Genomic DNA, 113,311 nt, shown 5'->3' with positions numbered 1-113,311 from the left:
ACCTTCCGGTCGAGGGAGTTCTACGGCGAGGTCTTCGGCTGGACGGCCGACACCCGGCCCATGGGGGACATGGAGTACACCACCTTCGCCGAGAACGGCCACGTGCTGGCCGGGATGATGGCCATGCCCGACGTCCTGCCGGTCGAGGTGCCGTCGTACTGGCTGGCCTATCTGGGCGCCGACAACCTCGACGCCGCGCTCGAGGAGTCCGCCCGGCTTGGCGCCACCCAGATGGTCGGGCCCACCGAGGTGCCCGGGATGGGCAACTTCGCGATCGTCACCGACCCCGCCGGGGCGGCCGTGGGCCTCTGGGAGAGCACCCCCTAGAAACGAGAGAACCGGCCGGTAAGCACCCCGGCCGGTTCCCCTCTATTCGGTTGGTCAGAAGGCGATGTCCTGCCAGGTCGAGACCTGGTTCGCGGGCAGCGCGTAGGGGAGCACGGCCATCCGGTCGACCGCGCCGGTCATCCGCTCTCCGCCGCCCTGGTTGGCGGCGAAGATCAGCGGCCGGTTGTTGCAGCCGTAGATGCCGGTCGAGCCGGTGTTGCCGCCGCCCGCCCGCACGCCGTCGACGTAGACGTCGATGGCGCCGTTGCGGTTGAGGGTGATCACCAGGTCGATGTAGCGGCCGGTGGGCAGCGTCGCGTTGGTCGTGACGCCCTGACCCGCGCCGATGAGGCGCAGGCGGTTCTCCGGCGTGACGTCCATCAGGACGCCGTCGGTGCCCGGGTTGCCCGAGGGCTGCGAGTCGAACAGGCGCCGGTAGCCGGAGCCGCCGATCTTCACCTCGGCCGCGAACGTGGCCTCACGCAGGTAGCCGATGGTCGTCGGCTGCTCGGTGCGGACGTAGTTCTGGCCGCCCAGGATCAGGCCGCCGTCGGCGTCGTAGGTCGCCGCGCCGTTGACCACCACGCCGTTCCGGCCGGAGCCGGACTGGTCGGCGATGGTCGTGCCCTCCTGCGGGTCCCAGGCGACGATGGCACGGTCGGCCGGGGGAACCGCACACGGGTTCAGGGCGGCGCCGGTCGCGGCGCTGATCGACCAGCCGGAGCCGGCCAGGGTCGCCTGGATGCGCGCCGAGGTCGCTCCGGTGGACGGACCGGCCGTGACGTTCACCGTGATCTCGCGGCTCTCGCCGGCCGGGACCGAGGCGACCTGGGTCGAGGCCGGGTCGGCGGTCCAGCCCGAGGGGAGCTGCAGGGTCAGGGTGCCCGCCGGCGACGCGTTCTGGATCGCGGTGACGGTGGCCTTGACCGGGACGACCTGGCCGGCGCCGATCTCGGCCGGAGCCGAGACCGAGAGCTGGATCTCGTTGTAGAGGGTGTACGTCCTGCCCGCCTCGGCGCCGAACGTCAGGGTGTCGCCGGTGCGGATCGCGTCGACCGGGTTGCCCTGGTCGTCCACGAACGAGTAACGGGCGTTGATCGCGCCGGCGCGGACCTTCAGCTCACCGGTGCTGCCGGCCTTGATGACGGCCTTGGTGAGGCTGCTGTTGGACCACTGGACGTCGACGGTCGCGTTGCCGCGGGCGCGCAGGCCGGAGACCGAACCGTTCTTCCACACGGCCGGGAGGGCCGGGAGGACGTGGATGGTGTCCTGGTGCGACTGCAGCAGCATCTCGGTGACACCGGAGGTGGCGCCGAAGTTGCCGTCGATCTGGAACGGCGGGTGGGTGTCGAACAGGTTGTCCAGCGTGGACGACTTGAGCTGCTCGCTGAGCATCTTGTGCGAGTGGTCGCCGTCGAGCAGGCGCGCCCAGAAGTTGATCTTCCAGGCCTTCGACCAGCCGGTGCCGCCGTCGCCGCGGGCGGTCAGCGAGATCTTGGCGGCCTCACCCGCGGGGGTGCCGGCCTTGATCGCGTTGCCCGGGTGCACCGCGAACAGGTGCGAGACGTGGCGGTGGTCGTTGTTGGGGTTGTCCAGGTCTTCCTTCCACTCCTGGAGCTGGCCCCAGGAGCCGATGCGGATGCCCGGGTCGAGCTTGGCCAGGGTGTTGGTCAGCTCGGCCTGCAGCGCCGTGTCGACCTTGAGGGTCTTGGCGGCGTTCAGGGTGTTGGTGAGCAGCTCGGTGACGATCTGCTGCGACATCGACGCGCCGGCCGTGAACTGGCCGTTCTCCGGCGAGTACGACGGGGAGACGACGAGCTTGCCGTCACGCGGGTCGGTGTGCAGGAAGTCGAGCCAGAACTCGGCCGCGCCCTTCATCACCGGGTAGGCGGTGCGCTTGAGGTACTTCTCGTCGCCGTTGAACCGGTAGTGGTCGTACATCTGCTGCGTGGTCCACGCGGCGGCCTCGGGGAACCAGAACGACTCGGGGTAGTTGTGCAGGCCCGTGAAGCCCCAGGGGTTGGTCTCGTTGTTCACGACCCAGCCGCGCGCGTTGTACATGTCGGTCGCGGTCTTGGTGCCGGGGGCGACCATCGAGGAGATGTAGTCGTCGTACGGCTTGGTGGTCTCGGCGAGGTTGGTCTGCTCGGCGAGCCAGTAGTTCATCTGCAGGTTGATGTTGACGTGGTAGTCGGCGTCCCACGGGGGGTTCGTGACGTTGTTCCACACGCCCTGCAGGTTGGCCGGCAGCGACCCCTCACGCGAGGAGGAGATCAGCAGGTAGCGGCCGTACTGGTAGAACAGGGCCTCCAGGTAGCGGTCCTGCGCCGCCGAGCCGCCCGAGTAGGCCGCGCGCAGCTGGTTGGTCGGCAGGTTCGGCGCCTGCTGGCCCAGGTTCAGCTTCACCCGGTCGAACAGCCCGTGGTAGTCGTCGAGGTGCGACTGCTTCAGGGCGGCGTACGACATCGACGACGCCCAGTTGGCCCAGTGGCGCACGTTGTCGTGCGGGTCCTCGGTCCGGTACGTCGGGTACTGCATCGAGTAGTCGGTGCCGGCCGAGATCACGAACCACGCGGCGTTGGCGTTGGAGACCGTGATGCGGTCGGTCCCGTCGGTCCGGGAACCGCCCTCGGTGACGACGTTGACCTGCGACTCGAAGTTGAGCCCGTTGTTGGCCAGCTTGCCGCGGATGGTCATGCGGCCCTTGGAGACGCTGACCGTCTTGTCGTTGCGCGGCGAGGTGTGCCGGATGGTGAAGTTGACCTTGCCGGCGGCGTCAGTGGAGATGCGCCCCACGATGACGTTGTTGGGGTAGCTGGCGAAGTACTCACGCTTGTACGTGACGCCGTTGGCGTCCTTGTACGTGACGGCGGACACCGCGTCGTTCAGGTTCAGCGACCGCTTGTAGTCGGTCGGGTTCGCCGGCGCGCCCGGGAAGTCCAGGAACATGTCGCCGAACGTCTGGTAGGACCCGAAGTTCGTCTTGCCCTGACCGAGGCGCTGCGCCACCTGAGCCGGGGTCATCTGCTTGTTCGTGTCGATGAGCGCCTGGACGTCGGCGATCGCGGTGGGCCGCGGCGTCGTCCAGTTGCCGAAGTTGTAGCCGTTGGAGCCGGGCCCGCCGGTCCAGAGGGTCTTCTCGTTGAACTGGATCTGCTCGGTGGCGACGCCACCGTAGATCATCGCGCCGAGGGCGCCGTTGCCGATCGGAAGGGCCTGCGACTCCCAATTGGTCGCGGGCCTGTCGTACCAGAGGGTCAGATCGTCCTGCGCGGCTGCGGCCTCCTGGACCTGAGCCGTGGCGGTGCTGCCCTGCAGCACCGGCACGCCCAGAGCCATGGCCAGCCCCAGCGCCGTGGCGGCGCCGAGCAGCCGCCGTGGGGGGTGACTCACGGGTGTTCCTTATGGGTCAGGGTTGGTGATCTCACAATGAAATAGCACCGAAACTTGGCCGAAACAAGCTTTGAGATCCGATGAATTTCGATGCAACCAACTTGTGACCCACGCCTCATCGGGTGGTCTAGTCCGATGGATCGGGGCTTTAAATCTTCAAATCACGATCAGTGGGACGCCTGATGGGGAAGAGATCGGATCATTTTTCCGGCTCTCGATCTCCAGACATCGGATCTATACGCGGTTCGGCGAGGACCCGGTACAGACCAGCCGTGGCACCGGGCGGGCGGGCCGACGATGATGCGCGTATGCGGCACGCCGACCGGGGGACGCGGTCCCCGCGCTGGGCCGGGATCGCCGGCCGGGAGGTCGGCGTCCGCGGCACCCCCGTGCACTACCTGAGCGCCGGCCGGGGCGGGCCCGTCCACCTGCTGGTCCATCCGATGGCGGGCGGCGCGTCGATGTGGCTCGATCTCATCGGCCCGCTGAGCGCCCTCGGGCGGGTCGTCGCCCCCGACCTGCCGGGCACGCTGCCCGGGCACACCGGCGCCCCGCACGTTCGCGCGGCAGGGACCCGGCCCGACGCCCGCTTCCTGCACGCCTTCGCCGACCGGCTCGAGATCACCGGCGCGGTCGTCCACGGCTGGTCCATGGGCGGGCTGGTGGCCCTGCTGTTCGCCGAGACGGCCCCGGACCGGGTCGGGACCCCCTGATCGGCCGGGCCGTCGCCGGCGACCTCCTCGCCCGCCGTCCCGACTGGCGGTCGCGGGAATTCCCCGACGCCGGGCACGTGCAGCCGCGGGAGCTGACCGGGAATGCGCGAACGGGGGGAAGATCCCCGAAATCGCGAAAACGGCCGCCGAAACGTGTCGTCCGAGGTCAGGGACCGATTGGGGCTTCCCGGGCTATATGCTCGATCCGCCCTCCCGGTGGCCGGTTGAACTTAGGTAAGCCTTACCTGCGTGACAAATTCCATTCCCCACGAATGCGGGGTTCCGTTTGTGGTGCGGGAAGGAATTACGCCACACTGATGTTGTGAAAAACGTGACCGGGACCAACGCAGGGGAGACCACGCGGTCCTCCGGCGTGCCCTCGGAACGGGGAACCCGGGCGCGGGTCGCGCGCCTGATCCTCGAACACGGCCCGGTCACCGCCGCCGACCTCGGCGAACGGCTGGGGCTCACCCCGGCCGCCGTCCGGCGGCACCTCGACGCCCTTCTCGCCGAAGGGATGATCGAGACCCGCGAAGCCCGGAGCAAGGGTCAGCGCGGGCGTGGCCGTCCGGCCAAGCTGTTCGGCATCACCGATGCCGGGCGCAGCGCCTTCGAGCACGCCTACGACGACCTGGCCGGCAGCGCGCTGCGGTTCCTGGAGCAGCATCTGGGGGCCGCCGCCGTGACCGAGTTCGCCCGGGAGCAGGTCGCCGGGCTGGTCGCCCGGCTGGCGCCCGCCATGCGGCAGATCCCGGCCGAGCAGCGGGTGCGCATGCTCGCCGAGGCCCTGTCGGCCGACGGGTACGCCGCCTCGTCCACCAAGACGGCGACCGGCGGCGAGCAGCTCTGCCAGCACCACTGCCCGGTCGCCCACGTCGCGGCCGCGTTCCCGCAGTTGTGCGAGGCCGAGACCGAAGCGTTCGGGCGTCTCCTGGGCACGCCCGTCCAGCGGCTGGCGACGATCGCCCACGGAGACGGAATCTGCACCACCCACGTCAGCCCCCACGCGCTGGCGCGAGCCACTCGTATAGAGAGCAAGGAGCCCGGAAGGTGACTGTCACCGACCGCCCGGAGCTGGAAGGCCTCGGGAACTACAAGTTCGGCTGGTCCGACCCCGACGCCGCCGGCGCCGTGGCGCGCCGCGGCCTGAACGAGGACGTCGTGCGGAACATCTCCGCGCTGAAGAACGAACCCGAGTGGATGCTCGACCTGCGTCTGAAGGGGCTGCGCCTGTTCGGCAAGAAGCCCATGCCGACCTGGGGCTCCGACCTCACGGGCATCGACTTCGACAACATCAAGTACTTCGTGCGGTCGACGGAGAAGCAGGCGGCGTCCTGGGACGAGCTGCCCGAGGACATCAAGAACACCTACGACAAGCTGGGCATCCCCGAGGCCGAGAAGCAGCGGCTCATCGCGGGCGTCGCGGCCCAGTACGAGTCCGAGGTGGTCTACCACAAGATCCGTGAGGACCTTGAGGAGAAGGGTGTCATCTTCGTCGACACCGACACCGGCCTGCGCGAGCACGAGGAGCTCTTCAAGGAGTACTTCGGCTCGGTGATCCCCGTCGGCGACAACAAGTTCGCCGCGCTGAACACCGCCACCTGGTCGGGCGGCTCCTTCATCTACGTGCCGCCGAACGTCAACGTCGAGATCCCGCTCCAGGCCTACTTCCGGATCAACACCGAGAACATGGGCCAGTTCGAGCGCACCCTGATCATCGTCGACGAGAACAGCTACGTCCACTACGTCGAGGGCTGCACCGCGCCGATCTACTCCAGCGACTCGCTGCACAGCGCCGTCGTGGAGATCGTCGTGAAGAAGGGCGCCCGCTGCCGTTACACGACCATCCAGAACTGGTCGAACAACGTCTACAACCTGGTCACCAAGCGCGCCGTGGCGTACGAGGGCGCGACCATGGAGTGGATCGACGGCAACATCGGCTCCAAGGTCACGATGAAGTACCCGGCCGTCTACCTGATGGGCGAGCACGCCAAGGGCGAGACCCTGTCCATCGCCTTCGCCGGCGAGGGCCAGCACCAGGACGCCGGCGCCAAGATGGTGCACCTGGCGCCCAACACCTCGTCCACCATCATCAGCAAGTCGGTGGCGCGCGGCGGTGGCCGCACCTCCTACCGGGGCCTGGTCCAGATCGAGGAGGGCGCCGCCGGATCGGCCTCCACGGTCAAGTGCGACGCCCTGCTGGTCGACCAGATCAGCCGCTCCGACACCTATCCCTATGTCGACGTCCGCGAGGACGACGTGTCCATGGGCCACGAGGCGACCGTCTCGAAGGTCTCCGAAGACCAGCTCTTCTACCTGATGAGCCGCGGTCTGAACGAAGACGAGGCCATGGCCATGATCGTGCGCGGCTTCGTCGAGCCGATCGCCCGTGAACTTCCCATGGAGTACGCCTTGGAGCTCAACCGTCTGATCGAACTTCAGATGGAAGGAGCGGTGGGCTAACCATGGGTCTTGAGACCAAGCCGCTCGTGACCCTGCACGAGACGGCCTCCTTCGACCTGGCCGACTTCCCCGTCCCGACCGGACGTGAGGAGCAGTGGCGGTTCACGCCGCTGTCGCGGCTGAAGGGCCTGCACGACGGTTCGGCCGTCAACGACGGCAACGACCGCACCGAGGTCCTGACCCCGTCCGGGGTGAGCTACGAGCTGGTCAGCCGGGAAGACCCCCGGATCGGTTCGGCGGGCAAGCCGGCCGACCGGGTGGCGGCGCAGGCGTACAACGCGTTCGAGAAGGCCGGTGTGATCACCGTGCCCAAGGAGCTCGTCCCGTCGGAGCCGATCGTGGTCAACGTCCACGGGCAGGGCGGCACCGTGTTCCGCCACCTGCTCGTCGACGTCAAGCCGATGGCCGAGGCGGTCGTCGTGCTCAACTACACGGGCACCGGCGTGCAGGGGGCGAACGTCGAGTTCGTCGTCGGCGACGGCGCCAAGCTCACCGTGGTGTCGAACCAGGAGTGGGACCGCGACGCCGTCCAGGTGGCGCAGTACACGACGCTGGTCGGCAGGGACGCCACGTTCAAGTCGGTCGTGGTCACCCTCGGCGGCGACCTGGTCCGGATCTCGCCCCGGGTGGCCTACACGGCGCCCGGCGGGCGGGCCGAGCTGGTCGGCCTCTACTTCGCCGACGCCGGTCAGCACCTGGAGCACCGTCTCCTGGTCGACCACAGCGTGCCCAACTGCGCCTCCGACGTCACTTACAAGGGCGGCCTGCAGGGCGACGACGCCCACACCGTCTGGATCGGCGACGTCATCATCCGCGCCGAGGCCGAGGGCACCGACACCTACGAGCTCAACCGCAACCTGCTGCTGACCGACGGCGCCCGCGCCGACTCGGTGCCGAACCTGGAGATCCTCACCGGCGAGATCGCCGGGGCGGGCCACGCGTCGGCCTCCGGCCGGCTCGACGACGAGCACATGTTCTACCTGCAGGCGCGCGGCATCCCCGCCGACGAGGCCCGCAAGCTGATCGTCCACGGCTTCTTCAACGAGCTGATCCAGCGCATCGAGGTGCCGGAGATCCAGGAGAAGGTGCTGGCGGCCGTCGAGGCGGAACTCGCGCGATGAGCTTCGAAAAGGTCTGCAAGGTCGAGGACGTCCCCGACGAGGGCGTCATCGGCGTCGAGGTCGACGGCACCCCGGTCGCGCTCGTCCGCGAGGGCGCCGAGGTGTACGCCGTCCACGACGTCTGCTCCCACGCCGAGGTGCGCCTCAGCGAGGGAGAGGTCTACGACGGCACGCTGGAATGCTGGCTGCACGGATCGTGTTTCGACATCCGTACCGGCAAGCCGACGGGGCCGCCCGCGACCAGGCCCGTTCCCACATACCGAGTCAAGATCGAAGGCGACGACGTGTATGTCTCGCTCTCGAAGGAGTCATAACGTGTCCACGCTCCAGATCCGCGACCTGCACGTCTCCGTCGGCGACAAGGAGATCCTCAAGGGGGTCGACCTGACCGTCAGCGCCGGTGAGACCCACGCCATCATGGGCCCCAACGGCTCGGGCAAGAGCACGCTCGCCTACGCCATCGCCGGCCACCCGAAGTACACGATCACCAGCGGCAGCGTCACCCTCGACGGTGAGGACCTGCTCGACATGTCGGTCGACGAGCGCGCCCGCGCCGGCCTGTTCCTCGCGATGCAGTACCCCGTCGAGGTCCCCGGCGTGTCGGTGTCCAACTTCCTGCGCAGCGCCGTCACGGCCGTGTCGGGCGAGGCGCCCAAGCTGCGCCAGTTCGCCAAGGACCTCAAGACCGGCATGGACAACCTGTCGATCGACTCGGCGTTCGCCACCCGCAACGTCAACGAGGGCTTCTCCGGCGGCGAGAAGAAGCGCCACGAGATCCTCCAGCTGGAGCTGCTGAAGCCGAAGGTGGCCGTCCTCGACGAGACCGACTCGGGTCTCGACGTCGACGCCCTGCGCGTCGTCTCCGAGGGCGTCAACCGCTTCCGCGCCTCGGGTGACACCGGCGTGCTGCTGATCACCCACTACACCCGCATCCTGCGCTACGTGAAGCCCGACTTCGTGCACGTCTTCGCGGCCGGCCGCATCGTCGAAGAGGGCGGTCCCGAGCTCGCCGAGAAGCTGGAGAACGAGGGCTACGAGGCCTACACGAAGGTCAGTTCCTGATGTTCGACGTCGATCTCATCAGAAAGGACTTCCCGGTCCTTTCTCGTGAGCTGCCAGGAGGGCGCTCGCTCGTCTACCTGGACTCCGGCAACTCATCGCAGAAGCCGAACCAGGTCATCGACACGATGCGCGATCACCTGGCCCACCACTACAGCAACGTCGGCCGCGCCCACCACACGCTGGGCGCGGAGTCGACGGCCGCCTACGAGGACGCCCGCGACGCCGTCGCGGCGTTCGTCAAGGCGCCCTCGCGCGACGAGATCGTCTTCACCAAGAACGCCTCCGAGGCGCTCAACCTCGTCGCGTACGCCTTCGGCAACCCGATCGCCACCGACGCGCGCTTCAAGGTCGGGCCGGGCGACGAGATCGTCATCAGCGAGATGGAGCACCACTCCAACATCGTGCCGTGGCAGCTGCTCGCCCAGCGGACCGGCGCCACGCTGCGCTGGTTCACGGTGACCGACGAGGGCCGCCTCGACCTCGACGGCCTCGACGACCTGGTCAACGAGCGCACCAAGATCGTGTCGATCGTCCACCAGTCCAACGTGCTGGGCACGGTCAACTCGGTCTCGCCGATCCTGGCCCGCGCCCGCGAGGTCGGCGCGCTGATGATGCTCGACGCGTCCCAGTCGGTGCCGCACATGCCGGTCGACGTCACCGAGCTCGGCGTCGACTTCGTGGCCTTCACCGGCCACAAGATGGTCGGCCCGTCGGGCATCGGCGTGCTGTGGGGCCGGCGCGAGCTCCTCGACGCGATGCCGCCGTTCCTCGGCGGCGGCGAGATGATCGAGGCGGTCTGGATGGACCGCTCGACCTACGCGCCCGTGCCGCACAAGTTCGAGGCCGGCACCCCGCCGATCGTCGAGGCCATCGGCCTGGGCGCGGCGGCCAATTACCTGACCGGCATCGGCATGGCCGACGTCAAGGCCCACGAGAAGGCGCTGACGGGCTACGCCCTCGACGCCCTCGGCGAGATCCCGGGCCTGAAGGTGATCGGCCCGCGCACGAACATCGCGCGCGGGGGCACGATCTCGTTCACCCTGAAGAACCTGTCGGGTGACGACATCCACCCCCACGACGTCGGGCAGATCCTCGACGACGCGTTCGGCATCGCCGTCAGGGTCGGTCACCACTGCGCCAGGCCGCTTCACCTGCGGTTCGGCATCCCCGCCACCACTCGTGCGTCGTTGTACCTTTACAACACCACGGACGAGATCGACGCCCTGGCGCGGGGGCTCCACCATGTGCAGAAGGTGTTCGGATGATCGCTGAGTCGATGTACCAGGAACTGATCCTGGAGCACTACAAGCACCCCCAGGGCCGTGGCCTGCGCGACCCGTTCGACGCCGAGGTCCACCACGTCAACCCCACCTGCGGCGACGAGATCACGCTGCGCGTGAAGGTCGACGAGGGCAAGGTGCTCGACGTCTCCTACGAGGGCCAGGGCTGTTCGATCAGCCAGGCCGCCGCCTCGGTGCTCCACGAGCTGGCCACCGGGTCGACCGTCGAGGAGAGCCTCGGCGTCGTCGACGAGTTCACCCGGCTGATGCAGGGCCGCGGCCAGGTGGAGGCCGACGAGGACGTCCTCGGCGACGCGGTCGCGTTCGCCGGGGTGGCCAAGTATCCGGCGCGGGTCAAGTGCGCCCTGTTGTCGTGGATGGCGTACAAGGACGCCGTGGTGAGGAGTGCCTGAGATGAGCAAGCCGACCGAGACCCCGACGGCCGCCCCCTATGAAGGCGACCTGTCCAACGACGAGGTCATGGAGGCCCTCCGCGACGTCGTCGACCCCGAGCTCGGCGTCAACGTCGTCGACCTCGGCCTGATCTACGGCCTCAACCTCGACGCCGCCGGCGAGGGCGAGAAGCCCGTCTGCACCATCGACATGACGCTGACCAGCGCGGCCTGCCCGCTGACCGACGTCATCGAAGACCAGGCCAACTCGGCGCTCGCCGACCTGGTCAGCGGCGTGGTCATCAACTGGGTGTGGCTGCCGCCGTGGGGCCCTGACAAGATCACCGACGACGGTCGTGACCAGCTGAGGATGCTCGGCTTCAACGTGTGATTCCCAATGGGAATCACGGTGTAAGATACGAGGGTTGACTTCAAAGGCCGTCCGCTTTGAAAGCGGGCGGCCGTTTGCCGCGACTGTGAACCGCGGCGACTGCACACTGCTATGCAGTTTCTCGCGCCACCATGAGATCGGCGCGTTTATCGGGCGGTGCGCAGAGCTGGCACTCGGCACCTTTGGAAGGGGTGCCCTCCCCCGATGCGGCGGATTGCCGCCCCGGTTTAACCTGGCTCGTCCTTTCGCAGAAGAGACGCGCCTGCGTGCTGCGGCACGTCCCTCTCACCGAAAGGCACGACCACGTGACCATGCTCGACCCGACCATGTCCGCGACCGAGTCCGCCGACGAGACCGTGAACGGTTTTGCCGCGCTGGGGCTGCCGCGACCGCTGGTCACCGGGCTCGCCCGTCAGGGCATCGATTCGCCGTTCCCCATCCAGGAAGCCTGCATCCCCGACATCCTGACCGGCCACGACGTGCTCGGCCGGGGCCAGACCGGCTCCGGCAAGACGCTCGCGTTCGGGCTGCCGATGATGGCCCGCATCTCCGGCGAGCGCGCGCTGCCCAAGCGCCCGCGCGCCATCATCCTCGTCCCCACCCGTGAGCTGGCGCTCCAGGTGAACGACGCCCTTGAGCCGCTCGGCCGGGGCCTGTCGCTGCGGATGAAGACCGTCGTCGGCGGCATGTCGATGGGCCGGCAGATCGAGGCGCTGCGCCGCGGCGTCGAGGTGATCGTCGCCACGCCGGGCCGTCTCACCGACCTCATCGAGCAGGGCGAGTGCTCGCTCGAGGACGTCGAGATCAGCATCCTCGACGAGGCCGACCACATGTGCGACCTGGGCTTCTTCCCGGTCGTCAGCGCGCTGCTCGACCAGACCCCGGTGCACGGCCAGCGGCTGCTGTTCTCGGCCACCCTCGACGGCGACGTCGACCAGCTGGTCAAGCGCTTCCTCGTCGACCCGATCACCCACTCGCTCGCCCCGGCCACCTCGCCGGTCGAGACGATGGAGCACCACCTGGTGCAGGTGTCCTGGCAGGACAAGCCGGCCGTCACCGCCGAGATCGCCAACCGCGAGGGCCGCACCATCCTGTTCGTGCGCACCCAGCACGGCGTCGACCGCGTCGTGAAGCAGCTGGCCCGCGTCGGCGTCCAGGCCGGCGGCCTGCACGGCGGCAAGCGGCAGAACCAGCGCACCCGCATCCTCGGCGAGTTCCGCGAGGGCGGCATCAAGGTGCTCGTCTGCACCGACGTCGCCGCGCGCGGCATCCACGTCGACGACGTGTCGCTCGTGCTGCACGTCGACCCGCCGGCCGACCACAAGAGCTACCTGCACCGCGGCGGCCGCACCGCCCGCGCCGGCGAGAAGGGCAGCGTGCTGACCCTCGTCATGCCGAACGAGCGCCGCTCGACCGACTCCATGGCGCGCCGGGCCGGCATCTCGCCCTCGCGGCACCGCGCCGTGCCGGGCGCGCCCGTGCTGGCCGACATCGCCGGGGCGCGCGAGCCCTCCGGCGAGTCGATCCCGGTGTGGGAGCCCGACATCCGCAAGCCGCTGCGCCCGCGCTCGGGCGGCCGCGACGAGCGTCCGTCGGGTGGCCGCAAGCGTTTCGAGGGCCGTCGCCGCTACGACGACGACCGTCCCCGCCGCGACTTCGGCGACGACCGTCCGCGCCGTGAGGGCGACGAGCGGCCGCGCCGCGACTTCGGCCAGCGTCCGCCGCGCTTCGCGCACGACGACCGTCCGCGCCGCGAGGGCGACGACCGGCCGCGTTTCCAGAACGACGACCGGCCGCGTTTCCAGGGCGGCGACGACCGGCCGCGCCGTGAGGGCGAGCGTCCGCGCTACAACGACGACCGGCCGCGGCACCGCGACGACCGTCCCCGTTTCCAGGGCGACGACCGGCCGCGCCGCGACGCGTCGGCGCCCGCTCCGGCCCGGGGTCACTTCCGTGACGACCGCGCGCCGCGGGCGTACAACAACGACCGTGAGCGGCCCGTCCGCGACGACCGCGGCGGCGAGCCCCGCACCTTCGGCGACGACCGCGCCCGCGGCGGCTTCCGCGGCCGGTCGGGCAGCGGCGGCGGCTTCCGCCAGGGCCGTCCGGGTGGCCGGTTCAACGGCCGCTAGCCGGCGATGAAAAACGCCGGTTCCCCATCGGGGGACCGGCGTTTTCCCTTTTCCCGGCCCCGTTCCCTCCGATGGAACATCGGTGTCCCGCCGTAGGTGTCAGAGATTCGCCGAAACGACGGGGACATGAACCATGCGCAACCCACAAGGGCTCCGCGTGCCGATCCATCTTGGCCGCGGCGCCGCCGAACCGCTGCCCGACCAGCTCGCCGGACAGCTCCGCCAGGCCATCGACTCGGGGCAGCTCGCGGCGGGGATCCGCATGCCGTCCACGCGGACGATGGCCGTGGCGCTGAAGATCTCGCGGGGGGTTGCGCTGACGGCGTACCAGATCCTGCATTCCGAGGGGTACGTCACCAGCCGCCACGGGTCGGGCACCTACGTCGCCGCGCGGGCGCGGCAGGCGGAGCGGGCGCCGATGCGGCCGCCCGCCCGGCCGAACGTGGTCGACATGCGGCCCGACCAGCCGACCGCCGACGCCTTCCCGCTGGCCGAGTGGCGGGCGGCCTGGCGGCGGGCCAGCCACCGCGTGCCCAGCGCCGCCGAGCCGCCGCCCGGCGGGCTGCCGGAGCTGCGCGCGGCCATCGCCGCCCACCTGCGCGACACCCGGGGGCTGGTGCTCGACCGGCACGAGATCGTGGTCACCACCGGCTGCGAGACGGCGCTCCAGCTCGCGATTCCCGAGGGCCGCCCGGTCGTCGGGATCGAGGACCCGGCGCTGCCCCGCCTCAGGGAGGCCCTGAAGGGCCACACGGGGCACCTGGTGCCCGTCCCGGTCAGTTCCACCGGGCCGCAGGTTCCGGCCGGTGTGGACGCTCTGGTGCTCACGCCCGACCGCAACGAGCCCCTGGGCTACCGGCTGCCGACCGAGCACCGGCGGGCGCTGGCGGCGTGGGCGGCCGACAGGGGGACGTACCTGATCGAACCGGCCTTCGACGGGCTGTTCCACGCGGGCCTGAACCCCTGCCCGTCGCTGCTGGCCCTCGGCGACCCGGCCACCACGATCATGCTGGGGTCGTTCCGCGAGCTGCTGACGCCGGGGATGCGGCTGGCCTACCTGGTCGTGCCGCGCCACCTGGCCGACCGGGTGCGCGAGCGGGCCTGCGCGGTGCCGGAGACCTGCCAGCGGGCCGCCGCCGACCTGTTGGCCTCGGGCGCGGTCACCCGGCGGGTCGACCGGTTGTCGGCGATCTTCGCCCGGCGCCGGACGCTGGTCCGCCAGGCGCTGGCCGGGGTCCGGCGCGACACCCGCGTGATCGGCGCGGAGACCGGCACCACCGCGACCCTGCTGCTGCCCCGGGCGCTGCCGGCCCCGGCGCTGGCCGAGCAGCTGCGGGCGCGCGGCGTCAGGGTGGCCCCCCTGGCGGCCTTCCACCACCCGGCCGGCCGGGCCGGGAACGGCGTCGTGTTCGGTTTCGGGCACCTCGAGGAGCCGGCGCTGCGCCGGGCCCTGCGGATCATGGTCCGCACCCTCTCGGCGTGACTTTCCCACGCCTTCGATGGAAGCGGTCCCGGGCCGCGAAGCCGAGCGCCACTGACCGGCGTTCGGCCCGGTGGAGTGGCCCGGGGGCGACCCGGGGGCGACACGGTCTCGCTCAGTGGACGCTGCCGTGATCCGGGCGGTGACGCCATTAGGCTTGGGCGAGTGACGACGTTCGATGAGCTCTACGACGTGCTGTCCGAGAAGGCCCGCACCCGTCCCGAAGGGTCGGGGACCGTGAAGGCGCTCGACGCCGGGGTCCACTCGATCGGCAAGAAGATCGTCGAGGAGGCCGCCGAGGTCTGGATGGCGGCGGAATACGAATCCACCGACCGGACCGCCGAGGAGATCTCGCAGCTGCTCTACCACCTCCAGGTGCTCATGCTGGCCCGCGGGATCGGGCTCGACGAGGTCTACAAGCATCTTTAGGGCACCCCCGGGTGCCCGGACCTCGCTCGACTCAGAGGCCATCCCGAAAGGTTCCAACAATGCTTCGCCTTGCCGTACCGAACAAGGGCGTGTTGTCCGAGGCCGCCCAGGTCATCCTGAAAGAGGCGGGTTACCGCCCCCGAAAGGACAGCAAGGAGCTCGTGGTCGTCGACCCGGAGAACTCCTGCGAGTTGTTCTTCCTCCGTCCCCGTGACATCGCGGTCTACGTCGGCGAGGGCACCCTCGACGCCGGGATCACCGGCCGCGACATGCTGATCGACTCCGGGGCCCCGGCCGACGAGGTGGTGCCGCTCGGCTTCGGCCGGTCGACCTTCCGCTTCGCCGCGGCTCCCGGCGCCTTCTCCAACGTCAAGGACCTCAACGGCAAGCGGGTCGCGACCGCGTACGCCGGTCTGCTGACGAACTACCTGGAGGAGCAGAACGTCGACGCCCGCGTCATCAAGCTCGACGGCGCGGTCGAGACGGCGATCCGGCTCGGCGTGGCCGACGCCGTCGCCGACGTCGTGGAGACCGGCACCACCCTGCGCAACGTCGGGCTCGAGGTGTTCGGCGACCCGATCACCACGTCCGAGGCGATCCTGATCAAGCAGGTCGGGGCGCCCGAGAACAACGGCTTCCAGCAGCTCATCCGCCGCCTGCAGGGCGTGCTGGCGGCACGCGACTACGTGATGATCGACTACGACATCCGGGTCGAGCGCATCGACGAGGCCATCGAGGTCACCCCGGGCATGGAGGGGCCGACGGTCTCGCCGCTGCACCGCGAGGGCTGGGTGGCGGTCCGCGCGATGATCCGCCGCAAGGGCCACCAGCAGGTCATGGACCGGCTGTGGGACCTCGGCGCCAAGGCGATCCTGATCACCGACATCTACGCCTGCCGCCTCTAGGCGGCCGCCCGGCCGGTCCCGCTACTTGGGGGCCGGCCGGTTGGCGACGTGCCTGATGAGGTCGCTGACGTGGACGGTGCCCAGGCAGCGGCCCACCTCGTCGACGACCACGAGGTCGTCGTAGACGCGCTTGGCGTCCTGCCCGGCGACCTGCATGGCCGCTATCGCCGGCGTCGTCTTGGGCACCAGCCGGGCGCTGTCGGCGATCCGGTGGGCGGGCTTCTTGGCGTGCAGGGCGTGGCCGTAGGCCCCCGCCATGTAGAGCAGGAACCGGCTGCGGTCGACCATCGACTGCGGCCGCTGGTACTCGTCGACCAGGATCACGCTCGTGATCGACGCCTCGTTGCCGAACGCCTGGACGACGTCCTCGGAGGTCGCCGTGATCGGCAGCGTCACCGCCGGCATCAGGAACTCCTGCACCCTCGGCCCGAGCAGCTGGGCCAGGTTCGGCGAGGTCTCGGTCGCCGGGACCGGCACGTGCACCCGCCCGTCGGCCGGCCGCCAGTCGCCGGGCGCCAGCAGCGGGCCGGTGGCCAGCCTGACCCCCCACGCCCGCACCGCCGCGAGCTGGATCTCGTCCTGCACGCCCGGCGCGAGGATGTGCGCCGCGACGCCCTTGGCCACCGTGACCAGCGCCTCGGCGACGGCCGCCCGGCGGGCGTCCCGGGGGGCGCGCTCCACCAGCTCGGGGGAGATCAGGATCACGTAGGGGGAGGCGTCGGCCATGACGTCGAGGGGGATGTTGCGGACCCCGGCCCCGCCGAAGGCGATCAGGTAACCGGCCGCGCGCAGCCCGTCGATCCCGGCCAGCAGCCGGGAGCGGTCGCCCGGGTCGAGGTCGCCTTCGATCGTCAGGATGATCTCGCGGGGCCGCCGTCCGGCCAGCCGCATCGCCTCGTGCAGCGGGGCCAGCCCGGCCGAGCCCGCGGTGACGCAGGCGAGGGGGATGGGCAGCACGAGGGGGAGCCGCGCGTCCTGCTCGGCGGCGGCGCGGACGCCCGCGACCGTGCCGCCGACGTCGGCCCGCTCGGCGGCGGGCGTGCTCGTGTTGACCTGTATGGCGATCACGCCGCCGGTGTCGAGGTCGACCACGGGGGTGAAGCTGGCGACGGGGCCGAAGGCGCTCGGCGGGCCGCCCATGGGGGTCGAGGGCGCGGCGGCCCACGCCGGCACGTACCCCGACACGGTGAACGGGCCGGTCGTCGAGGACTGCTCACCGGGTGATGCGGCGACCGGCGCCGGATAGGGCATGGGAACCGACACACGACGATTCTGGTGCGGCTGCCTGCGGGTATTGAGGTCGGTGATGTGAAGTTCACCCACATTTCCCCCTATCGACAACCATGCGCGCCCGCCCGGGGCCCAGCCGCTACTCTGGGCAGCCATGAGCGCACGCCCGGCCGCCGGGGGCGGACGGTGGGTGTCGATCCCCCCGTCCCGGCTGCCCCGCTGGCTCGCCAACTTCGCCGCCCGCCACGGCGGCCCGCCGTCCGAAGAGGGCGGCCCCGACCTGGTCGTCCTCACGGCCCCCGACGGCGCGGTGGCCGAGTGCCACGTCCCGTTCGGCCCGCTGGAGTGCGCGGCCTCCCCGCCGCCGCCGGAGAAGCCGGCGACGCCTGATGCGGGCCGTGACGACGGACCGGGAGGGCCGCTCGCCGCCGCGCTGATCTCCCACGTCTCCCGTGACCGCCGGGTCGCGGTCCTCCTCGTACGTCTCGGGGGATACGCGGCCGGGGTCTTCGAGGGCGACCGGCTCCTCGTCTCCAAGGTGGGCTCCCGGCTCGTCCACGGCCGGAGCGCGGCCGGAGGGTGGTCGCAGCAGCGGTTCGCCCGCCGCCGGGAGAAACAGGCCGACGAGGCGCTGGGGGCCGCCGCCGACGTGGCCGCCCGGGTGCTGCTGCCGCCGGCGGGTGAGGGGCTGGCCGGGTTCGTCGTCGGGGGAGACCGCAAGGCCATCGACGAGCTGCGCGGCGACCGCCGCCTGGCGCCGCTGTTCGCCCTGGAGACCGGCCCGTTCCTCACCGTCCCCGACCCCCGGCTGGCGGTGCTGGAGAAGACGCCCGAGGAGTTCCGGGCGGTCAGGATCAGGGTCGTCGACCCGGCCTAGCTTCGGAAGTCGGGGATTTGGCCGGGCCACCATACAATCGACGCATGCGCACTCCCGATTGATCACTTCCGTGTGCCCACGGTCCTGAAGCCATTTCTCAGCGGGAGTGTCCCCCAATCATGATCATCGCCACAGACATCGAACTCCGCGTCGGCTCGCGGCTCCTCATCGAGGGGGCCTCGTTCCGGGTCAACCCGGGCGACAAGATCGGCCTGGTCGGCCGCAACGGAGCGGGCAAGACCACGCTCACCAAGACCCTCGCCGGCGAGGGCCAGCCCGCCGGCGGGACCGTCACCATCACCGGCGCGGTCGGCTACCTGCCGCAGGATCCGCGGACCGGCGACCTCCAGGTGATCGCCCGCGACCGCATCCTGTCGGCGCGCGGCCTCGACGAGGTCATCCGCGACCTCCGGCAGGCCGAGCTCGGCATGACCTCGGCCGACGTGCGCACCCGCGACAAGGCCGTGAAGGCCTACGGCCGCCTCGAAGACCGGCTCCACGTGCTGGGCGGCTACGCCGCCGAGTCGGAGGCCGCCTCGATCGCCTCCAGCCTGGGCCTGGCCGACCGGGTGCTCGGGCAGCCGCTGGAGACCCTCTCGGGCGGTCAGCGCAGGCGGGTCGAACTGGCACGCATTCTTTTCTCGGGATCGGAGACTCTCCTCCTCGACGAGCCGACAAACCACCTCGATGCCGACTCGATCTCCTGGCTTCGTGATTTTTTGCGTTCCCACCAGGGCGGCTTGATCATCATCAGCCACGATGTTGGTCTACTTGAAGCGACGGTAAACCGGGTGCTCCATCTCGACGCCAACCGGTGCGTGATCGACACGTACAACGTCGGCTGGAAGAACTACCTGACGCAGCGCGAGACCGACGAGAAGCGCCGCAAGCGCGAGCGGGCCAATGCCGAGAAGCAGGCCGGGGTGCTGATGGCGCAGGCCGACAAGATGCGCGCCAAGGCCACCAAGGCCAAGGCGGCGCAGGACATGCAGCGCCGCGCCGAGCGGCTGCTGCGCGGGATCGAGCCCGAGCGGCGGGCCGACAAGGTCGCCAAGCTGCGCTTCCCCGCGCCCGCGCCCTGCGGGCGCACGCCCCTGACCGCCGTCGACCTGTCGAAGTCCTACGGCTCGCTGGAGGTCTTCACCGACGTCGACGCCGCCGTCGACCGGGGCCACCGGGTCGTCATCCTGGGCCTCAACGGCGCCGGCAAGACCACGCTGCTGCGCATCCTGGGCGGCATCGAGAAGCCCGACACCGGCGAGGTCCGCCCCGGCCACGGGCTCAAGATCGGCTACTACGCCCAGGAACACGAGACCATCGACCCCGAGCGCACCGTCCTGGAGAACATGCGCTCGGCCGCGCCCGACATCCTCGACGTCGAGCTCCGCAAGGTGCTCGGCTCGTTCCTGTTCACCGGCGACGACGTCGACAAGCCCGCCGGGGTGCTGTCGGGCGGCGAGAAGACCCGGCTGGCGCTGGCCACGCTGGTGCTCTCCAGCGCCAACGTGCTGCTCCTCGACGAGCCCACCAACAACCTCGATCCGGCCTCGCGGGAACAGGTGCTGACGGCTCTGCGCTCTTACACAGGGGCGATCGTCTTGGTCACCCACGACGAAGGAGCGGTGGAGGCGCTGCAACCCGACCGGGTCATCCTGCTGCCCGACGGCGTCGAAGACGCGTGGAGCGAGGAATTTTCCGATCTCGTCGCCCTCGCCTGATCATAAATTTACCGGGTACGGATCTTTTCCCTGGGAGTAGGTAGCCGATCGAGCCGAAATGACTGATCATGGCGTGAGTAACGCTGCGGAAGTCTGGCACTACAGGAGGTACTCGTGGCCGAGACTCTGAAGAAGGGCACCCGGGTGACCGGGGCCGACCGTGAAAAACTGGCCAGCGATCTCAAGAAGCGCTATGCCGCGGGTGAGAGCATCCGCGCCCTGGCCGCTTCCACCGGCCGGTCGTACGGATTCATCCACCGCATCCTCAGCGAGTCGGGCGTGACTCTGCGGGGACGCGGCGGGGCGACCCGAGGCAAGACCAAGCGCTAGTTCCGCCTCGCCGACGCGCGACCGCAGCCGCTCGTGTACCTCAGATCCAGAGCGGTCCGCTCCCGAGCCGACCGGCCCGGGTCGGATGACCGAACAGGGTTCGGTAGGCTCGGGCGTGACCGCCAGGAAGGGGTTGCGGGCTGTGAACGACGCTGTGGAAGCGACACCAAGGGGGAGAGCGGAGCAGATTTCGGCGAGCGAACTCGCTGAGATCGGACTGCGCTACGAGGTGGACGGCGAGATCGCGACGATCACGCTGAACCGGCCGGACAAGCGGAACGCCCAGACGTTCGCCACCTGGTCGGCGCTGGCTCGGATCGGGGAAGACCTCCCCGAGGCCGTGCGGATCGTCGTCGTGAAAGGCGAGGGGCCGTCCTTCTCCGCAGGCATCGACCTGCGAATGTTCACGCCCGGGGGAGTCCCCGGTGAGGGCTCGTTCTCCTCGGTGCTCGGTGAGGGCTTCGAGGAGCGGATCGCCCAGGCGCAGAAGGCCTTCCTGTGGCTGCGTCGTCCGGAGATCATCTCGATCGCGGCCGTCCAGGGCCACGCGATCGGGGCCGGATTCCAGCTCGCACTCGCGTGCGACCTGCGGATCGTGGCCGACGACGTGCAGTTCTGCATGAAGGAACCGGCGCTCGGACTGGTGCCCGACCTGACGGGGACCAAGCCGCTGGTCGATCTGGTGGGCCTGCCCAGGGCCCTGGAGTTGTGTGTCACCGCCCGGAAGGTCGGGGCGGAGGAGGCGCTGCGCCTCCGGCTGGCCGAACTGGCCGTACCGGTTGAGGAGCTGGATACGGCCGTGGCCGACCTGGCGGCGGCGCTGCTCGCCACCGAGCGGTCCGCCGCGACGGCGACCAAACGGCTGCTGCAGGGGGCGGGCGCCCGCACACTGGAGGAGCAGGCGGCCGCCGAGAGAGCCGAACAGGTGATCCGCATCCGGTCGTTGTTCGCCTCGGGCTGACCATGAGACTCGTCGCCCGGCGGCGGGTTCTGTTCGCCGCGGGCTGATCCTGGAATCGCCCCGTTCCGTAAAGGGTTTGCCAGGACATGGCGATGATGGGCGGCCCGAACGTGGGCTGGCAGATGATGCAGTCGATGCGGCGCGACGGCGACGTCATGAAGGAGCGCCTCGCGCCGGGCACGGTCCGGCGCATCGCCGGCTACGCCGCGCCGTTCAAGTGGTCGATCGTGGCCTTCCTGGCCCTGATCTCGGTCGGCTCGCTGACCGTGGTGGCCAACCCGCTGGTCGTGAAGCAGATCATCGACGTCGCCATCCCGGGGCGGGACACCGGGCTGGTCGTCACGCTGGCGCTGGCCATCGCCGGGCTGGCGCTGCTCGACGCGGTGCTGGGCCTGGGCGAACGCTGGTTCTCGGCCCGGATCGGCGAGGGCCTGATCTACAACCTGCGCACCGAGGTCTTCGACCACGTCCAGCGCATGCCGGTGGCGTTCTTCATGCGGGCCCAGACCGGCGCGCTGGTGTCGCGGCTCAACGGCGACGTCATCGGCGCGCAGCGCGCCATCACCAGCACGTTGTCGTCGGTGGTCTCCAACGTGGTCAGCCTCGTCGTCGTCCTGGTCACGATGATCGCGCTGTCGTGGCAGATCACCCTGGTCGCGCTGATCATGGTGCCGATCTTCATCCTGCCCGCCCGGTGGGTGGGCCGGCGCATGTCCACCTACACCCGCGAGCAGATGGAGCTCGGCGCCGAGATGAGCTCGGTGATGACCGAGCGGTTCAACGTGGCCGGCGCGATGGTCGCCAAGCTCTACGGCCGCCCCGACGACGAGGCCGTGCACTTCGCCGGGCGGGCCGCCCGGGTGCGCGACATCGGGGTCACCGTCGCCATGTTCGGCACCGTCTTCCGCATCGCGCTCGGCCTGATCGCCGCGCTGGCCACCGCCCTGGTCTACGGGCTCGGCGGCGTGCTCGCGGTCGACGGCTCGTTCGAGCTCGGCACGCTGGTGGCCATGTCGGCGCTGCTGATGCGGCTGTACGGCCCCCTCACCGGCCTGTCCAACGTGCACATCGACGTGATGACCGCCCTGGTCAGCTTCGACCGCGTCTTCGAGGTGCTCGACCTCAAGCCGATGGTCGCCGAGAAACCCGACGCGAAGAAGGTGCCGGCCGGGCCGGTCACCATCGAGTTCGACGACGTGCGCTTCCGCTACCCCGGCGCGGCCGAGGTGTCGCTGGCCTCCCTCGAATCGGTCGCCCGCCCCGACCAGGGCGAGTCGGCCGAGGTGCTCAAGGGCGTCACCTTCACCGCCCGGCCGGGCCAGATGGTCGCCCTGGTCGGCCACTCGGGGGCCGGCAAGACCACCACGACCTCGCTGGTCTCCCGCCTGTACGACGTCGACGCCGGCGCCGTCAGGCTCAACGGCCTCGACGTGCGCGACGCCACGATGGAGTCGCTGCGCGACACCGTGGGCGTCGTCATGCAGGACCCGCACCTGTTCCACGACACCATCGCGGCCAACCTGCGCTACGCCCGTCCCGAGGCCACCGACGAGGAGGTCTGGGAGGCGCTGCGGGCGGCCCAGATCGGCGACCTGGTCGCCTCGTTGCCCGAGGGGCTCGACACGGTCGTGGGGGAGCGCGGCTACCGCTTCTCCGGCGGCGAGAAGCAGCGGGTGGCGCTGGCCCGGCTGCTGCTCAAGGCCCCGCCGGTGGTGGTGCTCGACGAGGCCACCGCCCATCTCGACTCGGAGTCGGAGGTGGCCGTGCAGCAGGCGCTGAAGACGGCCCTGGCGGGCCGGACCAGTCTGGTCATCGCCCACCGGTTGTCGACCATCCGCGAGGCCGACGTGATCCTGGTGATGAACGAGGGCCGGGTGACCGAGCTCGGCCGGCACGACGAGCTGATGGTGCTCGACGGCGCCTACGCGGAGCTCTACCGCACCCAGTTCACGAGTAGCCCAGCCGTTTGAGCTCCTCGCGGGCGACCTTGCCGACCAGTTCGGCGTCGGTGTGGCCCAGGCGGCGGCGGGCGCCCACCCGGGGGGCGCTGGTGCCGTAGAGGGCGATCGTGGAGATCTTGGCGCCGAGGAACTCGCCCACCTGGCCGAACGTCTCGTTGGGGGACTTGTGCAGGTCCTCGTACCGGATCGTGAGCAGCTGGTCGGCGGGCAGCTCCTTGCGGAGCACCGCCGACAGGCGGATCGCGGCGCGCCAGCGCAGCGCGCTCTTGCCCGCGACCGGCATCTCCTTCCAGCGCAGCTTGTGCTCGGCGTTGTTGACGCCGAGGAACGGGCTGGGGAACTCGCTGTCGTCGGCCAGCATGTGGGGCTTGAACCAGGCCATCGTCGCCGGATCGGCCAGCATGTCGGCGACGACGTCGCGGCCGTCGCGGATGACCTGCACGAACCGGGCGTCGGGGAACGCCTGGAGCAGGACGGGGGCGCTGTAGAGCAGGTCGGGGCTGGCGTCGCCGAACCGGGTCAGCTCGGAGGCGGTCACGCACGGGCCCGCGCCGATGATGCCGCCGGCCTCCTTGCAGGTGGCGGAGCACTCGCCGCACGCGCCCGGCACCACCTGCCAGGCCTCGGCCAGCACGTCGCGGATCACCCGGGGCGCCCCCGGGCTGCGCGCGATCGACGGCCGCCGCGCGAACGCGTAGACGACACGGGACACCGCGCCCCGGCCCATGGTGAGATGCACGCCGGGCGAGCGCTTGATGGCACGGGCGAGCAGGTCCGCACCGCTGTGGGGGGCGGCGAGCACGAAGACCGGCTGACGGACCTTGACGCCGTTTACCACGAGAATGTGGGTCGGTGGTCGCATAGGTAGCGCCTAGTCTGACACTCTTTGGGGGGTGTCCGAACGTACTCCACCCCGTCTCCGGCACGGTGACACCGTGGCCGTCGTCGCGCCTTCCGGCCCGGTCGACCTCGACCGGCTGAACCGCGGCCGCCACGTGCTCACCGGCCTCGGCCTGAACGTCCGGTTCGGGCCCCGCATGCTGATCCGCCGCGGCTACCTCGCCGGGCCCGATCAGGCCCGCGCCGCCGACCTGCAGGAAGCCTGGTGCGATCCCGAGATCGCCGCGGTGATCTGCGCGCGCGGCGGCTACGGCGCGACGCGGGTGCTCGACCACCTCGACTGGGACAAGATGGAGGCGGTCCGGCCCAAGCCCCTGGTGGGGTCGAGCGACATCACCGCCCTCCACCTGGCCTTCCAGCGCCGTCTGGGGGTGGCCTCGCTGTTCGGCCCGATGCCGGCCTCCTCGACGATCTCCGACGAGGAGGGGCCCGAGCCGAGGTCGTTGTCGCACCTGAAGGCGTCGCTGATCTCCAGCCTGGAGCCCCGGCCGGTCAAGGGCGACCAGGTGCTCGTGCCCGGCTCGGCCATCGGGCCGCTGACCGGCGGCAACCTGACGCTGCTGGCGGCCCTGTGCGGCACGCCCCACCAGATGGAGGCGCAGGGCCGGATCGTCCTTCTTGAGGACGTCCGGGAGGAGCCCTACCGAATCGACCGTATGCTGACCCAGCTGCTCCAGGCCGGGTGCCTCGACGGCGCGGCCGGCTTCGCGCTCGGGTCGTGGGTGGAGTGCGGCGAGGCGCTTCCGGTGCTGGTGGAACGCCTCGGACCGCTGGGAGTGCCGATCATCGCGGGGCTGCCGATCGGTCACGGGACACCACAGTTCAGTGTGTGGCTGGGGGCCGATGGGGTTATTGATACCGAATCGTGCTCTCTCACCGGCCTCATCGGCAACCAGGACAAGGCACCCTGAAGCTGGCAACACGCCACGCTTGTAAGGGGATGAGCCTTGGGTCTGTTGCGGCGACTCCGCAGCCGGATTCGGCCTGACCAGCCAGTGCAGCCTGCCTCCCGGCCCGTCGAGGACGTCGATCTTGACTCCCTCCTCGCCCTGGTGGTCGAGACGATGGGCTACAGCTGCGCGTTCGAGGACGACGGCGCCACGCTGATCATGGGTGGCGACGAGACGGCCCGTACCGTCAACTTGGTCGGGCTGCGCCGAGAGGCGGCCCGCAGGTCGCGCGAAGACTGGCCGATGCTGGTCTCCGAGCACCTGTCGCACGCCGTCTCGGGCGAACCGTTCGACGCGTGCAACCTGGGCCGCATCAAACCGTTGTTGCGCACCCGCCTGCACGCCGCCGACGACCCGGCGATCCCCGACCCCTCGCGCATCATCGGCCGCCACCTGAGCGCCGACCTGATCGAGGTGCTGACGATCGGCGGCCGTCCGGTCCGGCCGGAGGAGGCCTTCTGCTGGCCGATCCCGCCCGCCGAGGCGCTCGACGTCGCGCTCGACAACGCGCTGGCCGACGAGCGCATCACCGCCGAGTACCTCCAGCTCGGCGGGGTGAGCGTGCGCATGATCAGCGCGCCCACCGCCGTGGCGCACCTGCGGCGGCTGCCCGGCCCGCCCGACGGGCTGCTCGTCGTGCTGCCCCACCCGGGCGCGATGGCCGTCCACCCCATTGAGGGCATCGGCGTCGTGCGCGCCCTGGAGCGCATGCGCGTGTACGCCCAGCGCGAGTTCGACGACCGCGACGGCGGCCTCAGCCCCCACGTCTATTGGTGGCACCGCGAGCGGCTGACCCGCATCCAGGCCGACCTGGTCCCCCAGGACGGTCAGGTCAGGCTCGTGGTGACCCCGCCCGCCGACTTCGCCCGCCTGCTGGCCCGCTTGGCCGGAGACGCGAACTGACGACCACGGGCTACCCGATCGCCTGGGCCGCGTGGATCAGCGGGACGTGGCTGAACGCCTGCGGGAAGTTGCCCACCAGGCGGCCCTGGACGGGGTCGTACTCCTCGGAGAGGAGGCCGACGTCGTTGCGCAGGTCGAGCAGGCGGCGGAACAGGTCGCACGCCTCGTTGCGCAGGCCCATGCGCGCCTTGGCCTCGGCGAGCCAGAAGCTGCACGCCAGGAACGCGCCCTCGCGGCCGGGCAGCCCGTCGATGGCTTTGTGCTCGCTGGTGGAGTAGCGCAGCACGAACCCCTCGGGCGTGGTCAGCTCCCGCTCGATCGCGTTGATGGTGCCGATGACGCGGTGGTCGTCGGCCGGCAGGAAGCCCATCGTGGGGATGAGCAGCGTGGCGGCGTCGAGCTCCTTGGAGCCGTACGACTGGGTGAAGGTGTTGCGGTCGGCGTCGTAGGACTTCTCGCAGACCTCCGCGTGGATCTCCTCGCGCAGCGCCTTCCACCGGTCGACCGGCCCTGAGCGCTGCTGCGCCTCCAGCGTGCGGATGGTGCGGTCGACGGCCACCCAGACCATCACCTTGGAGTGGGTGAACTGGCGGCGCGGCCCGCGCACCTCCCACAGGCCCTCGTCGGGCTGCCGCCAGCCCGACTCCAGGAAGTCCATCATCTTGCGGGTCAGCTTCCAGGCGTGGTCGTCGGGGGGCAGGCCGCCCTTACCGGCCTGGTAGAGCGAGTTGACGACCTCGCCGTAGACGTCGAGCTGGAGCTGGTCGGCGGCGCTGTTGCCGATGCGGGCCGGCGCCGAGTTCTCGTAACCGGGGAGCCAGTCGAGGGTGAGCTCGGTGAGGCGGCGCTCGCCGGCGACGCCGTACATGATCTGGAGGTCCTGGGGACGGCCGGCGATGGCGCGCAGCAGCCACTCGCGCCAGGCCTTGGCCTCTTCGATGTAGCCGCTGGTCAGCAGGGCGTCGAGGGCCATCGAGGCGTCGCGCAGCCAGCAGAACCGGTAGTCCCAGTTGCGGACGCCGCCGAGGTCCTCCGGCAGGCTCGTGGTGGGCGCGGCCACGATGCCGCCGGTGGGGGCGTACGTCAGTCCCTTCAGGGTGATCATCGACCGGACCACCGCGTCGCGCCACTGGCCCGTGTGGGTGCCCGTGGAGACCCAGTCCTCCCAGATCTCACGGGTGTAGTCGAGCTCGTCGAGCGGGTCGATCATGGGCGGCGCGGGCGCGTGGGAGGGGTGCCAGCTGAACACGAACGGCAGCTTGTCGCCCGCCTCGACCCGGAAGGTGCCCTTGTGGCGGTAGTCGCTGCCGTGCAGGTGGACGGGGGAGTGGATCCAGGCGGAGTCGGGGCCGCCGACCGCCTGGAGACTGTGGTCGCGGCGGCGCACCCACGGGACGATCCGGCCGTAGTCGAACCGGATGCGGATCTCGCAGTTCATCTCGACCGAACCGGCCACGCCCTCGACGATGCGGACCAGGCGGGGGTGCTCATGGCGTACCGGCATGAAGTCGATCACCCGGGCGGTGCCGGTCGGGGTGTCCCAGGTCGATTCGAGGACGAGCGTGTCACCCCAGTAGCGGCGGCTGGACGCGGTCTCCATGCCGGAGGCCCAGACGCGCCAGGCCCCGTGGCGCTGGTTGCCCAGCAGCGCCGCGAAGCACGCGGGGGAGTCGAAACGGGGCAGGCAGAGCCAGTCGACCGAGCCGTCACGGCCCACCAGGGCCGCCGACTGCATGTCGCCGATCAGCGCGTAGTCCTCGATCCGCATGTGATCAAGCTACCCACCGAGCCTTCATGAAGAACTGCGTGACCGGCCCGATCATCACCGCGAACACCAGCGTGCCCACCCCGGCGACCCCGCCGAGCAGCCACCCGAACGCCAGCACGGTCAGCTCGATGAGCACCCGCGCCAGCCGGATCGACAACCCCAGCCGGTGCAGCCCCGTCATCAGCCCGTCGCGCGGCCCCGGCCCGTACCCCGCGCCGATGTAGAGCGCGGTCGCGCCGGCGACGGTGACCACCCCGGTCAGCAGGTACGCCCACTGCACGGCCCAGTGGCCCGGGGCAGGCGCCAGCCAGACGGTCAGGTCGAAGAACCAGCCGAGCAGCAGCACGTTGCTGATCGTGCCCAGGCCCGGCCGCTGGCGGAGCGGGATCCAGAGCAGCATCACGGCCGCCCCGACGATGACGACCCAGGCGCCGATGCTGAGCCCGAAGTGGCGCGACAGGCCCTGGTGGAAGACGTCCCAGGGGGCGCTGCCGAGGTTCGACTCGATCTGGAGGCCGGAACCGGCGCCGTAGAGGAACAGGCCGGCGTACAGGCGAACGAGCCGCATAGAGGTGGGATGAGTGGATGTCTGTACCATAATCGCCCCAGTGTGACGGCCGTCCGTTGTGAGTAACAGAGCCAATCGCGGACATTGGCCTTAGGCTGGCGGCATGACGCGTACGATCGCCCCCGAGCAGCTCGCCCGGCTGCTCGCCGTCCCCGCCGGGGCCCGCCCCTACTACCGGGCCCTCGCCGAGGCGCTGCGCGGCCGGGTGCACGACGGCGCGATCCCCGTCGGGGTGCGGCTGCCCGCCGAGCGGCATCTGGCCGTCGCGCTGGGCGTCAGCCGGACCACCGTGACCGCCGCCTACGACCTGCTCAAGGACCACGGCTACGTCACCGCGCGGCAGGGGTCGGGCAGCACGACCGCGCTGCCCGTCGGCGGCGACACGCCCTGGACCATCCCCGTCCCCGGCGACGGCATGATCCCGCTGCACGTCGCCTCGATGCCGGCCGCCTCGCAGGTCGCCCCCGCCGTGGCGGCCGCGGCCGCGAGCTACCACCGGCACCTGCTCGGCATCGGCTACGACCCGGTCGGGCTGCCCGTGCTGCGTGAGGCGGTGGCGCGGCGCTACACCGAACGCGGGGTGGCCACCCGGCCGGAGCAGATCCTCATCACGCCCGGCGCGCAGCAGGCCATGAACCTGCTGTTCGCGCTGCTCGTCAGGGCCGGCGACCCGGTGCTGCTGGAGTCGCCGACCTACGCCCACGCGATCCAGTCGGTCCGGCTCCACGGGGCCAGGGCGGTGGCGGCGGGGGAGCTGATGGAGAGCTCGCTGCGCCAGGCGAAGGTCGCCTACGTGCTGCCCGACTTCCACAACCCCACCGGCGCGCTGATGGACGCCGACCACCGGGCCGCCCTCGTGGCCGCCGCGCGCCGCCACGACGTGACGCTGATCTGCGACGAGACGTGGGGCGAGGTGGCCGTCGACGACGTCGTCATGCCGCCGCCGCTGGCCCGCTGGGACACCGACAACCGGGTGATCACGCTTGGGTCGGCGTCGAAGTTGTGGTGGGGCGGGCTCCGCGTCGGGTGGTTGCGCGGCACCGCCGAGCTCGTCGAGCGGCTGTCGGTGCTGCGGTCGGGCGTCGACCTGGCCACGGCGGTGTTCGACCAGCTCGTCGTCGCCGAGCTGTTCCCCCACGTGGAGGAGTCGCGGGCCGAGCGCCGGGGCTGGCTCGCCACCTCGCGCGCGGCCCTGACGACGGCGCTGGCCGAGCACCTGCCGGGCTGGACCTTCCCCCACCCGGTCGGCGGCGGGTCGGTCTGGGCCAAGCTCGACGTCCCGTCGGCGGCCCCGGTGGTGCGGGCGGCGGCCGAGCGGGGGGTGCGGCTCGCGCCCGGACGGTGGTTCGGCGTCGACGGCGCCTGCGAGGGCTACCTGCGGTTGTCGTACTGCCATCCGCCCCACGTGCTGGCCGACGCGATCGCCCAAGTCGCCGCCGCCCGGCCGGGCCGGGGGCCGGTGGCCGACGACCGGCTCATGCCGAGTCTGTGACGCCCCGCGCCAGCGGCGCCCGCCAGCCCCGCCTCATCGCCAGGAACCGCAGGCCGAAGGCCAGCACCGCGGCGGCCACGACGGCCAGCGGGCCGCGTACACCGAACTCGAACAGCGCGGCGAGGGTGAACGCGCCCACGAACGCGGGCACCGCGTAGAGCTGGCGGTCGTAGAGCAGCGTGGGCCGCTGGCCCGACAGCACGTCGCGCAGCACGCCGCCGCCCACCGCCGTGACCACCCCGAGCAGCACCGCGTGCAGCGGCGACAGGCCGAACAGCAGCGCCTTCTCGGTGCCGGTCGCGCAGAACAGGCCCAGCCCGGCCGCGTCGAAGATGAGGATGCTCGGCAGCAGCCGGGTCACCTGCGGGTGCCAGAAGAACACGATCGCCGCCGCCACCAGCGGGACCAGCACGTATCCGGCGTCGTGCAGCGCGGCCGGCTGCACGCCGAGGAAGACGTCGCGCAGGATTCCGCCGCCCACGGCGGTGAAGAACGCCAGCACCACCATGCCCACGACGTCGAGGCGGGTGCGGACGCCGGCCAGCGCGCCGGAGATGGCGAAAACGAAGATCCCGGTCAGGTCGAGCACCCATGTCACCAGGACATCTTGTCAGGGTTGACTTACCGATGATGTGATGCGGGTCACTCTGTCCAGCATCCCCCTGAGGAGACGCGGAATGGTTCTTGAGGAGCGGGCGGCGATCGAGGAGAGCATCGCCGGTCGGACCATCTGTTCTCAGCTCGACGAGACCGCCGAAGCCCATCCCGACCTACCCGCCTATTCCGACCCCGTCGAGGGCGGCTGGTCCACCCTGACCTACCGGGAGGCCCGGCAGCGGGTGCTGGAGATCGCCGCCGGTTTCGCCGCCCTGGGCGTCGATCCGGGCGACTCGGTGGCCCTCATGATGGTCAACCGCAGCGAGCACGTGCTCGCCGACCTGGGCGCCGTGCACGCGGGGGCGATCCCGTGCTCGGTGTACGCCACCTTCGCGCCCGACCAGGTCGCCTACGTGGCCAACGACGTCGGCGCCAAGGTCGCCGTGCTGGGCGGCCCGGCCGAGCTGGCCCGGTGGACGCCGGTCCTCGACCAGGTGCCCGGCCTGGAGAAGATCATCTTGCTCGAGGGCGCCACCGGCGACCAGCTCTCGTGGGCCGACTTCCTGGCGATGGGGGCCGAGGCGCTGGCCGCCGACCCCCAGTCGGTCGAGGAGCGCTGGCGCTCGGTCGCCCCCGACGACACCCTCACCGTGCTCTACACCTCGGGTACCACCGGCATGCCGAAGGGCGTGCCGCTCACCCACCGCAACGTGCTCTTCGAGGTCGGCGCGACCGACCGGATGACCTCGCTGCCCACCCAGGGCACCCAGATCTCCTACCTGACCTACGCGCACATCGCCGAGCGGGTGCTGAGCCTCTACCTGCCCCTGTTCAAGGTCTCCCACGTGCACTTCTGCACCGACCTGGCCAACCTCGGGCCGACGCTGGCCGCGGTGAAGCCGGTGTTGTTCTTCGGCGTGCCGCGCGTCTGGGAGAAGATGATGGCCAAGCTCAGCGCGCTGCTGGCCATGTCGCCCGAAGACCAGCAGGAGAACGCGCGCAAGGCGATGGCCGCCGGGCTCGCCTGGGTCGAGGCCGGCCAGGTCGGCCACGCGATGACCCCCGAGGTCGAGGCCGCGTACAACGCCGCCGACGCCGCGCTGCTCTCGATCATCCGCGGCATGATCGGCTTCGACAACGCGGGCTGGCTGGCCACCGCCGCCGCGCCGATGCCGCTGGAGGTGCAGCGGTTCTTCGCCGGTCTGGGGCTCAAGGTCCTGGACGTCTACGGCATGACCGAGACCACCGGAGCCTTCACCGCCAACAGCCCCGACGCCTACCGGCTCGGCACGGTCGGCCGCCCCGAACCGGGCGTCGAGGTGCGCATCGCCGACGACGGGGAGATCCTCACCCGCAGTCCCCTCAACACCACGGGCTACCTCAACCGCCCCGAGGCCACCGCCGACCTGTTCGACGACGAGGGCTGGCTGCACACCGGCGACGTCGGCTCCCTCGACGAGCACGGCTTCGTCCGCATCGTCGACCGCAAGAAGGAGCTCATCATCACCGCCGGGGGCGAGAACATCTCCCCGGCCAACATCGAGAACTACCTGAAGGAGCACGCGCTGATCGGTCAGGCCCTGGCCTTCGGCGACGGCAAGCCCTTCCCGGTCGCGATCCTCACCCTCGACGGCGAGATCGCCCCCGGCTGGGCCCAGGCCAACGGCATCACCTTCACCGACCTGGCCGACCTGGCCGAGCACCCCGACGTGCTCAAGGCCGTCGAGGCGGCGATCGAGACCGCCAACGAGAAGCTGGCCCGGGTGCAGCAGGTCAAGCGCTGGCGGCTGCTGCCGGTCGAGTGGACGGCCGAGACCGAGGAGCTCACCCCGAGCCTGAAGCTCAAGCGCCGGGTCATCCACGCGAAGTACGCCGAGATCATCGAGGAGATGTACGCCCAGTGACCAGCTGACCCCGACGCGCGAGTTCCCGTTCCCGTTGCCAAGTTGTGATCACTTTTTCCACGACTTACCCGCAACTTTTGGCGGAGATTTTCCGTCTATGACGTAGGCGCGCTTCATGCCGGAAGCGCGCGTTGTAACGGGGAGAGGAAGCACCCTCTTATGATCAAGCGCATCGCCACCGCTCTGGTGGCGGCCGCTGCGATGAGCGCCTCGGCGCTCGTCTCCGCGGCCCCCGCCTTAGCGGACCCGGGCCACGGGCACGGTCACCACGACGGGCCCAACCCGAGAATCACGAATGTCTGGGTCAACCCCGGCCAGGTTGTCCTCAAGGGCAAGTGGGACTCCGAGGTCGTGTCGATCACCGTCAAGGGCGTGGACATCAAGCACGCCAAGATCGTGGTCGACCACAAGGGCAGCTGGGGCCGCGACGACTGGGATGGCCCCGGTTGGGACGGTCACGGGTGGGACGGCAAGTCCGCGGACGGCACCTCCGCAGACTCGTCGGAGGAGAAGAAGGCGCCGTGGAAGCCCCAGTGGTTCTCCACCTCCGAGAGCGTGAAGATCGACACGAAGGACCCGAAGGGGTTCTACGCCGTGAAGGTCTACGCTCGCGGGTTCGACGGCAAGCTCTACACCAGCTCTTCCGGCTTCACGGTCAAGCACGTCAGCTATGACCCGCCGAAGCCGCCGAAGGGCCCCAAGGCCACTCGGATCGTCGACTTCAACGCTGGCCCCGAGCCGGTGAAGAAGGGGCGTCACCTGACCCTGACCGGTCAGCTGCAGGTCGCCCAGTGCTACGGCGACTGGTACTACGACTACAAGAAGCACGACCGCGCCTATGTCGAGCTCGACGGCAGCGTCAAGCCCGTCGACGACGGCTGGAGCGGCTGCTACGACTCTCGCGACTACTGGCACGGCTGGTACAAGCTGGGCTGGCAGGACATCGACGTCTACTTCCTCCCTGCGGGTTCGCACAAGTGGAAGTACGTGAAGACCGTCGAGACCAACCCCAACGGCTCGTTCTACACCAAGGTCAAGGCGTGGGGCAGCGGCACGTGGGGCGTCCGTTACGACGGTAGCCACGGTTTCGGCTCCTCCGAGTCGAGCGACTACGTGAAGGTCGTCAAGTAGTTTCCTCTACGAGCCCGGGCCTCCCCTCCACGGAGGCCCGGGCTTCCCCGTCTTCCGGGGCGAAAATTTGCGGTACGCCGCTGAAAGTTTCTTCGGCCCGCGCAGGTCGGCGGGCGGGCCCGCCCATGATCGTTGGCAGGGTGGTCCGGGGCCCGTATGGTTCCGCAATGTCCAGACACGTTAGGCACGTCATCGCCGCGGCGGTCCTGCTCCTCGGAGTCATGATCGCCCTGCCGGCCCGGGCCGCCGTGGTCGGCGGCTTCGACTTCGACCGGGCCCAGGTGTCGGTCACCGGGCTCCAGGTCCCGTGGGGGTTCGCCTTCCTCCCCGACGGGAGTGCCCTGGTCACCGAACGCAACACGGGCCGCGTCATGCAGGTGCGGCCCGGCCAGACCCCGGTCGCCGTGGCGACCGTCAGCGGCGTGTCCGCGTCGGGGGAGAGCGGCCTGCTCGGCATCGCCGTCTCCCCGACCTACGCCCAGGACCAGTGGGTCTACGTCTACTTCACCACCTCCTCCGACAACCGCCTGGCCCGCTTCCGCCTGAGCGCGCCCTCGACCCAGAACGTCCTGCTGTCGGGCATCCCGCGGGCGAACTTCCACGACGGCGGGCGCATCGCCTTCGGCCCCGACGGCCTGCTCTACATCGCCACCGGCGACGCCGGGACGACGTCCAACGCCCAGAACCTCAGCTCGCCCGCCGGGAAGATCCTGCGTGTGAACCCCGACGGCAGCATCCCCTCGAGCAACCCCATCGCCGGCTCGCGGGTCTACAGCCTGGGTCACCGCAACGTCCAGGGCCTCGCCTGGGACGGCCAGGGCCGCATGTACGCCACCGAATTCGGCCAGAACACCACCGACGAGGTCAACCAGATCGTCGCGGGCGGCAACTACGGCTGGCCGACCTGTGAGGGCACCTGCGGCAACGCGTCGTTCCGCAACCCGATCGTCACCTGGACGACCGCCGAGGCCTCCCCGAGCGGCCTCGCCTACGCCAACAACACCCTCTTCGTGGCCGCCCTGCGCGGCACCCGCCTGTGGACGGTGTCGCTGAACGGCTCGGGCGGCTCCGCCGGCACCTCCTCCCAGCTCCAGGGCCAGTACGGCCGCCTCCGCGCCGTCGCCGTCGGCCCCGACGGCTGGTTGTGGGTTGGCACCAGCAACCGCGACGGCCGGGGCAGCCCGGTCGCGGCGGACGACCGCATCATCCGCGTCCCCCCGTCGGGTGTGAACCCGTCACCGTCGCCCAGCCCGTCGCCCAGCCCCTCGCCCAGTCCTTCACCGTCACCGAGCCCGTCGCCGTCGCCTTCGCCCAGCCCGCAGCCCGGCGGCCCGTGCTCGGCGACCGGGACCGTGCAGACCCAGTGGGGCAACGGGTACGTCGTCCAGCCCGTGACCGTCACCAACACCGGCACCTCGGCGCTGAGCGGCTGGCGGGTGACCTTCACGCTCCCGTCCGGGCACACCCTGTCGGGCTCGTGGAACGCCACCCTGACCGTCTCCGGCCAGACGGTGACCGCGACCAACCAGAACTACAACGGCAACCTCGCGCCGAACGGCAGCACCACGTTCGGCTTCCAGGTGACCCGGCCCACCGGCAACACCGCCACGGTGAGCGGCTACACCTGCGGCACGTGACCTGACCGGCCCTCCCGGGTGTCAGCCCGGGAGGGTCTCGCCGCCGATCGGGGCCAGGACCTCGCCGGTGTAGTAGGACGACAGGCGTCCCGAGGCGAAGAACACGTACGACGGCGCGATCTCGTCGGGGTCGGCGGCCCGTTTCATCGGGGCCTGCTTCCCGAACTGCTCGACCTTCTCCTCGGGGAAGGTGGCCGGGATCAGCGGGGTCCAGACCGGGCCGGGGGCGACCGCGTTCACGCGGATGCCCTTGTCGACCAGGTTCTGCGCCATCGACATCGTGAACGCGTTGATCGCGCCCTTGGTGGCGGCGTAGTCGATCAGGGTCTTGTTGCCCCGCAGGCCGTTGATCGACGAGGTGTTGATGATCGACGCGCCGTCGCCCATGTGCCGCAGGGCGGCCTTGGTGACCCGGAAGTAGCTGTGGATGTTCACCGCGAAGGTGTGGTTCCACTGGTCGTCGCCGAGTTCGTCGAGCGAGTCGACCGGCTCCTGGTAGGCGACGTTGTTGACGAGCAGGTCGAGCCCGCCCAGTTCCTCGACGGTGCGCTCGACCACCTCCGCGCAGTGCTCGGCCCGGCCGAGGTCGCCCGGCAGCAGCACGCAGCGGCGGCCCTCCCGCTCGACCAGCGCCCGGGTGTGCTCGGCGTCCTCGTGCTCGCTCAGGTAGGCGACGGCGACGTCGGCCCCCTCCTTGGCGAAGGCGACCGCCACGGCCCTGCCGATGCCCGAGTCGCCTCCGGTGATCAGGGCCTTCCTGCCCTTGAGCAGGTCGCGGCCCGCGTAGTCGCGCATCTCGTCGCGGGGCTCGGGCGCCATGTCGCCGCTGCTCCCGGGATAACGCTGCGTCTGACCCGGCGGTGTCTGATTCGGTTCCTCTGGCATGCTGCGACCCTGCCCGGACCGTTGATCGCCTAACGGAGCCGGGCGCCCTAGGAGGCCGCCGGGTCGAGGATGTCCATCAGCAGGATGACGCCGGCGGTGTGGCCCTCTTCGTCGAGCATGCGGGAGAACTCGATGCTCAGCCGGGTGGTGCGGCCCCGCCGGTTGACGGCGTCGACGGCGATGCCGTCGGGCCAGTCGCGCGGCTCGGCGTCGGTGAGCATGGTCTTCAGGCGGGCCGCGAGATCGTCGAGGGGCAGGCCGATGTCCAGGCCGGTCAGCGCCCGCCCGGCGGCCTCCTCGGCGCGCACCCCCCACAGCTCCTCGGCCCCGGGGCTCCAGACCAGCACGCGCAGCTCGGTGTCGACGACCGCGACGGCGTCGCCGAGGCTGCGGACCATCGCCGAGACGAACGCGTTGGCCTTGTCGAGCTCGTCGCTGCGGGCGTTGAGGGCGTCGTTGATCTGCTGGAGCTCGTCGTTGGTCGACTGGAGCTCCTCGTTCATGGTCTCCAGTTCCTCGTTGGTCGACTGGAGCTCCTCGTTGGTGGTCTCGAGCTCCTCGTTCGTGGACTGGAGTTCCTCGTTGGTGGTCTCCAGCTCCTCGTTGAGCGACTGGAGCTCCTCGTAGGCGTTCTCGAGCTCGCGGTTGGCCTGTTCGAGCTCGTCGCGCAGGCGGCGGTAGCGGGTGACGTCGTAGAAGCTGATGCCGACCCCGACGAGGTCGCCGTCGCCGTTCTGCAGGGGGACGACCGAGATGTCGTACACGCCGAGATCGGGCTGCCCCGACCGCTGCCAGATAATCTCCTGGAGCTCGACGGTGCGCAGTTCGGTCTGGGCCTGCTCGATCACCGAGCGCAGCTCGACCGGCCGGTAGGAGACCTCCAGGTCCTGGAACGGGCGGCCGATGTCGCGCGGGTTGAGGCTGAAGAGCATCTCGGCGCGGCTGTTGACCAGGGCGAGCCGGCCGCTGGTGTCGAGCCCGAGCTGGGCGACCGGCCCGGAGGCCAGGGCGGAGCTCTGCAGCTCGCCCATCGTCGTGTGGGAGGGCAGCGCGGACGACCAGGCGGGGCGGGCCCCGGAGGTGACGGTCCCGGTCTTCTTGAACAGCCGCATGCGCAGGTCGAGGGGCTCGAACTTGTCGCCGTGGTTGAGCAGCATCTCGGCCTTGCCGAGGAACAGGTAGCCGGGGTTGGCCAGCGCGAAGTGGAAGCGCCGGACGATGGTGAGCTGCGTCTCGGTGTTGAAGTACATCAGCGTGTTGCGGGCCAGCAGCAGGTCGACCCGGGAGATCGGGGCGTCGCGGGTCAGGTCGTTGCGGCCGAAGATCACCTGGCGGCGCAGGTCGCGGCGGAACGCGTGGAGACTCTCCGAGGACTCGAAGTACCGCTCGCGGAGCTCCGGGGGCACCTCGGCCATCTGGCGGTCGGTGTAGGTCGCGCTGCGGGCCACCTGGAGCGCCTGTTCGTCGAGGTCGGTGGCGTAGATCTTGACCCGGTTCTTGAACTCGTCGACGCCGAGCTCCTCGGCCAGGACCATCGCGAGACTGTACGCCTCCTCGCCGGTCGCGCATCCGGCGCTCCAGATCCGGATGCCCTTGCCCGCCTGCTTGCCCGAGACGATGGCGGGCACGACCCGCTCGCGGAGCACCTGCCAGGCGACGGGGTCGCGGAAGAAGCTGGTCACGTTGATCAGCAGGCTGTCGAACAGCCGGTTGAACTCCTCGGGCTCCAGCTCCAGGTAGTCGCGGTATTCGCTGTAGTCGCGGAGCTTGAGCGATTCCAGCCGCCGCGCGACGCGGCGCATCAGCGTGGTGCGCTTGTAGCCGGTGAAGTCGAAACCCCTGGTCTCCTTCAGCATCGCCAGGAGGTCGTCGAAGTCGCGCTCGTCAGCCGGGATCACACCTCCGACCCTATGCCCCGGCGACGTCGTCCTGGGTGCCGAGCCGCGACTGCATCACCCTGATGGTCTCCAGCGCCTCGCGGGTCTGGTCGGCCTCCTCGGCCAGCCGGGCGACGGACATCCGGTGCCCCAGCCGCTCGGCCGAGTGGATCATGCGCCGGAGCAGCCGTCCGCGCTCCTCCAGCCGCAGCACGGCCACCCACAGGGCCCGCTCGACCGCGTCGGCCTGCCCGGCGATCATGGTATCCATCGACCACGAGTGGCCCACCCGGCAGTCGTAGCGGGGCTCCGGGTTGCCGGGCCGTGTGTACAACGGGCCGCTGCAGTCGGGACAGGTGAAGCCGGACAGCTCCCCCTCGGGAGGGGTGCTGGGCAGCCGCGGGGTCAGGTAACGGGCCAGGTCGCGCAGCAGTTCGTCGTCGGGCATGCTCTCCTCCGCGATCACCGGCGACCGGGTCTGGTCCACGATCCACTCGGCCAGGCGCGAAGCCGGCAGCACGTGCGCCCGGTCGCTCGCCCGCAGCGCCGCCGACGGCATGCCGGGGAAGGCGCACTCCTCCGGGTCCTGTACGGCCACCACCCCGCCGTGCCGTTCGACCAGCTCGCACCCGCGCGCGCCGTCGTCGAGGGTGCCGCTCAGCACCACCCCGGCGACCCGGGGGCCGGCGGCGACGGCGGAACTCATGAACAGCAGGTCGGCGGCCGGGCGGTAGCCGTTGTAGCGCGGCCCCCGGCTGACCCGCTGGTGCTCGTCGTACACCAGGAGGTGGTGGTCGGCGACGGCCACCCGCACCTCCCCGCGCACCAGCGGCAGCCCGTCTTCGGCGGGCGCGGCCTTGAGCGGCCCGGATCGGTCGAGGATGCCGGCCAGCGCGCTCGACCCCGAGGATGCCACGTGGAGGACCACCAGGACGGCCGCGGGTAGGCTCGGCGGGAGACGGGCCACCAGGGCCCGCAGCGGTTCGACGCCACCGGCCGAGGCGGCGACGACCACGAGATCTCTTCCCTGCTGGCTGTCCACAGGGGTTCCCCTGCCCGCTATCTCGGCGTATGCACATAAGACCGCAAACAAGGGTAGGGACTGCGACATGATCCTCTCGCTCGCCGTCGTCCACGAGGACGGCGCCGACCTCGGGCTCGCGTTGTCCGGTGACATCGACTGGACCTGGGCCGAATGGCTGGAGAGCTCCCTGACGGCGGTGCTGTTCCGCCGGTTCGACCGGGTGACGCTCGACCTGGGCGGGGTGGGCTTCTGCGATCTGGAGGGCGCCCGGATCCTGCTCCGCTTCCAGGCGCTGCTGGAGCTCGACGGGGCGGCCCTGCTGCTGACCGGCGGCGGTCCGGCCGCCCGCCTGCTGGGGTTGATCTCTCCGGAGATGGGGATCACGCCCCCTCCGGTCGCGGCGGCCGTGGCCGACCCCGATGCCCGCCACCTCCCGGTCGTGCGGCGGGCCCGGCCCGGCACGGAGTCGCGGCCGCGACGGCCGCTCGACCCGGTTCCGGCCGCCGACGGCGTCCATCCGGCCATACGGCGGGCCGCGGAGCTGCGGGAGATCATGCGGGAGGAGGTGCGGACCATGCGCGAACGCGCCGCCGCGAACTGCGCCGACCTGGCCGTGCTGCACGACCGCCTGGCCCGCATGCACGAGTACGCCGGGCACGCGCTCGACTGCGACTGCGTCTCCCACGAGCGCAAGGCCGCGGAGTTCCGGGCCAGAAGCAACCGGTTCGCCCCCGCCTGACCTTCCCGGAACTCCCCGCGCCACGCCTTCTTATGGCATGCACGCGACTGGGCGCCCCCTCCGAGGGCACGGTGTCTCCCGTTGGCGATCAGGCGATGGAGATGGGGAGCGATGACCGAACCGGTGGCCGGCGCGTTCGAGACCGAGTTCGCCGAATTCCAGAAGCGCCTGTCCTATCTGCGGGAGTCGCGGTCGTACGTGACCGCCGGCCTCGGCCGCGACGAGTGGGCCGACGCCGCCCTGCTGGAGCTCGACGTGGCCACCGAGGAGCTCAAGGTCCGCCAGGAGGAGCTGGTCTCCTGGGCCGACCAGGTGGCCGCCGAGAAGAGCCCCGCCGAGCTGGAGCGCCTGCTGCTGCGGTCGGCCTTCACCGGCTCGCCGTTCCCCACCCTGATCGTGACCGGCGACGACGGCGTGATCCGCCGCGCCAACGCCGCCGCGCTGGCCCTGCTCGACGTCACCCAGTCGTACGCCTCCGGCCGCCCCTTCCCCGTCTTCGCCGACCTGCGTTTCCGGGCCGCCCTGCGGTCGGCGCTGGCGGCGGCGAGCCGGACCGGCGAGACCCGCACCGTCCGCATGCGGCTGGCGCGCCGGCGCCTGCCCCCGGTGGACGTCACCCTCGCGATCGCCGCGCTCGACCTGCCGGGGGAGCGCCCCCACCTGCTGATCGGCACCTCGGTCGTGCCGCCGCTCGAACCGGTCGCGCCGGCCGGCCCCGAGATCCAGCCCGCGCGCGAGGACGTGCTGACCTCCTTCTCCCGGCTGCTGCTCTCGCCCGGGTTCTCCCCGGGGAAGGCGGCGGCCGCGCTGCGGGAGACACTGGCCGACTGGGTCTGCGTCGACCTGCTCGACCAGGCGGGCAGGTGGCGCCCGGCAGCGGCCCTGATGGGCGACGCCGCCGCCGACCGGCCGCTCGACCTGCAGCGGCGGGTCCTCGCCAGCGGTCACCTCGCGCTGGAGAGCCCGCTCGACGATCTCGGCGTGCTGGGGGAGGACCCCGACGGGGTCAGGGTGGCCGCCCGGCTCGGCGTCGGCTCCCTGGTCTGCGTGCCGCTCGTGGCCCGCCGCCCGATGGGCACGGTGACCCTCGCGCGCCGCGCCGGCGCCCGCCGCCCGCTCTCCCTGGCCGACGCCGGCCTGCTGCGCGAGCTGGGCGACCAGCTGGCGCTCCGGCTCGACCTGGACGAACTCTTGGCCTGACCGGGGGAGTCACCCGGCCGAAGCGGGGCAGGGGGACCGTCCGGACGACGAAAGGTGGAGACCATGCCCGCCCGTCAGGAACTCCCCGACACGTTGAAACGCTCCCCGAAGAAGGCCCAGCGGACCTGGCTCAAGGCCCACGACTCGGCCGTCGACCAATACGGCGAGGGCGAACGGGCCCACCGGACCGCCAACGCCGCCCTCAAGCACGGCTTCGAGAAGGTCGGCGACCACTGGGAGCCCAAGGCGAAGAAGGGCCCCTCCGACCGCCAGGCCGAGAAGAGCACCCCCAAGCCCGGCAAGACCGCCGAGGGCGTCGACGCCAACGCCTCCAAGCAGCACCTCTACGACGTCGCCAAGCGCCTCGACGTGCCCGGCCGGTCGTCGATGAGCAAGACCGAGCTGGTGGACGCGATCAAGAAGGCGAACCGGAAGGCGTCGGCGAAGGCCCGGTCGTGAGGAACGCCCGCACGATCGGCCCGGTGACCTCGGGATCGATCGTGTGGGTCTGCCCGTCGAGGGCCACCACCTGAGCGCCGGTGACCGCCGTGCCCAGCGCGCCCACCATGCCGCGCAGCCGGTCGGGGCTGGCCGCGCCGTCGAGCACCAGCGTGGGCGGCGGGCGCAGGGCGGCCAGCTGCTCGGGCAGCTCGCGGTCGGTCACCAGCAGGGCGTCGTACACGCACGAGGGCGCCAGCGCCTCCAGGCGCCGCCAGAACGGCGCGTTCCTGGCCTGCTCGACCATGTGCGGCGGCATGCCGATGATCTTCAACTGGAAGTACTCGACCGCCTCCGCGCGCCGCCCCTGGGAGACCAGCTCGGTCAGGTGACCGGCGTGGTCGGCGGGGGAGGGGTTCTCGTTCTGGTAGGGCGGCTCGTAGAGGGCCATGCGGGTGATGCGGGCCCCGGCGAGCAGCGCCTTCAGCGCCAGCAGCCCGCCCGAGGAGTAGCCGAACACGGCCGCCTCGCCGCCCGCCGCCTCGATCATCGCCTTCAGGTCGTCGACCTCGTCGGCGATCTCGAAGGGCGGGGCCACCTCGCCGCTGCCGCCGCGACCGCGCCGGTCGTACACGAAGACCGTGAAGTGGCCGGCCAGCGCCTCGGCCAGCGGCAGGCCCGTGTCGCGCTCGTTGAAGACGCCCCCCACGAAGATCACCGGCGGGCCCTCGCCGACCTGGTCGTAGGCCAGGGTGGTGCCGTCGCGCGAGGTCGTAATCATCATGACAACGGTTCTATCAGCCGCTACCGTCATACCCAGTTCAGCGAAACGAGGAGAGGCCATGGCTGCCCGCCCGGTGTGACCGGGGTGGTCCAGCGCTGCCCCGGTCGAGACGAGAAACGATTTCTCCCACTCTGACTGGAGCATTCTTCCAATGCCGTGGTACACGGATTTCTTCACCGAGCTGCCCAACACCTTCTGGCGGGCCGCCGTGCCCGCCGGCCACACCGCCGCCGAGATCGACTTCCTGATGTCCCTGCCGGGCGACCACGTCCTCGACGTGGCCTGCGGCAGCGGGCGGCACGCCCTCGAACTGGCCGCGCGCGGCCGCCGGGTGACCGGCGTCGACGTGTCGGCCGAGGCGATCGCCCACGCGACCACGGAGGCGTCGAGGCGCGGCCTCGACGCGGCCTTCCAGGTCGGCGACATGCGCGCGCTGCCCGAATCGGCCGCCGACACGGCGATCTGCATGGGCAACGCCTTCGGCTACCTCGACCACGACGAGACGATCGGCTTCCTCAACGGGCTGACCGCCGCGACGCTGGTCCTCGACTACGGCTTCGTGGCCGAGTCGTTCCTCCCGGGCGTCACCCTGGAGGAGGAGCCGATGACCATCGGCGGCGTCACCGCCGAGTCGGTCAACGAGTACGACGTGACGGGCAGCCGCTGGCTCACCCACTTCACCTTCACCCGGGGTGACGAGGTGCACCGGGGGACCTCGGTCCAGCACGTCTACACCGTCGCCGAGGTCCGGCGCATGGTCGCCCAGGCGGGCTTCCCGTCGATCGGCCTGTACGCCGGCCCCGACGGCGCCCCCTACGAGATCGGGTCGAGCCGCCTGATCCTGGTGGCCCGCCGCTAGGCGAGAAGAGCGACGGCCGCGCGGAAGGCCCACGGGAGCCGCCGCGCGGCCGGCGCGATCAGGTCGCCGGTCGCCCGGTTCCCCCTGACGGCCACCAGCGCCTCCGTGAGCACCCGCTGCCGCCGCGAGAGCCGCCGCCAGGCCCGTTCGTAGGATCCCGGATCCCCGGCCCGCAGCGCGGCCACGAGCGCCTCCGCCGACCGCGCCGCCAGCGAGACGCCCTCGCCGGTGAGCGCGTCCACGTATCCGGCCGCGTCGCCGACGAGCAGCACCCGCCCGGCCACCCGGGCCACCGCCCCCTGCCGCAGCGGCCCCGCCCCCTTGACCGGCGAGCACGCGGCCCCGAGCCGGTCGCGCAGCGCGGGGAAGGCGGCCAGGTGCTCCTCGTAGGGGGCCCGCCGCGAGCTCAGCACCGCCACCCCGACCAGCCCGGCCCCCACCGGCGTCACGTACGCCTCCGCGCCCGGCGACCAGTGCACCTCGACGTGGGAGTTCCACGGGGCGACGGCGAAGTGGCGGCGCAGGCCGTGGCGGCGTGCCCGCCGTGACGGGACGGTCAGCCCGAGGGCGGCGCGTAAGGGGGAGTGCAGCCCGTCGGCCGCGACCAGCCAGCGGGCCCGGCCGAACCCGTCGGCCTCGACGTCGCCGGTCCGCTGCCGGAACCGCGCCACCCGCCCGGCGACCACCCGCACCCCGAGGTCGGCGGCCCGTTTGGCGAGCGCCTCGTGCAGGATCGTGCGCCGGACGCCGAGCCCGGCCGCGCCGCGCGGGAAGGGCGCGGTCACCGAGCCGCCCGCGTCGAGGTAGGCGATGCCGCGCAGCGGCCACCCCTCGGGCGAAACCCCCAGCGAGCGCAGCGCCTCGACGCCCGTGGGCATCAGCCCCTCGCCGCACGCCTTGTCGACCGGGGTCGCCCGGGGTTCGACGACGACGGCCTCCATCCCGGCCAGCGCGGCGTGGCAGGCGGTCGCCAGCCCGGCGGGCCCGCCGCCCGCGATCAATAAGTCGATCACGCCGTTTCCAGCCGGGTCAGCGCGGTCTCCTCACACCGGATCCGGACCACCATGAGCCCCGCGTTCAGCACCGTGAAGACCAGCGCGGTCACCCAGGCCGAGTGGACGAGCGGCAACGCGGCGCCCTCGACGGCGACCGCGACGTAGTTGGGGTGGCGCAGGAACCGGTAGGGCCCTCCGGTGACCGCCGTCAGTCCCGGCACGACCACGACCTGGGTGTTCCACTGGCGCCCGAGCGTCCGGATGCACCACCAGCGCAGCGCCTGGGAGGCGACCACCAGGGCCAGCATCGGCCAGCCGAGGGCGGGCACGAAGGGGCGGCCGGCGGCGTACACCTCGGCGAGGCACCCGGCCAGCAGGCCGGTGTGCAGCACCACCATGAACGGGTAGTGGCCCTGACCGGCGACGACGCCGCCCCGGTCGAGGCTCCAGCGGAGGTTGCGCTTGGCGACGACGAGTTCGGCGAGCCGTTCGACGCCGACGAGGGCCACCAGCAGGGCGTACCAGCCCATCACCACTCCAGGAGGACGAGTTCCGAGCAGAACCCCGGGCCCATCGCGATCATGAGGCCGGGGGTGCCCTTCGGGGGATCGAGCTTCATCGTGTCGGCCAGGACCCGCAGCACCGACGACGACGACAGGTTGCCGACCTCGGCCAGCGACCGCCACGTGACGTCGAGCGCGTCCGGCGGCAGGTCGAGGGCCTCGACGACCGCCTCCAGGACCCTCGGCCCGCCCGGGTGGCAGACCCAGGCCGTGACGTCCTTCCTGGTCAGGCCGTGGTCGCCGAGGAAGCCGTCGACGTCGCCGGGCAGGTAGGTGCGGACCACGGCCGGGACGCTGGCGTCGAGGACCACCCGGAAGCCGCCGTTGGTGATGTCCCAGCCCATGACCTGGTCGGAGTCGGGATAGAGGTGGGAGCGGGAGTCGATCACGCGGGGGCCGGGGCCGTCGGAGGTGGTGGCGACCACGGCGGTCACGCCGTCGCCGAACAGGCCGCCCGCGACCAGGTTGGCGATCGAGCGGTCGTCGCGCTGGATGGTCAGCGAGCAGAACTCCACCGACAGCAGCACCGCGACCCGCGCCGACCCCGCCCGCAGGTAGTCGTGGACGCGGGCGACCCCGGCCGCGCCGCCCACGCAGCCCAGGCCGAACAGCGGCAGGCGTTTCACGTCGGGGCGCATGCCCAGGCGGGAGGCGATGCGGGCCTCGATCGACGGCGCGGCGATGCCGGTCACCGTCGTGAAGAAGATCATGTCGACGTCGCGGGGGGTCAGGCCCGCCGCGTCGAGGGCCTCGGCGACGGCCTGGGAGCCCAGGTCGACCGCCGCCGCGACGAACACGTCGTTGGCCGCGCCGAAACCGTCGAGTTTCACGTAGTCGTCGAGGGGCAGTACGAGGTGCCGGAAGTCGACTTGGGCGTGCTTGTGGAGTCGTTCGAGAACGCGGCGTTCGGTGGCGTCGAGGAAGCCCAGACGGGCGATCGCGTCGGTGATCTCAGCCTGCGCGTAGCGGTTCGGCGGCAGGACGCCATGAACGGCGGCGATACGTGACATCGCACTCCCAGATCGGCAGAAATCCATCCCCTTCCGATCTCTGCCCACCCCTCACGGGTTCATGTGCGTCCCGTTGGGAACCCCAACCCCTGTGCTGCTGGGATTAGCCCTCGCGTGTCACCCCGGGCCGACGCTGGCGGTCACCGCGCTGGTGACCGCGCTCGCCGCCGGATCGGGCCGCGACCCCGCCGGGTGCCTGCTCGTGCTGGCCGCCGTGCTCGCCGGTCAGGTGTCGGTGGGCTGGTCGAACGACGCCGTGGACGCGGGGCGCGACCGGGCCCTGGGGCGTACCGGCAAGCCCGTGGTCACCGGGCGCGTCTCGGTCGCCACCCTGTGGGCGGCCGCCTTCGCCGCCCTGCTGGCCTGCGTGCCGTTGTCGCTGGCCAATGGCCTGGCGGCGGGCGGGTTCCACCTGCTGGGGGTGGCGGCGGCGTGGGCGTACAACCTCGGCCTGAAGGCCACCGTGTTCTCCTGGGCGCCCTATGCGATCGGGTTCGGGCAGTTCCCGGCGTTCGTGTCGCTCGGGCTGCCCGGCCAGCCGTGGCCCGCCTGGTGGTCGGTGGCCGCCGGGGCGCTGCTCGGGATCGGCGCCCACCTGGCCAACGTGCTGCCCGACATCGACGGCGACCTGGAGACGGGGGTGCGCGGCCTGCCCCAGCGGCTCGGCCGCCGCCGGACCCTGACGCTCACCCCGGTCTTCCTGGTCGCCGCCGTCGTGGTGCTGTGGTGGCCGGCCGCGCCGCTCGCCGCCGCGCTGGCGTTCGCGCCCCGGCTGGTACGCCGCCCTTCGGCGCCCTTCGAGAGCGCGGTCGCCGTGGCGGCGCTGGCCGTGGTGCTCCTGCTCGTGCGCGGAACCGGCTAACCCTTGTAGTTGAACACCTGGCGCAGCGTGTGCTGCACGGTCACCAGGTCGGTCTGGTCGGCCATGACCTGGTCGATCGACTTGTAGGCCTCCGGGTGCTCGTCCACCAGCGCCGACGCCCGGTCGGCGTTCCAGGTGCGCCCCTCCATCGCCTTCTTCAGCGACGACGCGGTGAGCGTGCGCTTGGCCTGCCCGCGCGACATCCGCCGCCCCGCCCCGTGGGAGCACGAGTGGTAGGAGTCGGCGTTGCCCTTCCCGCGCACGATGTAGGACCGCGTCCCCATCGAGCCCGGGATGACGCCCTCGTCGCCGGTGTCGGCCTTGATGGCGCCCTTGCGGGTGATCCACAACGACTTGCCGTGGTGGGTCTCCCGCTGGGTGAAGTTGTGGTGGCAGTTGATCGTCCGGACCCGGCGGCCCTTCCCGACCACCGAGAACAGCGCGTTCGACAACACCGCGTCCATGCGCGCCCGCGAGGCCATCGCGTAGGCCTGCGACCACAACATGTCGTCGATGTAGGCGGCGAACTCCGGCGTCCCCTGGACGAAGTAGGCCAGGTCGGGGTCCTCCAGCCCGATCGCCGCCTGCTTCATCGCCTTCTTCGCGTCGGCGATGTGGCGGGTGGCGAGCTGGTTCCCGATCCCGCGCGAGCCGGAGTGGAGCACCGTCCACACGCGGTCGCGCTCGTCGAGGCAGACCTCCACGAAGTGGTTGCCCGACCCGAGGGTGCCGAACTGCGCCGCCACCGTCCGGTCCTGCTTGGCGGTCAGTTCCGTGGACGGCCGCCCGAGCGCCTCCAGCGCCTTGTCGACGGCCCGGCCGTCGTGCCCCCGGCCCACGCCGGCCGGGATGCGCATCTCGACCAGCGGCATCAGCGCGTCGAGGTTCGCGGGCAGGTCGGCGGCGGTCAGGTCGGTCTCGGTCGCGATCATCCCGCAGCCGATGTCGACCCCGACGGCGGCGGGGATGATCGCGCCCTCGGTGGGGATGACCGAGCCGACGGTCGCGCCGATCCCGATGTGCGCGTCAGGCATGAGCGCGACGTGTCCGGACACGAAGCGCAGGCGCGCGGTCCGGGCCGCCTGCTCGATCGTTCCGGCGTCGATGTCGCTGGCCCAGGACAGCAGGTTGTGGGCGACTTCCTTCGGCATGATGATCTCCTGTTCAGTGCGACCAGTGTGCCGAACCGGGGTTAAGCGTTCCCAATGGTTTTCCTCTGGAGGAATCCCCGTTGATCGGGCGCGGTTGTATCTGCTCTAAGCTGGCATACAGAATGGAGATGGTTACGTGCTGGTCGACTCGTTCGGGCGTGTCGCGACTGACCTGCGGGTGTCGCTGACCGATCGATGCAACCTCCGGTGCAGCTACTGCATGCCGCCGGAAGGTCTCGACTGGCTGCCCAAACCCGACCTGCTGACCGCCGATGAGATCGTCCGCCTGGTCACCATCGGCGTGCGCGACCTCGGCGTCACCGAGGTCCGCTACACCGGCGGCGAGCCGCTGCTCCGCCGCGAGCTGGTCGACATCGTCGCCCGCACCTCCGGCCTGGGCGCCGAGATCTCCCTCACGACCAACGGGATCGGCCTGGCCAAGCTGGCCGCGCCGCTCGCCGAGGCGGGCCTCCACCGGGTCAACGTGTCGCTCGACACCATCGACCGCGAGATCTTCAAGAAGCTGGCCCACCGCGACCGTCTGCCCGACGTCCTCGACGGCCTGGCCGCCGCCGACGCGGCCGGTCTGCGCCCCGTGAAGGTCAACGCCGTGCTGATGCGCGACGTGAACGACCACGAGGCCGCCGACCTGCTGCGCTACTGCCTCGACCGCGGCTACCAGCTCAGGTTCATCGAGCAGATGCCGCTCGACGCCCAGCACGGCTGGAGCCGCGACAACATGATCACCGCCGACGAGATCCTCGGCCTGCTCAAGGCCGACTTCGACCTCGAGGACGCCGACCCGAAAGACCGCGGCAGCGCCCCCGCCGAACTGTTCCTCGTCGACGGCGGCCCCGCGACGGTCGGCGTGATCGGCTCGGTCACCCGCCCGTTCTGCGGCGCCTGCGACCGCGTCCGGCTGACCGCCGACGGCCAGATCCGCAACTGCCTGTTCGCCACCGAGGAGTCCGACCTGCGGCGGGCCATGCGCGAGGGCGCCTCCGACGCCGACCTCGCCGCCCGCTGGACCGCCTCGATCGCCCGCAAGAAGCCCGGCCACGGCATCGACGACCCCGAGTTCCTCCAGCCGTCGCGCCCGATGAGCGCGATCGGCGGCTGACCGTCACTACCGATCTGGAGCCCGCCCGTGAACGTCCTGGAGGAGTGGACCGCCCTGGTCTGCCGCGAACTCGGCATCGACCCGGCCGTCGTCGACCGTGACCTGGTGCTCGACATGACGCGCGACGTGGCCCACGGGGTCGCCCGCCCCGCCGCGCCCCTGACGGCCTACCTCCTGGGCCTGGCCCAGGGCGCCGGCACGGCCCCGGCCGAGGCGGCGGCGCTCATCTCCGCCAAGGCGGCCGAATGGACCCGCGACTAGTGCTCCCCGGCCCGCGCAGGGCGACGTAGACGAGCAGGACGCCCATGACGGCGGCGCCGATCCACATCGACTGCCGCCAGCCCTCGACGAACGCCTGCTGCGCGGCGTCGATCAGGGCCCGGGCGTGGCCGCCGGTCGCGGCGGCGACCTCGACGGCGTTGGCGACGCCTTCGCGGGCGATGCCGGCGGCCCCCGCGGGGACGCCGTCGAGCCTGCCGTCGATGGCGCCGCGGTAGCCGTTCGCGAGCAGCGCGCCGAGCACGGCGACGCCCAGCGCGGTGCCGAGCTCGCGGGTGACGTCGTTGAGCGCGGAGGCGACGCCCTGCTCGGCGCGGGGCAGCGAACCGGTGATCGCCTCGGTGGAGGGCGTCATCGACAGGCCCATGCCGACCCCCATGGCGAGCAGGCCGGCCAAGACCGGCGGGTAGCCGCCGTCGACCGACACGAGCAGGGCCATCAGCACGAGGCCGAGGCCGGCCAGGGCGACGCCCGCGGCCATGGTGGCGCGGGCGCCGATCGTGGCCGCCAGCCTCGGGGCCAGGCCCGACGCCGCCATCATCGTGCCGGCCATGGGCAGCATCGCCACCGTCGACACCAGGCCCGACCAGCCCAGGACCGCCTGGAAGAACGGGAACAGGACGACGGCGACCCCGGCCTGGACGCCGAACACGACGAGCAGGGTGATCGAGCCGCCGGCCAGGCCGCGCTCACGGAAGAGCCGCACGTCCAGCAGGGACGCGTCGCGGCGGCGCAGTTCCCAGGCGACGAAGGCGACGGCGGCGGCGAGGCCGGCCACCAGCCCGACCAGGGTGACCGGGTCGGTCCACCCCCGTTCGGGGCCTTCCTGAAGGACGAAGATGAGCCCGATCACGGCGACGGCGGAGAGCAGCGCGCCGACGGTGTCGAAGGCGTGGGCGGAGCGCTCGCGGGAGTCGGGCACCGACCTGGCCGTCATCGCCAGCGCGACGACGGCCAGGGCCACCGGCAGCACGAACAACCACCGCCAGTGGGCGACGTCCACGAGGAGTGCGGAGAGGAACATGCCCAGGATGCCGCCACCGCCGGCGACGCCGGTCCACACGCCGATCGCCCTGCCCCGTTCCTCCTCGGGGAAGGTGGAGGTGATGACGGCCAGCGTGATCGGCATGATCATCGCGGCGCCGACCCCCGCCGCCACCCGGGCGCCGATCATCACGGCGGCCGACGGGGCGAGACCCGAGACGACGCCGGCCGCGCCGAAGACGACCAGGCCGGCGATCAGCATGGGCCGGCGGCCCAGCCGGTCGCCGATCGCGCCGAGCGGCAGCAGCAACGCGGCCAGGGCCAGGGTGTAGACGTTGATGATCCACAGAACGGTGGTCTGCGAGGCGCCCCACTCGACGGCCAGGTGGGTCTGGGCGACGTTCAGCCCGGACACGGACGCGATGACGGCCATCAACGCCGTCGAAACGGCGATCAGGATCGCCCGGAGCCGCCGCGCGTCCGGCACGGTTGCCGCCTGGGCGGACTGATGGATGCTCATGATTTCCTTCCGGTCGGAGAGCGTTGTGCCGACGCTAGGCCCGTATTGCAGCACGGGCATAGAATGTTGCTTATGACGCAAGAAGATGGTCAGCTGGACGGCCTCGTACGCAAACGCATCCGCGCCCTGCGGGTCGCCCAGGGCTGGTCACTGGAGGAACTGGCCGCCCGCGCCAACCTCAGCCAGTCGTCGCTGAGCCGCATCGAGAACGGTCAGCGCCGCCTCGCCCTCGACCAGCTCGTCGTCCTCGCCCGCGCCCTCGACACCACCCTCGACCAGCTCGTGGAGAACGCCGCCGACGACGTCGTCGTCAGCCCGATGATCGACGGCGCCCACGGCATCATGCGGTGGCCGGTCAAGGGCGATCCCGGCATGAGCGTCATGCGTCAGCGGATGACCGAACCGCCACCGGACAACCCGGCCCGGATGCGCGCCCACCCCGGCCGCGAATGGCTGGTCGTGCTCTCCGGCACCGCGATCCTCCTGCTCGGCCATCGGCGGTTCAGGCTCGAAACCAACCAGGCCGCCGAGTTCCCGACCATGCTGCCCCACGCCATCGGCGCCGACGGCGGGCCGTGCGAGATCATGGGCATCTTCGACCGCGACGCCCGCCGCGGCCACCGCCGCGACGACGACCCCGAATAGCCTTTCGCCGGCAGTTTTGCGTCGCAGGCAGCGCCTCGGGCCACCTTCTTGCCGATCTGGCAAGTAAACGTGCGTCATACGCATGACGGTCCTACGGTGAGGCCATGACTCACGACCACGACGACAGCGGGCAGGCGGAGATCCTCGATCTGGACGCCGAAGTCCTCGCCGAGCACATCGCGTCCATCACCGCCGGGCTGCCGTTGACGTCCGCGCCCCGCCAGATCGTGGACCTGGGCTGCGGCACCGGAGCAGGTACCTTCGCACTCCTCGACCGGTTCCCCGACGCCCACGTCACGGCCGTCGACGCCGCCGCCGGCCACCTCCGGATCCTGCGGGAGAAGGCGTGCGCCCGCGGACTTCAGGACCGCGTCCACCCCGTGCAGGCCGACCTCGACGACGCCGACTGGCCCGACCTCGGCACACCCGACCTGGTGTGGGCGTCGGCCTCCATGCACCACCTGGCCCGGCCCGAGCGGGCTCTGGGCAACGTCCACGCGCTGCTCACGCCGGGCGGCCTGTTCGCCGTCGTCGAGCTCGACGGCTTCCCCCGCTTCCTGCCCGCCGACGCCCCCGAGACCAGCCCCGGCCTCGAAGAACGCGCCCACGCCGCGACCGACCACTTCCACGCCGAACACGTGCCCCACCGCGGCGCCGACTGGGGCCCGCTGCTCACCGCCGCCGGCTTCACCGTCGAGGAGAAACGAACCATCACCGTCGCCATCGAAGGAACCCGCAACGAGGCCATCGCCCGCTACGCCCACAGCAGCCTGCAGCGCATCCGCAGCGTGGCCGCCCCCGCCCTCAGCCCTCGGGATCTCGCCGCCCTCGACGAACTCCTCGACCCGAACAGCCCGCAGAGCATCCTGCACCGCACCGACCTCACCGTCCGAACCGAGCGCACAGTGTGGGCCGCCCGCCGCCCCTGACAAGAGCCCGAGACCACCGCTTTGAGTGTCACGCGCTTCCAACCGCCCTCGGCGAAGCGGCGGGTCGGACGGTGATAGATAAGGCCACCTACGGCGGCCGGGGTGACGGGCCCGCCCAGGACTGAAGCCCCCCGGCCCGCGTCGACCTTGTCGTGACGATCGACGGCCCCGGCCCTATCGCCGACGCGGGACCAGCGGCGAAGCGACGCCGACGATCGACTGCCGGCCGGGCGTGCAGCGGCTGGAGCGGGAATGGAGGACGACCCACGACCTGCGTGCCGGGACGTCCGTTGTTTGGCACGGCGACGGCAGAAGCGAGCAGCCCGTCGAAGGCGACCTGCGATCTGGGCGCCGAGATGACCGCCGTCTGGTACGACGCAGAGGCGAGCAGCCGGTCGAAGGGGACGATCACCGGGATGGAAGGAGAGGTCGGCGCTGTCGGGTCGATGTGCCACGACCTCGTGCGCCGGTTCTCACAGCGGGGCGAGGTCCTCCAGCAGCATGTGGTCCTCGCCGACGGGCAGATCACGCGTGTCGAGGAGCGAGCGGACTTTGTCCCTGTCCCCATGCGGCCATGAAATTCATGAGAGAAAGCGCCTACGCGCCGGGTTTGTCCTCGGCCCAGCCGCGGAGAGGTGCCTGTGAGGGGATCGGCGGGGAAGGCGAGATTCGCTGATCTTTTTCGCGGAGACAGTCAGACCGTGCCGTGAGTAAAGGCGGCAGAAAAGGTCTGGACATAGGGCGACGCCGGGTGGTTACGGGGGCAAACCACCCGGCGTCGCTTCATCGGCGTTCCGACGGGGGCCCGGAACGCCGGCACCAGCGCTCCGACGGGGGACCAGAGCGCTTGGCTAAACTGTACACCTACCACCCTTAGGATGCGTCAAGACTTAGTCACGACCCGATCTCGCGTCGATGCCGTGGTATCTCGTTTTGGTTAGCTTCATCCATGTCCTGAAGTGGGGGAAGGTCCTTTCCCCGCTCGTTGGCCCCGATCACGGCAAGGTACGGCAAAAGCACCGCGCCCGCGATGAAGACACCTCGCAGCCACAGGGGCGCCCCGGGCCACGCCACGGCCAGGATGAGGCAGACGACACGGATCGACATCTTGATCACGTAGCTGATCTCGCGTTTGCGGATGTCGGCCGACAGGGACGGCTGTGCGTCGGTCACCTGGTGAACGGTCGTATTCCGCCGATGAAACAGCTTCACGTTCCAACCCTACGCCCGGGGCATATGATCGTTTCGCGACGACAGGGAGGCACGATGTCTGACCGCACCTACCGGGTGACCGAGATCGTGGGAACGTCGGGGGAGTCCGTCGACCAGGCCATTCGCAACGGGATCAGGCGGGCGTCGCAGACGCTGCGCCATCTCGACTGGTTCGAGGTGACGGAGGTCCGCGGCCACATCCAGGACGGCGAGGTCGCCCACTTCCAGGTGGGCATGAAGGTCGGTTTCCGCCTGGAAGACTCCGAATAGCAGAAGGGGGCGGCCCGGCGCAACTCCGGACCGCCCCTTGACTGCCTTGTCAGATCGGCTCAGTTGGCCTGGCTCACGGTCGACATGTTGAAGTCGGGCACCCGCAGCGGCGGCATGATCGTGCGGGTGAAGTAGTCGTTCCACTCGCGCGGCAGGGTCTGCGACGCCGCGCCGACCTCGGTGACCCGGCCGAGCAGGTCGACCGGCGACTCGTTGAAGCGGAAGTTGTTCACCTCGCCGGTGACCTCGCCGTTCTCGACCAGGTAGACGCCGTCGCGGGTCAGGCCGGTGAGCAGCAGCGTCTGCGGGTCGACCTCGCGGATGTACCACAGGCAGGTCAGCAGCAGGCCGCGCTCGGTGGCCGCGATCATCTCCTCCAGCGACTTGCCGCCCGCCGGGCCCTCCATGATCAGGTTGTCGATCGCGGGGGTCTCGGCCAGGCCGGTGACCTCGGCCGAGTGGCGGGTCTGGATGAGGTTGGCCAGCTTGCCGTCGGCGATCCACCTGGTCCGGCCCAGCGAGAAGCCGTTGTCGAAGACCGACGACTCGCGGCTGGAGGCGTGGGCGACGGTGAAGCCGCCGCACTCCACCCCGGCCCGCGCCGGGTCGCTGTAGAGGTCGATCGGCAGCTTGGCCAGCTCCTCGCCGACGCGGGTGCCGCCGCCGGGCTTGGAGAAGACGGTGCGGCCGTCGAAGGCGTCGCGGGCGCCCGCCGACCAGTACAGGTAGATCATCAGGTCGGCCACCGCGCCCGGGGGCAGCAGGGTCTCGTAGCGGCCCGGGGCCAGGTCGACCCGGCGCTTGGCCCATTCGAGGCGCTGCGCCAGCGTCGCGTCGAGGGCCGCGACGTCGACGTCGGTGAAGTCGCGGGTGGCCGCGCCGACCCACGCCGAACGGGTCATGTCGGGCGACTTGGCGTTCAGCTCCAGGCGGCCGGTCGGCTGGTCGTGCCGGCGGCGCAGACCCGTGCTGGTGCCGACGAAGACCGAGTTGACCAGGTGCTCGGCGAAGCCGTAGAGCCGGCGGCCCCCGGCCTCGGCCGCCGCGAACGCCTCGCCGAGCGCGGGCGCCAGGTCGCGGAAGACCGCGATCGAGGTCTCCTCGGCCGGGCGGTCCCAGTCGGCGGCGGCCTCTCCGGCCACCAGCGGGCGCGCGTCCTCGGACGGCTGCGCGTCGCGCGCCGCCCGGTCGGCCGCGCCCACGACGTCGGCGATCTGGTCGGGCGTGACGCCCGACCGGGACACCACGCCGGTGCCGCTGCCGGCGATCGAGACGACGGTCAGCCGCGAGCCCCGGGCGACGCCGTTGGTCGTCAGGGTGTTCCCGGCGAACCGCAGGTTCGCGGTGGTGTCCTCGTCGACGATGACGACGCGGTCGTCGGCGCCGGGCAGCGCCAGCGCGCGCTCGACTACTTCCTGCGGGGTCACTTGCCGCCCTCCTGCACCGTGTTGAGGATCTTCACACCGCGGAACCGGGCGGCCGGGGTGCCGTGGCTCACCGGGGCCACCTGGCCGGGCTGGCCCTTGCCGCAGTTGAACGCGCCGCCGAGCACGTAGGTCTCCGGTCCGCCGACGGCGTCCATGGATCGCCAGAAGTCGGTGGTGGTGGCCTGGTAGGCGACGTCGCGGAGCTGGCCCGCGAGCCGGCCGTTCTCGATCTTGTAGAAGCGCTGGCCGGTGAACTGGAAGTTGTAGCGCTGCATGTCGATCGACCAGCTCTTGTCGCCCAGGACGTAGATGCCGTCGTCGACGCCCGCGATCAGCTCCTCGGCCGACGGGCCGCCCTCGGCGGGCTGGAGCGAGACGTTGGCCATGCGCTGGATCGGCGTGTGGCCGGGGGAGTCGGCGAACGCGCAGCCGTTCGAGCGGCCCAGGCCCTTCAGCAGGGCCATCCGCCGGTCGAGCTGGTAGCCGACCAGGGTGCCGTCGCGCACGATGTCGAACCGCTGGCCCTGCACGCCCTCGTCGTCCCAGCCGACGGTGGCCAGGCCGTGGTCGGCGGTCCGGTCGCCGGTCACGTTCATGATCGGGGAGCCGTAGGCGAGCTTGCCGAGCTGGTCGAAGGTCGCGAACGAGGTGCCCGCGTACGCCGCCTCGTAGCCCAGCGCCCGGTCGAGCTCGGTGGCGTGGCCGATCGACTCGTGGATGGTCAGCCACAGGTTCGACGGGTCGATCACCAGGTCGTAGGTGCCCGCCTTCACCGAGGGGGCGGCGAGCTTCTCGGCCAGCAGGTCGGGCAGCTCGGCCAGCTCGGCCGGGAAGTCCCAGCCGGTGCCGGTCAGGTATTCGTACCCCCGGCCCACCGGGGGCGCGAGGGTGCGCATGTCGTCGAAGGCGGCGCCCTCGGACTTCATGGCGGTCAGAGAGGGATGGACGCGGACCCGCTGCTGCGTGGTCACCGTGCCGGCCGAGTCGGCGTAGAACTTCTGCTCCTTGACCTGCATCAACGAGGCCGACACGTGGTCGACCCCCTTGGCCAGCAGACCGGCGGACCAGTCGCCGAGCAGCGCGACCTTGTCGCGCAGCGGCACGTCGAACGGGTCGACGTCGTAAAGGGACACCCAGACGCCCTCGTGCACCGGCTCGGCGGCCAGCTCGACGGGCTCCCGGTTGAGGGGCGCGCTCACCTCGGCCACCTGGACGGCCTGCGCCGCCACCTCGGCCACGGCCTCGGGCGTGAGCGTGATGCCGCCGGCGAACCCCCAGGTGCCGTTCTTGACCACCCGTACGGCGAAACCGAGGTCGTCGGCGTCGCTGGAGCCTTCGAGCCGCGCGTCGAACAGGCGGAGCGTCTCGGCGCGCACCCGTTCGAGACGGAACGCGGCGAACTCGGCGCCCAGCTCGCGGGCCCGCTGGAGGGCGGCGTCGGCCAACCGCCGCAGCGGCAGGGCGAGGAAGTCGGGATCGATCTGACGCATGCAGGGATCCTAGTCCGCGCCACGCGAGTCGATCTGGAGTAACCCCACCACAGGGCAGGGAGGATCTTGTCTCCGGCGGACAAGAGGCTACCAACCGGTAACTAGTAACGTCGGGTACATGCCTCGTTCTGTACTCGTCACCGGCGGCAACCGCGGCATCGGCCTCGCGGTCGCCCGGGAGCTCTCCGCGGCCGGAGACCTCGTCGCCGTCACCCACCGATCCGGCCAGGCCCCCGAAGGGCTCTTCGGCGTCCAGTGCGACGTCACCAGCCAGGAGTCGGTCGACGCCGCCTTCGAGAAGGCCGAGGCCGAGCACGGCCCGGTCGAGGTCGTCGTGGCCAACGCCGGCATCACCAAAGACACCCTGCTGGCGATGATGAAGGAAGAGACCTTCACCGACGTCATCGACACCAACCTGACCGGGGCCTACCGCGTCGCCAAGCGCGCCGTGCGCCCGATGCTGCGCCTCAAGCGCGGCCGCATCATCCTCGTCTCCTCCGTCGTCGGCCTCCTCGGCTCGGCCGGGCAGGCCAACTACGCCGCCTCCAAGGCCGGTCTGGTCGGCTTCGGCCGGTCGCTGGCCCGCGAGCTCGGCTCGCGGAACATCACCGTCAACATCGTGGCCCCCGGTTTCGTCGAGACCGACATGACCGCGGTCCTCACCGAAGACCAGCAGGCCGCCATCCAGAAGCAGATCCCGCTCGGCCGCCAGGCCAAGGTGGGCGAGGTCGCCCGCGTCGTCCGCTTCCTCGCGAGCGAGGACGCCTCCTACGTCACCGGGGCCGTGATCCCCGTCGACGGCGGCCTGGGAATGGGGCACTGACCATGGGAATCCTCGAGGGCAAGCGCATCCTCGTCACCGGCGTGCTCACCGACGCCTCGATCGCGTTCAGCGTGGCCAAGCTGGCCCAGGAGGAGGGCGCCCAGATCGTCCTCACCGGGTTCGGCCGCCTGAGCCTGGTCGAGCGCATCGCCAAGCGGCTGCCCGAGCCGCCGCCGGTGCTGGAGCTCGACGTCAGCAACACCGAACACCTCGACAGCCTGGCCGAGCGGGTCGGCGAGCACCTCGGCGGGCTCGACGGGGTCGTCCACTCCATCGGGTTCGCGCCGCAGACCGCCCTCGGCGGCAACTTCCTCAACACCTCGTGGGAGGACGTCGCCACCGCCTTCCAGATCTCCACGTTCTCCTACAAGTCGCTGTCGATGGCCTGCCTGCCGCTGATGAAGCAGGGCAGCTCGGTCGTCGGCCTCGACTTCGACGCGTCCAAGGCGTGGCCGGTCTACGACTGGATGGGCGTGGCCAAGGCCGGGCTCGAGGCGACCAACCGCTACCTCGCGCGCGACCTGGGCAAGCACGGCATCAGGGCCAACCTGGTGGCGGCCGGCCCGCTGCGCACGATGGCGGCCAAGAGCATCCCCGGCTTCAAGGAGTTCGAGGACTCCTGGCCGGCCAAGGCCCCGCTGGGCTGGGATCTGGCCGACACCGTCCCGGCCGCGAAGGCGTGCGTGGCGCTGCTGAGCGACTGGTTCCCGGCGACCACCGGTGAGATCGTCCACGTCGACGGCGGCGTGCACGCCATCGGCGCCTGACAGGTCGGCTAGGCGATGCGCTGGCGCCGTCGTGACGGCGCCGGCAGCCCGGAGAGCGGCAACGACTCCGGGCACATCGCCTCGAGCTCGTCCTTCCTGGCCCGCTTGATCCAGGCGACCCGCGCGGCCAGCACCGCCGACACCAGCAGCAGGGTCGTCAGGCCGGTCGCGACCGGGTCGTAGTCCTGCCTGGGGCGCACCGGCGCCTTGCGGGTGTCGCTCATCAGCTCGGGGATCAGCTGGCCCGGCCAGAGCAGCGGCGGGGCCACCTCGTCGACGCTGACCGGCTCGGCCTCGGCGACCGGCGGGGGAGCGGGTTCGGGCGAGGCGGTGATCGACTCGCCGGTCGAGACGAACTGGGGGCGCGGCTCCGGCCGCCGCTCCCTGCGGGTCTTGCGCGGCGCGGCCGAGGCCGTATCGGCGGTGGGCTTCACCCGCACCGGTTCGGCGTCGAGCGTCGGCGCCGGGCTGTGGCCGCAGGCCGACCCGCAGGCGTCGACCGAGGCGCCGTCGCTGGTGCCGGTCTGGACGCCGGTCGACGAATCGCTCTTCTGCCCATTGTTGGATTTATCCGACTTGTCGGAGTTGCCGCCCTGATTGCCCTTTTCCGGGGCCGGCGACGATGACGACGAGTCGCTCCCGGTCACCCCGCCGACGACCTTGTCGACCGTGTCGGTGACGTCGTCGAGGCCGCCCTTGGTCACGTCGTCGACCACGTCGGTCGCGCCGTCGACGACCTTGCACAGCGTGTCGGTCACCCCCGGCAGCAGGCCGCCCCGGTCGCAGTCGGCGGCCCGGGCGGCCTCGGCCATGACCACGGGGAAGGCGGCGCCGATGGCCACGGCGAGAACGCCGGCGCCGAGGGCGGACGCGCGCCGTCCGATCCTCATGAGCCCCTCCCCAGTCACCGGCGGGCCCCCTCCCCTGTGGGCGCACCGCTCCCATTGGCGCGGTCCAGTCTCTCTCCAACGCCCGGTGAATTTCGCGCTGTGTCGCCCTTCGGTATCCAGGTGTGATACGCGAGACCATCTCTCGTTCGGTTCCTGAACCTTTCACCGGCCACCTGCTGCGGGCCGGAGCACGACGGCCCGCGCGTTGACGGCACGCCCGGCCCGTCCTGACGATCGGGTCCATGCAGATCACCGCAGTGATACTCACCGCCGCTCTGCTCGCGGCCCCCGTGCCGACGACCTCGCCGACGCCGGGCCCGTCCGGTAGTCCGGGTCCCATGCCCTGCCGGACCGGGCCGATCCCCCCGAGCCCGCCCGCCAACCTCCCGCCGAGCACGCCGGGCGCGCCGATGGTCGTCTGGTCGTTCTTCAACGGCGCGTCCCTGCGCTGGGAACCCTCGACCGACGATCACGCCGTGGCCTGCTACGAGGTCTACCAGGACAACGGCGGCGACGGGATCATCCGGGCCGTCACCCAGGGGTCCACCGAGGTCTGGGTGAACCTGCCGACCCCCGTGGGCAGCCGGACCTATCCCATCTACGTGGTCGCCGTGGACCGTTACGGCGTGCGCAGCGCCCGCTCGCCGGTCACGCCGGTGACGATCACGAACGACCTCGTGACCATGCCGCCGAGCGACCTGACCGCCACTCCGCTGAGCGCGACCAGCGTGCGCCTCACGTGGACGGCGCCCCGCTATCCCCAGTACCCGTCCATCACCGGCTACCAGGTCGTCTCGGACGGGCAGCTGCTCACCACCGTCCCGGGCACCGCCGCGACGCTCACCGGGCTGACACCGGGCACCGAGTACTCCGTCAGGGTCCGGCCCGTCTTCTACGACAACAGCTGGGGGCTCTGGTCGAACACGGTGGTCTTCACCGCCGGCGCGGAGCCCGTGTTGTCATGCCAGGTCGTCTACTCCGCCGTCACCTGGGGCACCGGGATGACCGCGAACGTGTCGATCAAGAACACCGGAGACGAGCCGATCGAGGACTGGGCGCTCACGTTCACCTTCCCCGCGACCGGGCAGCAGCTCGACCGGGGCTGGTCGGCCGACTGGGCGCAGAGCGGTCAGCGGGTCACCGCCACCGGCGTGTCCTGGAACCAGGACATCGCGCCCGGCCGGACCCTGTGGATCGGTTTCAACGGCGAGCACGCCGGCGTGAACCCCGCGCCGGTCGACTTCGCCGTCAACGGCTCCGCCTGCGCCTGACCCGCAGGCGGCGTTCACCCGGGAGGCCCTGGGCGAGGTGTCACGACGACACGTCGTCCAGGGCCTCGCGGATCTCCCAGGGGAGCACGAGCGTCTCGGACTGCAGCACGCCCAGCAGCTGGGCGTGGGTGCGCGCGCCCACGATCGCCGAGGCGACCCCGGGCCGGTCGCGGACCCAGGCCAGCGCCACCGCGAGCGGCGAGGCGCCCAGGCCCTCGGCGGCGGTCACGCACGACTCGACGATCCGGCGCGAGCGCTCGTCGAGATAGGGCTGGATGAAGTCGGCGAAGTGGGGCGTGGCGGCGCGCGAGTCGGCCGGGATGCCGGTCCGGTACTTGCCGGTCAGCACGCCCCGCCCGAGCGGCGACCACGCCAGCACGCCCGCGCCCACGTGGGCGGCGGCCGGGAACAGCTCGTCTTCGGCCTCACGGGCGACCAGCGAGTATTCGACCTGCGCGGCCACGATCGGGGCCCGGCCCGGCGCGGAACGCTGGTGCACCCCGGCCGCCGCGACCTGCCAGCCCGCGTAGTTGCACACCCCGGCGTAGGCGGCCCGGCCGGTCGAGACCGCGATGTCGACGGCCAGGAGGGTCTCTTCGAGCGGCACGTCGGGATCGAAGGCGTGCAGCTGCCATAAGTCGACCTCGTCGACGCCCAGGCGGTCGAGCGAGGCGTCGAGGGCGCGGATCAGGTGGCGGCGGGAGCCGTCTTTGCCGCCGGGCGTGAGCACCGCCTTGGTGGCGATCACCAGCTCTTCTCTGGGGACGACCTCTTTGAGCAGCCGGCCGATCAGCCGTTCGGCGTCGCCGCCGGCGTAGACGTCGGCGGTGTCGACCAGCGTGCCGCCCTCGTCGGCGAACGTCACGAGCTGCGCGGAGGCCTCGTCGGCCGACGTGTCGCGCGCCCAGGTCATGGTGCCGAGGCCGATGCGCGAGACCGACAGGCCGCTGCGCCCGACATATCGCTGATCCATTGCGAGTCAGAGTATCGTGTCCGAGGCTCTAAGCTGGCCGACCGTGAACGTCTTTGAGGCGGTCGTCCTCGGCATCGTGCAGGGGCTGACCGAGTTCCTGCCGATCTCCAGCTCGGCGCACCTGCTCATCGTGCCCAAGCTGGCGGGCTGGGAAGACCCCGGGGCCGCGTTCACCGCCGTCATCCAGCTCGGCACCATGCTGGCGGTGCTGATCTTCTTCTGGCGCGACATCCTGCGGATCACCGGGGTCTGGCTGCGCAGCCTGGCCGACAAGGAACTGCGGAACCACCTCGACGCCCGCATGGGGTGGTACATCATCCTCGGCACGATCCCCATCTCGGTCGCCGGCCTGCTGTTCTCCGACGCGATCGAGGGCCCGGCCCGGAACCTGTGGCTCAACTCGGCCATGCTGATCGTGTTCGGGCTGATCCTGCTGGGCGCCGAGCAGTTCGGCCGCAAGGCCAAGCAGCTGTCCGACCTCGGGCTGAAGGACGGCCTCATCATCGGCGCGTGGCAGATGCTCCCGCTGATCCCCGGCGCGTCCCGCTCGGGCTCCACGATGACCGGCGCGATGTTCCTCGGCTACACGCGCGAGGCGGCGGCCCGCTACTCGTTCCTGCTGTCGATCCCGGCGGTGGTGCTGTCGGGCGTCTACGAGATGCGCCACGTCGGCGACGGCGGCGGCCCGCCGCTGGTCGGCACGGCCGTGGCCACGATCGTGTCGTTCGTCGTCGGCTACGCCTCGATCGCCTGGCTGCTCAAGTGGGTGGCGAAGAACTCGGTCAACATCTTCGTGATCTACCGCGTGTTCGCCGGCACCCTGCTGCTGACCCTTCTCGGACTGGGCGTGATCACGGCATGACGACCCTTCTGCTGCTGCGCCACGGGCTGACCCCGCTGACCGGGCCGGTCCTGGCCGGCCGCGCGCCGGGCGTCCACCTCGACGACCGGGGCCGCAGGCAGGCCGCCGACGCCGCCGAGCGGCTCAGAGACGTGCGCCTCGACGCGGTCGTCTCCAGCCCGCTGGAGCGCTGCCGCGAGACCGTCGAACCTTTCAGCGCCGAAAACCTCCAGATCGACGACCGATTCGCCGAGTGCGACTACGGCGACTGGACCGGGAAGAAGCTCGGCGACCTCGCCAAGGAGCCCGAGTGGAAGGTCGTGCAGGCCCACCCGAGCGCCGCCGTCTTCCCGGGCGGCGAGTCGCTGGCGGCCGTGTCGGCCCGCGCGGTGGCGGCCGTCCGCGACTGGAACGCCCGGCTGGGGGAGCGGGCGACCTATCTGGTCTGCTCCCACGGCGACGTGATCAAGGCGATCGTGGCCGACGCGCTGGGGTTGCACCTCGACCAGTTCCAGCGGATCAACGTCGATCCAGGATCGGTCACAGTCATCGAATACACCCCCATACGCCCCTTTCTTCGCAGGCTTAACGACACCCGAAATTTCGGGCTTCCGGAGCCGCCTCCGGAGCACAAAGATGGGGGAGAAAACATCGCCGGGAGCGACGCCGCCGTCGGCGGCGGAGCCGGGACCACGTAAGGTCGGGGCTATGCCGGTCTTCGATTACGATCCGCCTGAGAGGTTCGTGGCCGGTGCCGTTGGGCAACCGGGCGCGCGAACCTTCTTCCTGCAGGCGAGGGCGCAGGGGCGCCTCACCACGGTCTCGCTGGAGAAGTTCCAGGTCGCGGTGCTGGCCGACCGTCTCGACGAACTGCTCGACGAGGTGCTGCGCCGCAGCGGCGGCCGCGCCCCCGTCCCGGCCGTGGCTCCCGGCGAGGTCTCCGACGAAGGCCCCCTCGACACCCCGATCGAAGAAGACTTCCGGGTCGGCACCATGGCCCTGGCCTGGGACCCCGACACCGCCCAGGTGATCATCGAGGCCCAGGAGGCCACCGCCGAAGAGGAAGAGGACCCGATCTTCGGCGACCCCGACCGGCCCGAGCCCGCCGTCCTGCGGGTGCGCATCAGCGCCGCCGCCGCGCGCGCCTTCAGCCGCCGCGCCCTCGACGTCGTGGCCGCCGGGCGGCCGCCCTGCCCCCTGTGCGGGCAGCCCCTCGATCCCGAGGGTCACATCTGCGTCAGGCTCAACGGACACCACCCCGGGGGACTCACCGCATGACCGCTGAGAACGCGGAAGAGGGGACCAAGCTCGACGACGCGGCGGCCATGCGGCTGCTGCGCGGCGGGCGGCTGGAGGTCGCCGGCCGTCTGGTCGAGGCCACCAACATGACCCTCTACTGCACGATCAGCGCGGGCGACCAGGTCGCGGCCTGCGTCTACAAGCCCGTGAAGGGCGAACGCCCGCTCTGGGACTTCCCCGACGGCACCCTCGCCGCCCGCGAGGTCGCCGCCTACGAGGTGGCGGTGGCCACCGGCTGGCGGCTGGTGCCGCCGACCGTCTACCGCGACGGCCCGTTCGGCCCCGGCATGGTCCAGCTCTGGATCGACGCCGACCCCGATGCCGACCTGATGGCCGTCATGCGCAGCCGCCAGCCCGCGCTGCGCCGCATGGCCGTCCTCGACGCCGTGATCAACAACGCCGACCGCAAGGGCGGCCATCTGCTGCCGCTGCCCGACGGCCACGTCTACGGCGTCGACCACGGCGTCTGCTTCTCCGTCGACACCAAGCTCCGCACCGTGTTGTGGCAGTGGAAGGGGCGGCCGCTCTCCCGGGAGGCGGTCTCGGTCCTCGTCCATCTCGATCAGGAACTCGAAAGAGGACGACTCGGACGAAGATTGCGCGAACTGCTCACCGCAGCCGAGGTGGAGGCGACCTGGAACCGGGTACGCAGACTGCTGGACACCGGAATTCACCCTTACCCCTCGGGCGACTGGCCCGCGATCCCCTGGCCCCCGATATAACTACTTTCCCGGAGCCTCACTGAGCTGGACGTAAGCACTTATTTCCGGCACTCTGCATGAGTCTCTACCGATAGTGGAGGGAACGGGCATTGTGTACGGTCATCGTGAGCTTCGACCCCGATGCGGAGTCGCCGATCCTGCTGGCCGGGGTCCGCGACGAGTTCGTCAACCGTCCATGGATGTCCCCTTCCGCCTACTGGCCCGACCATCGGGGCGTCGTCGGCGGCCGTGACCTCCTGGCGGGCGGCACCTGGCTGGCCGTCGACCCCGCCGCGCGGCGCGTCGCCGCCCTGCTCAACGGCCAGGGCCTGCTCTCCGGCGCCCGCAACCGCGCCTCCCGCGGCGAACTGCCGCTGCTGGCCGCCTCCGGCGGCGAGATGCCCCTGGTCGAACTGACCCGCTACGACCCCTTCCACCTGCTGCTCGGCGGGCTCGACGGCGTCCGGCTCTGGACCTGGACGGGCGACAAGCTGTCGGAGGAGAAGCTGCGCCCCGGCACCCACGTCGTCGTCAACGCCGGTCTGCCCGACGCCGCCGACAACGCCCGGGTGGCGCACTTCCAGCCCGCCTTCGCCAAGGCCCCCCGGCCCGGCCGCCCGGCCGGCGGCAGCCCCGAACGCTACTGGGGCGAGTGGCTGCCCCTCGCCTCCGGCGACGGCCTGCCCTACGAAGACCCGGCCGCCCTGCTGGTCCGCCACGAACTGAGCGACGGCCGCCTGTTCATGTCGTTGTCGGTCAGCCTCGTCGCGCTGGCCGAATCGGGCGTGCGCTACGACTTCCTGCCGGCCCCCGACGACCCCCTCACCTGGCATCCGGTGGACATCCCGCGCGAGGCACGCGGATAGGCTCACACCATGCAATCGTGGTCTTCGTCGAACGTCCCCAGCCTGCCGGGCCAAGGTCACCCGCTCCGCCTCTACGACACCGCCGCCCGCGAGATCCGGACCACGGAGCCCGGCCCGGTGGCCCGCATGTACGTCTGCGGCATCACCCCCTACGACGCGACCCACCTCGGCCACGCGAACACCTACCTGGCCTTCGACCTGGTGAACCGCGCCTGGCGCGACGCCGGCCACGACGTCCACTACACCCAGAACGCGACCGACGTCGACGACCCGCTGCTCGAACGCGCCCAGCGCGACGGGCAGGACTGGCGGGAACTGGCCGAAGACCAGATCGAGTTGTTCCGCACCGACATGGCCGCCCTGCGCATCCTGCCCCCGGCCGAGTACGTCGGCGTGACCGAGGTCGTCGACCAGGTCGCCGCCCTCGTCGAGCGGCTCGGCGAGGCGACGTACACGATCGACGGCGACGTCTACTTCGCCCGCACCGCCGCCCCCAAGTTCGGCGCGGTCTCCGGTTACGACGAGGAGACCATGCTGGCCCTGTTCGGGGAGCGCGGCGGCGACCCCGAGCGGCCGGGCAAGCGCGACCCCCTCGACTGGCTGCTGTGGCGGGCCGAGCGTCCCGGCGAGCCCTCCTGGCCCTCGCCCTTCGGTCCGGGCCGTCCCGGCTGGCACGTCGAGTGCACCACGATCGCGCTGAACAACCTCGGCCCCGGCTTCGACGTCTCGGGCGGCGGCAGCGACCTGATCTTCCCCCACCACGAGATGGGCGCCTGCGAGGGCCACGTGGCGACCGGCGAGTGGCCGTTCGCCAAGGCCTACGTCCACGCGGGCATGGTCGGCCTCGACGGCGAGAAGATGTCGAAGTCGCGCGGCAACCTGGTGTTCGTGTCGAGGCTGCGGCAGCACGCCGACCCGATGGCGATCCGGCTGGCCCTGCTCGGCCACCACTACCGCAGCGACTGGGAGTGGACCGACGCCGACCTGACCGAGGCGACCGCCCGGCTGGCCCGCTGGCGCGCGGCCGTGGCCCGGCCGTCTGGCCCCTCGGGCGCCGACGTGCTGGCGCTGGTCCGCGACCGGATCGCCGACGACCTCGACGCCCCCGGGGCGCTGGCCGCGATCGACGCCTGGGCCGCCGCCGAGGGCGACGACGCGGGTGCGCCGGAAGTGGTCCGCGACATCGCCGACGCACTGCTCGGGATCGCCCTCTGATCGGTACGCTGCCGATAGAGCGCCCCGATTAGTGAGGATCGCGGTTGAAGCGGCTGTTGCTAGGTCTTGTCCTGATAGCGGGCTGTACGACCGCGCCACCGCCTCCCGCGACGCCGAAGAGCGCCCCGAGCCCCGAGTTCACCATCGCGGGCGGCCTGCGGCACGTCGCCAACGTGGCGCCGGGCGCCCCGTTCGACACCCCGCAGTCGTTCGGCACCGACCTGGCCTTCCAGGGGAAGTACGCCTTCGCCGGCAACTACGGCGGCTTCACCGTCTACGACATCGCCGACCCCACCAAGCCGTGGGTGGTGACCCGGGTGCTCTGCCCGGCCGACCAGAACGACGTCTCGGTCTACGGGAACCTGCTGTTCCTGTCGGTCGACGTGCCGCGCGCCGGGCCCGACTGTTCGAGCGGGCCCGGCGACCCGTCGTCGCCGGCGCAGTTCGAGGGCGTCCGGATCTTCGACATCTCCGACGTCGCCAACCCCCGCTACGTGACGGCCGTGCGGACGCGGTGCGGGTCCCACACCAACACGATCATCCCGGGTGAGGACGTCCACCACCTCTACGTCTCGGCGGCCGGGCCGATCCCGGACACCGCCAACTGCCCGGCCCCCCACGAGCTCATCTCGGTCATCGAGGTGCCGGTCGCCGACCCGGCCGCCGCGAAGGTCGTGGCCACGCCCGTGTTGTTCACCGACCGCGACCCCGGCCGGTTCGGCGGCTGCCACGACGTCAGCGTCTATCCGGCCCGGAACCTGGCGGTGGCCGCCTGCTACGGCGACGGCCTGCTGCTCGACATCACCGACCGGGCCGACCCGAAGGTGCTCCAGCGGGTCACCGACCGCGAGAACTTCTCGATCTGGCACTCGGCGGCCTTCACCCCCGACGGGACCCAGGTCGTGCTGAGCGACGAACTCGGCGGCGGGGCGGCCCCGATGTGCACCGCGAAGACGCCGCGCAACAAGGGCGGCACGGCGATCTACGAGATCACCGCCGAGCGCCGGATGCGGCCGCTCGGCCTGTTCAAGATCCCCCGGACCCAGACCGGCGAGGAGAACTGCGTCGCCCACAACGGCAACGTCATCCCGGTCGAGGGCCGCAACCTGATGGTGCAGGCCTGGTACCAGGGCGGCGTCTCGGTCTGGGACTTCACCGACCCGGCGAAGGCCCGCGAGGTGGCCGCGTTCGAACGGGCGCCGCTGGCGCCCGGCACGCTCGGCGGGTCGTGGTCGGCCTACTTCTACAACGGCTACATCTACTCCAGCGACATCACCCAGGGGCTCGACGTGCTGGAGCTCACCGAGCCGTCGGTCGCGGGGGCGAAGCGGCTGCCGGGGCTCAATCCGCAGACGCAGGAGTAGTGCCGCGCCGTTTCGCGACCCATCGGGCCGCGCGGTCGGCGGCGCCGTACAGGACCGGGGTGGAGAGCACCAGGTTCACCGCGCGGCGGCGCGGCTCGTGCGTCAGCCAGTGGCGGGCGGCGGCGACCGACGGGCGGGCCAGGCGGCCCTCGGCGACCAGCAGGTCGCCGGTCTTGAGGCTGTCCTTGTAGCCCTTCTCGCCCCGGCCCAGGTCCATCAGGGTCACCCCCGCCTCGGCGACCGCCCGGCACAACCGCAGGCGGTGGATGAGGCCGGGGGAGTAGAAGGCGAAGGCCGGGTCGTAGACGGGGAACCAGGCGATGATCGTGGTCTCGGTGCGGACCCCGAAGTTGCCCGCGACCAGCGTGTCTCCGGCGTAGAGCAGGCCGAGGGTGCCGGTGAACACCGGCGTGCGCACCTCGTGGAGGCGTTCGGCGACGGCGACCACCCACGGCTCGGCGAAGCGGTCGGGGCGGCCGGTGCGGCGGTACTGCGCCGACTTCCAGCGCTGGAGGATGCGCAGCGCGGCGCGGTCGGGCGAGTCGAGCACGAACCTGACCTCGCCGACCTCGCGGGCCAGCCGCCGCTCCTTCTTCAGGGTCGACTTGTAGATCTTGTTCGACCGCTCGGCCAGCCCCTTGGCGTAGAGGTCGTAGCCGCCGGTCAGGTCGATGACGGGGGAGGGGTGCAGCGCCTTGTGGCCCTGGGTGAACTGGGCCGGGTCGAGGTGGTCGAAGGCCCAGACCTTGAGGTCGCAGGCGCGCAGCAGCTCCCTCGGCGGCACCTCCAGGCCGGGTTCGGCCGCCATGCCCTGGAGGTCGGAGAGCACCGAGCCGATCGGCCGGCCGACCGCGCCGCGCCGCTCGAACGGGAAGAAGGCCCGGCCGCCGTCGACCACCGCCACGTGGGCGTCGTCGCGGACCGCGCCGACGGCCCGGGTGTACTCGGGGGCCAGGAACGGGTTCGGGCGGCGGCCGCCCGCGCGCTCCAGCGCCCGCCAGCCGGCCAGCTGCGCCTCGGTGAGCTCCGACGGCCGCACCACGTCGATCCTCACGCGCGGCCCCGCAGCTTCAGCGCCCGGTCGGCGAGCGCGTGCAGGCGGGGGTCGCCGACGATCGTCTGCTTGACGCGCCGCGCGGGCGCGGTGCGCAGCCAGTGGAGGGCCGAGGCCGCGCTCCGCCGCCGGGCCACCCCTTCGGAGAGGGGGAGGGTGCCGTTGCAGATGGTCTGTTTGTAGTCGCCGGCGGTGCCGGTGTCGATATGCCGCAGTCCGCGGGCGGCGGCGGCCTCGACCAGGCGTAAATGGTGGATCAATCCGGGGGAATACGACCCGAGTTCCGGATCATAAGCGGGGAACCAGCCCGCCATCACCCCTTCGCTGACCAGCCCGAAATGCGCGGCGACCGGGCGGTCGCCGATCTTGAGAACCGACAGCGGGGCGCTGAATTCCGGCGTCCGCACATCGCGCAGCCGTTCGATCAGCGCGGCCACCCACGGTTTCGCCGTGCGGTCGGCGCGGCCGATGCGCCGATACTGGTCGGACTTCCAGCGCAGCAGCGCGCCGAAATGATCATTCGACGCGTATTCGTAGGTCAGCGGGCCGAGGTCCCGCTGGATCTTGCGCTCCTTATAGGCGATTGTCTTGTACGACTTCGGCGACGTCTCGCGTAAGAACTTGATATATCCGTCATATCCGGATTCGAGATCGAGCAGCATCGCCGTCCGATTCTCGTCCGAAGTGAACCACGGCTGGCCGCCGACCAGGTATTCGAACTCGAACACGTCGAGCCCGCAGCCTTTCAGCAGGTCGGGGCCGTCGATTTCGAAACCGGGCCGGTGCACGAGCCCCTGTGCGAGGGTGATCCACGCGGCCAGCGGACGGGCCGCCCTGGGGCCGCACGGCTCGAACGGCAAGAACCCCGCCAGATCGTTGTCGTCCCAGATCACGGCCACTCTCGCGGCGTCGCGCACGTCGCCGACCGCGCACGCGAACTCGGGCGCCAGCCACGGGCTGGCCAGATGGGGAGAGGCCCGGCGCATCCGTCTCCACGCCGATAATTCCGGCTCGCCGAGATCGCGGGGGCGTACGACATCGATCTTCATATGCGATGAATTCCGGTGACCTAGGGGGCGATGACCGCGCCATACTAAAGCGAGACGCGGCCGGCCGAAGGCCGGCTGTGGCTCGCGTGGTGAATATGTCCTAAAAAGACACTGCGAATAACGTCCCGTCCCCCGACCCGAGGTGCTGGCCCTTATGACTGTCGTCCAAGACATCGACCTGGGCAGCCTGTCCTTCTGGGGACGGCCCCATCCCGAGAGGCTGGCGGCCTTCGAGCGGCTGCGGGAGATCGAGCGGCCGATGTACTTCGGCGAGCCGAGGGTGCCCGGCCTGCGGTCGGGCAAGGGGTTCTACGCGCTGGTGCGGCACCAGGAGATCACCGAGGCGCTGCGCAACCCGGGGGTGTTCAGTAGCTACCCGTCGGTGTCGATCCCGCCGCCGCCGTTCTGGGCCAAGTACATCTTCGGCAACTCGATGGTGAACCTCGACGACCCCCAGCACGGCCGCCTGCGCCGCATCATCGCCCGCGCCTTCACCCCGCGCATGCTCGACAAGAGCGAGCACGACGTCACCGCCAACGTCAACCGCATCATCGACGGCGTCGTCGCCGCAGGTCCGGGCGGCGACTTCATCACCCAGATCGCCAACCCGATCGCGGCGGGCGTCATCTGCGACATCGTCGGGGTGCCCGAGGAGCACCGGGGGCTGGTCATCGAGCGGGTGCACACCTGGGCCGACTACACCGGCGTGCGGCCGGGGTTCGCCTCCTCCTTACGCCTGGCCGCCAAGAACACCCTGGGCCTGGTCGGCCTGCGGCGGATGGTCATCGAGCTCGGCAAGGAGCGCAGGAGGAACCCGCGCGAGGACGTCATCTCCCAGCTCGTCACCGCCAACATCGACGGCGAGAAGCTCACCAGCATGGAGCTCGGCGCGTTCTTCACCCTGCTGGTCACCGCCGGCATCAACACCGCCAGCAACGCGATGGCGCACGGCCTGCGGCTCCTCACCGACCATCCCGACCAGCGCGAACTCCTCGTGAACGACTTCGACGCGCACATCGGCACCTGCATCGAGGAGATCGTCCGCTACGTCACCCCCGGCATGCGCACCGGCCGCACGATCAAGGTCGAGCACGAGGTCGGCGGCCAGGTGCTCAAACCGGGCGACAAGGTCGTGCTCTACTTTCTCTCGGCCAATCGCGACGAGTCCGTCTTCGCCAATCCCGACCTGTTCGACATCACCCGTGACCCGAATCCACATGTCGGGTTCGGGGCGCCCGGCATCCATTTCTGCCTCGGTGCGAATCTCGTCCGGAAAGAACTCACCGTGGCGTTCCGGGAACTGTTCCGCCGCCTTCCGGACATCCACGCCATCGGCGAAGGCCGCCAACTCCGCTCCAACTTCGAGAACGGCCTGACCGAGTTGCGATTCGGCTTCTAGATTCCGGGGTATCCGGCGATTCATTGTTTCGCCCGATATCGTGGCCGCGTGGCACGAGAGAATCGGCGGCACTGGCGTCACGCGCGCCGTTCCCTCCGCACCAGGCTCGTCATGCTCTTCGCGACCGTCACGGTCGCGGGCGCGATCGGCGCCCTCATCCTGGCGATGTCGGGCCCCCCGGCCGTCCCGTGGCAGCCCTTGGGCGACCAGGGGAACCCGCCGCCCGAAGCCGTGGCCGGGCCCGCCCAGGCCCGGCCGATCGTGGTCGGCGGCGGCGCGCCCGCCGGGTTCCCCGTCTGGGGCTTCTCGCACACCCGCTTCAGCGTCGACTCGGGCCCGCCCGACGTGACGGCCGTCGCCGAGAAGAGCCTCGCGCGCGGCCGGATCATCCAGAACCAGCACATCATGGGCTTCGGCACCCTCAACCCCGAACCCTCGCCCGGCAAGTACGACTGGAAGTCCATGGACGGCCGGATGGCCGCCATCGAACGCTCGGGCGGCCTGCCGGTCATCACCCTGTGCTGCGCCCCCGACTGGATGGTCGGCGGCAAGCCCGGCGAGACCGACTGGGAGAACAACTTCACCCAGTCGCCGCTGCGCAAGCACTACAAGGACTTCGCGAACCTGGCCGCCGCCGCGGCCAAGCGCTACCCCCAGGTCCGCCACTTCATCGTCTGGAACGAGTTCAAGGGCTTCTTCAACGAGGGACTGAAGCGGTGGGACTACGAGGGCTACACCGAGATGTACAACCTCGTGTACGACGCCCTGAAGAAGGTCAACCCGAAGATCCAGGTCGGCGGCCCCTACATCAACGTCACCGACCGGCCGGGCTGGAAGTCCGAGGTGTCCGGCCCGTGGGGCAGCCAGGACCAGCGCGGCCTCGACGCCATCAGGTTCTGGCTGAAGAACAAGCACGGCGCCGACTTCCTGGTGGTCGACGGCACCTCCGAGTCGTCCAAGGGCATGTATCCCGACGAGTTCGCCGCCCTGGCGAAGTTCTCGGCCGTCAACGCGTGGCTGCGCAAGCAGAGCAGCCTGCCGGTCTGGTGGGCCGAGTGGTACTTCGAGCCCGCCGAGTCCGACTGGACGACCGGCCGCCGGCTGGCCGTGCAGGCCGCCGCGATGATCGAGTTCGCCAGGAGCGGCACCGCCGCCGCCCTCTACTGGTCGCCCCAGGGCGAGGGCCCCGAGTGCGACGGCTGCCTGTGGACCAACCTCGACCAGCCCAAGGCGGGCCGGCCGCTGCCCGCCCTGACGATGCTGCAGGACTTCGCGAAGTGGTTCCCCGCCGGCACCCGCCTGGCCGCCGTGCGGTCGGCCCATCCGTCGATCAGGCTGCTGGCCTCGGCGAAGAAGATGGTCGTCGTCAACACCCGGGGCGAGGAGACCACGGCCACGGTCGACGGGAAGCGGCTCACGCTCAAGTCCTACGAAGTGCGGTGGGTCAGCCGATGAACAGCCCCGTCAGCGTGGTCGTCTGCACGACCGGCAACCGCCCCGAGATGCTGCGCGCCGCGCTGGCCTCGATCCGGGCGCAGGACTACGAGGGCGACGTCACCGCCGTCATCGTGTTCGACCGGTGCGAACCCGACAAGGAGGTGCTGTCGGACGACCCGCACCGCCGCGTGACCTGGACGACCAACGAACGCGTGCCCAACGTGGCCGGCAGCCGCAACAGCGGCATCCTCGCCGCCCAGGACGACCTGGTCGCCTTCTGCGACGACGACAACACCTGGCGGCCGTCGAAGCTGCGCCTCCAGGTCGCCGCCTTCGCGGCGAACCCCGACGCGGCGCTGGTGTCGTGCGGCATGGTCTCGACGCAGGAACGCCTGTGGCCGGCGTCCCACATCACCTTCGACGACCTGCTGCGCTCCCGCATCCCGGCGGCCACGACGTCGTCGTTCCTGATGCGCCGCTCGCTCCTGACGGGCCCGGTCGGCATATTCTCCGAGGAGATCCCGCGCGGCTTCGCCGAAGACTACGAACTGCTGCTGCGCTGCGCCCGGCACGCCCCCATCCCCTACGTGCCGGAGATCCTCGTCGAGGTGCCCCCGCACGAGGGCTCCCACTTCTACGGCCGCTGGTCGATGATCGCCGACTCCCACGAGTGGCTGCTCGACCACTACCCCGAGTTCCGCCGCGACCGGCGCGGCTACGCCCGCCTGGCGGGCCAGGTGGCCTTCGAAAGCTCGATGGCGCGCGACTGGGGAAGATCACTAAAATGGGCACGCCGGGCATTCCGTGCGTCTCCGATGGAACCCCGCACGTACGCGGCCCTGGCGATCACGTCACGGCTGGTTTCGGGTGAGTGGGTCATCGCGAGGGTTCAGGCCCGGGGGAGCGGCACGTGAGCGAAGTGAGCAAGATCGGCGTCTGGTTCTGGAGCATCGTCGCCGTGGGCGTGCCCGCCGCCTGGATCGGGGCCATTGTGGTCGCGCCCATCTTCTCCGACCGCGTCGTGGAGGTGGACGACGCGGTGCGGGACGAGATCGCGGCCGGCCTCGGCATCGCCGACATGCACGAGGACACGACCAACGGCGCAGGCCGCCTCGCCTACGAGGGCGAGTTCATCGTGCTCCGCACCACCGTCGACCGGCAGACCGAGGCCATGACGAGGGCCGGCTGGGTGCGCACGTCTCCTTACGTGACCCTGTCGTCCGCGCGCCTGGAGACCACGGCCTTCATCGAGCCGCTCCAGGAGTTCATCCGGGCCAATGAGGGAGACATCCACGGCCACGGACGGGCGGCCGAGAAGTTCGCCAAGAGCATCGGCGACCCGGAGGACCACGTCGTGGTGACGCTCGCGGCGCAGTGATCAGACGCTCAGGAGCATGAATCTCTCCAGCACGACCCAGCCGGCCAGCAGCAGGAACGGGAGCGACAACCAGGCCAGTCTTCTCGACCAGTACCAGGTGCCGGGGCGCTGCCTGATGCGGATGACCTCCCGGGTCAGCACGATCAGCACGAACACCGCGAGGGCGATCAGGCCGTAGGGCGTCCACGGGGTCTCGCCGATGCGGAACGGGGTGCCGCGCAGTTGCGGGGCGATGCGGCCCGTCGGCTGCTCCTTCAGGGCGTAGACGGCCGCGTCGTCGTTCCAGACCAGGGTCTTCAGGTCGGGGTGCTGGGCCAGGGACACGCGCATCTTCGGGCCCCAGTCGGCCGGGTAATTGGCGTCGATCTCCAGGGACGCCTCCTGGCTGCGGGTGGCCAGGATGAACGAGCCCGGTCCCGCGTCGCGGAGCTGCTCGACCACGGTGTCGACCTTGTACGGGTCGCGTCCCGCCGTCGCGCGGATCTGGCGCACCCGTTCGACCCCCGTCAGGCTCCACGAGATGGACGAGCCGCCGTCGCCCTCCGGGACGAGGTAGAGGATGCGGGTGGTCTCCAGGTCCTGCTCGTAGATGTAGTCGATGGCGGCGCGTTCCTGGGGGGAGGTCCACTCGTACTTCTCGTTGCCGAACCGGGCCAGCAGGAACGCGCCCGCGAGGGCCACCACCAGGCCGCAGGCGACGACCGGGCGCAGTTTGGCCAGCACCGGGAAGCGGCGTTTGGCGGCGACCTTGCTCGGCAGGCCGGGGTAGAAGAGGTAGGCGACCAGGATGCTGGTGGCCGGCAGGGTGAACAGGTAGACGCGCAGGCCCAGTTCGCCGCCGTAGCTGAGCATCGCCAGCGACAACGCCGGGACCACCATCATCACGAAGACGACCCGGTCGCCGACGCCCTTCTTCAGCCGCCGCAGCAGGCCCAGCCCGGCCAGGCCCAGGATCACCCCGGTGATGGCCAGCCGCGTGTAGAGCACGATCAGGCGTTCGGGGTTGGTCGAGCTGATCCGGCCCGTGGTCTGCGAGGTGAGGTTGCCGCCGACCTGGCCGACCGAGCCGACCATCGCGTCGAGGTGGCCCGACCAGTAGGCGACGGCCATGTAGTTGACGTACGCCGCCACGATCGCGCCGAACAGGACGACCATCATGAAGCTGAGCCGGGTCCGGCGCAGCACGACGAAGCCGAGCAGCACCCCGCACATCATGAACGGGGTGATCTGGTGCGACGTCGCGGTCGCCACGAAGATCATCACGAGCAGGACCAGGATGATGATCCGGTCGGTGACCGTGGTCTTCTTGGGGGCGCGCTCGCCCGGGATGAGCGTCCAGCGGCGCTTCCAGAACGACGAGGCCGGGTCGACGCGCAGGAACCAGGTCACCAGGATCGCGACGAAGAGCAGATAGAGCAGGTACGTCATGCCCTGCGGCGAGAAGTAGTCCTGCCCGACCCACTGCGACACCACGAAGATCATCAGCGCCAGCCACTTGGCCCGGCGGTCGGCCTGGAGCCGCCTGACGATGACGATCAGCGGGATCAGGTAGGCGACGTTGGAGATCAGCGGCCACCAGTTGAGCAGCGCCGCGGCGTCCTCGACCCCGGCCGCCCTGATCATGAACGCAGAGAAGACCGAGAAGCCAGGCCAGTTGAAGCGGGCGTCCAGAGCGGTCAGGGTCTCGCCGGTGCGGGCGATGTAGTCGACGAAGCCGCCGATCGTCCAGGCGACCGGGAACCGGGGGAGCGGCTCGACCAGGACCGCCGCGCCGTGCAGGGCGAACATGACGGCCAGGATCTGGAACAGCAGCAGGACCGGCCGGTTGCGCTTCTGGGTGAGGGTGTCGAAGAAGCTCAGGATGAGCAGGCCGATCGCCAGCAGGGCGACCGGCGGCATGACCGACACCAGGCCGAGGCCGGTCATCGCGTAGAGGTCCACGCCGACCAGTCCGGTCGGGCGGGCCTTCATCGCCAGGACGTACATGACCAGGGCCTGGACCGTGATCACGGCGCCGAGCCACTCGCGCGGCTGCGACAGCAGCAGCCGGGCGCTCGCCACCCAGCGGCTGCCCCTGCGCGGCGCGGCGGGGGCCCGCTCGGGCACCACGACGAGTTCGCCGGCGGGCGCGACGTCCCATCCGGGCGCGACGACCCGGATCAGCCCGGGAGAGGTGGCCGGAATTTCGGCGGCTTCGGAATTCTCCGTTTCCGGATCGGCCGCCGATTGTTCGGCCGAAATTCCGCTGTCGTCATTCTCTGCGGCGCCAATGGAGTCGCCAATGGAGTCGCCCGTGGAATCGTCGCCGGTGATTTCTCCGGCCGGTGACGGAGTGTCGCCGGGGCCGTCGACGATCGGGTCGGGGGTGTCCGGGCTCGGAACTCTGGCCGTGGTCAGCCGGCGGATGCCGCCGAAGGGGAGGGCTGTGGGTTTGATGGTGTCCACCGTTTCCGAGTCGTCGGAGGTGTGCCGCGACGGTGGGGGTTCGTTCGGGGGCACGGAATCTGTTTGCGGGCCTTTCGGCCGGCAGAGCCGGAACAGCGCGGGCGCCACCGCCGCCGCCGTGACACTCTGCGTGACGACCAGCGCGATGCCGACGCCCTCGATGCCGTGGCGGGGCAGCAGCAGCCACGTCAGCCCGAGGGCCAGCACGCACCGCGCCGCCTGGATGAACAGCAGCGGGCGGCCGCGCCCCATGGCCCGCAGCGCGCCCAGGTAGAGCTCGACGAACGCCCGCGCCAGCGTGGCCAGCGCGATCAGCCGCAGCAGGGTGGTGCCGTGGTCGGCGAACTCGGCCCCGAAGACCGACAACACCAGCGGCGCGGCGAGCACCACCAGCACGATCATCGGGATCAGCACGGTCAGGCTGCGGTGCAGCGCCCGGCGGGTGTTGCGGCCGAGTGCGGCGGGGTCGAAGGAGCCCTCGACGGTCAGGCTGGTCGCCATCGTGAACGCGAAGATCTCCAGCAGGCCGCCGATGGTGACCGCGATGCCGTAGTAGGCGTAGGTCCGGTGGTCGACCTGGGTCGCCACCACGACCGGGACCAGGTAGATCGCGGCCAGCGTGAACACCGAGCCGAAGTAGTCGCCCCCGGCGAACCGGACGATCCGCTTCAGCGTCGGCGGGGCGCGGTGCGCCGTCTCGGCGACGTGGCGCGGGATGACCCGGGCGAACAGCAGGTAGTTGACCGGCAGCACGGCCAGCGCGCAGGGCACGATCCAGGCCAGGAACACCTGCCACGAGACCACGTCGCCGCGCGCCGCGACCAGGAACGCGCACGCCGCCACCGCCGTGACCTTCACGAACCCGACGGTCACGTTCACCACGGGCACCCACGTCGAGCGCCGCAGCGCCGACAGCACCACCTCTTGCAGCGTGTAGACCGACCACACGATCACGACCAGCGCGAACACCCCGGCGGGCAACCAGCCCCACAGGATGCGGAAGCCGGGCTCGTCCTTGGTGACCACGACGAAGACCGCCGTGGCGACCAGGCCGAGCCCGCCGCCGAGCAGGTAGACCGCGCCGACGAACCGCCCGGTCGCCCGCCCGGTCTCGGGCACGAACCGGGTCAGCGCGCCGACGAACCCGAACGAGGTGAGCGCCGCGAGCATGCGCATGGCGTTGATCAGGGCCTGGCCCTCGCCCACGTCGGCGGCGGGGAAGAGCCGGGCCGCGATCACCCAGTAGCCGACGCCGAGCGCCGCCCCGATGCCCGCGTTGACGACCAGCGCGTAGGCGTTGCGCAGCAGCGGATCGTGGAGGTCGGCGGGCAACTTCCGGCGGAGCGTCTCGGTCATCACGGGTCGGGCGGCGTCGTGGGGTCAGGCCGCGCCCTGGTCGGCCGGCACCCCGGCCTCGGCGTCGACCTGGGCGGGGGCCGGCAGCCGGGTGTCGCGTTCGCGCAGGATCGTCTTCAGCACCCGCCAGCCGTCGCGGACCGTGCGCAGGTTGCTGGTGCCGTGGATGCGGCCGCGTTCGTGGCTCGGCACCTCGTGCACCTTCAGCCCGGCCTTGGCGGCGCGGATGTTCATCAGGGTCTCGACCTCGAACCCGGCGCAGTCGGGCGCCAGGACGTCGAGGCTGCTGGCCCAGAAGGCGTTGTAGCCGTAGCACAGGTCGGTGTAGCGGGTGCCGTACATCAGGTTGACCAGGCCCGAGAGCACCAGGTTGCCCAGGCGGCGGCCGAGGGTGATGTCGTCGCTGCCGCCGCCGTGGGTGAAGCGGGAGCCCTTGGCGTAGTCGGCCCCGGCGACCAGGGCGGCGACGAAGCGCACGATCTCGCGGCCGTCGGTCGAGCCGTCGGCGTCGATCATCACGATGATCTCACCGGTGCAGGCGGCGAACCCGGCGGCCAGCGCGTCGCCCTTGCCCCGGCCCGGCTGGGTCACCACCCGCAGCCCCGGACGCAGCCGCCGCGCCACCGCGACCGTGTCGTCGGCCGAGTCGCCGTCGACCAGCACGACCTCGTGCACCCACCGGGGGAGCGTGGCGAAGACGTGGGGCAGGTTCTCGGCCTCGTTCATCGCGGGGACCACGACGCTCACCCGAGGTGCGATCGCCATTAAAGGGGTAATAGTGGTGAATGACCCTAAATGGGATATAGGACGAGAAATGCTGCTCTCGGGATTCATGGTGCGGGGATCCTCCGGGGGCAAGGTGCGTGCTGCGTCGTTGCAAAGGGGGCACGATTGCCTTCGCGAGCTGCGAGGACGTGAAACGTACCAGGGATGGGCTCGCCTTGGGAACCGCGTCCGTCCGGATGTGTCCGGGCTGGAACGCGGCCGAAACAAGGAGCGCTAAGACGCTACATGTCCTGATCTCGTGCCGGGTGGAGATCCCGCCGAAACACGCCAGGACGTAAAGAAGATCTTCATTCGGCCCCCACCTCGTATCACCAGGAAGTTCCCTCGCTGGACGTTAGGCGTATGTACGTCCACATTCCAGGTGTATTAGAACGATGTATACATCTGAGCAAGATTGATCACGGCAGTCAACCGTGCCGACCAATTCTGGTCAGAAGTTCCGAAAGTCCGAAAAGCCGATCTCCGGTCCGTGATCGAAAACGCGTTCCGGCCGTTCGGCGAACATCACGCCGCGGCGCGGCAGCGACGCCTGCTCCAGTTCCCACGCCAGCGGGCTGAACCGCCGGCCGACCATCCGGTGCCAGACCCGCTCGCGCAGCTCGGGCAGCAGGTCGTAGAGGTAGTCGCCGGGGCAGCGGGTGTTGTTCAGGTCGCGGTGGCCGACGATCGCGTCGTAGGGGTCGAGGTCGTAGGTCGCGCACAACCACGCCGTCAGCTTGACCAGCGATCCGAGGAGGGCCAGCGGCGGGCTGGTGCGGGCGTAGGTGCCCTCGTTCTCGATGCCGAGCGAGGTCCGGTTGTGGTCGGCGGTGTGCGCGCCCACGGCGTGCATGCCGCGCGAGAGCGCCAGCAGGGTGCGGTTGCGGCCCTCCATGATGTGGCCGCCCCGGCTGATGGTGAACTGCTCGCCGATGTCGTCCCACCGGTTGCGGCGCATGTGGTGCTTCTGGATCGCCCGCGAGAGCCGGTAGGCGTGCTCCAGGGAGTCGTCCATCGAGTTGGACGTCGCGGTGTGGTGGATCACGATGTACTGGGGCGCCCGGCGCAGGATGGTCGCCGTCTCCTGGGGTTCCCTGGCCTCCCATTCGAGCCGTTCGTGGATGCGGGGGCGGATCGGCCCGCGCGAGGCCTCCGCCCGCCCGGCTCCCACGAGGGGGACCGCGGCGCCCGCGACGCCGAGTGAGAAGCCGAGGGAGAGGACGTGACGGCGGTCCAGGGGCATGCGGGCTCCTCCGAGAGGGCGGGAGGAGGCGGTGTCTTTTAGGCATATTCGGGCGCGAGCCACGACCGGCCTTCGGCCGTCCGCGTCTTGTCTCTTTGGGCATATTCAGGCGCGAGCCACAGCCGGCCTTCGGCCGTCTGCGTCTCGCTTTGGTTACACAGCGTGACAGGTAGGATGAATACCTCAGGAACGCCGTGCCCAAACCGGGCATCACACCTGTGCCAGGAACCTCTCCCGCTCGTCGGGCGCGAGCCGGTCGCTGAACAACATGCCGTCGAGGTGGTCGGCCTCGTGCTGCAGCACACGGGCCAGCAGGCCGACGGCCCGGACGGTCACCGGCTTGCCGAACATGTCGCGACCTCGCGCGGTGACCGAGAAGGATCGTTCCAGCGGCCACCAGATCCCGGCGGCCGACAGGCAGGCCTCGTCGGCGACCACCGTGCGCTCGGAGGTCTCCAGGCGCGGGTTCACCAGGTGGCCCGCCCGGCCGTCGAGGGAGAAGGCGAACACCCGGAGGGGCACGCCGAGCTGCGGCGCGGCCAGGCCGGCCCGGCCGGCGCCCGCGCGGAGGGTCAGCGTGAGCGACTTGACCAGCTCACGCAGCTCCTTGTCGAAGGTCGTGACGTGTTGGGCTACGGTCCGTAGCGCTGGATCGGTGAACGGGACGATCTGCCGAGTAGTCAAAGCACGCTCCCCGCGGCGACGACGACACCCGAACGAAATGCCCGGCTCGCACTCGCCCTAATCGCGGTTAAATCGGCGTTACGTCGGTGCGTCGTATGAGTTCCTTGTTTCGTACGTGCGACCCACTTAACGGGCGCACTGTCACCGATCGTCAGTGTGCGTAACGGCGGCCTCCTACGTTCCAGGCAACCCTGGAAACTGAGGAAGGACCCCCTCATGGCACGCTGGATCGCCGACTGGCGCCCCGACGACCCCGACTTCTGGGCGTCCGGTGGGCGGCGGGTCGCCCGCCGCAACCTCATCTTCTCGATCTTCGCCGAGCATCTCGGGTTCACGCTCTGGACGGTGTGGAGCATCGTCGCGGTGCGCCTGAGCGCCTACGAGTTCACGACCGACCAGTTGTTCTGGATCGTCGCGCTGCCCAACCTGGTGGGGTCGGCGCTGCGGCTGCCCTACACGTTCGGGCCGGCGAAGTTCGGCGGGCGCAACTTCACGGTGGTCAGCGCGCTGCTGCTGCTGGTGCCCGCGGGCCTGCTCGCGGTGGCGGTCAGCGACCCGGCGACACCCTACTGGATCTTCCTCGTCATCGCCGCGACCGCCGGCCTGGGCGGCGGGAACTTCGCCTCCAGCATGGCCAACATCACCTACTTCTACCCGCAGTCCAAGCAGGGCGCCGCGCTCGGCCTGAACGCCGCCGGGGGCAACATCGGGGTCTCCTCGGTGCAGCTGGTGATGCCGCTGGTGATCGGGGCCTTCGGGCTGGCCGCGGCGGGGCTGTTCTGGGTGCCGTTCATCCTGGCGGCGGCGCTGGGCGCGTACTTCTTCATGGACAACCTGACGGTCGCCAGGGCCGAGCCGCGCGAGATGGCCAAGGCGGCGGCCAAGCCGCAGACCTGGATCATGTCGGTGCTCTACATCGGCACCTTCGGCTCATTCATCGGCTACTCCACCGCCTTCCCGCTGCTGCTCACCACGCAGTTCCCCGAGCAGTCGGGGTGGACCTCGCTGGCGTTCCTGGGCGCCCTGCTCGGCTCGCTGATCCGCCCCGTGGGCGGCTGGTTGTCCGACCGCCTCGGCGGCGCGGCGGTCACGTTGTGGAACTTCGCCGCGATGGCGGGCGCGGTCCTCCTCGTGTACGCCGGCCTCGCGGCCCACAACGTCTTCCTCTTCTTCGCCGCCTACCTGCTGCTCATCGGCACCGCGGGGGTCGGCAACGGGTCGACGTACCGGATGATCCCGGCGATCTTCCGGGCCAAGGCGATCGAGGGCCTGGAGCCGGGCACCCCCGCCTACGACGACGCGCTGGCGACCGGCCGCCGGGACGCCGCGGCCGCCATCGGCTTCATCTCGGCGGTCGGCGCGTTCGGCGGCTTCTTCATCAACCGCGGGTTCGGCTCGTCGATCGCCGCGACCGGGGGAGCGGGGGCGGCGATAACCGCTTTCGCCATTTTCTACGCCATTTGTTTCGTTCTGACCTGGTTCTGCTACCTGCGACGCCACGCCACCGGGACCGCTCCCAGCCTCGCGGCCGCCCGTGTTTAACGAAGGAACGGCACCTTGTAGCACAGCGGTAACAGAAGGGACCCAGCGGTGAAACCCCCTGAAAGCACCATCGGACCCATGCCGTTCTCACTTTCCGCTCCGGCGTCTGTGATGTCGCCGCTGCCCGAGGGGACGGCCACGCACTGCCCATACTGCGCGTTGCAGTGCGGCATGCACGTCACGCCCCTGGAGATCCACCAGGTGGAGATCACCCCGCGCGACGACGTGCCGGCCAACCAGGGCGGCCTGTGCCAGAAGGGCTGGACCGCCGGCGCGCTGCTGCGCTCGCCGCACCGGCTGACCACCCCGCTCATCCACGGCAAGCCGGTCGGGTGGGACGAGGCCCTCGGCTACGCCGCCTCCCGCATCGCCCGGATCCAGGACGTCCACGGCCCCGACGCCGTCGCCGTCTTCGGCGGCGGCGGGCTGACCAACGAGAAGGCCTACCAGCTCGGCAAGTTCGCCCGCGTCGCGCTGCGCACCAGCCAGATCGACTACAACGGCCGCTTCTGCATGTCGTCGGCCGCCGCCGCCACCAACCGCGCCTTCGGGCTCGACCGGGGGCTGCCCTTTCCGATCACCGACCTGGCCGAGGCCGACGCGGTGCTGCTGGCGGGCGGCAACGTCGCCGAGACCATGCCGCCCTTCGTGCGCCACCTCAACCCGGCCGGGCTCATCGTCGTCGACCCGCGCGAGACCGCCACCGCCCGGCTGGCCGCGCTGCACCTGCAGAACACCCCCGGCACCGACCTGGCCCTGGCCCTGGCGCTGCTGCACATCGCCATCGCCGACGGCCACGTCGCCGAGGAGTACGTCGAGGCCCGCACCACCGGCTTCGACGCCGTCCGCGACAGCGTCTCGGCCTGGTGGCCCGAACGCGCCGAGCGCGTCACCGGGGTCCCGGTCGCCCGCATGCGGCGGGCCGTCGCGATGCTCGCCGAGGCGGGCAACGCCGTGGTGCTGACCGGGCGCGGCGCCGAGCAGCACGCCAAGGGCACCGACACCGTCACCGCCTACATCAACCTGGCCCTCACCCTCGGCCTGCCCGGCCGCCGGGGCTCCGGCTACGGCTGCGTCACCGGCCAGGGCAACGGCCAGGGCGGCCGCGAGCACGGCCAGAAGGCCGACCAGCTGCCCGGCTACCGCAAGATCGACGACCCGGCGGCCCGCGCCCACGTCGCCGCCGTCTGGGGCGTCGACCCGGCCGACCTGCCCGGCCCCGGCCGCTCCGCCTACGAGCTGCTCGACGCGCTGGGCACCCCTGAAGGCCCGAAGGGCCTGCTGCTGTTCGGCTCCAACCCGGTCGTCTCCTCACCCCGCTCCGGCCACGTCGCCGGGCGGCTCGCGGCGCTCGACCTGCTGGTCGTCGCCGACCTGGTGCTGTCGGACACCGCCGAGCTGGCCACCGTCGTGCTGCCCACGGCCCAGTGGGCCGAGGAGGCGGGCACGATGACCAACCTCGAAGGCCGCGTGCTGCTGCGCCGCCGGGCCGTCGCTCCGCCCTCGGGGGTGCGGAGCGACCTGGAGATCCTCTCGGGCCTGGCCGACCGCCTCGGCCGGGGCGGTTCGTTCCCGGACGACCCGCGCACCGTCTTCGACGAGCTGCGCCGGGCCAGCGCCGGCGGTCCGGCCGACTACTCGGGCATCACCTACGAGAAGATCGCCGACCAGGGCGGGGTCTTCTGGCCGTGCCCCGCCGACGACCACCCCGGCACCCCGCGTATCTTCCTCGACCGCTTCCCGACACCCGACGGGAAGGCGCGCATGGTCGCCGTCGACCACCGGCCGCCCGTCGAGGACGTCGACGCCGACTACCCCTACTACCTGACCACCGGACGCCTGCTGGCCCACTACCAGAGCGGCGCGCAGACCCGCAGGGTGGCCGACCTCAACGAGGCCGCCCCGCAGCCGTTCCTCGAACTCCATCCCGACCTCGCCGACCACCTCGGCATCCGCCCCGGAGACCTGGTCAGGGTGACCGGCCGGCGGGGGGTCACCGAGGCGACGGCCCGGATCAGCGCGGCGATCCGGGCCGACACCGTTTTCCTGCCCTTCCACTGGGAGGGCCCCAACCGGCTGACCAACCCGGCGCTCGACCCGGTCTCCCGCATGCCCGAGTTCAAGGTGTGCGCGGTCAACCTCGCGGTCGTCGGGGGTGCCCGATGAGGGGCATCGTCGTGGTGGGGAACGGCATGGCCGGATCCCGCCTGGTCAGCGAGGTGCGGGCGCGCGACAAGAAGGTGCGCGTCACCGTCTTCGGGGCGGAGGAGCGGGCGCCGTACAACCGGGTGCTGCTGTCGAACGTGCTGGCCGGCACCACCCGGGCCGACCAGGTGCGCCTGCACGGCCCGTCCTGGTACGCCGACCACGACGTCACCGTCCACATGGGCACCGAGGTCGTCGCCATCGACCGGGAGACCCGCTGCGTCATCACCGACGACGGGCGGCGCACCCCCTACAGCGTGCTGGTGCTGGCCACCGGCAGCCGGCCCGTCGTCCCGGCGGTGCCCGGGGCCGAGCGGGCCATCGCGTTCCGCACGATGGACGACTGCGAGCGCATCCTCGCCGCGGCCGAGGCGTCGCGGCGGGCCGTGGTCATCGGCGGCGGGCTGCTCGGCGTCGAGGCCGCGCGCGGCCTGGCCGGGCGCGGCCTGCCGGTCACCCTGCTCCACCTCAAGGGCCACCTGATGGACCGCCAGCTCGACCACGAGGCCGGGCAGGTGCTCGGCGACACCCTCGAAGGGCTCGGCGTCGAGATCATGACCGGCGTCACCGTCACCGGGATCACCGACGGCAAGGTCGAGCTGACCTCCGGCCACGTCGAGGCCGACCTGGTCGTGGCGGCCTGCGGGGTCCGTCCGGTCACCACGCTGGCCCACGACGCCGGGCTGCACGTCGAACGCGGCATCGTCGTCGACGACGAGATGCGTACCGACGACCCGTCGATCTTCGCGATCGGGGAGTGCGCCCAGCACGACGGCCAGGTCTACGGACTGGTCGCGCCCTGCTGGGAGCAGGCCGCCATCGTCGCCGACCTGATCACCGGCGCCGACGCGCGGGCCCGCTACCGGGGGTCGCGCCTGGTCACCCGGCTCAAGGCCAAGAGCGTCGAGCTGGCCGCGATGGGCGAGACCCACCTGACCGACGCCGACGCCGAGATCGTGCGCTTCACCCACCGGCGCGGCGGCACCTACCGCAAGCTCGTCATCCGCGACGGCCGCCTGGTCGGCGCGATCCTCGTGGGCGACCCGGCCACGGTCGGCACGCTCACCCAGCTCTACGACCGGGGCGGCCCGCTGCCCGCCGACCGGGCGGGCCTGCTGTTCCCGTCGTTGTCCGGCGCGGCCCCGGTCAGTCCCAGCCCGGTACGCATGCCCGACGCGGCGCAGGTCTGCCGCTGCAACAACGTGACGAAGGGACAGATCAGGGCCTGCTGGGAGGCCGGAGCCCGCGACGTGGCCGCCGTGGCGGCGGCGACCCGGGCGACCACCGGATGCGGAAGTTGCGCCGAGACCGTCGGCGGAATCGTGGAATGGCTGTGCGAACAGGAAGGGGCGAGCGCATGACCCGCGTTCTCATCGTCGGTAATGGCCCGTCCGCGCACCGGCTGGCCGAAACGCTCACGTCCCGGGGCTTCACCGGTTCGGTGACGATCCTGGGGGAGGAGCCGCGGGGCGCGTACGACCGGGTGGCCCTCACCACCCATCTGACCGAGGGCCGCGACCTGGCCTACCCCGACGTCCCGGGCGTGACGACCGTAATCGGCACCAGGGTCGTCTCGATCGAGCCCGCCGCCAAGACGGTCAACGGCTCGATCCCCTACGACGTGCTGGTGCTGGCCACCGGCTCCGCGCCGTTCGTGCCGCCCGTCCCCGGGCGCGACCTCGACGGCTGCCACGTCTACCGGACCATCGACGACCTCGACGCCATCAGGGCCTCCGCCGCGACGGCGACGGCCGGCGTGGTCGTGGGCGGCGGGCTGCTCGGCCTGGAGGCCGCCGACGCGCTGCGCGGGCTGGGCCTGGAGACCCACATCGTCGAGATGAGCCCCTGGCTGATGCCCCGCCAGGTCGACGAGGGCGGCGGGGCGGTGCTGAAGAAGCACGTCGAGTCGCTCGGCCTGACCGTGCACGTGAAGTCGGGCGTCACCCGCATCGAGGGCGAGGGCCGCGTCACCGGCCTGCTCACCCCGGACGCGGGCGTCATCGACGCCCAGGTCGTGGTGTTCTCGGCCGGCATCCGGCCCCGCGACGAACTGGCCCGGGGCGCGGGGCTCCAGGTCGGCGAGCGCGGCGGCATCGTCGTCGACGACGGCATGCGCACCAGCGACCCGTCGATCCTGGCCATCGGCGAGTGCGCCCTGCACGACGGCCAGATCTACGGCCTGGTCGCGCCGTGCATGACGATGGCCGAGGTGGCCGCCGACCGCATCATGGGCGGCACGGCCGCGTTCACCGGAGCCGACCTGTCGACCAAGCTCAAGCTGCTCGGCGTCGAGGTGGCTCAGTTCGGCGCGATGGCGGGCGCCCTCGACGTCACCTACCTCGACCCGGTCGCCGGGGTCTACAAGAAGCTGTTCGTCAGCGACGACGCCTCGACCCTGCTGGGCGGCATCTGCGTCGGCGACGCCTCCCCGTACGCCACCCTGCGGTCGTTCGTCGGCGCCGAACTGCCGGCCGCCCCGAGCGACCTGCTGTTCAGCCCGACGGCCGTCGAGCTGCCGGGCGACGCGCCGGTCTGCTCGTGCAACAACGTGACGAAGAACGACGTCACCGCGGCCATCAAGGAGAACGACCTCACCGACGTCGCCGGGGTCAAGGCCTGCACCCGGGCCGGCACCACCTGCGGCAGCTGCCTGCCGCTGCTGAAGAAGATCCTCACCGAGTCGGGCGTCGACACCGGGACCGGCCTGTGCGAGCACTTCGCGCACAGCCGGGCCGAGTTGTTCACGATCGTCCAGGTGCGCGGCATCACCACGTTCACCCAGCTCATCGACGAGCACGGGACCGGGCGCGGCTGCGACATCTGCAAGCCCGTGGTGGCCTCGATCCTGGCGTCGCTGCACAACGGCCACGTCCTGGAGGGCGAGCAGGCCGCGCTCCAGGACACCAACGACCATTTCCTAGCTAACCTACAAAAAAATGGGACATACTCGATCGTGCCCCGGATCCCCGGGGGCGAGATCACCCCGGAGAAGCTGATCGTGATCGGCGAGGTCGCCCGCGACTTCGGCCTGTACACGAAGATCACTGGAGGCCAGCGCATCGACCTGTTCGGCGCCCGCGTCGAAGAGCTGCCGCGCATCTGGCGGCGCCTGGTCGACGCCGGGTTCGAGTCGGGCCACGCCTACGGCAAGGCCCTGCGCACGGTGAAGTCGTGCGTCGGCTCCACCTGGTGCCGTTACGGCGTACAGGACTCGGTGACCCTCGCCATCGACCTGGAGCTGCGCTACCGGGGGCTGCGCTCGCCCCACAAGCTCAAGTCGGCGGTCAGCGGCTGCGCCCGCGAGTGCGCCGAGGCCCGGTCGAAGGACTTCGGCATCATCGCCACCGAGAAGGGCTGGAACCTCTACGTCGGCGGCAACGGCGGCTTCACCCCCCGCCACGCCGACCTGCTGGTCCAGGACGTCGACACCGCGACCCTCATCCGCACGATCGACCGGTTCCTGATGTTCTACATCCGCACCGCCGACCGGCTCCAGCGCACCGCCGCGTGGCTGGAGAACCTCGACGGCGGCCTCGACCGGCTCCGCCAGATCATCGTGGACGACGCCCTCGGGATCTGCGCCGACCTCGACGCCCAGATGGCCGCCCACGTCGCCACCTACGCCGACGAGTGGCGGGCCACGCTCGACGACCCGGTGAAACTGCGCCGCTTCGTCAGCTTCGTGAACGCGCCCGGCACCCCCGATCCCTCGATCGCCTTCACCACCGAACGCGACCAGATCAAGCCCGAGATCCTGCAGGTGATGAGCCGATGACGATGACGCCGCTGCGGACGCCCGTGCTGGAACCCGTATGGGAAGCCGTCTGCCCGCTGACCGACCTGCTGCCCGAGCGCGGCGCCTGCGCCCTGATCGGCGGCGAGCAGGTGGCCGTCTTCCGAACCCACGACGGGTCCCTGTACGCCATCGGCAACCAGGACCCCTTCAGCGGTGCCTACATCCTGTCCCGGGGGATCGTCGGCACCAGGAACGGGGAGCCGACCGTGGCCTCCCCGATGCACAAACAGGTGTTCTCGCTCACCAGCGGGGCCTGCCTGGACGATCCCGGGACTGTGATTCCGACATTTCCGATTCGCGTCACCATGGGGATGGTTGAGGTGAGCGTCAAATGACCGCACTGCTCGAAGAGACGCAACTGGCCGCGCTGGCCGAGGGGCTGTCTCCGGAGACCGCGCCCAACGCGCTGTCCGGCTTCACGATCGGCGTCACCGCGACCCGCCGCCGCGAGGAGTTCTCCGCGCTGCTCGAACGCCGGGGCGCGCGCGTGGTGAGGGCGCCCGCGATCCGGCTGGTGCCGCTGTCGGAGGACGTCGACCTGATGGCCGCCACCCGCGAGTGCCTGGCCACGCCGGTCGACGACGTCGTCGTCACCACCGGCGTCGGGTTCCGCGGCTGGGTGGCCGCCGCCGAGGGCTGGGGCCTGGCCGGCCACCTGACCGCCCGGCTGGCCGACGCCCGGCTGCTCACCCGCGGTCCCAAGGCGCGCGGCGCGGTCAGGGCCGCCGGGCTCACCGACCACTGGACGCCCGCGACCGAGTCGTGCGAGGAGGTCCTGCGCCATCTCCTGAGCCAGGACCTGCGCGGCCGCCGCATCGCCGTCCAACTGCACGGCGAGCCGCTGACCGGGTTCGTCGCCGACCTGCGCGCCGCCGGGGCCGAGGTCATCGAGGTGCCCGTCTACCAGTGGCTGCCCTACCGCGACATCTCGCCGCTGCGCCGCCTGGTCAGCCAGGTCGCCTCCGGCGCGATCGACGCGGTGGCCTTCACCAGCGCCCCGGCCGTGCACGCCATGCTCAACGCGGCCCGCGCCGACGGGCTGGAGGAGGCCCTGCTCGCCGCCTTCCGCGGCCCGGTGACGGCGGCCTGCGTCGGGCCGGTCACCGCGCAGCCGCTGGTCGCCAAGGGCGTGCCGGTGATCCAGCCCGAGCGGTCGCGGCTCGGCTCGCTGGCCCGCACGCTGGCCCGGCACCTGCCGGAGAACAGCGTCACCCGGCTCACCGCCGGAGGCCACGAGCTGGAGATCCGGGGCCACGCCGTGGTCGTCGACGGGGAGCTCAAGCCGCTGCCCCCGGCGCCGATGGCGGTGCTGAAGCGGCTCGCCGACCGGCCCGGCCACGTCGTCGCCCGCGGCGACCTGCGCATGGTGCTGCCCGGCGGCCCGTCGCGCGACTCGGCCGAGCACGCCGTCGAGATGGCCATCACCCGGCTGCGCCGCGCCCTGGGCCCGAGCGGCATCGTCGAGACGGTCGTCAAGCGCGGCTACCGCCTGGCCTGTGACCGGGAAGACGTGTGACGACCCTCGTCATGGCGGCCCACGGGGCCCGCAACCCCGAATGGGACGCCGTCCTCGACGGCCTGGCCGGGCGGGTGCGGCGGATCCGGCCGGGCCTCCCGGCCCGGCTCGCCTTCCTGGAGCTGAGCGACCCGCCGCTCGACCGGGTGCTCGCGGAGGTCCGCGGCCCCGTCGTGGTGGTGCCGCTGCTGCTCGCGGGCGGTTACCACGTCCACATCGACCTGCCCGAGGTGATCGCCCGGACCCGCCCTGACGCGGTCGTCGCGGGCCCTCTTGGCCCGCACCCGCTGCTCACCGACGTGCTGGCCCGGCGGCTGGCCGCCGCCGGGCTGCGGCCCCGCGACGCGGTGATCCTGGGCGCGGCCGGCTCGTCCGACCCGGCCGCCCTCGCCGCCGTGCGCGCGGCCGCCCGCCTGCTCTCCGTACGCCTCTCCCGCCCGGTCACCGCCGCGTTCGCGTCGGCGGGCCGGCCGGGCATCGCCGAGGCGGTCGCCGGGATCGGGGCGGGCCCGGCCCCCCGGACGGTGGTGGCCTCCTACCTGCTGGCCCCCGGCCTGTTCCACACCCGCCTGGCCGAGAGCGGCGCCGACGTGGTCAGCGCCCCGCTGGGCGTCGACGACGACCTGGCCAGGCTGGTGTGGCACCGCTACGACGAGGCGCGTCAGGGATCGAGCCGCAACTCCCGCACGATGGCCTCGGCCGCCTCCGGCCGCGACGGCTCGGAGTCGGCGCCGGTGAAGATCTCGTAGTAGGCGTGCCGGAAACAGCCGGCCAGCAGCAGCCGGGCGGTCGATTCGGGGTGCACGTCGGCCCTGATCCGCCCGAGCTCCTGCTCGCCGGCGAGGTAGGCCGCGAGCGGCCGCACCTCGCCCTCGGGCCCGAGCTCCGACTCGCGCATGGCCTGCCGGAAACGGACCGTGAGGATCGGGGAGACGAAGGCCGGGAGGGCCGCGGCCTGGATCTCCGTGTAGTAGTGGATGCCGGCCAGGGCGACCGGCTCCAGGTTCCTGGTCACGTCGCCGTGGCCGGGACGCAGGTCGTGCAGCAGGCGCAGCCATGAGGGCAGCCGGTCCTGCAGGAGGGCCAGGAAGGTCTCGACCGCCTGGGCCGGGGTGGTGCCCCGGATCTGTGGAGTGGATGCTCCCATCGGTTCGGTGGTGCCGGATTTCATCCGCATCGCCATGTCGAGGACACGCCGACGGGTTTCTTGAGAAGAATGGTGCGGTTGTGAGGGAGTTACCATTTTCGCCCTTGTGTGCGCAGTCCACAGAAGACGCTTGTGAGGAAGGAAGCGCTAATTATTACCTGCGAAGGGCGGTGAAGTGGGAGGAAACCAAGCATCCGGTTTCCACCGGATGAACCCTCACGCTGTCAAGCGCCGTCGGCGCGCCGGGGCCGCGCCCCGGCGTCAGCCGTCGGTGCCGCGGTCGCGGCGGCGCAGATAGCGCTCGAACTCGGCCGCGATGGCGTCGCCGCTCGCCTCGGGCAGGTCGGCGGCGTCCTTGCGCTCTTCGAGCTCCTTGACGTATTCGGCGACCTCGGAGTCCTGCGCGGCGAGCTCGTCGACGCCGGTCTCCCAGGCGCGGGCCTCTTCGGGCAGCTCGCCGTAGGGCATCGGGATGTCGAGGAGGTCTTCGACCCGGCGCAGCAGGGCCAGGGTCGCCTTCGGGTTGGGCGGCTGGGCGACGTAGTGGGGCACCGAGGCCCACAGCGAGATCGTCTGCAGCCCGGCGTGGCCGAGGGTGTGCTGGAGCACGCCGATGATGCCGGTCGGGCCTTCGTACTTGGTCAGTTCGAGGTTGAGGACCCGGGCGAGGCCGGGGTCGCTGACCGAGCCCACGATGGGCACCGGCCGGGTGTGGGGGGAGTCGTTCAGCAGAGCGCCCAGGAGGAGGGCCAGCTCGATGCCGAGTTCGTGGCAGAGCCCGACGATCTCCTGGCAGAAGGTGCGCCAGCGCATGTTGGGCTCGATGCCGCGCAGCAGCACGACGTCACGCTTGGCCCCCGGCGGGCGGGCCACCAGAAGACGGGTGGTGGGCCAGGTGATCGACCGGGTCATGCCCTCGCCCAGCTCCACGATGGGCCGGGTCACCTGGAAGTCGTAATAGTCTTCCGGGTCGAGCTCCACCAGCGGGGTGGCCTTCCACTCGGCCTCCAGGTGGGCGAGCACCGCGCTCGACGCCTCACCCGCATCGTTCCAGCCTTCGAACGCGGCGATCAGCACCGGGTCGACGAGCTCAGGGAGCCCTTCGAGCTCGATCAAGCCGCCTCCTCACATAGTCGTGGGCCCAGCCTAGTTGTAGTGCGCCCCCGAGCGTTATCCGTGGCCACCGATAAGCTGAGGGCCGACACCCCGACTTCTCCCCGAGGCCGATACTTCATGTCCGCACATCCGCACGCCGTCCTCTTCGACATGGACGGCCTGCTCGTCGACACCGAGAAGGTGTGGGGCCTCGTCGAGGCCGAGGTCGTCGACCGGCTCGGCGGCCAGTGGGGCCCCGAGCACCAGGAGCGCATGGTCGGCGGATCGTGGGACACCACGGTCGCCTACATGCTCGCCCTGACCGGCTCCGACGTCGCCCCCGACGTGGTCGGCCGCTGGCTGCTCGACGGCATGCTCACCCGGCTGGAGTCGGGCGTCGAGCCGCTGCCCGGCGCCCTCGAACTGCTCGCCGAGGTCAAGGCCGGGGGCGTGCGCACCGCCCTGGTCACCGCCTCGCTGAAGCCGATGGCCGACGCCGTGCTCGCCTCGATCGGCCGCCACCACTTCGACGTGGTCGTCACCGCCGACGACGTGACCCGCACCAAGCCCGACCCCGAGCCCTACCAGCTGGCCCTGCGGCTTCTCGACGCCGACCCGCGCTACACCGTGGTCTGCGAGGACTCCCCGAACGGCGTCGCCGCCGCCACCGCGGCGGGCTGCCACGTGATCGCGGTGCCGAACCTGGTGCCCATCACCCCGGCCCCCCGCCGCACCATCGTCGAGTCCCTCTTGGACGTCGACCTCCCGCTGATCAGGTCCCTGGTCTAGGCGGCCAGCAGGGGCGCCAGGTCGGCGCGGTTGTTCACGCCCAGCTTCGTGTAGACCCGGCACAGGTGGTTGGCGACCGTACGCGGCGACAACACCAGCCAGTCGGCGATCTCACGGTTGGTCAGGTTCCACGAGGCCAGCCGGGCGACCTCGGCCTCCCGGGCGCTCAGCCCCTCGACGCGGGGCGTGGCCCCGCCGAGCAGGGCGAGCCCGTCGCGCACGCCCAGGGCGGTGGCCCGCTCGCGCACCACATGAGCGTGCAGCGGACAGGCCAGCCTGACCCGCGGGGGAGAGGTGTCCCGCAGCACGGTGACCAGGCCCCGGCGCTCCAGCCGGGTGACGGCGGCGTGCTCGGCCGCGTCCAGCAGCACGTCCAGGTCGACGGGCTCGGTCAGGGCGACCAGTTCGATCGCGGTGGTCTCGGCCGGGGTCAGCCCGGCCAGTTCGGCCTCCAGGAGCTGGCGCAGCCGGGGCGGCAGGGTCAGTTCCCCGTCCCAGCGCCAGACGCCGCCGGACAGGGTCATGCCGGTGCCCGGCAGCAGCTCGGTGATCAGGCGGAGGTTGCCGCCGGTGGTGTGGTGGAGGCGGCGTACCGTCGCGAGGTCGGCCGGGCCGCCCAGCGCGGCGGCCAGCAGGCGGCCGGTCTCGCGGACCGTCAGCGGCGCGAGGTCGAGCCGGGTCAGCGCGCCGTCGCGCCACAGGGCCGCGATCGGCTCCGGCAGCGGGGCCCCCGCCCTGGCCGTGACGATCGGGACGGCGCCGTGGTGCTCGGCGAGGTGCGCGACCAGCGCGGCGGAGCTGGGGTCGAGCAGGTGGGCGTCGTCGACGGCCAGCACCGGCGGGATCGTCCCGAGGGCCCCGGCGGCCCAGACCACCGGGTTGACCGGGGTGTGTCCCGGGTCGGGGAGAAGATGGGCGAAGGCCCCGAACGGCACGCCGGCCGCCCGCGCCCGGACGAGGAGGAAGGAGAAGGGCGCGAGCGCCTCGGTGAGCAGGCGGCTGCGCCCCGATCCGGCCGGGCCCGCCACCAGCACCCCGCCCCCGTCGCGGGCCGCCGCCCTGATCTGATCACGTTCGGCCGTACGCCCCATGAATGGCCACATGCTCCGACGGTAGGAATCCGGCGGGCCGGGCGGATCAGAGTGAACCCCACGGTCCCCCAGGGGTAACCCGGGGGAGTGCCTAGGGGTCGCGCCCTCCTCAGGGAGGAGCGCGCGGCGGAGACCCACGTGACAGGATGGAAATCGGGCCATGACGAAAATGAGGCCGCGACGAAGCGGACGCGGGCCGGTCGTCGGCTCGCGCGGGAATCCGCCTGACACAACCTGAGGGGGCCGGCATGACCTTTGCCCAGATCGCGTGGTTGCCGCTGTGCGCGGGACTGACCGCGGCGGGAGTGGTGCTCGCGTTCCTCGCGTTCCGGCGCCGGGGGGCGGCGGCGGGGCTGCGCGTCACCGCGTGGGCGCTGCTGCCACTGGCGGCCTACCTGACGGGTGTCCTGGAGACGATCTGGAACATGGTCGCCTCGGTCGTCACCTTCGTGACCCGCCTGGTGCTCTCGCCCACAGTGTGGGCAGGGGTTGCGCTGGCCGGGCTTTCGGTGGTCTTGTTCCTGGTGTCGGGGGTCATGCGGGGCCGCACCCTCCGGTTGGGGCGCAGGTCCCGTACCGAGAAGAAGGCGCCCGCGTCCGCGACGGCGACCCAGCCGGCCCAGCCCGGCCGGCCGGCCGACGTCACCAAGCCGATGGCCCGTCCCGTCGAGTCGAAGAACGACGACTTCTCCGACATCGAGGACATCTTGAAGAAGCGCGGGATCAGCTGAGGCCGACTCGGGAAATCTCGGATGGCGAGACCCAAGTTACCGGCCAGTGCAATGTCACAGATCCGCGACACAACCGAAACCGGACTCCGACATTCTCTTCAAGATCAACACGAATGAGTTTCGCGTGCGTCACAGTTGGGCCACATAGCGCCTACTGGGTCTTGTTTACGCAGATCAGCACATAGATTCTGCCTCCGAGACCCGCTCACCATGTGGGTCTGGATCCACATGGGAGCGCTCCGGACGTGTCGTGCTCCCGTCGGCACAACGTCGTCTGGAACCCAGGGGGCCCAACGCATGACCGCACCACTTGACGTCTCCGGCGATGAGCTGAAAGCCACGCCGGAGTCCGTTGCCGAGGGAGCGGGCGCGAAGGCGATCCAGGGGCGGTCTCTTGGACAGATCGCCTGGATGCGCCTGAAGCGGGACAAGGTCGCCCTCACCGGTGCCGGTGTCATCATCTTCCTGATCTTGGTCGCCGTCTTCGCGCCACTGATCGTGAGCTGGTTCGGGCACCCGCCCAACCAGTTCAACCAGGACCAGATCGACACCATGACGATGATCCCCAAGGGCGGGTCCGGCATCAGCTGGGACTACCTGTTCGGGGTCGAACCCGTCAACGGCCGCGACCTGTTCAGCCGGGTCGTGTACGGCGCCCGGATCTCGCTGCTGATCGCCTTCCTCGCCACCCTGCTCTCGGTCTTCATCGGGACTGTCATGGGCGTCATCGCCGGTTACTTCGGCGGCTGGGTCGACATGATCATCAGCCGGCTCATGGACATCTTCCTCGCCTTCCCCGTCCTGGTCTTCGCCATGGCGCTGGTGGGCGTGCTCGGCCAGTTCGAGACCCAGCTCGAAGTGAAGGGCGACACCCTCCGCATCCTGCTGCTGATCTTCGTCATCGGCTTCTTCAACTGGGGTTACATCGCCCGGATCATCCGGGGCCAGACCCTGTCGCTCCGGGAGCGCGAGTTCGTCGACGCGGCCCGGAGCCTGGGCGCGCGGGGGCCGTACATCCTGTTCCGGGAGATCCTGCCGAACCTGATCGCGCCGGTCCTGATCTACGCGACGCTGCTCATCCCGACGAACGTGCTGTTCGAGGCCGCGCTGTCGTTCCTGGGGGTCGGCATCCAGCCGCCCACCGCGACCTGGGGCGGCATGCTCGCCGCGGCGACGAAGTACTACACCGTGCCGCACTTCATGTTCTTCCCCGGCATGGCGATCTTCATCACCGTGCTGGCCTTCAACCTCTTCGGCGACGGCCTGCGCGACGCGCTCGACCCCAAGTCGGGCCGCTGAGCTTCCACCCTGTTTCCCCGGCTCCTACCAACAAGGGGTTTACGCAATGAAGAAGAAAGCACTGGTCGTCTCGGCCGCCGGTGCCGTCCTGGCGCTGGCCCTCTCGGCCTGCGGCGGCGGCGGCACGACGACCCCGGCCGCCACTGAGGGCGGTGGCTCCACCTCGGCGCCGTCGGCCGGGGCGGCCGGCTTCAACGCCGGTCTTGAGAACGTGACCAACCCTTCGGACACGAAGGGCGGCACCCTCAAGATGGCCGTCACCGAGGACTGGGACTCCATCGACCCCGGTGACACCTACTACGGCATGTCGTGGAACCTCCTGCGCATCTACGGCCGTCCGCTGGTGACCTACAACCCCGCGCCGGGCGCCAAGGGCCGCGAGCTCGTGCCCGACCTGGCCGAGAGCCTGGGTCAGAGCAGCGACGAGGGCAAGACCTGGACGTACAAGCTGCGCGCCGGTGTGAAGTTCGAGGACGGCACCCCGATCACGTCCAAGGACGTGAAGTACGCGGTGCTCCGCCAGCTCGACAAGAAGACCTTCGTGAACGGCCCGACGTACTTCAACGACTGGCTGGACCTGCCGAAGGACTTCGAGTCGGTCTACAAGACGCCCGACGTCAACACCGACTCGGCGATCGAGACCCCCGACGACCAGACGATCGTCTTCCACCTGAACAAGCCCTACTCCGGCTTCGACAACTTCGCCGCGCTCCCGGCCACCGTGCCGGTCCCGCAGGCCAAGGACACCGGCATCAAGTACCGCGACCACGTCGTGGCCTCCGGTCCCTACATGTTCGAGACCGTCGAGCAGGGCAAGCAGTACGTGCTGGTCCGCAACCCCAACTGGGACCAGGCCACCGACCCGGTGCGCAAGGCCCTGCCGGACAAGTACGAGATCAGCCTGGGCGTCGAGGCCAACGACCTCGACAACCGGATCATCGCCGGCGACCTGCACGTCGACATCGCCGGCACCGGTGTGCAGCCGGCCGCCCTCGGCTCGATCCAGACCGACCCGGCCCTGCGCGAGCGCGCCGACAACCCGGTCTCGGCCCGCACCTGGTACATCTCGATCCTCAACGACAACCCGCCGCTCGACAACGTCGAGTGCCGCAAGGCGGTCATCTACGCCGCCGACCGCGTCGGCCTGCAGAACGCCTACGGCGGCCAGCTCGCGGGTGACATCGCCACCTCGCTGCTGCCCTCGGGCATCGGCGGCTGGAAGAAGCTCGACCTCTACCCGACCGCCAGCGGCGACGAGGCCAAGGCCAAGGAGGCCCTCACGGCCTGCGGTCAGCCCAGCGGCTTCGAGACCACGATGACCTTCCGCTCCGACCGTCCCAAGGAGGTCGCGGCGGCCGAGTCGATGCAGCAGGCGCTCGCCAAGGTCGGCATCAAGCTGACCCTGAAGGGCTTCCCGACCTCGGAGTACTTCACCGCCTACGCCGGCAAGCCCGCCTACACCAAGGCGAACGGCATCGGCCTGGCCACCAACGGCTGGGGCGCCGACTGGAACGACGGCTTCGGCTTCCTGTCGCAGATCGTCGACAGCCGCACCATCCGCGACGCCGGCAACTACAACCTGTCGGTGAAGTCGCCCGAGATCGACGCCCTCGTCGACAAGGCCTTCGCCACCTCCGAGACCGCCGCCCGTGACGCGGTCTGGGGCGAGATCGACCAGAAGGTCATGGAGGGCGCCTACGTCCTCCCGGCCGTCTACGCCAAGGGTCTGCTGCTCCGGGGCAAGGGTGTGACGAACCAGTTCATCACCGGCGCCTTCGACATGTACGACTACCTGGCGCTCGGCGTCCAGCAGTAGCAAACCTAAGGTTCGGCAGACAGGGGGCCGGTCCCACCCGGACCGGCCCCCCATCGCCGAGGGGGGACAGTGGTCACCTACATCATCCGGCGCCTGATCGGCGCCCTGGCCATGCTGTTCATCGTCAGCGCGGTCACGTTCTCGATCTTCTTCGTGGTGCCCCGCCTCGCGGGCGTCACGCCCGACGACATCGCCAACCGGTATGTCGGGCGGGCGGCCACCGCGGAAACGGTCACCGCCGTCGCGGAGAAGCTCGGGCTGCACGACCCCGTCGTCGTCCAGTACGGCCGATGGGTGAAAGGCGTCTTCGTCGGGGCCGAGTACGACTACGGCACCGGCGTCGAGCAGTGCCCCGCCCCCTGCCTCGGGTACTCCTTCGTCACCAAGCAACCGGTCTGGCCCGATCTGGTCGACCGGCTACCCGTGACGCTCTCGCTCGCCGCGGGCGCCTCGGTCATCTGGCTGGTGATCGGCGTCTCGGTCGGCGTGCTCTCCGCGCTGAAGAGACGCTCGATCTTCGACCGGGGAGCGATGATCATCGCCTTGGCGGGCGTGTCGCTGCCGCCCTTCTTCACGGGTCTGGTGGCGCTCTCCCTGCTCTCGTACGGTCTGGGCATCACCGCCCCAGGAGGCGCGTACACCCCGTTGACGGAGAATCCGGGGTTGTGGGCGTACAACCTGATCCTGCCCTGGCTCACCCTGGCCTTCCTGAACGCCGCGGCCTACGCCCGGCTCACCCGGGCCGGCATGCTCGACACGATGGGTGAGGACTACATCCGCACCGCGCGGGCCAAGGGCCTCAAGGAGAGCAAGGTCATCGGCAAGCACGGCCTGCGCGCCGCGCTCACCCCGATCGTCACGATCTTCGGTCTCGACGTGGGCATCCTCGTCGGCGGCGCGATCCTGACCGAGAACGCCTTCTCCCTCCAGGGCCTCGGCAAGTACGCCACGACCGCCATCGCCGCCAACGACCTGCCCAAGATCATGGGCTTCACCATGCTGGCCGCGTTCTTCATCGTCGTGGCCAACCTGATCGTCGACCTGCTCTACGCGGTCGTGGACCCGAGGGTGCGGCTGTCATGACCTTCCTCCAGCTCAACGACCTCAAGGTCCACTTCCCGACCGACGACGGCCTGGTCAAGTCGGTCGACGGCCTGTCGTTCCAGCTCGAACGCGGCAAGACCCTCGGCATCGTGGGCGAGTCGGGTTCCGGCAAGAGCGTCACCTCGCTCAGCATCCTCGGCCTGCACAAGGGCGGCCGGGCCAAGATCTCCGGCGAGATCTGGCTCGACGGCGAGGAACTCGTCACGGCCTCGCAGGAGCACGTGCGCTCGCTGCGGGGCAAGAAGATGGCGATGATCTTCCAGGACCCGCTGTCGGCGATGCACCCGTACTACACGGTGGGCGACCAGATCATCGAGGCGTACCGGATCCACAACGACGTCCCGAAGAAGGTCGCCAAGAAGCACGCGATCGACATGCTCGGCCGGGTCGGCATCCCGCAGCCCGACCGCCGCGTCGACAGCTACCCGCACGAGTTCTCCGGCGGCATGCGCCAGCGCGCGATGATCGCCATGGCGCTGTCGTGCGACCCCGAGCTGCTCATCGCCGACGAGCCGACCACCGCGCTCGACGTGACCGTCCAGGCGCAGATCCTCGACCTGATGCGCGACCTGCAGCGCGACTTCAACGCCGCGCTGATCATCATCACCCACGACCTGGGCGTGGTCGCCGAACTGTCCGACGACATCCTGGTCATGTACGGCGGCAAGTGCATCGAATACGGCTCCGCCGACGACATCTTCGAGCGGCCCGAGCACCCCTACACCTGGGGTCTACTGGGGTCCATGCCCCGCCTCGACCGCGAGGTGACCGAGCGGCTGCTGCCGATCAAGGGCAGCCCGCCCTCGCTCATCAACGTGCCGTCGGGCTGCGCCTTCCACCCTCGGTGCGCCTTCGAGCCGCGTACCGGCGGCAAGGGGAGCACGCTGGTGCCCGACCTGGTCGAGACCGAGGGAGGCCACCTGGTGCGCTGCCACCTCTCCCGTGAGGAGCGGCGGGACATCTGGGCCACCGAGATCAAGCCGAAGCTGGAGTCCTGATGTCCGAAACCATCCTGTCCGTCCAGGGGCTGGAGAAGCACTTCCCGGTCACCAAGGGGCTGTTCAAGAGCCAGGTGGGCGCGGTCAAGGCGGTCGACGGCATCAGCTTCGACGTGCGCAAGGGCGAGACGCTCGGCCTGGTGGGCGAGTCGGGGTGCGGCAAGACCACCACCGGCCGCCTGATCACCCGGCTGATCGAGCCGACCGGCGGGAAGATCACCTTCGAGGGCCACGACATCACGCACATGAAGCAGGGCAGACTCCGCCCGCTCCGGCGTGACATGCAGATGATCTTCCAGGACCCGTACAGCAGCCTGAACCCCCGGCACACCGTCGGGGCCATCGTGGGCGCGCCGTACCGGATCCAGGGCATCCAGACCGAGCAGGGCATCAAGAAGGCCGTCCAGGACATCCTGGAGCTGGTCGGCCTCAACCCCGAGCACTACAACCGCTACCCGCACGAGTTCTCCGGCGGCCAGCGGCAGCGCATCGGCATCGCCCGCACCCTCGCCCTGAAGCCCAAGCTGATCATCGCCGACGAGCCGGTCTCCGCGCTCGACGTGTCGATCCAGGCCCAGGTCGTCAACCTGCTGGAAGACCTGCAGAACGAGCTCGACCTGACCTACGTGGTGATCGCCCACGACCTGTCGGTCGTCCGGCACATCTCCGACCGGGTCGCGGTCATGTACCTCGGCAAGATCGTCGAGGTGGGAGACCGCGCGGGCCTCTACGGCTCGCCGATGCACCCCTACACCAACGCGCTGATGTCGGCGGTGCCGATCCCCGATCCCAAGCAGCGCGAGGGCCGCGACCGCATCCGCCTGACCGGCGACGTGCCCTCCCCGCTCAACCCGCCGCCGGCCTGCCGCTTCCACACGCGCTGCTGGAAGGCCCAGGAGATCTGCAAGACCCAGGAGCCGCCGCTGGCGGAACTCGCCCCGGGCCACGCGGTCGCCTGCCACTTCCCGGAGAACGCGCCGTCGAAGACGGAGACCCCGGCCACGGTCGCCTAGTAGCCGGCCGCCCGCTTCCCGAGCGGGCGGCCCGCCAGGTCTTCGACGACCTCCCTGTACGCGGTCCGCAGGTTGATCCGGATCACCCGCCCGTCGGGCAGATCCACCCGCACGCGGGCCATGACCCCGCGCTTCAGCACGCCCTCGCCGGGCCACCTGACGGTGACGACCATGCCCTCGCGCGGGAACGAGCACAGCACGTCGCCGTCGGAGAGCCGGAACGTCACCTGGTCCCGGTGCACGGTCAGGAGTCCGTGCGTCCATCCGCGGTGGGACATCGCGTGCGCCGGGACCGGGAAACCGTGCGCGATCCCGCTACACGTCGTCGACCCGTCGGGGTTGCGCACCGGGGCCGGTGACCGAGGCCGGAGGCCGAGCCGCTTCAGGAGCGCCTCCACGGCCGCCCCCGGCACCACCCGCAGACGGTGTCTCCACGGCGATCTCGTCATCGCCACCCCCTCGTCAGGGAGACGAACCACGCCCGCGTCCAGTTCCTTTATGTGTGGATATCTACCTTGAAGCAGGTCAAGGGCTCGCTTCCGAACGAAAAGTCTGGAAACATCCGATCATCTAGCTTGGTAAGTGATCGGAAGTCGTAAATGAGTCGAATCGGGTTAAGGGCGGCACTCGAACTGGTGCGCGCCCCGGCCACCCTCTCCGTCCCCGGCGACACCATGGCGGGCGCCGCGCTCGCCGGGCGCAGCGGAACCCCCGGCCTGGCCGCCGCCTCGGTGCTGCTCTACTGGGCCGGGATGGCCCTGAACGACTGGGCCGACCGCGACATCGACGCGGTCGAGCGGCCCGAGCGGCCCATCCCGTCCGGGCGCATCTCGGCCAACCAGGCCCTCGGCATCGCCGCCGGGCTCACCGGCGCCGGGATCGCCGCGGCCACGCTCGCGGGCGGCCGGAAGGGCTTCGCCATCTCCGCGCTGCTGGCGGGGGCGGTGTGGGCGTACGACATGGGCCTGAAGCACACCCCGGCCGGCCCCGCCTCGATGGCGGCCTGCCGCACGCTCGACGTGATGCTCGGCGCCGGCAAGGCCACGCCGATGGCCTTCGCCGTGGGCGCCCACACCTACGGGATCAGCATCCTCGGCCGCGCGGAGGTGTCCGGGGCGAGCCCGGCCACCGTCCGCGGCGCTTTGGCCTGTACGGCCGCCGCCACGGGCCTCGCGGCCGTCTCGGTGGCCAGGGGCGCGGGCTCGGCCGTCGACAAGGCCACCGCGGCCGCCCTCATCGCCGGATACGCCGCCAGCGGCGGCAGGGCGACGCTGGCGCTGCGCGGCAAGCCCGACCCCGAGCAGGTCCGCCAGGCGGTCCGGGCCTCGATCATGGGCTTCGTGCCGCTGCAGTCGGCCGCCGTGGCCGGGGGCGGCAAGACGCTCTCCGGGCTGGGCCTGCTGGCCGCGCTTCCGGTGGGCCGCTGGCTCTCCTCGAAGATGTCGACGGCATGAACTTCGGCTACTGCTCCAACGGGTTCCGCGACCACTCCCTCGACGACGCGCTCGCCGTGCTCGCCGACCTCGGGTACACGGGCGTGGCGCTCACCCTCGACCACGGCCACCTCGGCCCCGATCCGACGTTCGACGAGGTCAGCCGGGTCGCCACCCAGCTGGGCCGCCTCGGCCTGAGCGTGGTGGTGGAGACCGGCGGCCGCTACACCCTCGACCGGTTCCGCAAGCACTACCCGACGCTGCTGCACGACGACGCGGCGGCGCGGGTGGCGTACACGAAGAGGGCCATCGAGGTCGCGGCCGACCTCGGCGCGCCCGTCGTGCACTTCTGGAGCGGCATCCGCCCCGAGGAGGTGCCCGAGGACCTGGCGTGGGACCGGCTGACCGCGCACTGCGAGACCCTGCTGGCCGACGCCGAGGAGCACGACGTGGTGCTCGGGTTCGAACCCGAGCCCGGCATGCTCGTCGACGACCTGGCCTCCTACGAGCGGCTGCGCAAGCGGCTGGGGGAGCCCGACCGGTTCGGGCTGACCCTCGACATCGGGCACTGCCGGTGCCTGGAACCCTGGCCGGTCGCCGAGTGCGTCCGCCGGGCGTCGCCCTACCTGGTGCACGTCCAGATCGAGGACATGCGGCGAGGTGTCCACGAACATCTGGAGTTCGGCGACGGAGAGATCGAGTTCGCGCCCGTCATGGCGGAGTTGCGCGGATTCGACGGGATGATCGCGGTCGAGCTGGCCCGGCACAGCCACGCCGCCCCCGCGGTCGCCCAGAGGTCCATCGAATTCCTGCGACGTCATTCCTGAGGACAACAACCATGCTCGTTATCAACGTGGTCGGGCTCACCCCGCGCCTGCTGGCCCATATGCCCAACGTGTCGAAACTGGGCAACGCCGCCGCCCTCACGCCGGTGCTGCCGGCGGTGACCTGCTCGGTGCAGGCCTCCATCGTGACCGGTGCCATGCCCCGCGACCACGGCATCGTCGGCAACGGATGGTACTTCCGCGACCTCGGCGAGGTCTTCCTGTGGCGCCAGCACAACGCCCTCATCCAGGGCGAGCAGATCTGGGACGTCACCCGTGACCTGAAGACCGCCAACGTCTGCTGGTGGTACGCCATGGGCACCAACTCCGACTTCGTGGTGACGCCCCGCCCGATCTACCACGCCGACGGCGCCAAGTCGCCCGACGCGTACGTGCGCCCCCCGGAGTGGCACGACCGGCTCGTCGACGACCTGGGCGAGTTCCCCCTGTTCACCTACTGGGGCCCGAACGCCGGCATCACCTCGTCGAACTGGATCGTGGGCGCCACCCGCAAGATCATCAACGAGGAGAAGCCCGACCTCACGATGGTCTACATCCCGCACCTCGACTACGACCTGCAGCGTTTCGGCCCCGACTCCCAGCAGGCGATCGACGCCGCCAAGGCCGTCGACCAGGCGCTGGTGCCGCTGCTCGACCAGAACCCGGTCATCCTGTCGGAGTACGGCATCACCAACGCCTCCAAGGCCGTCGACATCAACCGCGCGCTGCGCCGCGAGGGCCTCCTGGAGGTCTACACCCAGGTCGGCATGGAGTACCTCGACCCGTGGACCAGCCGCGCCTTCGCGGTCTCCGACCACCAGATCTCGCACGTCTACGTGCGCGACTCCGCCGACATCCCGCGCGTCCGCGACCTGATCGCGGGCCTCGACGGCGTCGACGAGGTCCTCGACCAGGCCGGCAAGGAGAAGTACGGCCTCGACCACGAACGCGCCGGGGAACTGGTCGCCGTGGCCGAGCCGGACGCCTGGTTCACCTACTACTACTGGCTCGACGACGACCGCGCCCCCGACTTCGCCAAGCTGGTCGAGATCCACCGCAAGCCCGGCTACGACCCCGCCGAGCTGTTCATGACCAGCAAGGCCATCGCCGCCAAGGCGCTGCTGCGCAAGAAGATGGGCTTCCGGTACGAGATGTCGGTCGTCCCCCTCGACCCCAAGCAGGTCAGCGGCAGCCACGGCCGCCTCCCCGACTCGCCCGACGACGGCCCGGTCCTGATCGGCCCGTGGGACGGCGACAGCTACCACGCCACCGACGTGAAGGACCTGCTGCTCAAGGAGCTGCGCAAGTCCTGACGGGCCGCGGGCGGTCGTGCGCTACGGATGCGCGCCGGGGGTGATGAGCCCGGTCTCGTACGCCAGCACGACCGCCTGCACCCGGTCGCGCAGCCCCAGTTTCGTCAGCACGTTGCCGACGTGGGTCTTCACGGTCGTCTCGCTGACCACCAGCTCACGGGCGATCTCGGCGTTCGACAGCCCCTTGGCGATGAGCTTCAGGACCTCCAGCTCGCGCTCGGTCAGCCGGGCCAGCCGGCTCGGCGACGCCTGCTGCTGGGCCGAGGGCAGGCGGCTGGCGAACTTGTCGAGCAGCCGCCGCGTCACGCTGGGCGCCACGATCGCGTCGCCGCCCGCGACCACCCGGATCGCCTGCACCAGCTCGGCCGGCGGCACGTCCTTCAGCAGGAACCCGCTGGCCCCGGCCCGCAGCGCCTCCACGATGTACTCGTCGAGGTCGAAGGTGGTCAGCACCAGCACCCGGGGCACGTGGGCCGACGGCGGGGCGTCGCGGACGATGCGGCGGGTCGCCTCGATGCCGTCCATGCCCGGCATGCGGATGTCCATCAGGACGACGTCGGGCAGCAGGGCCCGTGACTGGTCCATCGCGGTCGAGCCGTCGCCCGCCTCGCCGACCACGGTCACGTCGGTCTCGGCCTCCAGAATGAACCTGAACCCCGTGCGCAGCAGCGGCTGGTCGTCGACCAACAGCACCCTGATCGGCATTTATCTGTCCTTGAGGGGAAAGCGGGCCCGGACCTCGAATCCGCCCCCCGGTCGCGGGCCGATCCGCAGAACTCCACCATAGAGGGCAACTCGCTCCTTGATGCCCACCAGACCGTGCCCCTTGCCGCCGTTCTCGCGTTTCAGCACCAGCCCGTGCCCGTCGTCCTCGACGTGCACCGTCAGCTCGCCCGCCTCGTGGCGGACGGTCACCCACGCGCGGGCGGCCGGCCCGGCGTGCCGCAGGCTGTTGGTGAGCGCCTCCTGCACCAGCCGGTAGGCGGCCAGGTCGACGCCCGGCGGCAGCTGCCGCGTCTCGCCTTCGAGCCAGAGCTGCGTGGTCAGCCCCGCCTCGCGCATCTGGTCGACCAGGCCGGGCAGGTCGTCCATGCCCGGTTGCGGGCCGCGCTCGGCCGGGCCGTCGGTGCGCAGCACGCCGACGATGCTGCGCATCTCGGCCATCGCGGTGCGGCCCATCTCCTCGATGGACATGAGCGCCTCGCGCGCCACGGCCGGGTCCTTCTCCAGCATCGTGCGGGCGGCCGCCGCCTGGACCGTCATCACCGAGACGTGGTGGGCGACGACGTCGTGGAGCTCCCTGGCGATCCGCGAGCGCTCCTCGGCGCGGGCCGCCCGGGTGTCGGCCTCGCGGGCCCGTTCGAGCCGGTCGGCCCGGTCGACGAGCTCGCCGAGGTAGGCCCGCCGCAGCCGGATCGTGCGCCCGACCACCCACACCAGCGCCGTGACGACCACGACGATCGCGTGGTCGGCCCAGCCGAGCTCCTCGCTGGCGGGCAGCGCCCCGGCCAGGTAGCCGGCCATCACCAGCAGCGCCGCCAGCACGCTCAGCGCCAGCCCGCGCTGCGTCGCCACGGTGTAGAGCAGGATGATCGCCGCGAAGTCGGCCAGCCCGGGGTTGTAGCCGAGCCCGGTCAGCAGCAGCGCGGGCACGCTGGTCGCCAGCAGGATCAGGAACGGCCACCGCCGCCGGAACGCCAGCGGGAGCGTGCACGCGGCGATCAGCAGCAGCCCGAGGCCGTCGGCGGGCCGCCCGAACACCGGCACCCCCTCCCAGCCGGAGTTCGTGCCGGGCCCGACGGACAACGCGAAGAGCAGCGAGGACGCGGTCACCACGACCGCGAGGACTGAGTCGCTGATCAGCTGCCGACGGGGGGAGGTGCGCACGCAATCAATTTAGGCGTCCGCCGGGCCGCAGACCTCATCCGCAAGAACGAGCCCGGCGCTCAGAGCTCGTCGGTCGCCGCGCGGGCCGCCAGCCGCCGCGACGGCCGGGGCCGCTCGTCGGGCACGGGCGGGGGAGTGCCGCCGAACTCGGGGCAGAGCGCCTGGTGGTCGCACCAGCCGCACAACCGCGACGGCCGGTGGTGCCACTCGCGGGTCGTCAGCGACCGCTCGATCGCCTGCCACAACGCCTCGACCTTGCGCTCGGTCGCCCGCAGGTCGGCCTCGTCGGGCTGGTAGCGCAGCACCTCGCCCTGGCCGCTCAGGTACATCAGCTGGAGCAGCCGCGGGATCTCGCCGCGCTGCCGCCACAACACCAGGGCGTAGAACTTCATCTGGAACAGCGCCTTGGCCTCGAAGTGGGGCCCGGGGGCGGCGCCGGTCTTGTAGTCGACCACCCGGATCTCACCGGTCGGCGCGACGTCGAGCCGGTCGACGTAGCCCCGCAGCAGCAGGCCGCTGTCGAGCACCGCCTCGACGTAGAGCTCGCGCTCGGCCGGTTCGAGCACCGTCGGGTCTTCGAGCGTGAAGTAGCGGTCGACCATGCCGCGCGCCTGCTCCAGCCACTCGTCGCGCTCGGCGTCGGTGGCGAACAGCCCCTCGTAGGCGGGCTCCTCGGCCAGCAGCCGCCGCCACTGCGGGTCGAGCAGGTCGCGGGCGGCCGCGGCGGTGCGGGCCCCGGGCGGCAGGTCGTAGAGGCGTTCGAGCACGGCGTGGACGAGCGTGCCCCGCACGGCCGCCGGCGAGGGTTTCTCGGGGAGCTGGTCGATCACCCTGAACCGGTAGAGCAGCGGGCAGGTCATGAAGTCACCGGCACGGGAGGGGGACAGCGCGCCGATGACGGCGCGCTCCTCGGTCAGGGTCATGCCCAGACGATAGGCCATGCCCCCGACACTTCCGAGGCCCGCCGGGGCCGGTGACGGCGCGTAGGATCCATGCCAAGGAAGGGGAACCAGACCGTTATGAGCACACCGTCCCCGGGGCTGCGGATGGGCCGCCCGTTCGGGATCCCGGTCTACGTGTCACCGACGTGGCTGATCGTCGCCGCGTTCATCACGATCACGTACGAACCGGTGGCCGCCGGGCAACTACCGGAATTCTCATCGTTCGTCCACTACTCAGTCGCCCTGCTGTTCGCGGTGCTGCTCTACGTGTCGGTGCTCGTCCACGAGCTGGCCCACTGCGTGGTCGCCAAGGCGTACGGTCTCCCGGTCAAGCGCATCACGCTCTACCTGCTGGGCGGGGTCTCGGAGATCGAGCGGGAGCCCGACACCCCGGGCAGGGAGTTCCTCATCTCCTTCGCCGGTCCGGTCGCCTCGCTCGGCCTCGCGGCCGTCTTCTTCGGCGTCGAGCAGTTCCTCGACGAGGGCACCATCCCGCAGGTCCTGCTCTACATCCTGTGGTTCTCCAACGTGATCGTGGGCGTGTTCAACCTGCTGCCGGGCCTGCCGCTCGACGGCGGCCGGATGTTGCGGGCCGGGGTGTGGCGGCTCACCCGCAACCCCAACTCGGGCACCGTCGCCGCCGCGTGGGTCGGCCGGGGCGTCGCCGTCATCGTGGTGCTCTACCAGCTCGTGCTGCCGCTGATGGCCGGGCAGGAGCCCGACTTCACCGCGATCATCTGGTCGATGATCCTGGCCTCGTTCATCTGGATGGGCGCCACGCAGTCGCTGCGCGTCGCCAAGGTGCGCTCCCGGCTGCCCCAGGTGCGGGCCCGCGCGCTCGCCAGGAGGGCGCTGCCGGTCGCCGCCGACGTGCCGCTCGCCGAGGCCCTCAGGAGGGCCCGCGAGGGCGGCGCAGGGGCGCTGGTGATCGTCGACCACGAGGGCCGCCCGACCGGGATCGTCAACGAGGCGGCCGTCAACGCGACCCCCGAGGCGCGCCGCCCGTGGATCTCCGCCGGGTCGCTGGCCCGCTCCCTCGAACCAGCTCTCGTGCTGGGCGCCGACCTCGAGGGCGAGTCGCTGATCGACGCGATGCGCGACAACCCCGCGGGCGAATATCTGCTCGTCGAACGGGGCGGCGAAATCTACGGCGTGCTCGCCACCGCCGACGTCAACCGGGTCTTCACGGGCGTCTGACCAGATCGGGAGCGATCACCCCCACTCGTCATCTGGCTCGCGCACCACTAATGTTCTGGTCAAACGATCAGAAGTTGGGTTTGGCCGGAGGAGAGTTCTGTGACGGAGCAGGGCGCGGGGGTGGTCCGTCCGCTTCCGGGTGACGGTGTGGTCGCTCACCTGAACGGGCTGGCGCTGGTATGCGGGCCGGGCTCGGCGCAGGTTGAGGAGTTGCTCGACGCGGTGCGGGAGACCGCGGAAAACGGGGGCGACGGACGGGCCCTGGTCCGTAAGGTCGCCCAGGTTCTGGCGCGCTCCATGAACGACGAGCCGCCGACGATCGCGGTCGCCGGGCCCACGGGCGGCGGCGTGGCGGTGCTGGTGTCGGGCGCGGCCTCGGCCCACCTGTTCGGCGCCCCCGACGGCGACTTCGTGGTCTCGGGACAGGACGCCCTCACGTGGGCCGACCGCCTGGTGGCCGGCCCCGTGGGCCGGGTCGAGCTGCGGCTGCCCGGTTCGGGCCCGTCCAGCCCCTATTCGCGCCTCGACGGCGGGGTGGTCGCGGGCGGCGGCGCCGAGATCGACTACACGGCGACGGGCCACACGATGCACCGGCCCCACCCGATCCCGCAGCCCTCCCCGCCGCCCCAGCCGGGTCATCCCTACGCCTCGCAGCCCTCGGGCCCGCAGCAGCCGATGATCCCGCACCAGCCGCCGCCCCCGCCGGGCGTGCCGCCGTACGGCCAGCCGGCTCCCTACGAGCCCCCGCCGCCCTACGAGCCGGCCCCCTACGAGCCGCCGCCGATGGGCGGCCCGATGCAGCCGCCGCCCCACCCGGCCCCGGGCCCGTTCGGCCCGCCCCCCGGCCTGCCGATGGGCCCCCCGCCGATGGGCGCCCCGCAGCCGCCGGTCGCCGAGCCGCTGCCGACCCAGCACGACGACCGCCGCCACGACAGCGGCCACTTCGAGCCCCAGCCGCAGCCCGAGCCCCCGGCCGACGACCCGAGCGACTCCACCCAGATGGACGCCGCCCCGGAGCGCCTCGGCCCCATGGTCCACGGCGTCGACTGCAAGAACGACCACTTCAACGACCCGCGCGCGCCCTACTGCGCGGTCTGCGGGGTGCCCCTGTCGACCCGTGACCTCGTCCCCTACAAGGGCCCGCGCCCCGCGCTCGGCGTCCTGCTCCTCGACGACGGCATGGCGCTGACGCTCGACAGCGACTACATCCTCGGCCGCGACCCCGAGCGCGCCCCCGAGGTGCAGTCGGGCGACGCCCGCCCGGCCCGGGTGACCAGCCCCGACGGCTCGGTCTCCCGCCGCCACCTGCGGGTCACCCTGGAGAACTGGGACGTGAACCTGATCGACCTCGGCTCGGTCAACGGCACCCAGATCCAGCCCCCGGGCGACCCCAACTTCTACGACATCCCCCCGAACGAGTCGGTCACGATCATGCCCGGCACGACGGTCCGGGTGGGCGTCTCCCGCACGATGCGCTTCGAGCCCCACCGCAGCGCCTGAGCAGACGGCGAACCCGGCGCCGGGCCCCTCGCCCCGCGCCGGGTTCCCTGCTTCCGCCCGAGGTTTCCGCGCCGCAGCCTCAGGCGCGGGCAATCCGGCCGCTCACGGCAGCCGCAGCCGGTCCAGCTCCGCCAGCATGATCTGTTCGATCCTGGACGTCCGGTCGGGGTAGAGCAGCCGGTGCAGGCTCAGCCCGTCGACCAGCGCCAGCAGCCGTTCCGCCGTGTCGTCGAGGCCCTGATCGGCGATCTCCCCGGCGTCGGCCGCGCTCTGCAACAGGGTGCGCACCAGCCGGCAGAGGTCGGCGGCCTCCTCGCGCTGCGTGCTCAGCAGGGCCGGCGAGGTCAGGCTGCGGGCCCAGAAGCCGATCTCCAGGCCGGTCTCGCGCTCGCGCTCCTCGTCCATCGGCAGGTTGTCGACGAGGAGCTCGCGCAGCGCCGCCAGGCCCGTCAGGCCGGTCAGCTTCGCGGCCAGGCGTTCGGTGATGCGCCGATGGCTCGTGCGCAGGGCCGACAGGAGGATCTCGTCCTTGTCGGCGAAGTAGTGGGTCAGCACCCCGTTGGAGTAGCCGGCCTCCTTCGCGATCGCCCGCGTGGTGGCGGCCTCGATGCCCTCGCGCAGGATGATGCGCCGGGCCGCGGCGACGACCTCTTCCCTGCGTTCGTCATGGTTCACGATCTTCGGCATGTTGACATTTTAGTCGGGCGCCCGTCTATCATCCAGGCCATGTCGGTAGTCACGCTCGGCGTCCACATCGTGGACGTGCTCGCCCGGCCCGTCGAGTCGATCCCGGCCGGCCAGGACACCCATCTGGTCGAGCAGGTGCGCATCACCGCCGCCGGAGCCGCCGCCGGGACGGCGGTCGTGCTGGCCCGGCTGGGCCTGCCCGTCACCTCGCTCGGGGCCGTCGGCGACGACGAACTCGGCGACTTCCTGCTCATGGTCATGGACCGGCACGGCGTCGACGTCTCCAAGGTGACGCGCAAGCCGGGGGAGCAGACCGCCGCCTCGATCCTGCCGATCAGGCCCGACGGCGGGCGGCCCTCCTTCCACGTGCCGGGCGCCAACCTGGGCCTCTCGACGGCCGACGTCGACGCGGAGGTGATCAGGGGCGCGAAGGTCCTCCACCTCGGCGGCATGGACGCCACCTGGGGCCTGCACGACCCCGCCTTCCACGCCCTGCTCGACGAGGTGCGCGGCCGGGGCACCCAGGTCACCCTCGACCTGCTGTCGAACATGCCCGACCTGATGCCGGCGGCCAAGACCTTCCTGCCCCACGTCGACCACTTCCTGCCCAACGAGGAGCAGGCCCTCATGATGACCGGCGCCTCGACGGCCGAGGAGGCCGCCAAGGCCCTCCTCGCCGAGGGCCCGAAGACCGTCGTCATCACCCTCGGCGCCGAGGGCAGCCTGGTCGCCACGTCCGGCGGGCTGACCCGGGTGCCCGCGGAAGACGTCCAGGTGGTCGACACCACCGGGTGCGGCGACGCCTACTGCGCCGGCTTCGCCGCCGGGCTGCTCGCCGGGCGTCCCGTCATCGAAGCGGCCCGGCTGGGCACCGCCGTCGCCGCCCGCGTGGCCGGCGGCCTCGGCTCCGACGCGAACCTGGACGGCGCCGCCGCCCTGCTGTCCTGAGAGGAAGACTTCCCCCATGTCCCTGGACGCCGATCTGCGCGCCCGCGCCGCCAAGGTCATCCCCGGTGGCATGTACGGCCACCTCAACGCCGCCCTCCACGGCGACACCTACCCCCAGTTCTTCGTCAGGGGCGAGGGCGCCCGCCAGTGGGACGCCGACGGGCGGGAGTACGTCGACCTGATGTGCTCCTGGGGTCCCATGATCGTCGGGCACCGCAACCCCCGCGTGGAGGAGGCCGCCGCCCGGCTCCAGGCCCAGGGCGACTGCCTCAACGGGCCCGGCCCGATCATGGTCGAGCTCGCCGAGCTGCTCGTCGACCTCATCCCGGCCGCCGAGTGGGCCATGTTCTCCAAGAACGGCACCGACGCCACCACCCAGGCGCTGATGGTCGCCCGCGCCGCCACCGGCCGCACGAAGGTCCTGGTCGCCCACGGGGCCTACCACGGCGCCGACCCGTGGTGCACGCCCGGCCTCTCGGGCGTCACGCCCAACCAGCGCGCCGACACCGTCGAGTTCGCCTACAACGACCTCGCCGACGCCGAGCGGGCCGCCGCCGAGGCCGGCGACGACGTCGCGGCCATCCTGGTGACCCCGTTCAAGCACGACTCCTTCGAAGACCAGGCGCTCGCCGAGGAGGACTTCGCCCGCGGGGTGAGGGCGCTGGCCAACCGCCTCGGCGCGGCCCTGGTGATCGACGAGGTCCGCGCCGGCTTCCGGCTCGACCTGAGGGGCACCTGGGAGCCCTTCGGTGTACGTCCCGACCTCTCGGCCTGGTCCAAGGCCATGGGCAACGGCCACGCCGTCGCGGCCGTCACCGGCGCCGACGCGCTCAAGAACGCCGCCCAGACCCTCTACTCGACCGGCTCGTTCTGGTTCTCCTCGGCCGCCATGGGCGCCGCGAAAGCCACGATCGAGATCCTCCGGGAGTCCGACGGGCCGGCCCTGATCGAACGCGCGGGGGCGAGGCTGCGTACCGGACTGTATGAGCAGGCCAAGAGCCACGGCTTCACGATCAACCAGACGGGCCCGGTGCAGATCCCGTGGCTCTCGTTCGACGGCGACGCCACTTTGGAGCGGGGGGTCTTCTGGGCGGCCGCCTGCCTGGCCGAGGGGGTCTACCTGCACCCCTGGCACAACTGGTTCCTGTCGACCGCCCACACCGACGCCGAGATCGACCGCGCCCTGGAGGGCACCGACGCGGCGTTCGCCACGACCGCCAGGAGGTTCAGCGGAGCCTGAGCCATTCGACGTTGTCGGTCCACGTCCCGTCGGGACCCGGCAGATACTCCTTCTGGGTCCCGAGCCGGGTGAACCCGGCCCGCTCCAGCACGGCCTGCGAGGCCAGGTTCTCCGGGTTGGTGCCGGAGATCAGCCGCCGCAGGCCGGCCTGCGCGAACGCCCAGTCGGCCAGCAGGTTCACCGCGCGGGTGACCAGGCCGCGGCCCCGGAAGTCGGGGTGCAGGCTGTAGCCGACCATGGCCTCCCGCATGGGCGGGGTCAGATGCGACAACTGGATGTCCCCGGCGAACGCGCCGGTCGCGGCGTCGCGGATGGCCATCTCGGCCTGGACGCCGATCAGCCAGCGATAGCCGGCCCCGGCGCAGCGGTAGAGCGTCTCGGCGAACGGCGGCGCCTCCGGCGGCACGCGGTAGCGCACCACGTCGGGCATCGAGGCCAGCGCCTGGTAGGCCGGTGCGTCGCCGGCCGTCAGCATGGTGATCGCGACGACGCCGTCGGTCAGCCCGCCCTCGGGCAGGAACGGCAGGAACGCCCCGATCGGCTCCCCGGAGTCGCCGGGCAGCCGGCCGAACAGGGCCATGTCGGCCCGGCCGCCGCCGCGGATCGGCCCGCCGCCGCGCTGCAGCCCTTCGTGGCGGAACCCGGCCGCCAGCGCGACCTTCTGCGAGGCCACGTTCTCCATCTCGGCGACCAGGTGGACCCGGGGCACCCCCTGCTCGAAGGCCCACTCGGCGACGGCCCGCAGGGCGGCGGAGGCGACTCCCTTGCGGCGGGCCCACGGGGCCACCCAATAGCCCGCCTCGACGTTGCCGAACCGGTCGGGCAGGTGCAGCCCCATCACCCCGTCCAGCTCGCCGGTGGCGGCGTCGGCGATGATGAACTCGGCCCCGCCCGTCCTCCACCGTTCCTCGCAGATCTCCATCAGCCAGTACCGGGCGTCGTCCTCCGTATACGGATCGGGCAGGGCCGGGATGAAGCGCTGGGTCAGCGGGTCGGCACAGGCGCGCGCGACGGCGGGGATGTCGGCCTCGACAGCCGGGCGGAGGATGATCGGTCCGGATGAGATTGTTTCGCGGGGGTACATGGCCTCTTGCTATCAGT

Annotated in this window: 106 protein-coding genes (1 of these 106 running past the window's edge); 71 read left to right on the top strand and 35 right to left on the bottom strand. The window is 71.1% G+C overall.

Annotated features, from left to right (window positions below; translation table 11 throughout):
* Positions 1–327, top strand: partial view of a VOC family protein gene (locus tag AW274_RS27935; protein ID WP_063813615.1) — the final stretch only. The gene continues 450 nt to the left of window position 1, outside the view; only the last 327 of its 777 coding nucleotides appear in the window; its start codon lies off the left edge, out of view; it ends in the stop codon at positions 325–327.
* Between the two features lie 54 nt (positions 328–381).
* On the opposite strand, the gene AW274_RS27930 is transcribed toward AW274_RS27935, so the two are convergent.
* Positions 382–3,720 carry a glycosyl hydrolase family 95 catalytic domain-containing protein gene (locus AW274_RS27930; protein ID WP_063813614.1) on the bottom strand — a complete coding sequence of 1,113 codons (3,339 nt, stop codon included), beginning with the start codon at positions 3,718–3,720 and terminating at the stop codon, positions 382–384.
* Positions 3,721–4,028: 308 nt separating this feature from the next.
* Between AW274_RS27930 and AW274_RS27925 the strand changes: the two genes are divergently transcribed.
* The 13 genes from AW274_RS27925 to hisG all read left to right on the top strand — a co-directional run bounded on the left by AW274_RS27925 (position 4,029) and on the right by hisG (position 16,088).
* Positions 4,029–4,433 carry an alpha/beta fold hydrolase gene (locus AW274_RS27925; RefSeq protein ID WP_062437709.1) on the top strand — a complete coding sequence of 135 codons (405 nt, stop codon included), beginning with the start codon at positions 4,029–4,031 and terminating at the stop codon, positions 4,431–4,433.
* A gap of 322 nt (positions 4,434–4,755) precedes the next feature.
* The gene (locus AW274_RS27920; RefSeq protein WP_062437707.1) at positions 4,756–5,487 is read left to right on the top strand and encodes a helix-turn-helix transcriptional regulator; all 732 of its coding nucleotides are present in this window, start codon (positions 4,756–4,758) and stop codon (positions 5,485–5,487) included.
* Positions 5,484–6,896 (top strand): Fe-S cluster assembly protein SufB, encoded by a 1,413-nt coding sequence (gene sufB, locus AW274_RS27915; protein WP_061292506.1) that lies wholly within the window; start codon positions 5,484–5,486, stop codon positions 6,894–6,896. Before AW274_RS27920 ends, sufB begins: the two co-directional genes overlap by 4 nt.
* Positions 6,897–6,898: 2 nt before the next feature.
* The gene (sufD, locus tag AW274_RS27910; RefSeq protein ID WP_062437705.1) at positions 6,899–8,017 is read left to right on the top strand and encodes a Fe-S cluster assembly protein SufD; all 1,119 of its coding nucleotides are present in this window, start codon (positions 6,899–6,901) and stop codon (positions 8,015–8,017) included.
* Complete coding sequence (locus tag AW274_RS27905) at positions 8,014–8,331, top strand: non-heme iron oxygenase ferredoxin subunit (protein WP_062437702.1); 318 nt, start codon at positions 8,014–8,016, stop codon at positions 8,329–8,331. Before sufD ends, AW274_RS27905 begins: the two co-directional genes overlap by 4 nt.
* Before the next feature lies 1 nt (position 8,332).
* Complete coding sequence (gene sufC / locus AW274_RS27900) at positions 8,333–9,079, top strand: Fe-S cluster assembly ATPase SufC (RefSeq protein WP_062437700.1); 747 nt, start codon at positions 8,333–8,335, stop codon at positions 9,077–9,079.
* On the top strand, positions 9,079–10,344 hold the full coding sequence (locus AW274_RS27895) for a cysteine desulfurase (RefSeq protein ID WP_062437698.1): 1,266 nt from the start codon (positions 9,079–9,081) through the stop codon (positions 10,342–10,344). Before sufC ends, AW274_RS27895 begins: the two co-directional genes overlap by 1 nt.
* A complete protein-coding gene (gene sufU / locus AW274_RS27890; protein WP_030452277.1) occupies positions 10,341–10,772 on the top strand; it encodes a Fe-S cluster assembly sulfur transfer protein SufU in 432 nt (143 codons plus the stop codon). Before AW274_RS27895 ends, sufU begins: the two co-directional genes overlap by 4 nt.
* A gap of 1 nt (position 10,773) precedes the next feature.
* Positions 10,774–11,142, top strand: a complete 369-nt coding sequence (locus AW274_RS27885; RefSeq protein ID WP_062437696.1) for a metal-sulfur cluster assembly factor — start codon at positions 10,774–10,776, stop codon at positions 11,140–11,142.
* A gap of 266 nt (positions 11,143–11,408) precedes the next feature.
* Positions 11,409–13,274, top strand: coding sequence for a DEAD/DEAH box helicase (locus tag AW274_RS27880; RefSeq protein WP_232320411.1), 1,866 nt, complete (start codon positions 11,409–11,411; stop codon positions 13,272–13,274).
* 157 nt (positions 13,275–13,431) lie between these two features.
* The gene (locus tag AW274_RS27875; RefSeq protein WP_062437693.1) at positions 13,432–14,757 is read left to right on the top strand and encodes an aminotransferase-like domain-containing protein; all 1,326 of its coding nucleotides are present in this window, start codon (positions 13,432–13,434) and stop codon (positions 14,755–14,757) included.
* Positions 14,758–14,919: 162 nt separating this feature from the next.
* Positions 14,920–15,183: a phosphoribosyl-ATP diphosphatase gene (locus tag AW274_RS27870; protein WP_062340354.1), complete on the top strand. Its 264-nt coding sequence runs from the start codon at positions 14,920–14,922 to the stop codon at positions 15,181–15,183.
* Between the two features lie 59 nt (positions 15,184–15,242).
* Positions 15,243–16,088 (top strand): ATP phosphoribosyltransferase, encoded by an 846-nt coding sequence (gene hisG / locus AW274_RS27865; RefSeq protein WP_062437691.1) that lies wholly within the window; start codon positions 15,243–15,245, stop codon positions 16,086–16,088.
* Between the two features lie 21 nt (positions 16,089–16,109).
* On the opposite strand, the gene AW274_RS27860 is transcribed toward hisG, so the two are convergent.
* Positions 16,110–17,351 carry an EAL domain-containing protein gene (locus AW274_RS27860; RefSeq protein WP_232320410.1) on the bottom strand — a complete coding sequence of 414 codons (1,242 nt, stop codon included), beginning with the start codon at positions 17,349–17,351 and terminating at the stop codon, positions 16,110–16,112.
* 121 nt (positions 17,352–17,472) lie between these two features.
* Here AW274_RS27860 and AW274_RS27855 point away from each other — a divergent pair, with 121 nt between their 5' ends.
* The 5 genes from AW274_RS27855 (at position 17,473) to AW274_RS27835 (ending at position 23,174) form a co-directional block, all read left to right on the top strand.
* The gene (locus AW274_RS27855) at positions 17,473–18,195 is read left to right on the top strand and encodes an acVLRF1 family peptidyl-tRNA hydrolase (RefSeq protein WP_062437689.1); all 723 of its coding nucleotides are present in this window, start codon (positions 17,473–17,475) and stop codon (positions 18,193–18,195) included.
* 119 nt (positions 18,196–18,314) lie between these two features.
* Complete coding sequence (locus AW274_RS27850; protein WP_062437687.1) at positions 18,315–19,913, top strand: ABC-F family ATP-binding cassette domain-containing protein; 1,599 nt, start codon at positions 18,315–18,317, stop codon at positions 19,911–19,913.
* A gap of 114 nt (positions 19,914–20,027) precedes the next feature.
* Positions 20,028–20,243: a helix-turn-helix domain-containing protein gene (locus AW274_RS27845; protein ID WP_030452286.1), complete on the top strand. Its 216-nt coding sequence runs from the start codon at positions 20,028–20,030 to the stop codon at positions 20,241–20,243.
* A gap of 154 nt (positions 20,244–20,397) precedes the next feature.
* Positions 20,398–21,204 carry an enoyl-CoA hydratase/isomerase family protein gene (locus tag AW274_RS27840; protein ID WP_439648793.1) on the top strand — a complete coding sequence of 269 codons (807 nt, stop codon included), beginning with the start codon at positions 20,398–20,400 and terminating at the stop codon, positions 21,202–21,204.
* A gap of 86 nt (positions 21,205–21,290) precedes the next feature.
* Entirely contained in the window at positions 21,291–23,174 is a 1,884-nt protein-coding gene (locus AW274_RS27835; RefSeq protein WP_062437685.1) for an ABC transporter ATP-binding protein, read from the top strand.
* On the opposite strand, the gene AW274_RS27830 is transcribed toward AW274_RS27835, so the two are convergent.
* Positions 23,152–24,027 carry a sulfotransferase family protein gene (locus AW274_RS27830; RefSeq protein ID WP_062437683.1) on the bottom strand — a complete coding sequence of 292 codons (876 nt, stop codon included), beginning with the start codon at positions 24,025–24,027 and terminating at the stop codon, positions 23,152–23,154. The two genes, AW274_RS27835 and AW274_RS27830, sit on opposite strands and share 23 nt — an antisense overlap.
* Positions 24,028–24,100: 73 nt before the next feature.
* Here AW274_RS27830 and AW274_RS27825 point away from each other — a divergent pair, with 73 nt between their 5' ends.
* Together AW274_RS27825 and AW274_RS27820 are read left to right on the top strand one after the other, a co-directional pair.
* Positions 24,101–24,976, top strand: a complete 876-nt coding sequence (locus AW274_RS27825; RefSeq protein ID WP_232320408.1) for a S66 peptidase family protein — start codon at positions 24,101–24,103, stop codon at positions 24,974–24,976.
* 84 nt (positions 24,977–25,060) lie between these two features.
* Positions 25,061–25,918 carry a hypothetical protein gene (locus AW274_RS27820; protein WP_157520761.1) on the top strand — a complete coding sequence of 286 codons (858 nt, stop codon included), beginning with the start codon at positions 25,061–25,063 and terminating at the stop codon, positions 25,916–25,918.
* Between the two features lie 10 nt (positions 25,919–25,928).
* Here AW274_RS27820 and AW274_RS27815 read toward each other — a convergent pair whose 3' ends face one another.
* Both AW274_RS27815 and yczE read right to left on the bottom strand, forming a co-directional pair.
* Positions 25,929–27,686 (bottom strand): glycoside hydrolase family 15 protein, encoded by a 1,758-nt coding sequence (locus AW274_RS27815; RefSeq protein WP_062437680.1) that lies wholly within the window; start codon positions 27,684–27,686, stop codon positions 25,929–25,931.
* Positions 27,687–27,690: 4 nt separating this feature from the next.
* Positions 27,691–28,254, bottom strand: coding sequence for a membrane protein YczE (yczE, locus tag AW274_RS27810; protein WP_232320406.1), 564 nt, complete (start codon positions 28,252–28,254; stop codon positions 27,691–27,693).
* A 103-nt stretch (positions 28,255–28,357) separates the two neighbouring features.
* Here yczE and yczR point away from each other — a divergent pair, with 103 nt between their 5' ends.
* Entirely contained in the window at positions 28,358–29,746 is a 1,389-nt protein-coding gene (yczR, locus tag AW274_RS27805; RefSeq protein WP_062437677.1) for a MocR-like transcription factor YczR, read from the top strand.
* Here the strand turns inward: yczR and AW274_RS27800 are convergent.
* Positions 29,730–30,344, bottom strand: coding sequence for a trimeric intracellular cation channel family protein (locus tag AW274_RS27800; protein WP_157520760.1), 615 nt, complete (start codon positions 30,342–30,344; stop codon positions 29,730–29,732). The two genes, yczR and AW274_RS27800, sit on opposite strands and share 17 nt — an antisense overlap.
* 79 nt (positions 30,345–30,423) lie before the next feature.
* Here AW274_RS27800 and AW274_RS27795 point away from each other — a divergent pair, with 79 nt between their 5' ends.
* From AW274_RS27795 to AW274_RS27785, 3 genes are all read left to right on the top strand, one after another.
* Positions 30,424–32,247, top strand: a complete 1,824-nt coding sequence (locus AW274_RS27795) for an AMP-dependent synthetase/ligase (protein WP_062437672.1) — start codon at positions 30,424–30,426, stop codon at positions 32,245–32,247.
* Positions 32,248–32,406: 159 nt separating this feature from the next.
* The gene (locus tag AW274_RS27790) at positions 32,407–33,378 is read left to right on the top strand and encodes a hypothetical protein (RefSeq protein WP_062437670.1); all 972 of its coding nucleotides are present in this window, start codon (positions 32,407–32,409) and stop codon (positions 33,376–33,378) included.
* A 167-nt stretch (positions 33,379–33,545) separates the two neighbouring features.
* Positions 33,546–35,015: a PQQ-dependent sugar dehydrogenase gene (locus AW274_RS27785; RefSeq protein WP_062437667.1), complete on the top strand. Its 1,470-nt coding sequence runs from the start codon at positions 33,546–33,548 to the stop codon at positions 35,013–35,015.
* Between the two features lie 21 nt (positions 35,016–35,036).
* On the opposite strand, the gene AW274_RS27780 is transcribed toward AW274_RS27785, so the two are convergent.
* From AW274_RS27780 to AW274_RS27770, 3 genes are read right to left on the bottom strand one after another with little or no spacing between them, the layout of a single operon-like run.
* On the bottom strand, positions 35,037–35,900 hold the full coding sequence (locus AW274_RS27780) for an SDR family oxidoreductase (protein ID WP_062437664.1): 864 nt from the start codon (positions 35,898–35,900) through the stop codon (positions 35,037–35,039).
* A gap of 47 nt (positions 35,901–35,947) precedes the next feature.
* A complete protein-coding gene (locus AW274_RS27775) occupies positions 35,948–37,798 on the bottom strand; it encodes a CheR family methyltransferase (protein ID WP_083974877.1) in 1,851 nt (616 codons plus the stop codon).
* Positions 37,799–37,808: 10 nt separating this feature from the next.
* Positions 37,809–38,819 (bottom strand): chemotaxis protein CheB, encoded by a 1,011-nt coding sequence (locus AW274_RS27770; protein ID WP_063813612.1) that lies wholly within the window; start codon positions 38,817–38,819, stop codon positions 37,809–37,811.
* Between the two features lie 67 nt (positions 38,820–38,886).
* Between AW274_RS27770 and AW274_RS27765 the strand changes: the two genes are divergently transcribed.
* From AW274_RS27765 to AW274_RS27755, 3 genes are all read left to right on the top strand, one after another.
* Entirely contained in the window at positions 38,887–39,540 is a 654-nt protein-coding gene (locus AW274_RS27765; protein ID WP_062437660.1) for an STAS domain-containing protein, read from the top strand.
* A 111-nt stretch (positions 39,541–39,651) separates the two neighbouring features.
* The gene (locus AW274_RS27760) at positions 39,652–40,740 is read left to right on the top strand and encodes a GAF domain-containing protein (protein WP_062437657.1); all 1,089 of its coding nucleotides are present in this window, start codon (positions 39,652–39,654) and stop codon (positions 40,738–40,740) included.
* A gap of 63 nt (positions 40,741–40,803) precedes the next feature.
* Positions 40,804–41,199, top strand: a complete 396-nt coding sequence (locus AW274_RS27755) for a ChaB family protein (protein WP_062438060.1) — start codon at positions 40,804–40,806, stop codon at positions 41,197–41,199.
* On the opposite strand, the gene AW274_RS27750 is transcribed toward AW274_RS27755, so the two are convergent.
* Entirely contained in the window at positions 41,156–41,962 is an 807-nt protein-coding gene (locus tag AW274_RS27750; RefSeq protein ID WP_062437655.1) for an alpha/beta fold hydrolase, read from the bottom strand. The genes AW274_RS27755 and AW274_RS27750 overlap by 44 nt on opposite strands.
* Positions 41,963–42,113: 151 nt before the next feature.
* On the opposite strand from AW274_RS27750, the gene AW274_RS27745 reads away from it, so the two are divergent.
* Positions 42,114–42,821: a class I SAM-dependent methyltransferase gene (locus AW274_RS27745; protein WP_062437653.1), complete on the top strand. Its 708-nt coding sequence runs from the start codon at positions 42,114–42,116 to the stop codon at positions 42,819–42,821.
* Here AW274_RS27745 and AW274_RS27740 read toward each other — a convergent pair.
* From AW274_RS27740 to AW274_RS27730, 3 genes are read right to left on the bottom strand one after another with little or no spacing between them, the layout of a single operon-like run.
* Positions 42,818–43,834: an NAD(P)/FAD-dependent oxidoreductase gene (locus AW274_RS27740; protein WP_062437650.1), complete on the bottom strand. Its 1,017-nt coding sequence runs from the start codon at positions 43,832–43,834 to the stop codon at positions 42,818–42,820. The two genes, AW274_RS27745 and AW274_RS27740, sit on opposite strands and share 4 nt — an antisense overlap.
* Entirely contained in the window at positions 43,831–44,346 is a 516-nt protein-coding gene (locus AW274_RS27735) for an isoprenylcysteine carboxyl methyltransferase family protein (protein WP_062437648.1), read from the bottom strand. Before AW274_RS27735 ends, AW274_RS27740 begins: the two co-directional genes overlap by 4 nt.
* Positions 44,346–45,389, bottom strand: coding sequence for a type III polyketide synthase (locus AW274_RS27730; RefSeq protein ID WP_062437646.1), 1,044 nt, complete (start codon positions 45,387–45,389; stop codon positions 44,346–44,348). The genes AW274_RS27735 and AW274_RS27730 overlap by 1 nt, the downstream gene beginning before the upstream one ends.
* 91 nt (positions 45,390–45,480) lie before the next feature.
* Between AW274_RS27730 and AW274_RS27725 the strand changes: the two genes are divergently transcribed.
* Complete coding sequence (locus AW274_RS27725) at positions 45,481–46,251, top strand: UbiA family prenyltransferase (protein ID WP_232320402.1); 771 nt, start codon at positions 45,481–45,483, stop codon at positions 46,249–46,251.
* Here AW274_RS27725 and AW274_RS27720 read toward each other — a convergent pair.
* On the bottom strand, positions 46,248–47,402 hold the full coding sequence (locus tag AW274_RS27720) for an RtcB family protein (RefSeq protein ID WP_062437642.1): 1,155 nt from the start codon (positions 47,400–47,402) through the stop codon (positions 46,248–46,250). The genes AW274_RS27725 and AW274_RS27720 overlap by 4 nt on opposite strands.
* Before the next feature lie 136 nt (positions 47,403–47,538).
* On the opposite strand from AW274_RS27720, the gene moaA reads away from it, so the two are divergent.
* Positions 47,539–48,522, top strand: a complete 984-nt coding sequence (moaA, locus tag AW274_RS27715) for a GTP 3',8-cyclase MoaA (protein ID WP_062437639.1) — start codon at positions 47,539–47,541, stop codon at positions 48,520–48,522.
* 27 nt (positions 48,523–48,549) lie between these two features.
* Positions 48,550–48,783, top strand: coding sequence for a DUF6457 domain-containing protein (locus AW274_RS27710; RefSeq protein ID WP_062437636.1), 234 nt, complete (start codon positions 48,550–48,552; stop codon positions 48,781–48,783).
* Here the strand turns inward: AW274_RS27710 and AW274_RS27705 are convergent.
* Entirely contained in the window at positions 48,746–50,305 is a 1,560-nt protein-coding gene (locus AW274_RS27705) for an MFS transporter (protein WP_062437633.1), read from the bottom strand. The genes AW274_RS27710 and AW274_RS27705 overlap by 38 nt on opposite strands.
* Positions 50,306–50,377: 72 nt before the next feature.
* Between AW274_RS27705 and AW274_RS27700 the strand changes: the two genes are divergently transcribed.
* The 3 genes from AW274_RS27700 to AW274_RS27690 all read left to right on the top strand — a co-directional run bounded on the left by AW274_RS27700 (position 50,378) and on the right by AW274_RS27690 (position 52,457).
* Positions 50,378–50,950 carry a helix-turn-helix domain-containing protein gene (locus AW274_RS27700; protein ID WP_062437631.1) on the top strand — a complete coding sequence of 191 codons (573 nt, stop codon included), beginning with the start codon at positions 50,378–50,380 and terminating at the stop codon, positions 50,948–50,950.
* A 104-nt stretch (positions 50,951–51,054) separates the two neighbouring features.
* The gene (locus tag AW274_RS27695) at positions 51,055–51,879 is read left to right on the top strand and encodes a class I SAM-dependent methyltransferase (RefSeq protein WP_062437629.1); all 825 of its coding nucleotides are present in this window, start codon (positions 51,055–51,057) and stop codon (positions 51,877–51,879) included.
* Positions 51,880–52,235: 356 nt separating this feature from the next.
* Complete coding sequence (locus AW274_RS27690) at positions 52,236–52,457, top strand: hypothetical protein (protein WP_157520759.1); 222 nt, start codon at positions 52,236–52,238, stop codon at positions 52,455–52,457.
* A 316-nt stretch (positions 52,458–52,773) separates the two neighbouring features.
* Here the strand turns inward: AW274_RS27690 and AW274_RS27685 are convergent, their stop codons facing one another.
* Positions 52,774–53,091, bottom strand: a complete 318-nt coding sequence (locus AW274_RS27685) for a DUF3099 domain-containing protein (protein WP_062437624.1) — start codon at positions 53,089–53,091, stop codon at positions 52,774–52,776.
* 54 nt (positions 53,092–53,145) lie between these two features.
* Between AW274_RS27685 and AW274_RS27680 the strand changes: the two genes are divergently transcribed.
* On the top strand, positions 53,146–53,361 hold the full coding sequence (locus AW274_RS27680) for a dodecin (RefSeq protein ID WP_030452318.1): 216 nt from the start codon (positions 53,146–53,148) through the stop codon (positions 53,359–53,361).
* Between the two features lie 59 nt (positions 53,362–53,420).
* Here AW274_RS27680 and AW274_RS27675 read toward each other — a convergent pair whose 3' ends face one another.
* Both AW274_RS27675 and AW274_RS27670 read right to left on the bottom strand, forming a co-directional pair.
* The gene (locus AW274_RS27675) at positions 53,421–54,788 is read right to left on the bottom strand and encodes a metallopeptidase TldD-related protein (RefSeq protein ID WP_062437621.1); all 1,368 of its coding nucleotides are present in this window, start codon (positions 54,786–54,788) and stop codon (positions 53,421–53,423) included.
* The gene (locus AW274_RS27670; protein WP_062437619.1) at positions 54,785–56,278 is read right to left on the bottom strand and encodes a TldD/PmbA family protein; all 1,494 of its coding nucleotides are present in this window, start codon (positions 56,276–56,278) and stop codon (positions 54,785–54,787) included. Before AW274_RS27670 ends, AW274_RS27675 begins: the two co-directional genes overlap by 4 nt.
* A gap of 118 nt (positions 56,279–56,396) precedes the next feature.
* Between AW274_RS27670 and fabG the strand changes: the two genes are divergently transcribed.
* On the top strand, positions 56,397–57,101 hold the full coding sequence (fabG, locus tag AW274_RS27665) for a beta-ketoacyl-ACP reductase (RefSeq protein ID WP_062437616.1): 705 nt from the start codon (positions 56,397–56,399) through the stop codon (positions 57,099–57,101).
* 2 nt (positions 57,102–57,103) lie between these two features.
* Positions 57,104–57,868, top strand: coding sequence for an enoyl-ACP reductase FabI (fabI, locus tag AW274_RS27660; RefSeq protein ID WP_062340315.1), 765 nt, complete (start codon positions 57,104–57,106; stop codon positions 57,866–57,868).
* An 8-nt stretch (positions 57,869–57,876) separates the two neighbouring features.
* Here fabI and AW274_RS27655 read toward each other — a convergent pair whose 3' ends face one another.
* Positions 57,877–58,758, bottom strand: a complete 882-nt coding sequence (locus AW274_RS27655; protein WP_062437614.1) for a hypothetical protein — start codon at positions 58,756–58,758, stop codon at positions 57,877–57,879.
* A gap of 242 nt (positions 58,759–59,000) precedes the next feature.
* Between AW274_RS27655 and AW274_RS27650 the strand changes: the two genes are divergently transcribed.
* A complete protein-coding gene (locus AW274_RS27650; protein WP_062437611.1) occupies positions 59,001–60,029 on the top strand; it encodes a cellulose binding domain-containing protein in 1,029 nt (342 codons plus the stop codon).
* A 40-nt stretch (positions 60,030–60,069) separates the two neighbouring features.
* Here AW274_RS27650 and AW274_RS27645 read toward each other — a convergent pair whose 3' ends face one another.
* Entirely contained in the window at positions 60,070–61,002 is a 933-nt protein-coding gene (locus AW274_RS27645) for an aldo/keto reductase (RefSeq protein WP_062437609.1), read from the bottom strand.
* Positions 61,003–61,045: 43 nt separating this feature from the next.
* Between AW274_RS27645 and AW274_RS27640 the strand changes: the two genes are divergently transcribed.
* From AW274_RS27640 to AW274_RS27610, 7 genes are all read left to right on the top strand, one after another.
* The gene (locus tag AW274_RS27640; RefSeq protein ID WP_198169439.1) at positions 61,046–61,864 is read left to right on the top strand and encodes an undecaprenyl-diphosphate phosphatase; all 819 of its coding nucleotides are present in this window, start codon (positions 61,046–61,048) and stop codon (positions 61,862–61,864) included.
* Positions 61,861–62,541: an MSMEG_4193 family putative phosphomutase gene (locus AW274_RS27635; RefSeq protein WP_062437605.1), complete on the top strand. Its 681-nt coding sequence runs from the start codon at positions 61,861–61,863 to the stop codon at positions 62,539–62,541. The genes AW274_RS27640 and AW274_RS27635 overlap by 4 nt, the downstream gene beginning before the upstream one ends.
* A 10-nt stretch (positions 62,542–62,551) precedes the next feature.
* Positions 62,552–63,121, top strand: coding sequence for a DUF3090 domain-containing protein (locus AW274_RS27630; protein WP_062437603.1), 570 nt, complete (start codon positions 62,552–62,554; stop codon positions 63,119–63,121).
* Entirely contained in the window at positions 63,118–63,864 is a 747-nt protein-coding gene (locus AW274_RS27625; RefSeq protein WP_062340308.1) for an SCO1664 family protein, read from the top strand. The genes AW274_RS27630 and AW274_RS27625 overlap by 4 nt, the downstream gene beginning before the upstream one ends.
* Before the next feature lie 89 nt (positions 63,865–63,953).
* Positions 63,954–64,709, top strand: coding sequence for an NRDE family protein (locus AW274_RS27620; protein ID WP_062437600.1), 756 nt, complete (start codon positions 63,954–63,956; stop codon positions 64,707–64,709).
* Positions 64,710–64,718: 9 nt separating this feature from the next.
* Complete coding sequence (mshC, locus tag AW274_RS27615; RefSeq protein ID WP_062437597.1) at positions 64,719–65,924, top strand: cysteine--1-D-myo-inosityl 2-amino-2-deoxy-alpha-D-glucopyranoside ligase; 1,206 nt, start codon at positions 64,719–64,721, stop codon at positions 65,922–65,924.
* 44 nt (positions 65,925–65,968) lie between these two features.
* On the top strand, positions 65,969–67,288 hold the full coding sequence (locus tag AW274_RS27610; RefSeq protein ID WP_062437595.1) for an LVIVD repeat-containing protein: 1,320 nt from the start codon (positions 65,969–65,971) through the stop codon (positions 67,286–67,288).
* Here AW274_RS27610 and AW274_RS27605 read toward each other — a convergent pair.
* Together AW274_RS27605 and AW274_RS27600 are read right to left on the bottom strand one after the other, a co-directional pair.
* Positions 67,266–68,342, bottom strand: a complete 1,077-nt coding sequence (locus AW274_RS27605; RefSeq protein ID WP_062437593.1) for a GNAT family N-acetyltransferase — start codon at positions 68,340–68,342, stop codon at positions 67,266–67,268. The genes AW274_RS27610 and AW274_RS27605 overlap by 23 nt on opposite strands.
* Entirely contained in the window at positions 68,339–69,391 is a 1,053-nt protein-coding gene (locus tag AW274_RS27600) for a GNAT family N-acetyltransferase (protein WP_062437591.1), read from the bottom strand. The genes AW274_RS27605 and AW274_RS27600 overlap by 4 nt, the downstream gene beginning before the upstream one ends.
* Before the next feature lie 154 nt (positions 69,392–69,545).
* On the opposite strand from AW274_RS27600, the gene AW274_RS27595 reads away from it, so the two are divergent.
* From AW274_RS27595 to AW274_RS27580, 4 genes are read left to right on the top strand one after another with little or no spacing between them, the layout of a single operon-like run.
* Positions 69,546–70,790 carry a cytochrome P450 gene (locus AW274_RS27595; RefSeq protein ID WP_062437589.1) on the top strand — a complete coding sequence of 415 codons (1,245 nt, stop codon included), beginning with the start codon at positions 69,546–69,548 and terminating at the stop codon, positions 70,788–70,790.
* Positions 70,791–70,838: 48 nt separating this feature from the next.
* Positions 70,839–72,245 carry a GH39 family glycosyl hydrolase gene (locus AW274_RS27590; RefSeq protein WP_157520758.1) on the top strand — a complete coding sequence of 469 codons (1,407 nt, stop codon included), beginning with the start codon at positions 70,839–70,841 and terminating at the stop codon, positions 72,243–72,245.
* Positions 72,242–73,141, top strand: coding sequence for a glycosyltransferase family 2 protein (locus tag AW274_RS27585; protein WP_062437587.1), 900 nt, complete (start codon positions 72,242–72,244; stop codon positions 73,139–73,141). Before AW274_RS27590 ends, AW274_RS27585 begins: the two co-directional genes overlap by 4 nt.
* A complete protein-coding gene (locus AW274_RS27580; RefSeq protein WP_062437585.1) occupies positions 73,138–73,605 on the top strand; it encodes a hypothetical protein in 468 nt (155 codons plus the stop codon). The genes AW274_RS27585 and AW274_RS27580 overlap by 4 nt, the downstream gene beginning before the upstream one ends.
* Here AW274_RS27580 and AW274_RS27575 read toward each other — a convergent pair whose 3' ends face one another.
* The 4 genes from AW274_RS27575 to AW274_RS27560 all read right to left on the bottom strand — a co-directional run bounded on the left by AW274_RS27575 (position 73,606) and on the right by AW274_RS27560 (position 80,098).
* On the bottom strand, positions 73,606–77,406 hold the full coding sequence (locus AW274_RS27575) for a lipopolysaccharide biosynthesis protein (RefSeq protein WP_062437583.1): 3,801 nt from the start codon (positions 77,404–77,406) through the stop codon (positions 73,606–73,608).
* A gap of 24 nt (positions 77,407–77,430) precedes the next feature.
* Complete coding sequence (locus AW274_RS27570; protein WP_232320400.1) at positions 77,431–78,171, bottom strand: glycosyltransferase family 2 protein; 741 nt, start codon at positions 78,169–78,171, stop codon at positions 77,431–77,433.
* Between the two features lie 451 nt (positions 78,172–78,622).
* Positions 78,623–79,414, bottom strand: coding sequence for a peptidoglycan recognition protein family protein (locus AW274_RS27565; protein ID WP_062437581.1), 792 nt, complete (start codon positions 79,412–79,414; stop codon positions 78,623–78,625).
* A gap of 210 nt (positions 79,415–79,624) precedes the next feature.
* Positions 79,625–80,098 carry a peptide deformylase gene (locus tag AW274_RS27560; RefSeq protein ID WP_062437579.1) on the bottom strand — a complete coding sequence of 158 codons (474 nt, stop codon included), beginning with the start codon at positions 80,096–80,098 and terminating at the stop codon, positions 79,625–79,627.
* 216 nt (positions 80,099–80,314) lie between these two features.
* On the opposite strand from AW274_RS27560, the gene AW274_RS27555 reads away from it, so the two are divergent.
* From AW274_RS27555 to AW274_RS27525, 7 genes are all read left to right on the top strand, one after another.
* The gene (locus tag AW274_RS27555) at positions 80,315–81,640 is read left to right on the top strand and encodes an MFS transporter (protein ID WP_062437576.1); all 1,326 of its coding nucleotides are present in this window, start codon (positions 80,315–80,317) and stop codon (positions 81,638–81,640) included.
* A gap of 78 nt (positions 81,641–81,718) precedes the next feature.
* Positions 81,719–83,806 carry a molybdopterin oxidoreductase family protein gene (locus AW274_RS27550; RefSeq protein ID WP_083974865.1) on the top strand — a complete coding sequence of 696 codons (2,088 nt, stop codon included), beginning with the start codon at positions 81,719–81,721 and terminating at the stop codon, positions 83,804–83,806.
* A complete protein-coding gene (locus tag AW274_RS27545) occupies positions 83,803–85,206 on the top strand; it encodes an FAD-dependent oxidoreductase (RefSeq protein WP_062437574.1) in 1,404 nt (467 codons plus the stop codon). The genes AW274_RS27550 and AW274_RS27545 overlap by 4 nt, the downstream gene beginning before the upstream one ends.
* Entirely contained in the window at positions 85,203–87,620 is a 2,418-nt protein-coding gene (gene nirB / locus AW274_RS27540; RefSeq protein ID WP_062437572.1) for a nitrite reductase large subunit NirB, read from the top strand. Before AW274_RS27545 ends, nirB begins: the two co-directional genes overlap by 4 nt.
* Positions 87,617–87,976: a nitrite reductase small subunit NirD gene (nirD, locus tag AW274_RS27535; RefSeq protein WP_062437570.1), complete on the top strand. Its 360-nt coding sequence runs from the start codon at positions 87,617–87,619 to the stop codon at positions 87,974–87,976. The genes nirB and nirD overlap by 4 nt, the downstream gene beginning before the upstream one ends.
* Positions 87,973–89,157 carry a uroporphyrinogen-III synthase gene (locus AW274_RS27530; protein ID WP_062437568.1) on the top strand — a complete coding sequence of 395 codons (1,185 nt, stop codon included), beginning with the start codon at positions 87,973–87,975 and terminating at the stop codon, positions 89,155–89,157. The genes nirD and AW274_RS27530 overlap by 4 nt, the downstream gene beginning before the upstream one ends.
* Complete coding sequence (locus AW274_RS27525; protein ID WP_157520757.1) at positions 89,154–89,906, top strand: sirohydrochlorin chelatase; 753 nt, start codon at positions 89,154–89,156, stop codon at positions 89,904–89,906. The genes AW274_RS27530 and AW274_RS27525 overlap by 4 nt, the downstream gene beginning before the upstream one ends.
* Here AW274_RS27525 and AW274_RS27520 read toward each other — a convergent pair.
* Together AW274_RS27520 and AW274_RS27515 are read right to left on the bottom strand one after the other, a co-directional pair.
* Positions 89,819–90,328: a hypothetical protein gene (locus AW274_RS27520; protein WP_157520756.1), complete on the bottom strand. Its 510-nt coding sequence runs from the start codon at positions 90,326–90,328 to the stop codon at positions 89,819–89,821. The genes AW274_RS27525 and AW274_RS27520 overlap by 88 nt on opposite strands.
* A gap of 237 nt (positions 90,329–90,565) precedes the next feature.
* Positions 90,566–91,420, bottom strand: coding sequence for a PAC2 family protein (locus AW274_RS27515; protein WP_062340285.1), 855 nt, complete (start codon positions 91,418–91,420; stop codon positions 90,566–90,568).
* A 117-nt stretch (positions 91,421–91,537) separates the two neighbouring features.
* Here AW274_RS27515 and AW274_RS27510 point away from each other — a divergent pair, with 117 nt between their 5' ends.
* Positions 91,538–92,188, top strand: a complete 651-nt coding sequence (locus AW274_RS27510) for an HAD family hydrolase (protein WP_062437564.1) — start codon at positions 91,538–91,540, stop codon at positions 92,186–92,188.
* Here the strand turns inward: AW274_RS27510 and AW274_RS27505 are convergent.
* On the bottom strand, positions 92,185–93,291 hold the full coding sequence (locus AW274_RS27505) for a helix-turn-helix transcriptional regulator (RefSeq protein WP_157520755.1): 1,107 nt from the start codon (positions 93,289–93,291) through the stop codon (positions 92,185–92,187). The two genes, AW274_RS27510 and AW274_RS27505, sit on opposite strands and share 4 nt — an antisense overlap.
* A gap of 236 nt (positions 93,292–93,527) precedes the next feature.
* Between AW274_RS27505 and AW274_RS27500 the strand changes: the two genes are divergently transcribed.
* From AW274_RS27500 to AW274_RS27475, 6 genes are all read left to right on the top strand, one after another.
* Positions 93,528–94,010, top strand: a complete 483-nt coding sequence (locus AW274_RS27500) for a hypothetical protein (RefSeq protein WP_062437560.1) — start codon at positions 93,528–93,530, stop codon at positions 94,008–94,010.
* 297 nt (positions 94,011–94,307) lie between these two features.
* Positions 94,308–95,309, top strand: a complete 1,002-nt coding sequence (locus AW274_RS27495) for an ABC transporter permease (protein ID WP_062437557.1) — start codon at positions 94,308–94,310, stop codon at positions 95,307–95,309.
* 46 nt (positions 95,310–95,355) lie between these two features.
* Complete coding sequence (locus AW274_RS27490; protein WP_062437555.1) at positions 95,356–97,125, top strand: ABC transporter substrate-binding protein; 1,770 nt, start codon at positions 95,356–95,358, stop codon at positions 97,123–97,125.
* Between the two features lie 69 nt (positions 97,126–97,194).
* Complete coding sequence (locus tag AW274_RS27485; RefSeq protein ID WP_062340278.1) at positions 97,195–98,208, top strand: ABC transporter permease; 1,014 nt, start codon at positions 97,195–97,197, stop codon at positions 98,206–98,208.
* Complete coding sequence (locus tag AW274_RS27480; RefSeq protein WP_062437553.1) at positions 98,205–99,227, top strand: ABC transporter ATP-binding protein; 1,023 nt, start codon at positions 98,205–98,207, stop codon at positions 99,225–99,227. Before AW274_RS27485 ends, AW274_RS27480 begins: the two co-directional genes overlap by 4 nt.
* Positions 99,227–100,240, top strand: coding sequence for an ABC transporter ATP-binding protein (locus tag AW274_RS27475; RefSeq protein ID WP_062437551.1), 1,014 nt, complete (start codon positions 99,227–99,229; stop codon positions 100,238–100,240). Before AW274_RS27480 ends, AW274_RS27475 begins: the two co-directional genes overlap by 1 nt.
* On the opposite strand, the gene AW274_RS27470 is transcribed toward AW274_RS27475, so the two are convergent.
* Positions 100,237–100,689, bottom strand: a complete 453-nt coding sequence (locus AW274_RS27470) for a hypothetical protein (protein ID WP_157520754.1) — start codon at positions 100,687–100,689, stop codon at positions 100,237–100,239. The two genes, AW274_RS27475 and AW274_RS27470, sit on opposite strands and share 4 nt — an antisense overlap.
* 150 nt (positions 100,690–100,839) lie before the next feature.
* Here AW274_RS27470 and AW274_RS27465 point away from each other — a divergent pair, with 150 nt between their 5' ends.
* Genes AW274_RS27465 through AW274_RS27455 form a run of 3 tightly spaced genes read left to right on the top strand, consistent with a single transcriptional unit; the run spans position 100,840 to position 103,810 of the window.
* Positions 100,840–101,694: an SCO3242 family prenyltransferase gene (locus AW274_RS27465; protein WP_062437546.1), complete on the top strand. Its 855-nt coding sequence runs from the start codon at positions 100,840–100,842 to the stop codon at positions 101,692–101,694.
* A complete protein-coding gene (locus AW274_RS27460) occupies positions 101,691–102,500 on the top strand; it encodes a sugar phosphate isomerase/epimerase family protein (RefSeq protein WP_083974863.1) in 810 nt (269 codons plus the stop codon). The genes AW274_RS27465 and AW274_RS27460 overlap by 4 nt, the downstream gene beginning before the upstream one ends.
* An 11-nt stretch (positions 102,501–102,511) precedes the next feature.
* Positions 102,512–103,810, top strand: coding sequence for an alkaline phosphatase family protein (locus AW274_RS27455; protein WP_062437544.1), 1,299 nt, complete (start codon positions 102,512–102,514; stop codon positions 103,808–103,810).
* Between the two features lie 21 nt (positions 103,811–103,831).
* On the opposite strand, the gene AW274_RS27450 is transcribed toward AW274_RS27455, so the two are convergent.
* The 3 genes from AW274_RS27450 to AW274_RS27440 are packed head-to-tail and all read right to left on the bottom strand — an operon-like array spanning position 103,832 to position 106,620.
* Entirely contained in the window at positions 103,832–104,515 is a 684-nt protein-coding gene (locus AW274_RS27450; protein ID WP_062437541.1) for a response regulator, read from the bottom strand.
* Positions 104,516–105,697: a sensor histidine kinase gene (locus tag AW274_RS27445; RefSeq protein WP_198169437.1), complete on the bottom strand. Its 1,182-nt coding sequence runs from the start codon at positions 105,695–105,697 to the stop codon at positions 104,516–104,518. It lies immediately after the preceding gene.
* 59 nt (positions 105,698–105,756) lie between these two features.
* Positions 105,757–106,620, bottom strand: a complete 864-nt coding sequence (locus AW274_RS27440; protein WP_157520753.1) for a RecB family exonuclease — start codon at positions 106,618–106,620, stop codon at positions 105,757–105,759.
* 96 nt (positions 106,621–106,716) lie between these two features.
* Between AW274_RS27440 and AW274_RS27435 the strand changes: the two genes are divergently transcribed.
* Both AW274_RS27435 and AW274_RS27430 read left to right on the top strand, forming a co-directional pair.
* Positions 106,717–107,835, top strand: a complete 1,119-nt coding sequence (locus tag AW274_RS27435) for a site-2 protease family protein (RefSeq protein ID WP_062437534.1) — start codon at positions 106,717–106,719, stop codon at positions 107,833–107,835.
* A 99-nt stretch (positions 107,836–107,934) separates the two neighbouring features.
* Positions 107,935–109,335: an FHA domain-containing protein gene (locus AW274_RS27430; RefSeq protein WP_062437532.1), complete on the top strand. Its 1,401-nt coding sequence runs from the start codon at positions 107,935–107,937 to the stop codon at positions 109,333–109,335.
* 102 nt (positions 109,336–109,437) lie between these two features.
* Here AW274_RS27430 and AW274_RS27425 read toward each other — a convergent pair whose 3' ends face one another.
* Positions 109,438–110,022, bottom strand: coding sequence for a TetR/AcrR family transcriptional regulator (locus tag AW274_RS27425; RefSeq protein ID WP_062437530.1), 585 nt, complete (start codon positions 110,020–110,022; stop codon positions 109,438–109,440).
* Between the two features lie 39 nt (positions 110,023–110,061).
* Between AW274_RS27425 and AW274_RS27420 the strand changes: the two genes are divergently transcribed.
* Positions 110,062–110,970, top strand: a complete 909-nt coding sequence (locus AW274_RS27420; RefSeq protein ID WP_062437528.1) for a carbohydrate kinase family protein — start codon at positions 110,062–110,064, stop codon at positions 110,968–110,970.
* A gap of 16 nt (positions 110,971–110,986) precedes the next feature.
* Entirely contained in the window at positions 110,987–112,210 is a 1,224-nt protein-coding gene (locus tag AW274_RS27415) for an aminotransferase class III-fold pyridoxal phosphate-dependent enzyme (protein WP_062437526.1), read from the top strand.
* On the opposite strand, the gene AW274_RS27410 is transcribed toward AW274_RS27415, so the two are convergent.
* On the bottom strand, positions 112,197–113,294 hold the full coding sequence (locus AW274_RS27410) for a GNAT family N-acetyltransferase (RefSeq protein WP_062437524.1): 1,098 nt from the start codon (positions 113,292–113,294) through the stop codon (positions 112,197–112,199). The genes AW274_RS27415 and AW274_RS27410 overlap by 14 nt on opposite strands.
* Between the last annotated feature and the right edge of the window lie 17 nt (positions 113,295–113,311).

The sequence above is a fragment of the Herbidospora daliensis genome, from assembly GCF_001570585.1.
GTDB classification, from domain to species: Bacteria; Actinomycetota; Actinomycetes; order Streptosporangiales; family Streptosporangiaceae; genus Herbidospora; species Herbidospora daliensis.
The sequence above is the reverse complement of the archived record's forward strand: the minus strand, read 5'-3'. Positions and strand labels throughout refer to the sequence as shown.

Excerpts from the sequence above, each read along its gene's own strand:
- AW274_RS27790 (WP_062437670.1), top strand. The coding sequence starts at position 32,407 with ATGATCAAGCGCATCGCCACCGCTCTGGTGGCGGCCGCTGCGATGAGC.
- AW274_RS27795 (WP_062437672.1), top strand. The coding sequence starts at position 30,424 with ATGGTTCTTGAGGAGCGGGCGGCGATCGAGGAGAGCATCGCCGGTCGG.
- fabI (WP_062340315.1), top strand. The coding sequence starts at position 57,104 with ATGGGAATCCTCGAGGGCAAGCGCATCCTCGTCACCGGCGTGCTCACC.
- AW274_RS27415 (WP_062437526.1), top strand. The coding sequence starts at position 110,987 with ATGTCCCTGGACGCCGATCTGCGCGCCCGCGCCGCCAAGGTCATCCCC.
- AW274_RS27670 (WP_062437619.1), bottom strand. The coding sequence starts at position 56,278 with ATGCGTCAGATCGATCCCGACTTCCTCGCCCTGCCGCTGCGGCGGTTG.
- AW274_RS27730 (WP_062437646.1), bottom strand. The coding sequence starts at position 45,389 with ATGTCACGTATCGCCGCCGTTCATGGCGTCCTGCCGCCGAACCGCTAC.
- nirB (WP_062437572.1), top strand. The coding sequence starts at position 85,203 with ATGACCCGCGTTCTCATCGTCGGTAATGGCCCGTCCGCGCACCGGCTG.
- AW274_RS27500 (WP_062437560.1), top strand. The coding sequence starts at position 93,528 with ATGACCTTTGCCCAGATCGCGTGGTTGCCGCTGTGCGCGGGACTGACC.
- AW274_RS27410 (WP_062437524.1), bottom strand. The coding sequence starts at position 113,294 with ATGTACCCCCGCGAAACAATCTCATCCGGACCGATCATCCTCCGCCCG.
- AW274_RS27465 (WP_062437546.1), top strand. The coding sequence starts at position 100,840 with ATGAGTCGAATCGGGTTAAGGGCGGCACTCGAACTGGTGCGCGCCCCG.
- AW274_RS27600 (WP_062437591.1), bottom strand. The coding sequence starts at position 69,391 with ATGAAGATCGATGTCGTACGCCCCCGCGATCTCGGCGAGCCGGAATTA.
- yczR (WP_062437677.1), top strand. The coding sequence starts at position 28,358 with ATGACGCGTACGATCGCCCCCGAGCAGCTCGCCCGGCTGCTCGCCGTC.
- AW274_RS27850 (WP_062437687.1), top strand. The coding sequence starts at position 18,315 with ATGATCATCGCCACAGACATCGAACTCCGCGTCGGCTCGCGGCTCCTC.
- AW274_RS27505 (WP_157520755.1), bottom strand. The coding sequence starts at position 93,291 with ATGTGGCCATTCATGGGGCGTACGGCCGAACGTGATCAGATCAGGGCG.
- AW274_RS27760 (WP_062437657.1), top strand. The coding sequence starts at position 39,652 with ATGACCGAACCGGTGGCCGGCGCGTTCGAGACCGAGTTCGCCGAATTC.
- AW274_RS27435 (WP_062437534.1), top strand. The coding sequence starts at position 106,717 with ATGAGCACACCGTCCCCGGGGCTGCGGATGGGCCGCCCGTTCGGGATC.
- AW274_RS27765 (WP_062437660.1), top strand. The coding sequence starts at position 38,887 with ATGATCCTCTCGCTCGCCGTCGTCCACGAGGACGGCGCCGACCTCGGG.
- AW274_RS27545 (WP_062437574.1), top strand. The coding sequence starts at position 83,803 with ATGAGGGGCATCGTCGTGGTGGGGAACGGCATGGCCGGATCCCGCCTG.
- AW274_RS27700 (WP_062437631.1), top strand. The coding sequence starts at position 50,378 with ATGACGCAAGAAGATGGTCAGCTGGACGGCCTCGTACGCAAACGCATC.
- AW274_RS27720 (WP_062437642.1), bottom strand. The coding sequence starts at position 47,402 with ATGCCGAAGGAAGTCGCCCACAACCTGCTGTCCTGGGCCAGCGACATC.
- nirD (WP_062437570.1), top strand. The coding sequence starts at position 87,617 with ATGACGATGACGCCGCTGCGGACGCCCGTGCTGGAACCCGTATGGGAA.
- AW274_RS27780 (WP_062437664.1), bottom strand. The coding sequence starts at position 35,900 with ATGCCAGAGGAACCGAATCAGACACCGCCGGGTCAGACGCAGCGTTAT.
- AW274_RS27495 (WP_062437557.1), top strand. The coding sequence starts at position 94,308 with ATGACCGCACCACTTGACGTCTCCGGCGATGAGCTGAAAGCCACGCCG.
- sufD (WP_062437705.1), top strand. The coding sequence starts at position 6,899 with ATGGGTCTTGAGACCAAGCCGCTCGTGACCCTGCACGAGACGGCCTCC.
- AW274_RS27690 (WP_157520759.1), top strand. The coding sequence starts at position 52,236 with ATGACCGCCGTCTGGTACGACGCAGAGGCGAGCAGCCGGTCGAAGGGG.
- AW274_RS27470 (WP_157520754.1), bottom strand. The coding sequence starts at position 100,689 with ATGACGAGATCGCCGTGGAGACACCGTCTGCGGGTGGTGCCGGGGGCG.
- sufU (WP_030452277.1), top strand. The coding sequence starts at position 10,341 with ATGATCGCTGAGTCGATGTACCAGGAACTGATCCTGGAGCACTACAAG.
- AW274_RS27595 (WP_062437589.1), top strand. The coding sequence starts at position 69,546 with ATGACTGTCGTCCAAGACATCGACCTGGGCAGCCTGTCCTTCTGGGGA.
- AW274_RS27555 (WP_062437576.1), top strand. The coding sequence starts at position 80,315 with ATGGCACGCTGGATCGCCGACTGGCGCCCCGACGACCCCGACTTCTGG.
- AW274_RS27655 (WP_062437614.1), bottom strand. The coding sequence starts at position 58,758 with ATGAGGATCGGACGGCGCGCGTCCGCCCTCGGCGCCGGCGTTCTCGCC.
- AW274_RS27570 (WP_232320400.1), bottom strand. The coding sequence starts at position 78,171 with ATGGCGATCGCACCTCGGGTGAGCGTCGTGGTCCCCGCGATGAACGAG.
- AW274_RS27885 (WP_062437696.1), top strand. The coding sequence starts at position 10,774 with ATGAGCAAGCCGACCGAGACCCCGACGGCCGCCCCCTATGAAGGCGAC.
- AW274_RS27750 (WP_062437655.1), bottom strand. The coding sequence starts at position 41,962 with ATGATGATTACGACCTCGCGCGACGGCACCACCCTGGCCTACGACCAG.
- AW274_RS27785 (WP_062437667.1), top strand. The coding sequence starts at position 33,546 with ATGTCCAGACACGTTAGGCACGTCATCGCCGCGGCGGTCCTGCTCCTC.
- AW274_RS27745 (WP_062437653.1), top strand. The coding sequence starts at position 42,114 with ATGCCGTGGTACACGGATTTCTTCACCGAGCTGCCCAACACCTTCTGG.
- AW274_RS27585 (WP_062437587.1), top strand. The coding sequence starts at position 72,242 with ATGAACAGCCCCGTCAGCGTGGTCGTCTGCACGACCGGCAACCGCCCC.
- fabG (WP_062437616.1), top strand. The coding sequence starts at position 56,397 with ATGCCTCGTTCTGTACTCGTCACCGGCGGCAACCGCGGCATCGGCCTC.
- AW274_RS27735 (WP_062437648.1), bottom strand. The coding sequence starts at position 44,346 with ATGGGCTGGTACGCCCTGCTGGTGGCCCTCGTCGGCGTCGAACGGCTC.
- AW274_RS27450 (WP_062437541.1), bottom strand. The coding sequence starts at position 104,515 with ATGCCGATCAGGGTGCTGTTGGTCGACGACCAGCCGCTGCTGCGCACG.
- hisG (WP_062437691.1), top strand. The coding sequence starts at position 15,243 with ATGCTTCGCCTTGCCGTACCGAACAAGGGCGTGTTGTCCGAGGCCGCC.
- AW274_RS27475 (WP_062437551.1), top strand. The coding sequence starts at position 99,227 with ATGTCCGAAACCATCCTGTCCGTCCAGGGGCTGGAGAAGCACTTCCCG.
- AW274_RS27550 (WP_083974865.1), top strand. The coding sequence starts at position 81,719 with ATGCCGTTCTCACTTTCCGCTCCGGCGTCTGTGATGTCGCCGCTGCCC.
- AW274_RS27755 (WP_062438060.1), top strand. The coding sequence starts at position 40,804 with ATGCCCGCCCGTCAGGAACTCCCCGACACGTTGAAACGCTCCCCGAAG.
- AW274_RS27645 (WP_062437609.1), bottom strand. The coding sequence starts at position 61,002 with ATGGATCAGCGATATGTCGGGCGCAGCGGCCTGTCGGTCTCGCGCATC.
- AW274_RS27695 (WP_062437629.1), top strand. The coding sequence starts at position 51,055 with ATGACTCACGACCACGACGACAGCGGGCAGGCGGAGATCCTCGATCTG.
- AW274_RS27460 (WP_083974863.1), top strand. The coding sequence starts at position 101,691 with ATGAACTTCGGCTACTGCTCCAACGGGTTCCGCGACCACTCCCTCGAC.
- AW274_RS27420 (WP_062437528.1), top strand. The coding sequence starts at position 110,062 with ATGTCGGTAGTCACGCTCGGCGTCCACATCGTGGACGTGCTCGCCCGG.
- AW274_RS27575 (WP_062437583.1), bottom strand. The coding sequence starts at position 77,406 with ATGACCGAGACGCTCCGCCGGAAGTTGCCCGCCGACCTCCACGATCCG.
- AW274_RS27565 (WP_062437581.1), bottom strand. The coding sequence starts at position 79,414 with ATGCCCCTGGACCGCCGTCACGTCCTCTCCCTCGGCTTCTCACTCGGC.
- AW274_RS27650 (WP_062437611.1), top strand. The coding sequence starts at position 59,001 with ATGCAGATCACCGCAGTGATACTCACCGCCGCTCTGCTCGCGGCCCCC.
- AW274_RS27440 (WP_157520753.1), bottom strand. The coding sequence starts at position 106,620 with ATGACCCTGACCGAGGAGCGCGCCGTCATCGGCGCGCTGTCCCCCTCC.
- AW274_RS27425 (WP_062437530.1), bottom strand. The coding sequence starts at position 110,022 with ATGCCGAAGATCGTGAACCATGACGAACGCAGGGAAGAGGTCGTCGCC.
- AW274_RS27510 (WP_062437564.1), top strand. The coding sequence starts at position 91,538 with ATGTCCGCACATCCGCACGCCGTCCTCTTCGACATGGACGGCCTGCTC.
- AW274_RS27530 (WP_062437568.1), top strand. The coding sequence starts at position 87,973 with ATGACCGCACTGCTCGAAGAGACGCAACTGGCCGCGCTGGCCGAGGGG.
- AW274_RS27905 (WP_062437702.1), top strand. The coding sequence starts at position 8,014 with ATGAGCTTCGAAAAGGTCTGCAAGGTCGAGGACGTCCCCGACGAGGGC.
- AW274_RS27835 (WP_062437685.1), top strand. The coding sequence starts at position 21,291 with ATGGCGATGATGGGCGGCCCGAACGTGGGCTGGCAGATGATGCAGTCG.
- AW274_RS27925 (WP_062437709.1), top strand. The coding sequence starts at position 4,029 with ATGCGGCACGCCGACCGGGGGACGCGGTCCCCGCGCTGGGCCGGGATC.
- AW274_RS27520 (WP_157520756.1), bottom strand. The coding sequence starts at position 90,328 with ATGAAATCCGGCACCACCGAACCGATGGGAGCATCCACTCCACAGATC.
- AW274_RS27625 (WP_062340308.1), top strand. The coding sequence starts at position 63,118 with ATGACCGCTGAGAACGCGGAAGAGGGGACCAAGCTCGACGACGCGGCG.
- AW274_RS27855 (WP_062437689.1), top strand. The coding sequence starts at position 17,473 with ATGAGCGCACGCCCGGCCGCCGGGGGCGGACGGTGGGTGTCGATCCCC.
- AW274_RS27480 (WP_062437553.1), top strand. The coding sequence starts at position 98,205 with ATGACCTTCCTCCAGCTCAACGACCTCAAGGTCCACTTCCCGACCGAC.
- AW274_RS27815 (WP_062437680.1), bottom strand. The coding sequence starts at position 27,686 with ATGCGGATCGAGGACTACGCGCTGATCGGCGACATGCAGTCGGCGGCC.
- AW274_RS27490 (WP_062437555.1), top strand. The coding sequence starts at position 95,356 with ATGAAGAAGAAAGCACTGGTCGTCTCGGCCGCCGGTGCCGTCCTGGCG.
- AW274_RS27895 (WP_062437698.1), top strand. The coding sequence starts at position 9,079 with ATGTTCGACGTCGATCTCATCAGAAAGGACTTCCCGGTCCTTTCTCGT.
- AW274_RS27830 (WP_062437683.1), bottom strand. The coding sequence starts at position 24,027 with ATGCGACCACCGACCCACATTCTCGTGGTAAACGGCGTCAAGGTCCGT.
- AW274_RS27630 (WP_062437603.1), top strand. The coding sequence starts at position 62,552 with ATGCCGGTCTTCGATTACGATCCGCCTGAGAGGTTCGTGGCCGGTGCC.
- mshC (WP_062437597.1), top strand. The coding sequence starts at position 64,719 with ATGCAATCGTGGTCTTCGTCGAACGTCCCCAGCCTGCCGGGCCAAGGT.
- AW274_RS27635 (WP_062437605.1), top strand. The coding sequence starts at position 61,861 with ATGACGACCCTTCTGCTGCTGCGCCACGGGCTGACCCCGCTGACCGGG.
- AW274_RS27705 (WP_062437633.1), bottom strand. The coding sequence starts at position 50,305 with ATGAGCATCCATCAGTCCGCCCAGGCGGCAACCGTGCCGGACGCGCGG.
- AW274_RS27455 (WP_062437544.1), top strand. The coding sequence starts at position 102,512 with ATGCTCGTTATCAACGTGGTCGGGCTCACCCCGCGCCTGCTGGCCCAT.
- AW274_RS27680 (WP_030452318.1), top strand. The coding sequence starts at position 53,146 with ATGTCTGACCGCACCTACCGGGTGACCGAGATCGTGGGAACGTCGGGG.
- yczE (WP_232320406.1), bottom strand. The coding sequence starts at position 28,254 with ATGCGGCTCGTTCGCCTGTACGCCGGCCTGTTCCTCTACGGCGCCGGT.